This is a genomic window from Leptolyngbya sp. Cla-17 (assembly GCF_016807185.1).
Taxonomy (GTDB): domain Bacteria; phylum Cyanobacteriota; class Cyanobacteriia; order Leptolyngbyales; family Leptolyngbyaceae; genus ULC077BIN1.
In genome coordinates this window covers 1,641,000-1,756,342 of record NZ_JAEVYN010000001.1, presented here as the reverse complement: position 1 = coordinate 1,756,342, position 115,343 = coordinate 1,641,000, and the positions used below count along the sequence as shown (strand labels likewise).

104 protein-coding genes, 2 tRNA genes, 3 rRNA genes and 2 pseudogenes (1 of these 111 only partly in view) are annotated in these 115,343 nt (G+C 47.8%); 51 read left to right on the top strand and 60 right to left on the bottom strand.

The annotated features are described in order from the left end of the window. Together rpoD and JOY44_RS07925 are read left to right on the top strand one after the other, a co-directional pair. Positions 1 to 540, top strand: partial view of an RNA polymerase sigma factor RpoD gene (gene rpoD, locus JOY44_RS07930; protein ID WP_171573070.1) — the 3' portion only. 597 nt of this gene lie to the left of the window's left edge; the window shows 540 of its 1,137 coding nt (coding positions 598-1,137); its start codon lies beyond the left edge, outside the window; its stop codon occupies positions 538 to 540. Between the two features lie 179 nt (positions 541 to 719). Then, entirely contained in the window at positions 720 to 1,658 is a 939-nt protein-coding gene (locus JOY44_RS07925) for a tetratricopeptide repeat protein (protein ID WP_171573069.1), read from the top strand. Positions 1,659 to 1,668: 10 nt separating this feature from the next. Here JOY44_RS07925 and JOY44_RS07920 read toward each other — a convergent pair whose 3' ends face one another. Continuing rightward, positions 1,669 to 2,040 carry a hypothetical protein gene (locus JOY44_RS07920; RefSeq protein ID WP_171573068.1) on the bottom strand — a complete coding sequence of 124 codons (372 nt, stop codon included), beginning with the start codon at positions 2,038 to 2,040 and terminating at the stop codon, positions 1,669 to 1,671. A gap of 195 nt (positions 2,041 to 2,235) precedes the next feature. Between JOY44_RS07920 and ald the strand changes: the two genes are divergently transcribed. Then, the gene (ald, locus tag JOY44_RS07915) at positions 2,236 to 3,324 is read left to right on the top strand and encodes an alanine dehydrogenase (RefSeq protein WP_171573067.1); all 1,089 of its coding nucleotides are present in this window, start codon (positions 2,236 to 2,238) and stop codon (positions 3,322 to 3,324) included. Between the two features lie 22 nt (positions 3,325 to 3,346). On the opposite strand, the gene JOY44_RS07910 is transcribed toward ald, so the two are convergent. After that, positions 3,347 to 4,936 carry an iron uptake porin gene (locus tag JOY44_RS07910; RefSeq protein ID WP_171573066.1) on the bottom strand — a complete coding sequence of 530 codons (1,590 nt, stop codon included), beginning with the start codon at positions 4,934 to 4,936 and terminating at the stop codon, positions 3,347 to 3,349. Between the two features lie 247 nt (positions 4,937 to 5,183). On the opposite strand from JOY44_RS07910, the gene JOY44_RS07905 reads away from it, so the two are divergent. From JOY44_RS07905 to JOY44_RS07895, 3 genes are all read left to right on the top strand, one after another. Beyond that, complete coding sequence (locus JOY44_RS07905; RefSeq protein ID WP_171573065.1) at positions 5,184 to 5,822, top strand: DUF1361 domain-containing protein; 639 nt, start codon at positions 5,184 to 5,186, stop codon at positions 5,820 to 5,822. A 79-nt stretch (positions 5,823 to 5,901) separates the two neighbouring features. Then, positions 5,902 to 6,552 carry an acyltransferase gene (locus JOY44_RS07900; protein ID WP_171573064.1) on the top strand — a complete coding sequence of 217 codons (651 nt, stop codon included), beginning with the start codon at positions 5,902 to 5,904 and terminating at the stop codon, positions 6,550 to 6,552. 153 nt (positions 6,553 to 6,705) lie between these two features. Continuing rightward, positions 6,706 to 7,059, top strand: a complete 354-nt coding sequence (locus JOY44_RS07895) for a phage holin family protein (RefSeq protein WP_171573063.1) — start codon at positions 6,706 to 6,708, stop codon at positions 7,057 to 7,059. Between the two features lie 39 nt (positions 7,060 to 7,098). Here JOY44_RS07895 and JOY44_RS07890 read toward each other — a convergent pair. Next, positions 7,099 to 7,863, bottom strand: a pseudogene (locus JOY44_RS07890) (IS630 family transposase); the annotation flags it as partial. Positions 7,864 to 7,920: 57 nt separating this feature from the next. Here JOY44_RS07890 and JOY44_RS07885 point away from each other — a divergent pair. After that, positions 7,921 to 8,928 (top strand): annotated as a pseudogene (locus JOY44_RS07885) (IS630 family transposase); the annotation flags it as partial. A gap of 56 nt (positions 8,929 to 8,984) precedes the next feature. On the opposite strand, the gene JOY44_RS07880 reads toward JOY44_RS07885, so the two are convergent. Continuing rightward, positions 8,985 to 9,326 (bottom strand): helix-turn-helix domain-containing protein, encoded by a 342-nt coding sequence (locus tag JOY44_RS07880; RefSeq protein WP_171573062.1) that lies wholly within the window; start codon positions 9,324 to 9,326, stop codon positions 8,985 to 8,987. Between the two features lie 69 nt (positions 9,327 to 9,395). Continuing rightward, positions 9,396 to 10,001 (bottom strand): GNAT family N-acetyltransferase, encoded by a 606-nt coding sequence (locus JOY44_RS07875; protein WP_171573061.1) that lies wholly within the window; start codon positions 9,999 to 10,001, stop codon positions 9,396 to 9,398. 204 nt (positions 10,002 to 10,205) lie between these two features. Here JOY44_RS07875 and JOY44_RS07870 point away from each other — a divergent pair, with 204 nt between their 5' ends. Next, the gene (locus JOY44_RS07870; RefSeq protein ID WP_171573060.1) at positions 10,206 to 11,420 is read left to right on the top strand and encodes a M20 metallopeptidase family protein; all 1,215 of its coding nucleotides are present in this window, start codon (positions 10,206 to 10,208) and stop codon (positions 11,418 to 11,420) included. A 36-nt stretch (positions 11,421 to 11,456) separates the two neighbouring features. Here the strand turns inward: JOY44_RS07870 and JOY44_RS07865 are convergent, their stop codons facing one another. Then, on the bottom strand, positions 11,457 to 11,777 hold the full coding sequence (locus JOY44_RS07865; RefSeq protein ID WP_281063299.1) for a gamma-glutamyl-gamma-aminobutyrate hydrolase family protein: 321 nt from the start codon (positions 11,775 to 11,777) through the stop codon (positions 11,457 to 11,459). Positions 11,778 to 11,852: 75 nt separating this feature from the next. Here JOY44_RS07865 and JOY44_RS07860 point away from each other — a divergent pair. Continuing rightward, a protein-coding gene (locus tag JOY44_RS07860) for an IS630 family transposase (protein ID WP_197985024.1) occupies positions 11,853 to 12,736 on the top strand; the annotation gives its coding sequence in 2 pieces (ribosomal slippage) (positions 11,853 to 12,179 and positions 12,182 to 12,736; 882 coding nt in all). Positions 12,737 to 12,738: 2 nt separating this feature from the next. Here the strand turns inward: JOY44_RS07860 and JOY44_RS07855 are convergent. From JOY44_RS07855 to JOY44_RS07850, 3 genes are read right to left on the bottom strand one after another with little or no spacing between them, the layout of a single operon-like run. Next, the gene (locus JOY44_RS07855; RefSeq protein WP_171573059.1) at positions 12,739 to 13,137 is read right to left on the bottom strand and encodes a gamma-glutamyl-gamma-aminobutyrate hydrolase family protein; all 399 of its coding nucleotides are present in this window, start codon (positions 13,135 to 13,137) and stop codon (positions 12,739 to 12,741) included. Between the two features lie 38 nt (positions 13,138 to 13,175). After that, positions 13,176 to 13,307 (bottom strand): hypothetical protein, encoded by a 132-nt coding sequence (locus JOY44_RS32330; protein WP_281063284.1) that lies wholly within the window; start codon positions 13,305 to 13,307, stop codon positions 13,176 to 13,178. Further along, the gene (locus JOY44_RS07850; RefSeq protein ID WP_197985054.1) at positions 13,308 to 13,451 is read right to left on the bottom strand and encodes an SDR family oxidoreductase; all 144 of its coding nucleotides are present in this window, start codon (positions 13,449 to 13,451) and stop codon (positions 13,308 to 13,310) included. It lies immediately after the preceding gene. A 57-nt stretch (positions 13,452 to 13,508) separates the two neighbouring features. Between JOY44_RS07850 and JOY44_RS07845 the strand changes: the two genes are divergently transcribed. Next, positions 13,509 to 13,709, top strand: coding sequence for an FCD domain-containing protein (locus tag JOY44_RS07845; RefSeq protein ID WP_203031951.1), 201 nt, complete (start codon positions 13,509 to 13,511; stop codon positions 13,707 to 13,709). On the opposite strand, the gene JOY44_RS07840 is transcribed toward JOY44_RS07845, so the two are convergent. The 9 genes from JOY44_RS07840 to JOY44_RS07800 all read right to left on the bottom strand — a co-directional run bounded on the left by JOY44_RS07840 (position 13,701) and on the right by JOY44_RS07800 (position 22,544). After that, entirely contained in the window at positions 13,701 to 14,927 is a 1,227-nt protein-coding gene (locus tag JOY44_RS07840; RefSeq protein WP_197985053.1) for an MFS transporter, read from the bottom strand. The genes JOY44_RS07845 and JOY44_RS07840 overlap by 9 nt on opposite strands. Positions 14,928 to 14,976: 49 nt before the next feature. Continuing rightward, positions 14,977 to 16,170 carry an MSMEG_0565 family glycosyltransferase gene (locus JOY44_RS07835; protein ID WP_171573057.1) on the bottom strand — a complete coding sequence of 398 codons (1,194 nt, stop codon included), beginning with the start codon at positions 16,168 to 16,170 and terminating at the stop codon, positions 14,977 to 14,979. Next, on the bottom strand, positions 16,167 to 17,204 hold the full coding sequence (locus JOY44_RS07830) for a sll0787 family AIR synthase-like protein (protein ID WP_171573056.1): 1,038 nt from the start codon (positions 17,202 to 17,204) through the stop codon (positions 16,167 to 16,169). The genes JOY44_RS07835 and JOY44_RS07830 overlap by 4 nt, the downstream gene beginning before the upstream one ends. Next, positions 17,204 to 17,704: an MSMEG_0567/Sll0786 family nitrogen starvation N-acetyltransferase gene (locus JOY44_RS07825; RefSeq protein WP_171573055.1), complete on the bottom strand. Its 501-nt coding sequence runs from the start codon at positions 17,702 to 17,704 to the stop codon at positions 17,204 to 17,206. Before JOY44_RS07825 ends, JOY44_RS07830 begins: the two co-directional genes overlap by 1 nt. 19 nt (positions 17,705 to 17,723) lie before the next feature. Then, the gene (locus JOY44_RS07820; RefSeq protein ID WP_171573054.1) at positions 17,724 to 18,818 is read right to left on the bottom strand and encodes an MSMEG_0568 family radical SAM protein; all 1,095 of its coding nucleotides are present in this window, start codon (positions 18,816 to 18,818) and stop codon (positions 17,724 to 17,726) included. A 28-nt stretch (positions 18,819 to 18,846) separates the two neighbouring features. Then, on the bottom strand, positions 18,847 to 19,275 hold the full coding sequence (locus tag JOY44_RS07815) for a DUF1348 family protein (RefSeq protein ID WP_171573053.1): 429 nt from the start codon (positions 19,273 to 19,275) through the stop codon (positions 18,847 to 18,849). Positions 19,276 to 19,306: 31 nt separating this feature from the next. Then, positions 19,307 to 20,332 carry a Nit6803 family nitrilase gene (locus JOY44_RS07810; RefSeq protein WP_171573052.1) on the bottom strand — a complete coding sequence of 342 codons (1,026 nt, stop codon included), beginning with the start codon at positions 20,330 to 20,332 and terminating at the stop codon, positions 19,307 to 19,309. Positions 20,333 to 20,381: 49 nt separating this feature from the next. After that, entirely contained in the window at positions 20,382 to 20,864 is a 483-nt protein-coding gene (locus tag JOY44_RS07805) for an MSMEG_0572/Sll0783 family nitrogen starvation response protein (RefSeq protein ID WP_171573051.1), read from the bottom strand. Positions 20,865 to 21,119: 255 nt separating this feature from the next. Next, complete coding sequence (locus JOY44_RS07800) at positions 21,120 to 22,544, bottom strand: LuxR C-terminal-related transcriptional regulator (RefSeq protein WP_171573050.1); 1,425 nt, start codon at positions 22,542 to 22,544, stop codon at positions 21,120 to 21,122. Between the two features lie 335 nt (positions 22,545 to 22,879). On the opposite strand from JOY44_RS07800, the gene JOY44_RS07795 reads away from it, so the two are divergent. Further along, positions 22,880 to 24,166 (top strand): MSMEG_0569 family flavin-dependent oxidoreductase, encoded by a 1,287-nt coding sequence (locus JOY44_RS07795; protein WP_171573049.1) that lies wholly within the window; start codon positions 22,880 to 22,882, stop codon positions 24,164 to 24,166. A gap of 12 nt (positions 24,167 to 24,178) precedes the next feature. Here JOY44_RS07795 and JOY44_RS07790 read toward each other — a convergent pair whose 3' ends face one another. The 6 genes from JOY44_RS07790 to JOY44_RS07765 all read right to left on the bottom strand — a co-directional run bounded on the left by JOY44_RS07790 (position 24,179) and on the right by JOY44_RS07765 (position 30,807). Then, positions 24,179 to 24,805 (bottom strand): hypothetical protein, encoded by a 627-nt coding sequence (locus JOY44_RS07790; protein ID WP_171573048.1) that lies wholly within the window; start codon positions 24,803 to 24,805, stop codon positions 24,179 to 24,181. A 340-nt stretch (positions 24,806 to 25,145) separates the two neighbouring features. Then, positions 25,146 to 26,222 carry a TerB family tellurite resistance protein gene (locus JOY44_RS07785; RefSeq protein WP_171573047.1) on the bottom strand — a complete coding sequence of 359 codons (1,077 nt, stop codon included), beginning with the start codon at positions 26,220 to 26,222 and terminating at the stop codon, positions 25,146 to 25,148. Positions 26,223 to 26,420: 198 nt separating this feature from the next. After that, positions 26,421 to 27,668, bottom strand: coding sequence for an RNA polymerase sigma factor SigC (gene sigC, locus JOY44_RS07780; RefSeq protein WP_171573046.1), 1,248 nt, complete (start codon positions 27,666 to 27,668; stop codon positions 26,421 to 26,423). A gap of 564 nt (positions 27,669 to 28,232) precedes the next feature. Beyond that, positions 28,233 to 29,213, bottom strand: a complete 981-nt coding sequence (locus JOY44_RS07775; protein WP_171573045.1) for an NAD(P)H-dependent glycerol-3-phosphate dehydrogenase — start codon at positions 29,211 to 29,213, stop codon at positions 28,233 to 28,235. Further along, positions 29,206 to 30,108 carry a lipoyl synthase gene (gene lipA, locus JOY44_RS07770; RefSeq protein ID WP_171573044.1) on the bottom strand — a complete coding sequence of 301 codons (903 nt, stop codon included), beginning with the start codon at positions 30,106 to 30,108 and terminating at the stop codon, positions 29,206 to 29,208. The genes JOY44_RS07775 and lipA overlap by 8 nt, the downstream gene beginning before the upstream one ends. Positions 30,109 to 30,234: 126 nt before the next feature. Then, on the bottom strand, positions 30,235 to 30,807 hold the full coding sequence (locus JOY44_RS07765) for a DUF3611 family protein (RefSeq protein WP_171573043.1): 573 nt from the start codon (positions 30,805 to 30,807) through the stop codon (positions 30,235 to 30,237). Positions 30,808 to 31,072: 265 nt separating this feature from the next. Here JOY44_RS07765 and JOY44_RS07760 point away from each other — a divergent pair, with 265 nt between their 5' ends. The 3 genes from JOY44_RS07760 (at position 31,073) to JOY44_RS07750 (ending at position 32,970) form a co-directional block, all read left to right on the top strand. Next, entirely contained in the window at positions 31,073 to 31,747 is a 675-nt protein-coding gene (locus tag JOY44_RS07760) for a response regulator transcription factor (RefSeq protein ID WP_171573042.1), read from the top strand. Between the two features lie 289 nt (positions 31,748 to 32,036). Continuing rightward, on the top strand, positions 32,037 to 32,414 hold the full coding sequence (locus tag JOY44_RS07755; RefSeq protein ID WP_171573775.1) for a PadR family transcriptional regulator: 378 nt from the start codon (positions 32,037 to 32,039) through the stop codon (positions 32,412 to 32,414). A 22-nt stretch (positions 32,415 to 32,436) separates the two neighbouring features. Next, on the top strand, positions 32,437 to 32,970 hold the full coding sequence (locus JOY44_RS07750) for a cofactor assembly of complex C subunit B (RefSeq protein ID WP_171573041.1): 534 nt from the start codon (positions 32,437 to 32,439) through the stop codon (positions 32,968 to 32,970). Between the two features lie 88 nt (positions 32,971 to 33,058). Here the strand turns inward: JOY44_RS07750 and JOY44_RS07745 are convergent, their stop codons facing one another. Next, complete coding sequence (locus tag JOY44_RS07745) at positions 33,059 to 33,379, bottom strand: DUF3155 domain-containing protein (protein ID WP_171573774.1); 321 nt, start codon at positions 33,377 to 33,379, stop codon at positions 33,059 to 33,061. Between the two features lie 222 nt (positions 33,380 to 33,601). On the opposite strand from JOY44_RS07745, the gene JOY44_RS07740 reads away from it, so the two are divergent. Continuing rightward, positions 33,602 to 35,062: a sensor histidine kinase gene (locus tag JOY44_RS07740; RefSeq protein WP_203031949.1), complete on the top strand. Its 1,461-nt coding sequence runs from the start codon at positions 33,602 to 33,604 to the stop codon at positions 35,060 to 35,062. Positions 35,063 to 35,238: 176 nt separating this feature from the next. Here the strand turns inward: JOY44_RS07740 and JOY44_RS07735 are convergent, their stop codons facing one another. Together JOY44_RS07735 and JOY44_RS07730 are read right to left on the bottom strand one after the other, a co-directional pair. After that, positions 35,239 to 36,468 carry an S-layer homology domain-containing protein gene (locus JOY44_RS07735; protein ID WP_171573039.1) on the bottom strand — a complete coding sequence of 410 codons (1,230 nt, stop codon included), beginning with the start codon at positions 36,466 to 36,468 and terminating at the stop codon, positions 35,239 to 35,241. A gap of 428 nt (positions 36,469 to 36,896) precedes the next feature. After that, on the bottom strand, positions 36,897 to 38,807 hold the full coding sequence (locus JOY44_RS07730) for a transglycosylase domain-containing protein (RefSeq protein ID WP_171573038.1): 1,911 nt from the start codon (positions 38,805 to 38,807) through the stop codon (positions 36,897 to 36,899). Between the two features lie 313 nt (positions 38,808 to 39,120). On the opposite strand from JOY44_RS07730, the gene tyrS reads away from it, so the two are divergent. From tyrS to pyrF, 3 genes are all read left to right on the top strand, one after another. Continuing rightward, positions 39,121 to 40,395 carry a tyrosine--tRNA ligase gene (gene tyrS, locus JOY44_RS07725; protein WP_197985050.1) on the top strand — a complete coding sequence of 425 codons (1,275 nt, stop codon included), beginning with the start codon at positions 39,121 to 39,123 and terminating at the stop codon, positions 40,393 to 40,395. Positions 40,396 to 40,441: 46 nt separating this feature from the next. Then, a complete protein-coding gene (locus tag JOY44_RS07720; RefSeq protein WP_171573037.1) occupies positions 40,442 to 40,990 on the top strand; it encodes a hypothetical protein in 549 nt (182 codons plus the stop codon). 124 nt (positions 40,991 to 41,114) lie between these two features. Beyond that, positions 41,115 to 41,843, top strand: a complete 729-nt coding sequence (gene pyrF, locus JOY44_RS07715) for an orotidine-5'-phosphate decarboxylase (protein WP_171573036.1) — start codon at positions 41,115 to 41,117, stop codon at positions 41,841 to 41,843. A gap of 62 nt (positions 41,844 to 41,905) precedes the next feature. Here pyrF and JOY44_RS07710 read toward each other — a convergent pair whose 3' ends face one another. Then, positions 41,906 to 43,816, bottom strand: a complete 1,911-nt coding sequence (locus JOY44_RS07710) for a cyanophycin synthetase (RefSeq protein ID WP_171573035.1) — start codon at positions 43,814 to 43,816, stop codon at positions 41,906 to 41,908. A 195-nt stretch (positions 43,817 to 44,011) separates the two neighbouring features. Here JOY44_RS07710 and JOY44_RS07705 point away from each other — a divergent pair, with 195 nt between their 5' ends. Together JOY44_RS07705 and JOY44_RS07700 are read left to right on the top strand one after the other, a co-directional pair. Further along, positions 44,012 to 44,224 carry a hypothetical protein gene (locus JOY44_RS07705; protein ID WP_171573034.1) on the top strand — a complete coding sequence of 71 codons (213 nt, stop codon included), beginning with the start codon at positions 44,012 to 44,014 and terminating at the stop codon, positions 44,222 to 44,224. Between the two features lie 91 nt (positions 44,225 to 44,315). Beyond that, on the top strand, positions 44,316 to 45,194 hold the full coding sequence (locus tag JOY44_RS07700) for a cyanophycinase (protein ID WP_171573033.1): 879 nt from the start codon (positions 44,316 to 44,318) through the stop codon (positions 45,192 to 45,194). A gap of 500 nt (positions 45,195 to 45,694) precedes the next feature. On the opposite strand, the gene JOY44_RS07695 is transcribed toward JOY44_RS07700, so the two are convergent. After that, positions 45,695 to 45,934 carry a DUF433 domain-containing protein gene (locus JOY44_RS07695; protein WP_171573032.1) on the bottom strand — a complete coding sequence of 80 codons (240 nt, stop codon included), beginning with the start codon at positions 45,932 to 45,934 and terminating at the stop codon, positions 45,695 to 45,697. 365 nt (positions 45,935 to 46,299) lie between these two features. Between JOY44_RS07695 and argJ the strand changes: the two genes are divergently transcribed. Then, entirely contained in the window at positions 46,300 to 47,538 is a 1,239-nt protein-coding gene (argJ, locus tag JOY44_RS07690; protein WP_171573031.1) for a bifunctional ornithine acetyltransferase/N-acetylglutamate synthase, read from the top strand. Between the two features lie 86 nt (positions 47,539 to 47,624). Here argJ and JOY44_RS07685 read toward each other — a convergent pair whose 3' ends face one another. The 3 genes from JOY44_RS07685 to JOY44_RS07675 all read right to left on the bottom strand — a co-directional run bounded on the left by JOY44_RS07685 (position 47,625) and on the right by JOY44_RS07675 (position 50,787). After that, a complete protein-coding gene (locus JOY44_RS07685; RefSeq protein WP_197985049.1) occupies positions 47,625 to 48,029 on the bottom strand; it encodes a diguanylate cyclase domain-containing protein in 405 nt (134 codons plus the stop codon). A gap of 5 nt (positions 48,030 to 48,034) precedes the next feature. Next, a protein-coding gene (locus tag JOY44_RS07680; protein ID WP_242541718.1) for an IS630 family transposase occupies positions 48,035 to 48,912 on the bottom strand; the annotation gives its coding sequence in 2 pieces (ribosomal slippage) (positions 48,035 to 48,580 and positions 48,583 to 48,912; 876 coding nt in all). Between the two features lie 66 nt (positions 48,913 to 48,978). Next, positions 48,979 to 50,787 (bottom strand): CHASE2 domain-containing protein, encoded by a 1,809-nt coding sequence (locus JOY44_RS07675; protein WP_171573030.1) that lies wholly within the window; start codon positions 50,785 to 50,787, stop codon positions 48,979 to 48,981. 381 nt (positions 50,788 to 51,168) lie between these two features. Between JOY44_RS07675 and JOY44_RS07670 the strand changes: the two genes are divergently transcribed. The 6 genes from JOY44_RS07670 to JOY44_RS07645 all read left to right on the top strand — a co-directional run bounded on the left by JOY44_RS07670 (position 51,169) and on the right by JOY44_RS07645 (position 58,217). Then, a complete protein-coding gene (locus JOY44_RS07670; protein WP_171573029.1) occupies positions 51,169 to 52,119 on the top strand; it encodes an ABC transporter ATP-binding protein in 951 nt (316 codons plus the stop codon). A 127-nt stretch (positions 52,120 to 52,246) separates the two neighbouring features. Then, positions 52,247 to 53,857, top strand: a complete 1,611-nt coding sequence (locus JOY44_RS07665; RefSeq protein WP_171573028.1) for a hypothetical protein — start codon at positions 52,247 to 52,249, stop codon at positions 53,855 to 53,857. A gap of 523 nt (positions 53,858 to 54,380) precedes the next feature. Further along, the gene (psb34, locus tag JOY44_RS07660; protein WP_171573027.1) at positions 54,381 to 54,551 is read left to right on the top strand and encodes a photosystem II assembly protein Psb34; all 171 of its coding nucleotides are present in this window, start codon (positions 54,381 to 54,383) and stop codon (positions 54,549 to 54,551) included. Between the two features lie 170 nt (positions 54,552 to 54,721). Then, on the top strand, positions 54,722 to 55,060 hold the full coding sequence (locus JOY44_RS07655; protein WP_203031948.1) for a hypothetical protein: 339 nt from the start codon (positions 54,722 to 54,724) through the stop codon (positions 55,058 to 55,060). A gap of 54 nt (positions 55,061 to 55,114) precedes the next feature. Continuing rightward, positions 55,115 to 56,392, top strand: coding sequence for an FGGY-family carbohydrate kinase (locus tag JOY44_RS07650; RefSeq protein WP_171573025.1), 1,278 nt, complete (start codon positions 55,115 to 55,117; stop codon positions 56,390 to 56,392). A gap of 148 nt (positions 56,393 to 56,540) precedes the next feature. After that, entirely contained in the window at positions 56,541 to 58,217 is a 1,677-nt protein-coding gene (locus JOY44_RS07645; RefSeq protein WP_171573024.1) for a serine hydrolase, read from the top strand. Between the two features lie 399 nt (positions 58,218 to 58,616). On the opposite strand, the gene JOY44_RS07640 is transcribed toward JOY44_RS07645, so the two are convergent. Both JOY44_RS07640 and JOY44_RS07635 read right to left on the bottom strand, forming a co-directional pair. Next, positions 58,617 to 58,784 (bottom strand): hypothetical protein, encoded by a 168-nt coding sequence (locus tag JOY44_RS07640; RefSeq protein ID WP_171573023.1) that lies wholly within the window; start codon positions 58,782 to 58,784, stop codon positions 58,617 to 58,619. A 138-nt stretch (positions 58,785 to 58,922) separates the two neighbouring features. After that, on the bottom strand, positions 58,923 to 59,090 hold the full coding sequence (locus JOY44_RS07635) for a hypothetical protein (protein WP_171573022.1): 168 nt from the start codon (positions 59,088 to 59,090) through the stop codon (positions 58,923 to 58,925). Positions 59,091 to 59,422: 332 nt separating this feature from the next. On the opposite strand from JOY44_RS07635, the gene nrdJ reads away from it, so the two are divergent. The 3 genes from nrdJ to JOY44_RS07620 all read left to right on the top strand — a co-directional run bounded on the left by nrdJ (position 59,423) and on the right by JOY44_RS07620 (position 64,684). Next, positions 59,423 to 61,750 carry a ribonucleoside-triphosphate reductase, adenosylcobalamin-dependent gene (gene nrdJ / locus JOY44_RS07630; protein ID WP_171573021.1) on the top strand — a complete coding sequence of 776 codons (2,328 nt, stop codon included), beginning with the start codon at positions 59,423 to 59,425 and terminating at the stop codon, positions 61,748 to 61,750. 303 nt (positions 61,751 to 62,053) lie between these two features. Further along, complete coding sequence (locus JOY44_RS07625; protein ID WP_171573020.1) at positions 62,054 to 63,115, top strand: BMP family protein; 1,062 nt, start codon at positions 62,054 to 62,056, stop codon at positions 63,113 to 63,115. Positions 63,116 to 63,163: 48 nt separating this feature from the next. Continuing rightward, positions 63,164 to 64,684 (top strand): ABC transporter ATP-binding protein, encoded by a 1,521-nt coding sequence (locus JOY44_RS07620; protein WP_171573019.1) that lies wholly within the window; start codon positions 63,164 to 63,166, stop codon positions 64,682 to 64,684. A 93-nt stretch (positions 64,685 to 64,777) separates the two neighbouring features. Here the strand turns inward: JOY44_RS07620 and sbcD are convergent, their stop codons facing one another. Beyond that, positions 64,778 to 66,145 carry an exonuclease subunit SbcD gene (gene sbcD / locus JOY44_RS07615; RefSeq protein ID WP_197985048.1) on the bottom strand — a complete coding sequence of 456 codons (1,368 nt, stop codon included), beginning with the start codon at positions 66,143 to 66,145 and terminating at the stop codon, positions 64,778 to 64,780. 52 nt (positions 66,146 to 66,197) lie between these two features. Between sbcD and JOY44_RS07610 the strand changes: the two genes are divergently transcribed. Both JOY44_RS07610 and JOY44_RS07605 read left to right on the top strand, forming a co-directional pair. Continuing rightward, complete coding sequence (locus JOY44_RS07610) at positions 66,198 to 66,746, top strand: hypothetical protein (RefSeq protein ID WP_171573018.1); 549 nt, start codon at positions 66,198 to 66,200, stop codon at positions 66,744 to 66,746. A gap of 72 nt (positions 66,747 to 66,818) precedes the next feature. Next, positions 66,819 to 67,598: a DUF1350 family protein gene (locus JOY44_RS07605; RefSeq protein WP_171573017.1), complete on the top strand. Its 780-nt coding sequence runs from the start codon at positions 66,819 to 66,821 to the stop codon at positions 67,596 to 67,598. Here the strand turns inward: JOY44_RS07605 and add are convergent. Together add and petJ are read right to left on the bottom strand one after the other, a co-directional pair. Next, positions 67,595 to 68,623, bottom strand: coding sequence for an adenosine deaminase (gene add / locus JOY44_RS07600; protein WP_171573770.1), 1,029 nt, complete (start codon positions 68,621 to 68,623; stop codon positions 67,595 to 67,597). The two genes, JOY44_RS07605 and add, sit on opposite strands and share 4 nt — an antisense overlap. Before the next feature lie 216 nt (positions 68,624 to 68,839). Then, positions 68,840 to 69,190 (bottom strand): cytochrome c6 PetJ, encoded by a 351-nt coding sequence (gene petJ, locus JOY44_RS07595; RefSeq protein ID WP_171573016.1) that lies wholly within the window; start codon positions 69,188 to 69,190, stop codon positions 68,840 to 68,842. Positions 69,191 to 69,546: 356 nt separating this feature from the next. Between petJ and JOY44_RS07590 the strand changes: the two genes are divergently transcribed. The 3 genes from JOY44_RS07590 to JOY44_RS07580 are packed head-to-tail and all read left to right on the top strand — an operon-like array spanning position 69,547 to position 71,508. Then, entirely contained in the window at positions 69,547 to 69,978 is a 432-nt protein-coding gene (locus tag JOY44_RS07590) for a BlaI/MecI/CopY family transcriptional regulator (protein WP_171573015.1), read from the top strand. Next, positions 69,966 to 70,817, top strand: coding sequence for a M56 family metallopeptidase (locus tag JOY44_RS07585; RefSeq protein ID WP_171573014.1), 852 nt, complete (start codon positions 69,966 to 69,968; stop codon positions 70,815 to 70,817). Before JOY44_RS07590 ends, JOY44_RS07585 begins: the two co-directional genes overlap by 13 nt. Before the next feature lie 7 nt (positions 70,818 to 70,824). Next, the gene (locus tag JOY44_RS07580; RefSeq protein WP_171573013.1) at positions 70,825 to 71,508 is read left to right on the top strand and encodes a class I SAM-dependent methyltransferase; all 684 of its coding nucleotides are present in this window, start codon (positions 70,825 to 70,827) and stop codon (positions 71,506 to 71,508) included. Between the two features lie 59 nt (positions 71,509 to 71,567). Here the strand turns inward: JOY44_RS07580 and JOY44_RS07575 are convergent, their stop codons facing one another. Next, positions 71,568 to 73,208, bottom strand: a complete 1,641-nt coding sequence (locus JOY44_RS07575) for a caspase family protein (RefSeq protein ID WP_171573012.1) — start codon at positions 73,206 to 73,208, stop codon at positions 71,568 to 71,570. A 374-nt stretch (positions 73,209 to 73,582) separates the two neighbouring features. On the opposite strand from JOY44_RS07575, the gene JOY44_RS07570 reads away from it, so the two are divergent. Further along, a complete protein-coding gene (locus JOY44_RS07570) occupies positions 73,583 to 74,812 on the top strand; it encodes a hypothetical protein (protein WP_171573011.1) in 1,230 nt (409 codons plus the stop codon). A 25-nt stretch (positions 74,813 to 74,837) separates the two neighbouring features. Here JOY44_RS07570 and JOY44_RS07565 read toward each other — a convergent pair whose 3' ends face one another. From JOY44_RS07565 to JOY44_RS07540, 6 genes are all read right to left on the bottom strand, one after another. After that, positions 74,838 to 76,442, bottom strand: a complete 1,605-nt coding sequence (locus JOY44_RS07565) for a peptide ligase PGM1-related protein (protein ID WP_171573010.1) — start codon at positions 76,440 to 76,442, stop codon at positions 74,838 to 74,840. 270 nt (positions 76,443 to 76,712) lie between these two features. Continuing rightward, on the bottom strand, positions 76,713 to 78,650 hold the full coding sequence (locus JOY44_RS07560) for a serine/threonine-protein kinase (protein ID WP_197985046.1): 1,938 nt from the start codon (positions 78,648 to 78,650) through the stop codon (positions 76,713 to 76,715). Positions 78,651 to 78,668: 18 nt separating this feature from the next. Beyond that, positions 78,669 to 79,325 (bottom strand): V4R domain-containing protein, encoded by a 657-nt coding sequence (locus JOY44_RS07555; protein WP_171573009.1) that lies wholly within the window; start codon positions 79,323 to 79,325, stop codon positions 78,669 to 78,671. A gap of 38 nt (positions 79,326 to 79,363) precedes the next feature. Further along, the gene (locus tag JOY44_RS07550) at positions 79,364 to 79,849 is read right to left on the bottom strand and encodes a hypothetical protein (RefSeq protein ID WP_171573008.1); all 486 of its coding nucleotides are present in this window, start codon (positions 79,847 to 79,849) and stop codon (positions 79,364 to 79,366) included. 58 nt (positions 79,850 to 79,907) lie between these two features. Further along, entirely contained in the window at positions 79,908 to 80,213 is a 306-nt protein-coding gene (locus JOY44_RS07545) for a hypothetical protein (protein WP_171573007.1), read from the bottom strand. Next, the gene (locus tag JOY44_RS07540) at positions 80,210 to 80,893 is read right to left on the bottom strand and encodes a V4R domain-containing protein (RefSeq protein ID WP_171573006.1); all 684 of its coding nucleotides are present in this window, start codon (positions 80,891 to 80,893) and stop codon (positions 80,210 to 80,212) included. The genes JOY44_RS07545 and JOY44_RS07540 overlap by 4 nt, the downstream gene beginning before the upstream one ends. Positions 80,894 to 81,186: 293 nt before the next feature. Between JOY44_RS07540 and JOY44_RS07535 the strand changes: the two genes are divergently transcribed. Continuing rightward, positions 81,187 to 82,659 carry a TldD/PmbA family protein gene (locus tag JOY44_RS07535; RefSeq protein WP_171573768.1) on the top strand — a complete coding sequence of 491 codons (1,473 nt, stop codon included), beginning with the start codon at positions 81,187 to 81,189 and terminating at the stop codon, positions 82,657 to 82,659. A 154-nt stretch (positions 82,660 to 82,813) separates the two neighbouring features. Further along, entirely contained in the window at positions 82,814 to 84,154 is a 1,341-nt protein-coding gene (locus JOY44_RS07530; protein ID WP_171573005.1) for a TldD/PmbA family protein, read from the top strand. Between the two features lie 22 nt (positions 84,155 to 84,176). On the opposite strand, the gene JOY44_RS07525 is transcribed toward JOY44_RS07530, so the two are convergent. Next, positions 84,177 to 85,946 carry a potassium channel family protein gene (locus tag JOY44_RS07525; protein WP_197985044.1) on the bottom strand — a complete coding sequence of 590 codons (1,770 nt, stop codon included), beginning with the start codon at positions 85,944 to 85,946 and terminating at the stop codon, positions 84,177 to 84,179. Between the two features lie 211 nt (positions 85,947 to 86,157). Continuing rightward, a complete protein-coding gene (locus JOY44_RS07520; RefSeq protein WP_171573004.1) occupies positions 86,158 to 87,210 on the bottom strand; it encodes a WD40 repeat domain-containing protein in 1,053 nt (350 codons plus the stop codon). A 47-nt stretch (positions 87,211 to 87,257) separates the two neighbouring features. Here JOY44_RS07520 and JOY44_RS07515 point away from each other — a divergent pair, with 47 nt between their 5' ends. Continuing rightward, positions 87,258 to 88,751, top strand: a complete 1,494-nt coding sequence (locus tag JOY44_RS07515; protein WP_197985043.1) for a hypothetical protein — start codon at positions 87,258 to 87,260, stop codon at positions 88,749 to 88,751. Positions 88,752 to 88,754: 3 nt separating this feature from the next. On the opposite strand, the gene JOY44_RS07510 is transcribed toward JOY44_RS07515, so the two are convergent. Then, positions 88,755 to 89,120, bottom strand: a complete 366-nt coding sequence (locus tag JOY44_RS07510) for a hypothetical protein (RefSeq protein WP_171573003.1) — start codon at positions 89,118 to 89,120, stop codon at positions 88,755 to 88,757. Positions 89,121 to 89,286: 166 nt separating this feature from the next. Between JOY44_RS07510 and ndk the strand changes: the two genes are divergently transcribed. Beyond that, positions 89,287 to 89,736: a nucleoside-diphosphate kinase gene (gene ndk / locus JOY44_RS07505; protein ID WP_171573002.1), complete on the top strand. Its 450-nt coding sequence runs from the start codon at positions 89,287 to 89,289 to the stop codon at positions 89,734 to 89,736. Positions 89,737 to 89,746: 10 nt separating this feature from the next. Here ndk and JOY44_RS07500 read toward each other — a convergent pair whose 3' ends face one another. Beyond that, positions 89,747 to 90,538: a TerC family protein gene (locus JOY44_RS07500; protein WP_197985042.1), complete on the bottom strand. Its 792-nt coding sequence runs from the start codon at positions 90,536 to 90,538 to the stop codon at positions 89,747 to 89,749. Positions 90,539 to 90,872: 334 nt separating this feature from the next. Between JOY44_RS07500 and psaM the strand changes: the two genes are divergently transcribed. Then, entirely contained in the window at positions 90,873 to 90,968 is a 96-nt protein-coding gene (psaM, locus tag JOY44_RS07495; protein ID WP_171573001.1) for a photosystem I reaction center subunit XII, read from the top strand. Between the two features lie 378 nt (positions 90,969 to 91,346). Continuing rightward, positions 91,347 to 91,790: a hypothetical protein gene (locus JOY44_RS07490; protein ID WP_171573000.1), complete on the top strand. Its 444-nt coding sequence runs from the start codon at positions 91,347 to 91,349 to the stop codon at positions 91,788 to 91,790. Positions 91,791 to 91,875: 85 nt separating this feature from the next. On the opposite strand, the gene JOY44_RS07485 is transcribed toward JOY44_RS07490, so the two are convergent. Beyond that, positions 91,876 to 92,790, bottom strand: coding sequence for a tetratricopeptide repeat protein (locus JOY44_RS07485; protein WP_197985041.1), 915 nt, complete (start codon positions 92,788 to 92,790; stop codon positions 91,876 to 91,878). A 371-nt stretch (positions 92,791 to 93,161) separates the two neighbouring features. Here JOY44_RS07485 and JOY44_RS07480 point away from each other — a divergent pair, with 371 nt between their 5' ends. The 4 genes from JOY44_RS07480 (at position 93,162) to JOY44_RS07465 (ending at position 97,154) form a co-directional block, all read left to right on the top strand. Beyond that, complete coding sequence (locus JOY44_RS07480) at positions 93,162 to 93,626, top strand: hypothetical protein (RefSeq protein WP_171572999.1); 465 nt, start codon at positions 93,162 to 93,164, stop codon at positions 93,624 to 93,626. An 84-nt stretch (positions 93,627 to 93,710) separates the two neighbouring features. Further along, positions 93,711 to 94,268, top strand: a complete 558-nt coding sequence (locus JOY44_RS07475; RefSeq protein ID WP_171572998.1) for a glutathione S-transferase family protein — start codon at positions 93,711 to 93,713, stop codon at positions 94,266 to 94,268. Between the two features lie 250 nt (positions 94,269 to 94,518). Next, positions 94,519 to 96,561 (top strand): NAD-binding protein, encoded by a 2,043-nt coding sequence (locus JOY44_RS07470; protein WP_171572997.1) that lies wholly within the window; start codon positions 94,519 to 94,521, stop codon positions 96,559 to 96,561. Positions 96,562 to 96,674: 113 nt separating this feature from the next. Further along, a complete protein-coding gene (locus tag JOY44_RS07465; RefSeq protein WP_171572996.1) occupies positions 96,675 to 97,154 on the top strand; it encodes a CRR6 family NdhI maturation factor in 480 nt (159 codons plus the stop codon). A 156-nt stretch (positions 97,155 to 97,310) separates the two neighbouring features. Here the strand turns inward: JOY44_RS07465 and rrf are convergent. The 5 genes from rrf to JOY44_RS07440 form a co-directional block, all read right to left on the bottom strand. After that, positions 97,311 to 97,427 (bottom strand): 5S ribosomal RNA (rrf, locus tag JOY44_RS07460). A 59-nt stretch (positions 97,428 to 97,486) separates the two neighbouring features. Beyond that, positions 97,487 to 100,358, bottom strand: a 23S ribosomal RNA gene (locus tag JOY44_RS07455). A 225-nt stretch (positions 100,359 to 100,583) separates the two neighbouring features. Continuing rightward, positions 100,584 to 100,656: transfer RNA gene (locus JOY44_RS07450), tRNA-Ala, on the bottom strand. An 8-nt stretch (positions 100,657 to 100,664) separates the two neighbouring features. After that, positions 100,665 to 100,741 (bottom strand) — tRNA-Ile (locus tag JOY44_RS07445). Between the two features lie 113 nt (positions 100,742 to 100,854). Next, positions 100,855 to 102,342 (bottom strand): 16S ribosomal RNA (locus JOY44_RS07440). Together the 16S, 23S and 5S rRNA genes with 2 tRNA genes alongside form the textbook arrangement of a ribosomal RNA operon. A 483-nt stretch (positions 102,343 to 102,825) precedes the next feature. Here JOY44_RS07440 and glyQ point away from each other — a divergent pair. Both glyQ and JOY44_RS07430 read left to right on the top strand, forming a co-directional pair. Continuing rightward, complete coding sequence (gene glyQ, locus JOY44_RS07435; protein WP_415881108.1) at positions 102,826 to 103,719, top strand: glycine--tRNA ligase subunit alpha; 894 nt, start codon at positions 102,826 to 102,828, stop codon at positions 103,717 to 103,719. A gap of 125 nt (positions 103,720 to 103,844) precedes the next feature. After that, positions 103,845 to 105,263 (top strand): amidase, encoded by a 1,419-nt coding sequence (locus JOY44_RS07430; protein ID WP_171572994.1) that lies wholly within the window; start codon positions 103,845 to 103,847, stop codon positions 105,261 to 105,263. 35 nt (positions 105,264 to 105,298) lie between these two features. Here the strand turns inward: JOY44_RS07430 and glmU are convergent, their stop codons facing one another. Together glmU and JOY44_RS07420 are read right to left on the bottom strand one after the other, a co-directional pair. Beyond that, positions 105,299 to 106,696 carry a bifunctional UDP-N-acetylglucosamine diphosphorylase/glucosamine-1-phosphate N-acetyltransferase GlmU gene (gene glmU / locus JOY44_RS07425; protein WP_171572993.1) on the bottom strand — a complete coding sequence of 466 codons (1,398 nt, stop codon included), beginning with the start codon at positions 106,694 to 106,696 and terminating at the stop codon, positions 105,299 to 105,301. A gap of 151 nt (positions 106,697 to 106,847) precedes the next feature. Then, on the bottom strand, positions 106,848 to 108,032 hold the full coding sequence (locus tag JOY44_RS07420) for a GNAT family N-acetyltransferase (RefSeq protein ID WP_171572992.1): 1,185 nt from the start codon (positions 108,030 to 108,032) through the stop codon (positions 106,848 to 106,850). A 250-nt stretch (positions 108,033 to 108,282) separates the two neighbouring features. On the opposite strand from JOY44_RS07420, the gene JOY44_RS32635 reads away from it, so the two are divergent. Next, complete coding sequence (locus tag JOY44_RS32635; protein ID WP_171572991.1) at positions 108,283 to 111,093, top strand: DUF4912 domain-containing protein; 2,811 nt, start codon at positions 108,283 to 108,285, stop codon at positions 111,091 to 111,093. A gap of 24 nt (positions 111,094 to 111,117) precedes the next feature. Here the strand turns inward: JOY44_RS32635 and JOY44_RS32800 are convergent, their stop codons facing one another. Beyond that, a complete protein-coding gene (locus JOY44_RS32800) occupies positions 111,118 to 112,029 on the bottom strand; it encodes a type II CAAX prenyl endopeptidase Rce1 family protein (RefSeq protein ID WP_171572990.1) in 912 nt (303 codons plus the stop codon). Positions 112,030 to 112,242: 213 nt separating this feature from the next. Between JOY44_RS32800 and JOY44_RS07405 the strand changes: the two genes are divergently transcribed. Both JOY44_RS07405 and JOY44_RS07400 read left to right on the top strand, forming a co-directional pair. Beyond that, positions 112,243 to 112,560: a hypothetical protein gene (locus JOY44_RS07405; protein ID WP_171572989.1), complete on the top strand. Its 318-nt coding sequence runs from the start codon at positions 112,243 to 112,245 to the stop codon at positions 112,558 to 112,560. 197 nt (positions 112,561 to 112,757) lie between these two features. After that, positions 112,758 to 113,294 (top strand): CGLD27 family protein, encoded by a 537-nt coding sequence (locus JOY44_RS07400; RefSeq protein WP_197985040.1) that lies wholly within the window; start codon positions 112,758 to 112,760, stop codon positions 113,292 to 113,294. A gap of 53 nt (positions 113,295 to 113,347) precedes the next feature. On the opposite strand, the gene JOY44_RS07395 is transcribed toward JOY44_RS07400, so the two are convergent. The 3 genes from JOY44_RS07395 to JOY44_RS07385 form a co-directional block, all read right to left on the bottom strand. Further along, the gene (locus JOY44_RS07395) at positions 113,348 to 113,827 is read right to left on the bottom strand and encodes a DUF1643 domain-containing protein (RefSeq protein ID WP_171572988.1); all 480 of its coding nucleotides are present in this window, start codon (positions 113,825 to 113,827) and stop codon (positions 113,348 to 113,350) included. Between the two features lie 5 nt (positions 113,828 to 113,832). Continuing rightward, a complete protein-coding gene (locus tag JOY44_RS07390) occupies positions 113,833 to 114,441 on the bottom strand; it encodes a hypothetical protein (RefSeq protein WP_171572987.1) in 609 nt (202 codons plus the stop codon). A gap of 183 nt (positions 114,442 to 114,624) precedes the next feature. Further along, complete coding sequence (locus JOY44_RS07385; protein WP_245404906.1) at positions 114,625 to 115,143, bottom strand: thylakoid membrane photosystem I accumulation factor; 519 nt, start codon at positions 115,141 to 115,143, stop codon at positions 114,625 to 114,627. Between the last annotated feature and the right edge of the window lie 200 nt (positions 115,144 to 115,343).

The following is a 115,343-nucleotide window of genomic DNA, read 5'->3' as shown; positions in this document are numbered from 1 at the left end:
TGGTGGATTCGGCAGGCAATTACCAGAGCGATCGCGGATCAATCTCGTACTATTCGCCTTCCCGTTCACTTGTATGAAACAATTTCTCGAATTAAGAAAACGACGAAGTTGCTCTCTCAAGAAATGGGGCGCAAGCCTACTGAAGAAGAAATCGCAACTCGTATGGAAATGACCATCGAAAAATTGCGCTTTATTGCAAAATCTGCTCAGCTTCCTATTTCTTTAGAAACTCCTATCGGCAAAGAAGAGGATTCTCGTCTAGGTGATTTTATTGAATCAGACGGGGAAACGCCAGAAGACCAAGTTGCCAAGAATTTACTACGAGAAGACTTGGAAAATGTGCTGGATACTCTTAGCCCCCGCGAGCGAGATGTTTTAAGATTGCGCTATGGCTTGGACGATGGACGTATGAAAACGTTGGAAGAAATCGGTCAGATTTTCAACGTGACTCGCGAACGAATTCGCCAAATTGAAGCAAAAGCGCTTCGCAAACTGCGTCATCCTAACCGGAATAGTGTTTTGAAGGAATACATTCGGTAAACATTAGGAAATCAGTTCGTTTTTAGAAAGCTCAGTGAATTGTCACTGAGCTTTTTTGTATGCATTGTTCTCATCTCAGTCCTAATTTGCTCGATTTGATGGTGAATTGAATGCAACCCCTAGTAGAATAGCGTGCATATTTTTAGTTTGGCTTTGGTAAACAACGAGGAGTTGTAAAGATGCAGTTGCGGCAAGGAACAGTAATAGCGTCGGTTAGCTGGATAGGAATTGGATGTGGACTATTTACAGCCCAGCCAGGGGTAGCCGCATTGGAGGCAGTTCAAGTTGCCCAAAATAAACCTGCCAATGTCCAGCCAGCCGGAACTTCGGCATCCTCAGCGGAGGCGATAGTGAATCAAGGTTTGCAGTACATTCAGCAAGGAAAATTGAATGATGCGATCGCCGCATTTCGACGAGCCGCCCAACTCGATCCCCGGATGGCAGCCGCCCACTACAACTTAGGATTGGCGCTCCGTCAGCAGGGACAACTGCAACCCGCCGCTAGTGCTTTTTATCAAGCAACTCAGGCAAATCCACGGTTTGCCCTTGCCTACGCAAATTTAGGTGCAGCCTTGCTAGAAGGAAGCAATGTAGGTCAAGCTAGAGATTATCTAAAACGGGCGATCTACCTTGATCCGAAGCTAGGGCTAGCTCACTACAACTTAGGATTAGCACTGGAGCAGCAGAAGGCTTATGATCAAGCCGCGATTGCTTTCAAAAGTGCGATGCAGCTTAGCCCCACTGCGCCTGAACCGTCCTATCACCTCGGCTTAGTTTACCTTCAGCAGCGCAAAGATACCGAAGCCCTAGCGGCTTTTCAGCAAGCGTTGCGAATCAATCCTAAATACGCAGAAGCTCATTACAATATTGGCTCGATGCTGTTTAAGCAAGGCAAGTTAGATGAAGCGCTCAATGCATTTCGTCGGGCAGCAGACTCAAATTCAAACTACGCCAACTCTTACTATGCAGCAGGATTGGTCTTTATGAAGCAAGGAAAGTTTAAAGACGCTCAGGTCGTTCTTAAATATGCGAAAGACTTATATGCTAAACAAGGAAATACCCAATGGTCGAGCAAAGCCGATCAAAGCCTACAAAAAGCTGCAGTGGGACAAAACTAGTGCTATGTCTTTAGCCGAATGAATCTAAATCCAAAGCTTTAGAGCCGCCTTCTTGAAGCTGAATCAAAATCTTGCCAAGCTGAAACCAAATTAACCAGGCGATCAAGATTGTGAGTGGTAGCGCGATCGCGTAGGCAAGATTAGCAGGGAACCCAAAAATCTCCATTCCGGATGACAAAAAGACACAGACTCCTGCGGCAATACCTAAAAATGGGAGCAGCAGTTGCAGTCCTCTCAAGCCAGTCAAATCATGGCTAGAACGGCTTTTAGACCAGCTTTTAACGGACTGTTTTAGCACAGCATTAAAGGCAGCACCAGAGGTAAAGCTAGCCAACAAGCCAGCGATCAGCAAAAAATAAGGAGGTTCGGGAAAGCTATACATTTGGGTTCATAACTCTTTACAGTCAACCATACACTGTTTTGGAGGGTTAATTTGTAGGTTTCTGGGTTCAGGGGTTAAGCAAAAAAGGCTCTATTTCCTTTATTTGTTTGACCCGATACGTTTGCTGCCAAAATTTCACTCGCATTAAAGAATGCAGGCTTAAGCTAAAAGGATAGACATTTTGCGAGAGGTTCGATGGAAATTGGCGTACCAAAAGAAACCAAAGATCAAGAATATCGAGTGGGGCTGAGTCCAAGTAGTGTAAGGGCGCTGACAGAACGAGGACATAGCGTATTCGTTGAAAATAATGCCGGAGTGGGGTCAGGTTTCAGCAATGAAGACTATACACAAGCAGGAGCTAGTCTAGCTTTAACGGCAGCAGAAGCGTGGAGTCAGCCTTTGATTGTGAAGGTAAAGGAGCCTCTGCCGATGGAATATGACCATCTGCAAAAAGGGCACCTGCTGTTTACTTATCTTCATTTAGCGGCCGATCGCCGTTTGACAGAGCAGTTGTTGGAGTGCGGGGTCACCGCGATCGCCTACGAAACCGTGGAACTGCCAGATAAACGCCTGCCCTTGCTAGCGCCTATGAGCATCATCGCTGGACGATTAGCAGTGCAGTTTGGTGCCCATTACCTAGAGCGGCAGCAAGGAGGTCGGGGCGTTTTATTGAGTGGGATTCCTGGAGTAAAACCCGGTAAAGTCGTAATTTTGGGTGGCGGTATAGTAGGAACAGAGGCAGCCCGAATTGCGATCGGCATGGGTGCCCAAGTCACTATTTTAGATATTAGTGTTGATCGACTTTCCTATCTAGAATCCATTTTTGGCTCTAGGGTGGAATTACTCTACAGCAGCACAGCGCAAGTTGAAGCCGCTGTCCCCACAGCAGATTTATTGGTGGGAGCGGTGCTGGTATTGGCAAGCAAAGCGCCCGTCCTAGTCTCCCGTCAGCTAGTTCAAACCATGCGTCCCGGTTCCGTGATTGTAGACGTAGCCGTGGATCAGGGCGGCTGCATCGAAACCATTCGCTCAACTTCTCATTCTCATCCTACCTACGAAGAAGAGGGCGTAGTTCACTGTGGTGTGCCCAACCTACCTGGCGCTGTTCCCTGGACAGCAACCCAAGCATTGAATAACAGCACTCTGCCTTATGTGCTAAAACTAGCCAACTTCGGCGTGGCAGCCCTAGATAAAGATGCCGCTTTGGCAAAGGGATTAAATGTTCAAAACAACCGCTTGATCCATCCTGCCGTTCAAGAAGTATTTTCAGACTTAGTTCATTAAGGATCTGTCAAAAATCACAGTCTTAAAAGGCATAAATCAACCGCAGCACTCCTTCCCAGATAGTGCCAGCAGAGCGATTATTTGGATTGCTCACAATTAGCAAAGCGGGACTAAAACTCACGCGGTCATTCAAATTGAAGCTGTAATAGGCTTCGAGGTTCGTTTGGGTAGCATTGCCCAGATCTGGTTCGACGAATGGCATTCCGATCGCCAATCCTGCTACCGATCCAGGGATAACGATGTTCCGAGCGGTTCCACCGACTGCCCAAGTAAAGGGGGTCAAATTGAGAGTTTGATTGAGCGCGGTGTTCAATCCGCTATAACTGCCAACACCCACCCGACCAAAAACAGCAAACTGACGGTTTAGTGCCCATTCAAAATTAAATCCGCCTGCATTTATTGCCGTGCCGTTAATTGTGGCAGCCGTGTATTGTAGTCGGGTCATTAAATTCTTATTAAAGGCATATTCCAACTCAACGCTACCTTGATTGCGATCGCCAAACAAGCCACCTTTATTGACTGCTGCGTTGGGCTGTTCTGCATCGGTGGCAGCATAGAGCGCTCGGACTGTGAAAGGAGAGGTTTCACTCGGTTGCCAACTCAGGGCAGCCCCCGCTCCGCCGGGACGATCCACTTGATTTTGCACGATCAGTGGATTATTCATAAAAAAACTGGAGGAAAAATTAGTTAGTGAGTCGTTGGCGAATCGATTGTAGTCAATGAAATTGCGAGGATTCAGCCGAGCGCCCACGGTCAACACCAAAGTTTTGGCAGGGCGAAACGTGTAGTAAAGTTTGCTGATTTGAACGGTATTTGGAACTGCGACATAATCTAAACCACCGCCATCTGCCAGAAGTCCCACAGTACCCAGCAAATTTGATCCACGATTTTGGCTCTTGCTAATGGCATCACCGCTGTTTGTGCCTGCTTCCAATTCTGTTCGTAAGAGGTCGCTGCCAGAAAAGCTGGTATCTAGGGTGAGGCGAATTCTAGCTAAAACGGTAGTTCTGGCATTGGTGCCATCGCTTAATGCGGCGACCAGTTGGGTATTTAGCTTAGTTGTGGTGGAAAACTGCTGTCGTTCCAGTTTGGCAGTAAGTAGTTCCAGTGTGCTGGTGCGATCGCGCTCTCCCTGTAAAATATTGCCATAGGAGGTTTGCAGCCGTCGTATCGTCGCCACATCTTCGCGGATTCTTCCTAACTCTCCTGTAGTAAACAATTGCTCGACTTTGGTTAGGACTTGATTTAATACTGCTGCAAATTCATTGCGACTCAGAGACCGATTACCCTGAAAATTACGATCGCTATATCCGCTAACCACGCCATACTTTTCAACCAACGCTTTCACGGCTTGATATGCCCAATCGCTGGGCTGCACATCTTGTAACTCAGTTACCGATCTCACTTGCCCCAAAGCATCAGCGTCTTCTTGACCCGAACACAAGAGCTGATCGGCTGCGAAGTCAGGGATCAAGGAGTCAGGGCATGGGGTCGATTGTGCCTCTGAACCTGCGGAAGAAGCATCCAAGGGTAAGGAATTTTCTGCTGTGGCAGGTTCTATTTCAGCAGCAAAAACTAATAAAATCAGCAACAGCCATATTTTTCGTAGCACGAGATCGTTCCTCACCCACACTTAAAATACCGTAGCAAAGCTGCTCAAATTAAACCCTATTCGATGAGAAATGATGATAACTACGGCTTTCAATTATTTAGTCATATTTATGGGGGATTTATGGAAATAATGTCCCCTATCGCTGATCTCTGCTCGATTTTAGATTAATGCATCTCACGCATGACTTCCCATAGGTATCCAACCACTCTGTGTTAAGACAGGGAAACATAAACGGGGTTGAAATTTTATGAAAGAAATTCTTGCAAATGCTCTAGAGGTTTTTAATTGGCATAGCGGCTGGATTATTTGGAATCTGTTTTTGGCATTAATCCCCTTTTTGCTGAGCTTTTGGCTTTATCGCCGTCGCTCTACCTCGCGATCGCTGTTTTGGTGGATTACCTTTGCGGTTTTTTTCGCTTTTTTGCCCAATGCGCCTTATTTGCTCACAGATATCATCCACCTGATTCGAGCAACGCGATCAGGCTATTCCGCTTTTATCCTTACTCTTATTTTTATTCCGCTACATCTCTTTGCTATTCTGACTGGGTTTGAAATGTATGTGATTTCAGTACTTAACCAAGGGCATTACCTCAAACGCATTGGGTTAAAAAAATATGTCAATGGCTCTGAAATTGCAACTCATGCTCTCTGTGCCTTGGGCATTTATATGGGTAGGTTTCGCCGCTTTAATAGCTGGGATTTAGTCAACGACCCAGCCAATGTACTGCTGATAACATTGGATGATCTAACGACCAAACGCCCTGCGATCGTGATTTTCATTTCGTTTATTGGGCTGACCGTACTCTATTGGATTGCCAAGCAAATCACATTAGGTCTGGTTCTGCGGTTTCGTGAAATGCAGGCTAAACAGGAATGGTTTGATTAGGAATGATGGTAAATCGCCTGTAAGGTGTGCTGCATCCAAAGGGAACCCTGAGTAAGGCGGAGTTTGGGCAAGTTAATCTATGAATCGCATTATCAATTATGGTCTAGCTTTTATCATTAGCTATTTGCCGCTGAACGGGCTTCGGTGTTTGATGTACCAGCTACTGTTTGGGTATTCAATTAAAAATAGCAAGATTGGCATTGGCACCATTTTGGTCATTTCAGAGGCCACCATTGAAGGTGCAACAATTGGGCGATCGAATGTATTTACAGGACCAATGTCTTTAGTAATTAAAAATGGCGCATGTATTGGGAAGCATAATCTTTTTGTGTGTAATGAATGGACGGTTCGTGAAGAACTTAAAGACAACCATTACGATCGCTGCTTGATTTTGGCAGAAAATACATTGATCGCCGATGCACATTTTTTTGATGTCGCTGGAAGGTTGACCTTAGGAAAAGGTTCTTGGGTTGCAGGGAGAGATTCGCAGTTTTGGACTCACGGTGCTGGAGTTCGCGATCGCAACATCCAAATTGGAGAGCAATGCTACATCGGTAGCGCCGCGCGGTTTGCCCCTGGCAGTGAATTGGGCAATAACATTTTGGTCGCAATGGGCAGCGTTGTTACAGGAAAGCTAGCTGCATCCAACGCGATGATTGGCGGAGTGCCAGCACGGTTGATTAAAGAACATTATGATTGGCGCTCAAAGCAATCTATCGAAAATTCTTAAATCAACCGCCCCCGCCGCAAGCGGACGGGGTATGGAAAACGCCTTGCTCCCGAATGCCAAATTCGGATTGCAACCCCTAAGCTTCGCCGCTTTGCGGCGGGGAATATATCCCCTACGATTTAAGAAGTACAGCAATTACTGAAGAAAAACATCATGCTTAACTTTATTTTGACTTGGCTTGCTGCCGCTCTTTCGCTTGCTCTTACAGCTCACTTCGTTCCAGGCATCAAAGTTGATAGCTTTAGCGCGGCGTTGATTGGAGCAGTGATTTTGGGCTTTGTAAATGCAATTGTTCGTCCCTTACTAGTTCTGTTTACTCTGCCGTTTACGATTCTGACGTTGGGCTTGTTTTTATTTGTCGTCAACGCGATCGCGTTTTGGTTGGTTGCCGCCCTCACGCCAGGTCTTTCGGTCAGTGGCTTTGTTCCAGCATTTGTGGGCGCGATCGTGCTTTCTATCGTCTCTTGGTTGGTTAATTGGGGCTTGCAAATAGTCAAGCCGTCTTAATTTATACGGAATTGCGGAAGGCAGTACTTTTTGACCAGATTAAATTGCTTGAATCCAATCAAAGCCCACTTTGCCTTGAACTATCACAGGATGCTGCATCAACCATTGGCACCGCTTGACTAAGACATCCTCTAAAGCATCAAGATTGTCAAACACTTGATTAGCGATTGCTTCGCGCAGCAAAGACCAGACACATTCAGTGGGTTGCAGTTGGAGGGTATAGGGCAATAGCGGGTAGAAGAAAATGCCGGGGGGCACCTGAAGTTTTTGGCTCATATGCCACGCGGCCTGATCAACCAATAGAATGATCAACTGCTGACGATGGGGATTGACCTGAGCCGCAAATAGCTCTAACGCCATCTGCATCATGGAGACATTGGCACGGGGCAATAAAAGGAAGTAGCTCGCTCCAGTGGCAGGATGGACAAAACCATAGGTGTAGACCCATTGATAGCGGCGAGAATGATGCGCTGATGGGCGTTCTCCTATGGGTGCCCAAACCCGCCTGACAATGGGTTGCAAGCCTAATCGAGCTTCGTCTTCCGCCCAAATTACAATCTCCCGATTGGGAAACAACGAGCGCAACCACGCCACATGACCTGCTAATCCTGCTTTGAACTCTGCTTGCTGCTCAAGGGTTGCGCTTTGATGATGCACCGGACGCGGCACCTGCAAGCTCAACCCCAAACGTCGTAGATACTTCCAGGCTGTTGAGGGGTGTAAGCAAATGCCAAAGTAGGTTTCGATATACTCCCCAACTTTCGGTCCACTCCAGAGTCCGCCATCATCCGGGGCACTCTGTAATATCAGGTCGGCTTAAATGACCATAATATAGAGATAGGCTCTTATCTTGGTTACCTTATGCCGAAACGCATCACCATTCAACCTCATTTGAGTCCAGAGGAATTGGTAACCCGATACCGCCAAGCAAGCGATCCGATTGAGCGATCGCATTACCAAATTATCTGGCTACTGGTTCAAGGACGACCGACTGAAGAGGTGGCAGCGATAACTGGGTACAGTCGCAGTTGGATCTATGAATTAGTCTGGGGCTACAACCGCATGGGTCCGGCAAGCCTGGGAGATGGACGACATCGCAACCCTGGAGCACCACCATTGCTCGATGAAGTGCAGCAAGCCCAACTGTTGCAGGTGATACGAGGGTCTGCCCCGGACGGTGGATTGTGGAATGGACGCAAAGTCGCCGATTATCTCAGTGAATTGCTCACTCGCCCAATCAGTCGTCAACAAGGGTGGGAATTGCTCAAGCAGATGGGACTGCGCTTACGAGTGCCCCGACCGATGCATCAGGAAGCAGACCTAGATGAGCAACAGGCGTGGAAAAAAAAACTGCACCAGAAAGTGGAGCAAGTGCAAGCCGACCATCCCGACGACGACGTTGAAACCTGGTTTGAAGACGAACATCGACTGGGCTTGCAACCGGTGTTGCGACGGGTGTGGGTGGAACAAGATGAGCAACCGATTGCTACCGTCAACTGGAAACGCGAATGGTTATGGCTGTATGCCTTTGTCCACCCTCAAACCGGAGAAACCTACTGGTGGCTGTTACCCTATGTCAACACGGACCTATTCAATCAAGTGCTCCAGGACTTTGCTGAGCATTTCAAGGTGGGCATAACCAAGCAAGTGATTCTCTCGGTTGATCAGGCAGGATGGCATCTGAGCAAAGCCTTGCAGGTGCCAGAAGGCATTCATTTGTTCCCCCTGCCACCCTATTCACCAGAATTACAACCCGCCGAGCGCTTGTGGGTGCTTGTGGATGAGCCATTGGTCAATACAGCGTTTGACTCCATTGCACAGGTTGAACAGATTATCTACCAGCGCTGTCAAAGCTTACTCAAGCAGCAAGAATTGATTCGTGGACTCACCTCTTACTACTGGTTGCCAGATGTAAAGGCTGTATCTTAATTATGGGTATTCATCCTGACTTGATATAAGCGTTGCCGCAATAGCCGTTGCTGTTCATCACTTAAAGCCAACCGATTGCCCCCAGGGTTCAAGCGTTGCCGATTGACTAGTCCGACCGCACCCTCGGCGTTGTAGCGACGGGCAATTTTCCGCACTCCACTACAACTGAGTCCACAAATCTCAGCGGTTTGTTCGATGCTCATCGGAGTCTTTGGATGACTGAGCAATCGAATCACCAACCAACGGTTTTTCTCGCCAGCATCTTGGCACTGAACATACCGCTGAGTTAGATCTGCGTAGTCTAGATGAGGGCTAATTTGAGTGCGGGGTCGAGGCATGGACAGAGTACCTTTTTCATCTTGCTAAATGATACTCCCCTACTCAATTCCGTATTAGAGGTAATTCCATCACTTCATCACTAGCGGCACCACAGTAAGCTGATTGGGAATGCCCAAATCAAATTGCAGTAAAGGTGAGAGGTGGCTAATCGAAATTGGGGTAAAGCCGAGGCGCATGTAAAACTTCACTAGGGAGGGTAAGCAAGTGAGATAGAGCGGTTTTGTTGCCTTTTTTCCTAAATTAGCAATCAGATAGGAGCCTAAACCACGATCGCGTAGCTCTGGGACTACAAAGAGGTCGTTTAACACTGAATAGCGGCTATAGCAGCGCAGTTTAGCGCAAGCAACCAGGCGATCGTTTTGCTCGATCACCCAAAAGTTTGCCCATCCTTCATTCCAGGTCAATATTTGAACCACGACTACACCAATGCCAGCCGCTCCGGCAAATCCTACCAGCGGCAAAATTAGATTCCCTGGCTTTGAGGAGACGACCAGGTAGCTTCCAAACAGAATACTAGCCGCGATCGCTAGCCCTCTGAGCGTGCGTTCCGAATCAGAAATAGATGGCAGCACTTCTCGCCGAAACTGCTCTAACAAGGTCTGAATCAGCGGCTTATCGTCAGAGATTGCCGGTCGTAGGACGCAATCGGATGGCAGGGGCAAAGGATCGAGCATGAGTGAAATTAGAGCGTAGACAGTGATGGCAAGAGGAGTTGCGCCGTAACGCGCCTTAAAATCCTCCTATGATGCTAATCCATTGCAGTAAAGTGTGAACTAAAGAGATTTAGGCGATCGCGGTTGAGCCAAAGCATAACTCGCTACTCTATAGAAAGATAGGTGCCTACAGCGCCCACCTTCCATGTACAAAAATTGTTAGCTATGCTTTCTACTCCTTTAACTGCACTCCCCGTCAATACTTCCTGTATTCGTGCTGCAATTCAAACACTACAGCCACAGATTGTAGAGTGGCGGCGACGGCTGCATCAAAAGCCAGAGCTGGGTTTTCAGGAATTTTTGACAGCCGAGTTTGTGGCGCAAAGGCTTCAGGAATGGGGCATTGAACACGAAACGGGGATCGCTAAGACAGGAATTTTAGCAACGATTCACGGCAATCGTCCTGGAAAGGTGTTTGCCATTCGAGCCGACATGGATGCGTTGCCGATTCAAGAACAAAATGCTGTTCCTTACAAATCGCAGCATGATGGTGTAATGCACGCCTGTGGTCACGATGGGCACACCGCGATCGCCCTCGGCACAGCCTATTATTTATCGCAACACCGAGACGACTTTGCTGGAACGGTAAAAATTATCTTTCAGCCCGCAGAAGAAGGCTTAGGCGGTGCAGAACCAATGGTGGAAGCAGGGGTGCTGAAAAATCCTGATGTGGATGCGATTATCGGGTTGCATCTGTGGAACCAATTGCCCCTAGGGACGGTGGGAGTCCGCACTGGAGCGCTGATGGCGGCGGTGGAATGCTTTGACTGTGTGATTCAGGGCAAGGGGGGGCATGGTGCTATTCCCCAGCAAACGGTTGATTCTGTGGTGGTGGGTGCCCAGGTGGTCAATGCCCTACAAGCGATCGTCGCACGCAATGTTAACCCGATCGATTCTGCCGTGGTGACCGTGGGTGAATTTCATGCAGGCACAGCGCATAACGTGATTGCCGACAGCGCCAAAATGAGCGGCACCGTGCGCTATTTCAATCCACTCTATAAGGGTTATTTTGGCAAGCGGATGGAACAGGTGATTAAGGGCGTGTGCGAGAGCCAGGGTGCTACTTACAACTTGCACTATTGGGAACTCTATCCGCCTGTGATCAATGATGGCGCGATCGCGGATCTGGTGCGTTCCGTTGCCGAAGAAGTGGTGGAATCGCCGATTGGGGTCGTGCCTGAATGCCAAACCATGGGTGGCGAAGATATGTCCTTCTTCCTACAAGAAGTTCCCGGCTGCTACTTCTTCCTCGGCTCCGCCAACGCTGCCAAAGGACTCGCCTATCCTCACCATCATCCCCGCTTTGACTTTGATGAAACCGCCCTCAGCATGGGCGTAGAAATCTTTGTTCGCTGCGTCGAAAAATTCTGCCGAGACTAAACGATCAAAATTCAAAACTTTCCTACCTTTCCCAACTTAAAACTTTGCGATCGCCGCTCCACTTGCTGCAACCAACGCCCGAAAAAGCCGCTGGTGCGCCGGGTCTTCTGGCGAGAGTTCTGGATGCCACTGTACCCCGATCACCCAAGGGTGATGCAGACACTCGATCGCTTCTAGCAAGCCATCAGCGGCTTTTGCCATACAGCGCCATCCATCGGGTACGGTTTTGATGGCTTGATGATGCCAGGACATAACTGTGATATGGGTCTGTTCCATGATCGTGGCTAAGCGGCTGTTGGCATCAAGCTGCACGGGATGGTGGATGGGGCGACGGGGATTGTCGAGGCGATGGGCGATCGCGTCTCCATATATAGCGCTACAAATCAGTGCTAGGACATATCATAGGGATGAGAGTGCATAGAGAAATTGCCCATGCCAGGACCCTACAGCGATGACCTTCGCCAAAAAGCGATCGCGGCAGTTGAGCGCGGAGAAGGCAAAAGTCATGTGAGTCAGATGTTCAACATCAGTCGTAACACCCTCGACCTGTGGCTGAAGCGAAAAGAGCAAACAGGAGAGTGCCGAGCGATTACTCACTATCAGCAGGGATGTAGACATAAAATCACAGATTGGCAACGGTTTCGTGAGTTTGTCCGAGAGCATGGCGGCAAGAGCCAAGGGGAAATGGCGAAGTTGTGGGGAGACGGGGTGAGTCAGCAAAACATCAGTGATGCGTTAGGTAAACTTGGATTAAGTCGAAAAAAAAGACCTACGGCTATCAAGAACGCGATGACCTCAAGCGTCAAGAGTTTGAGGAACGCTTGAAGACAAAACCAACGGCTCAAGTGGTGTACGTTGATGAAGCAGGCATTGATAACCGAGAGGACTATGCCTACGGCTACTGCAAGGTTGGGCAACGCTTCCACGCGCTCAAATCGGGTAAACGAACTGAGCGCGTCAGTTGGATTGCCGCACTCTGTCAAGGAAAGCTGATTGCTCCACTAACCTTTGAAGGTTCGTGCAACCGAGACTTATTCGAAATCTGGTTAGAGCAATGTCTGTTACCTCAATTGCAACCCGGTGATGTCATTGTGATTGACAATGCCAGTTTTCATCGCTCTCAATACATCACTGAACTGGTGGCTGAAGCAGGATGTGAGATCTGGTATCTGCCGACCTATTCTCCTGACTTGAACAAGATTGAGCGTTGGTGGTTTGTGCTCAAAAACTGGATGCGGCAACGGTGGGATGAATTTGACAACTTTCGGGATTGTGTCGATGCCGCGTTTAAGAACTGTCCTAACGTACTTTCGTAGTGCTATACCTCTGGCACATGCGGAATCAGCGCTGCGCCACTTGCCACACTCAACATCTGCATTCCTCGACAAATGCCCAGAGTGGGAACCTGGCTGGTTAAGGCAGCCTGGGCTAAAGCGAATTCAAAGGCATCTCGTTCGACATCCACCAGATAAATGGTTGGATGATGAACTCCACCATACAGCGTAGGATCGATATCGCCGCCAGTTAGAATTAGCCCATCAATTTTTTCCAGAATTCGATGTACAGGGGCTTGATGGGGCGGCAGCAAAATGGGAATGCCGCCCGCAAGCTGCACGGCATCCAGGTAAGCGCCTGGGAGGGATACTTCTCCCGCTTCGTTGCGGCTGTAAGTGGTGATGCCGATGATGGGCGCGATCTCACTATTCTGGGGTGACATAGGCAGCCGTGATTCCTCCATCCACTAAAAATGTAGAGTCATTTACAAAAGCCAGATTCATCGCTGGCACGAAAGAGCGCCGCTTGGGCTATTTCGTGCGCGTGAGCAAACCGTCCCGCCGGAATAGGCACCAATCGTCGCCTTCGTCGCGCGATCTGCAAGCAATTCATTTAGCGTGGCGTTTGGACGGGACCAGGACAGAGAGCATTGGCGCGAATATTTTGACGAGCAAACTCCACAACAATTTCACGAGTGAGGGATAACACACCGCCTTTACTGGCAGTATAGGTAATTTGGGGCGTAACTGCACCCATGACAGCCACAAAGGATGCATGTTGACAGTAGAGCCGCCCGATCGCAGCAGGGCGAGAATGACATACTTACAACCTAAAAACACGCTTTTCAGTCTGCTGGCAATTATTCCTCATAGCCCTACCGCCTGTCTCAGTTCTACTGCCCAGCATCAACAGATTCTAGAAGCAATCCGCAATGAACAGGGCGACTTAGCTAGACGGTTGATGACCGATCACATTGACCGCACGAAACGATTGCTCAGCGGATTGCTAGGCTAAGGGTCTTTCGTATCGTTGTTGCCGCAAGTACAACACGGCAATGAGGGCAATTCCTATCAGAGCCAGCCCGGTGTAGTTGACGATCGCCCAACTCCAATCATTTAGCAATCTGCCCGATAGAAACGTGGTGAAAGCGACGAAACTGGACATCAGAAAATCGTGGGTTGCTTGAGTTTTAGCCCGTTCAGCGGGTGCATAGGTCTCAGTGAGTAATGTGGTAGAGCCGATAAACATAAAGTTCCAACCAATCCCAAGCAGCAATAACGCGGCAAAAAAGTGGGGTGCACTGGTTCCGGCGAGATTAATCGCAATACACAGCGCATTCAGTACAATACCCGTCAAAATAATCCTTAACACGCCGAACCGGGCAATCAAATATCCGGTAAACAGCGAGGGCGTAAACATGCCCAACACATGCCACTGAAGCACCGAAGCGGCAGTAGAAAAGGAATGATGAACAGCAACCATGGTCAACGGGGTTGCCGTCATTAGCAGTGCCATCACGCCGTAGCCAATCATGCTGCCCAACACTGCCACAATGAACACGGGCTGTTGCGCGATCGCACCTAAACTGCGTCCTGTTTCCTGCTGTTTCTGTGGCGACACGGGTGGCAAATCAATTCGACTCAAGATCAGTAGGGTCAAAATTTGGAGCAGGGCGATCGCCATAAATCCGCCAGCAAACGTGACAGGCAACCAGTCTTTTGTGTAGGTTGCCAAGGGCGGTCCAATCAGCGCAGCAATAATGCCCCCCGCAATTACAAAGGAAATGGCTCGACTGCGAAAGGCTTCCGTTGCCACATCTGCTGCCGTAAAGCGGTAATAGCCAACAAAACCGTTGAAGATGCCATAGAGCAAGGTTGCCCCACCGAACAAAATAAAGCTGCCCGCAAAAATGGCATAGATCGCCAAGCTTGCGCCTGTTAGCCCGACCATTACCCCGACCATAAAACCACGTTTGCGTCCCCATTGCTGCAAAACGAATGCTGCCGGAATAGTAGTTAGCATGGTTGCCAACTGCAAAATCGCCAGCGGCAAGGTTGCGAAAGATTTGTCTGTGGCGAGCGCTGAACCAATCAAGGCGGCAGTGGTAAACAAAACGATGCTGCCAGTCATGGCGAGCGCCTGACAAAAGGCGAGGAGAAGAACGTTTTTGTTAGCTTGGTTCACGGTTGAGCGATCGCAGATAAGATGGCAAATAAAATAGATTGCCATCATGCCGAATTTTATTAGATTTGTATAGGTGCAACCAGGTCTGTTTAAGTGTTTACAGTTGGGCACCACTCAGAAAAGTGTTGAGTGTTGAGTGCTGAGTCAGAAATTTTTGATACTCATCTGCATGTTTTCTTGCAGACTTTTCCCACGTGTAGCTGGGCAGAATCGATTGGCTGTGGTGGATCAGCGATCGCGTAGTATCGGGTTGAATCATCTGGCGCATGGCTTGGGCGATCGCGGCGGAAGAATTTGGGTCAACCAGCATGGCTTGAGCATCCGTCAGAAACTCGGTAAAGGGAAGCTGGTTTGCAGTCAGAACCGGTAAGCCAGCCGCAATCGCTTCTAGCACCACTAAGCCCCAGCCTTCTTTTACAGAAGGAAACACAAATGCATCCGCAGCGTGATACAAAGCGGGTAAGTCTGCATCGAAAATTACCCCTGGCAAGATTAAGGATTCGCCAATTTTAACGCCTAGACTTTTTACTTGAGCGAAAAAGTCATCTCGATAGGATTGATAATCAAACAGCGTTGCACCTCCGGCAATCACCAGCTGGGCAGATGGATAATCACTTAATACGTCAGCAAAAGCTTGCAATAATCGAATGGAGTTTTTGCGGGGTTCAATGCCACCAATTGTTAAATAAACGGGTGAACCAGATACCTTAAGCTGCTGCCGAAGAGACGCGATCGCATCTTCAGAAACCTTTGCAAAGCGGTTAGAGTTCACGCCATTAAAAACTCTAGGCGCATCGATTTTATAGCGCTTTTGCAACTCGGCTTGCCATACGTTACTTACGCAGAAGCACAAGTTGGGCTCTGCGATTGAACGCTCCTGGCACTCCTGCAAATAGGGACTATTGAACTGATCAATGTGATGCACAGTGCGAAAGAAATGAGATAGAACTCCTTGCTGCCTTAAACTGAGTAATGCATTTGCGCCAATGCAGTCCTGAGCATGGTAACAATCATAGGGCTGAGTATGCAGTAAATCATTTTTCAAGTAATCGACAAACTCTTGAATTCGCTGCTGAATCAGTGCATCAATTCCACCGGTGACGGGGGCGGCTGAAATCAGTTTTGAATCACACTTCAGCGATCGATGAAACCCTGAGCCATCTTTATCGAGGGCATAGACGCAAACGAAATGACCCAAATCATGCAGTGCCTCTGCCAGTTCTACAGTGTGAATGACGCTGCCTCTGGGCTTAGTGGAATAAGTCAACAGGGCAATGCGGAGGGCAGTCATTTGGCAACCTTTTGAGGCGAAAATCCGGTAAGCGGTTCCTGTGCCAAATCCCAAAAAGGCAGGGTTTCACCGTTGTGTTGCAGATGAAGCTGTCTGCTCGATGTGATTTCTCCGACTACACTACACGCCAAGCGCTGCTGTTTAAACAAGGTTTGCACGGTCTCTACATTTTCGGGACGCACGCTCAGCAAAAAGCCATAGCTAGGAAACGAGACCAGCCATCGCTCTAAGGACACGCTTTTGGGGCGTGGAATTGCGCTGAGATCGATCAATGCGCCACAGCCAGACGTTTCTAACAGCATTAGTGAGGTGCCTAAAACGCCACCCATACTGATGTCTTTACCTGCTTCACATAAACCGGATTCTGCGATTTGAGGCAAAAGTTCTAAGTTGGTTCGCAAGCGCACTGGATCGGTTTCGGTGGCAGCATTCCAAAATTGATAGCTGGAATGGGCGCTACCCTGGAGATCAACCGCGACCATCAGACAATCACCCAGTTGGGCATCAAAACTAGTAATCAACTGAGTTGCCTGTCCCAAAATAGCGACAGACAGGGCATTGTAGGCACTATGGCAGTTGGTGTGTCCGCCCACAATCGGCACGTTGTACGCGATCGCGGCGGCTTGCATTCCCTCCAATAAAAGCTGACTGGCTGCTGCCGATTGACTCCACAGCGTATCCACGACGGCGATCGGTCTGCCGCCCATGGCATAAATGTCGCTGACGTTGACCATGACTGCACACCAGCCAGCAAACCAGGGATCGTCTTCCACAAACTGAGGCAGCATTCCCTCTGCTGCCAGCAACAGGTAGCGATCGCCATCAGGAATTGCGGCACAGTCATCGCCGAGACGGATTTTGAGGGGCGGAGTAGAGGTTTCGGGCTTCGGGTTTTCAGGAAGGGCCAATGGCTGCTCTTTGATTCCTGACTGCCAACTTCTACTGCCCAAATCAAATCGAGAGACGGCTTGAATATCTTGTTTATGTAAAATGCCTAAAGATTGGCGCAGTTGAAAGATCAGGTCTGCCAGCATTAAGATGCCTCTTGGCTAAGCGGAGATAGGGCAGGACGCGGCTCTTGGTTCGCTGGATAATACCGCAGGTCGGCTTCCATCAGGTGATGGGGGCGATCGCGAATGTGGATCTCCTCCTGGGAAGTCCAATGAAGCCGCTGAAAAAATCGCACATTTTGAAGCTGAACCGTTGCCAAAAACTGGTCACAGCCCCAGGCGTTGGCAGTCGTGACGGCTTGAGTGATTAAGCCCTTGCCAATCTTCCAGCCTTTGCGATAGTCGGCATGAGTTCCCAACCTGCCGCCGTACCACAACCCCGCTTCTGGCTCATAAATCCGCACCACCCCAATCACTTGTTGAGTTTCTGGCACAACGGCAATAATCGGATAGGCAATGTCATCTAAATGATCGACATCGCTACCTTGAAACAGGTCCTGTTCCTGAACAAAAATGGCGTGACGCAGCGCAAAGTAAGCGGCGACTTCTTTCGGTGTGTTTGCGAGTTTGAATTGATAAGACATGGGCAAAAGTGGGTGCTTTTTATTCAAACGTTGACAAGGCTGAACAGGCTCCACATTTGGCACAGCCTGCTTTCATGTCGCTGGAGGACATGCCTGCCTGTTTAAGCAATGCGCCAATTTGGGTATACAGAGCCACCATAAAGGCACTGTCTGGAGGCGCGTGATAGGCAAGCGGGGTACCGGAAATGGGAACGAAGGGAACGACAAAGGGATATACGCCGATTTGAATGAGGCGATCGCTGATTTCCACCAATTCTTTTAAACTGTCGCCTAAGCCCGCTAGTAAATAGGTGTTGACTTGCCCCCAGCCAAATACTTCTACAGCGGCGGCAAAAGCTTGAAAGTAATAGTCCAAAGATACGGAGGCTTTTCCGGGCATAATTTGGGCGCGAACAGTAGGATTGATGGCTTCCAAATGCATTCCCAAGTTGTCTACGCCAGCGGCTTTGAGGCGTTGGAACCAGACAAAATCATCCGGTGGTTCACATTGCGCTTGGATAGGCACATCCACTCGCTGACGGATCGCTTTGGCGCATTCGGTGAGATAGGCAGCACCGCGATCGCTGGTGTTTGGGGTGCCTGTGGTCATCACAATTTGCTGGATGCCGTCTAAACGCACGGCGGCTTCTGCCACTTCTGCCAGTTGCGCTGGAGTTTTACGAGCAATGGTGCGTCCGGCTTCTAATGATTGTCCGATCGCGCAAAATTGGCAGGCGGTGTCGCGATCGCCATAGCGCATACAGGTTTGCAGCACGGTCGTTGCCAGCACATCGCGGCTATGCAGCAAAGCGATTTGGCTGTAGGGAATGCCGTCTGCGGTTGTCAAACCATAAAACTTAGGAGGAGTCGGAAAAGAAACGGCTGCAATATCCTGCTGCTCGAACTGCACCACTGCTTGATGGGTTGCAGGGTTAAGCGTGGCAGTATAGGGCGATCGCGACGCTGCTCCCGTGTAAATTGGCACCATCACGGTCGTTCCATCGATCGTCATCGCCTTGTGATCTGAAGGACCCGCGCCGCCTTTGCGCCCATTTGCACCCGCAGAATTCTCAGCAGAATCAGCCCATTTCAATCCGTAAGTTTGAAGCTCTGTAATGAGCTGTTGCTTATTCATTTGCTTTGCTTAGCCATTGGTTGGTTCATCAGGGTTTCCGTTCCCACCGAAACTTTCTGTCAGATTCCTGAATCAGCACATCGTTGATGCTTGCCTGCCGTCGTTGCATCAATCCGTTGTCTGCAAACTCCCACTGCTCATTACCATAAGCGCGATACCAGTAGCCAGAATCATCGTGCCACTCGTACTCAAAACACACCGAAATCCGGTTTTCCGTAAAGCTCCACAGTTCTTTCTTCAGGCGATAATCCAGTTCCTTTGCCCACTTGCGTTTAAGAAAGGCTGCGATCGCTTCCCTTCCAGTAAAAAACTCAGCCCGGTTTCGCCACTGAGAGTCTTCTGTATACGCCAGAGCAACTCGCTCTGGATCGCGGCTATTCCATGCATCTTCGGCCGCCTGTACTTTGGCTTTAGCCGTTTCTAAGGTAAAGGGCGGTAGGGGAGGTTTGGTTTGCATAAAGTTAGAGGTTAGGAACTAAGGATAGGTGCTAAGGATCAGGGGTTAGGCGAAGCGGCTCTGTAGTTAGAGCAAGTGGACTGGAGACCCCTGCTCCATTTGCCTCCGGTCGTCTATTCTCTGTCCCTTGCCCCCTGACTACTGTCTGAGCCGCAGAGTTCACTTGCAATTGCAGCAGTTCAGGACGGGCATAGTGACCGACGGAATCCATCATCCGCTTCCGCTTGGTTATTAAAGAGAAGTCAAGGTCAGCGATCGCCATGCCTTCACCCTCAGTAATGGGCGTGCAAAGATGCGCTCCTTCAGGACTAATAATGGTGGTGTGACAGCCACCGCTCAACACCTTTTGCAGCTTTTCATCAGGGGTGATTTGCACGATTTGCTCAGGGTCAAGCCAACCGGTAGAGTTGACCACAAAACAGCCTGCTTCCAGCGCATGATGGCGAATCGTCACCTCCATTTGGTCGGCAAAAATTTGTCCCACCATGGAGCCAGGAAATTGAGCGCAATGGATTTGCTCATGCTGTGCCATCAACGCAAATCGCGCTAAGGGATTGTAATGCTCCCAACAGGCAAGTGCGCCCACCTTGCCCACTGCGGTATCCAACACGGTTAGCCCGGAGCCATCGCCTTGTCCCCACACCATGCGCTCGTGGTAGGTGGGGGTGATTTTGCGCCGTTTTAACAGCAGCGTGCCATCTGCATCAAAGATCAGTTGGGTGTTGTAAAGCGATCCGCCGTCGCGCTCGTTGACACCCAACACCACGACCATGCCATAGGATCGGGCTGCCCGACTCACCGCATCGGTGACTGGGCCAGGAACAACTACTGCTTCCTCATACAGCCGCATGTGTTCTTTTCCCATCAGCACAGGCGGCTGCACAAACGAGAAGTAAGGATAGTAGGGCACAAACGTTTCAGGAAATACGATCAGTTGAACGCCCTCTGTGGCAGCCTTTGCGATCGCTGCCAATACCTTTTCCGTCGTTCCATCTCGGCTAAACAACACCGGGCTAATTTGCACAGCGGCAGCTCGAACTTTGCGTAAATAATCCATAATCTAAAATCACTTGCCCCTACAACCCGATCCCCAAACCTGCAACCCGCTACAACGTCCAGGTATCCAAAATGAACGCTCCATCTTTGCGATGCATCAACACCAAATCCAGCACATCCAATGGGCTGATGGGTCGAATACCAGGAAGGAGGGCGGGTTCTCCATGTCCATACAGGGCTTGTAATGCGAAGCGACAGGCGTAAATTTTGCCACCTTCAGCCATAAATTTTGTCAGATTATTGGCGAAGTTTTGATGACCGGGAAACGCTTCATCACCCAGTTTGGGAAAACCACGCTGAATGCCCAGTGTGACTCCAGGACCATAGAGCAAAATGGACGTTTCAAAGCCTTTCCGCTGTAGGCGCAAGGCTTGAAGTTGGTTGACCAAGCCAATGGAGCCTTCAAAAGCAACAGTGTGAAAGGTAACTAGTGCTTTTTCTCCGGGTTCTGCTTTAACGTCAGGAAATACTTTTTCTTCGTAATCTACAAAAAAATCGCCCGACTTATGAGCGGGAATTGTTACTTCAGGCATGAGTTTTCCTTAATTAAAATCGCCAATCTTTAGAGTACGATCGCAGTGCAAAGTTAGGTCTGCACAACGCAACGAATACGATGCAGAGTAAGAGGTGTCACAAGTGCGTTTTTGTGTCTCTAGCTACAAAGTTTAGAATTCTAGCGGTAGTGATAGGTTAATTTCTAATGGAATGAATTGTCTTATCTTATTTGTATTAAAAGCTGTTTAAATCGATAGGTTTTGATAGACTAACGAGAGCAGGAAATGGGTGAATTATTGAATCCAGCCACGAACAATCGCCTGATGAAGTGCCTGATAGCGTGTTTTTGCCTTCAGTTTTGTCAGTACGTTATTCATATGAAACTTGACGGTGCTTTCGCTAATGTGAAGACGGGTGGCAATGTCGCGATCGCGTAGTCCCTCAGCGAGTAGGTTCATCACGTCTAGCTCCCGTTCTGATAAACAGGCGGATTGACTAGCGTTTTCAATATTCCAGGTTCTACCCTGATTAACCGCTGTCACCGCTTCTAAAAATTCGGCTGGAGTCGTCGATAAATTAATGCACCCCATCACACCTTTAGGCACCGGGTTTGTTTGGCGAATCCACAGCACAGAGCGACCGGGTTCAACCTGCGTCAGATCGTCGGTTAATAAAGCGATCGTCGGGTGAGGCACATCGCACAGGGTCAGTCCTGCTAGAAGCGCTAGGTGAGTAAACACAGCTTGCAGAATGGGTTGATGACATTGGATAGTAAGGCGCTGCGCGATCGCGTTTTTATCAGCATCGCTTGGATAAGGCACCTGTAATGACAACTGAAGCGCTTTTTGATTGGCACCGATTTGATGCAAACTACCGCCTGCATAGGTTGCCATGAGCCGTAGGTTGGTTAAAGCGGCTTGAGTAAGCTGTGGGTCTAAGTTTGAATCTGTAACAGGCACGATCGCTTCTAATGTCACCGCTTTAGCGCTATAAAGCAAGCGGCAGTAAGTGCAGCCTAGTTGATTCAAAATCTGGGCAGATTGAAGAAACACATAGGTTAGCGGAGCTGCTAGCGGCTGTTCGGTGCCAATCAGCGTGAGGCGGGTTGACTTGAGCAGAGTTGCTAATTGATCGGAAAGCGATACATCCGCTAGATTAGGGCGGACAGGCGCTGAGGTCTTCATCTGCTGTTGATATTGCAGTGCGGCATCTAAGGACACAGACACTGTAGTGCATAACATTTGCAGCACTTCCAAAAATTCGGTTGCCATTGCCCGGTGGCTAAAGGTTGCCAACACTCCCACCACACGATCTCGCACCGTCAGCGGATATCCGGCAAATCCTCGAATATTGTTGGCGATCGCCCACTGCCGATCCTTCACCCACGCTTCATCTGCCAGATGATTGCTCAAAAAAGACACTCGATTTTGGGCAATCTTGCCAACTTTATAGGCACCCATCGGCACCCGTGCAAAAGATCCATTAATGTGAGTATAAAGCCCTGAAGAAGCCACTAATCGCAACGTCGTTTGCTCTGGCTCCATTAGCCAAATTCGCGCAAAGGCAATGTCAAACTTTTCGACCAACCCATTGGTGACAAAATGAGCGATGTCGTCCGGTAATAAGCAACCCGCAAAGCTTTGAGCAATTTCATTGCTGCGCTGAAGATCAAATAGCAATCGAGTTGGATCGAGTAAGTCCGCCACTATGTCCGGCATTCTGTTAATAGCTCAACTAGCCTGCTTCTATTGAGACTTAGTTAGGCCACAGACTTTGTATCTCAAGCTACCTCTTCTGACATCAAACTATCTATTTAGGCAGGTCACTTCAGATCCCATAAGCGTTAGTATCTCTAGCCTCAATAACGCCTATCTATAAAATTAGACTTCAAGATTGTGTAGTGAGAGATACAGGAATACTGATTTTCAAATTCTATGGTCAAGAGGTGAATTAAGGTGGCAGGTGTTGAATCGCAGAAAGTGTTTTCGTAGATTCAAGATGCCCCTTTAATCAAGTCCTTCGTCAATCAAATAATTAACATTCCTAGTTGAAAATGAGCAATCACTATTCTGTCATTATTGTGGGCGGGGGGCAGGCTGGGCTATCGATCAGCTATTGCTTAAAGCAGCAGGGCATTGATCACATTGTGTTTGAGAAAAACCAGATTGGTTATTCATGGCAAACCAAGAGATGGGACTCTTTTTGCCTGGTAACTCCTAACTGGCAATGTAAGCTGCCTGGATATACCTATCCTGGATCCGAGCCGCATGGATTTATGCAGAAGGATGACATTGTTGAATACATTAAAGACTATGCAAAATCTTTTGAGCCACCTGTAAAAGAAGGCGTGGAAGTGACGAGCCTGCGAAAGCGGCAAGCACAGGAGGGATTTGAGGTCAGTACTACCATTGGCGACTACACTGCTGATCAAGTGGTGATTGCATCCGGTAGTTACCACTTGCCGAAGCTACCAAAAATTTCAGAACGGTTGCCAGAAAACATTGTGCAGCTTCATTCATCTGAGTACAAAAATCCTCAATCTTTACCGAATAAAAGCGTGTTAGTGGTTGGCACAGGGCAGTCGGGCTGTCAGATTGCAGAAGATTTACATTTGGCGGGTACCCAAGTGCATTTATGTGTAGGAGGCGCACCGCGATCGCCTCGTCGCTATCGCGGAAAAGACGTGGTGGATTGGCTGGAAGAACTGGGTTACTACGACTTATCCATTGATGATCATCCGCAAAAGGAGAAAGTACGGACTAAAGCAAATCATTACGTTACTGGGCGCGGTGGAGGGCGAGAAATTGACCTGAGACAATTTGCTTTAGAGGGGATGAGGCTGCATGGCAGACTCAAAACTATTACATCTGAAAAACTTGAGTTTTGGGATGATCTAAAACAGAATTTAGATCAAGCGGATGCGGTTGCGGAAAGCATCAAAAAAACGATTGATGCTTTCATTGAAAAACACCAAATTCAAGCACCTGTTGACCCACCATTTTATCCAGTTTGGGAACCTGAATCAGAAGCCTTAGCACTAGAGTTTGAGGCGGCAAATATTGGCGCAGTCGTTTGGTGTACCGGCTATCAATCAGATTTTAGCTGGATTGAAATTCCAGTGTTTGATGGCAAGGGCTATCCAGGACACAATCGCGGAGTTTCCGATGTGCGAGGACTTTACTTTTTGGGCTTGCCGTGGCTCTATACCTGGGGTTCTGGGCGCTTTTCGGGCGTGGCACGGGATGCAAATTATCTGGCGGATTGCATCCTGTCCCGCCAAAAAATATTACAACCTAGTTTTTCCAGAGCGCTTGTTAACGAAGTGGCACTCGGTTCGTAGTACTAGCGGTTATCAATATTCGGTTTGGCGCACCCACAGGGCAAGTCCGCCGCCGCGCCCCCTTGCTGCAATGAAATTTTCGGTGATGAGGAAAAAGGCAAAGAAGGGTAGTTTCGATATCGCCCTTTGCTCAAATGCGATCGCTTGATCACCGCTCCGAAAGTTGCCTGAATAAAGAGTTTTGCCTAGTATGGAAAACTGTGCTTGGTTGAAGTCAAACACCAGTAGGTTCTTTTTGCCGGGATAGCGAAACGATCCTGTAACCCGAAACACAATGGAGCCGACCTGAATCTGGTTACCAATGTCTCCGCTGGGACTGTTCGGTTCAATCTCAGCAGGTTGAATAAAAGAAATTTGGGCTTGGGCAATTTTAGGCACATAAATGCCTTTTGCAGTCTGGAACGATTGTCCATTTACCTTGGACAGCGTTGTGAAACATAGCCGCCAGTGTCCCAGTAATGCCTCTAAGGGGTAAGCCAATCGCTGTTGTTTCACGACTTTCTCGGCTGCCACCATCGCAGCAATCACCGCTTGGGCATTGGGTCGCTTTCCACCATCACGAAACGCCTCTGCTGCTTGATTCAGCGTGGCAACAAAGGCGGGTGCATCAAGCGATTGGACTACATTTGAAATTGGCATTGCTGTGTCAGAAAATATGAAACTGATAGAGATAGCTTTATTCTGCCAAATCAGCAGTCTCTTTTCACTTTTCTAGGTTCGCGATTACTCCTACTGATTTTCGCGTAACTCGGTTTTTAAATCAGCGTCGCCCCTGAGCCTCCTAAATCTCATCATGTAACGGACAATCGCAATGCTGCACAGCGACTTTTTTTTGTAGTGCCAGATGTCAATGTTGCACAAACGAAAAAAGGGATAGCGGACTATCCCAGTTGTTGTTCTTACAGTCAGAGGAAAAAATTAACCCAACGCTTTCAAGTAATCGCGATCGCGCCTTATCGTTAGCCTGAGTGAACTCAACTTATGCTATAGCTACTATTGTTTCCTCAATGTCACTGTCTGAGAATCCAAGTAGTCTTCCTACTTGTTTGATATACATTTTCTCAGTGATGTGGAAAGTGCCATCGCGCTTAGCAAGCGTAATTAAATCTACGAGCAAACCAATAGCATCATCTGGAGATGCCTCTATAGCGGAGTAATCTACGCTAAATTTCTTATCCACGCTCAATGTTTGGCGGATTTCTGCTATTTCATTACTCGTCAAATTAGCGTTACGAAGAATAGTTTTTATGTATTCTCTTTCTTCAGGTTTAACTGTGCCATCTACCCTCATAAGATTGATAAGGGTCTGAATTTTTGCCATGTCTACACCACTCTTACCAATCACATCAGCCTGAGCAACAGTCGATGTAGGAATGGTTGTGGCAGTCACATCGATTGGCTTTATGTCTTCTTCTACAGGATTCTCTGAAACTTCAATATCCTTGCTAAAAATTTCCTTAGCTTTTTTACCAGTTTGCTGAGTCATCCAACGTGACCATGTTGCCATTGCTGCGGCACCTACAATTGGTAGCCATTTGCTAATTGCAGATTTAAGCGCTTGTTGAGTTACTCGCCCTGCTAACAAAGAGACGATTTGCTGAAAAACTCGCAGCGTAACGCGCTTTACTAGCACTTTATTACCGTGCAGAACAAGTAAAGAACCAGCACTTGCTCCCATTGCTGTAACGAAAATTCCTGCTAGGAGTTCTTTAGTCAAAACTTTGCTTTTTCCCTGCGCCCTACCAATGTCATAAATCATGGCAAGTTGGTTTCGGATAACGATCAAGAGTTCCGGAATAACTGCCACCATGCCCCAAGGCCCTGGGACAAGACCCAGCGCGCCTGAAACAGACGCATTCTTTGTACTGTAAGAGTTAATGATGGAATCAACAGACCCTTCATTAGGAACCTTATCAGGATTTTCAGCAAAGTAACTTCTACGCTCTATGACTACCGAATCAAAAAGATCAAACATCTTTTCAGCAAGTTGAGCTTGAAGATTCTGAATGATATCATCGCTGTTTTCTACAGGGATTGAGACATCTTGTGTTGTCATTTCGTTAAGACACTTTACGCAAAACTGTATTTTGAATCGGCGTAGATGCAAGTCACATTTTTATTCGCAGTTAGCGTCCTAATCTGCCTAACAGCAATTTTGTCCAATCTATTCGCAAGCCATAACGCTTAGTCTCAGATCGGACACTCAATACGGCGGGATAAGTGTTAAATAGAGCAGCTTATCCCACTGTATAAACTAACCCAGCGCTTCTAGGTAGTCGCGGACGCGATTGCGGCGTTTGGGTTGGCGCAGTTTTTGCAGGGCTTTGGCTTCAATCTGACGAACTCGTTCACGAGATAGCTCTAGCGCCCGACCAATTTCAGCCAGAGAGTAGGGCTGTCCGTCGCCCAAACCAAACCGCATTTGGATGACATCTCGTTCGCGAGTAGTCAGGTCTGCTAATAACTGCTGTAAGTCGCGACGGAGAGATTCCCGCATCAAGGTATCTTCCGGCGTGATTTCGTCAGTCTCCAGCAGATCGCCCAGTTCCGTGTCTTTTTCCTTGCCCACCTTGGTTTCCAAAGAAATAGAGCGGGGCACCCGTAGCAACACTTCCCGTACTTGGGGAGCGGTCATATCCAATTCAAGGGCGATGTCTTCGATACTAGCGGTGCGTCCTTTCTCTTGAGAAATTTTGCGCTGAGCTTTTTTGATTTTGTTCAACTTTTCGGTGATGTGGACCGGCAAGCGAATAGTGCGGCTCTGGGTGGCGATCGCGCGGGTAATGCCCTGACGAATCCACCAGTAGGCGTAAGTGCTAAAGCGATACCCTTTAGTAGGGTCAAATTTTTCTACGGCGCGCTCCAAGCCTAGGGTACCTTCCTGAATTAGGTCTAGCAGTTCCAAGCCTCGATTCTGATACTTTTTGGCAACGGAGACGACTAGGCGCAAGTTTGCCTTGATCATATGCTCTTTGGCGCGGCTCCCTTCAGATTGGATGCGCTCCAATTCATCGACTGGCAGGTTTGCGATCGCTGCCCAACGGTGTTTTCCGGCTGCCAAACAAGGCTTTAGTTCTGTAATATCGATGTCGCCTTCACTTGCCCAGCGTTCTAAGGAGGGGCGATGTCCGAGTTGAGAGGCAAGGCGATCGTGGGTTTCCACCAATTTGACATACTGCTGAATCGCTCCAGTTTCTTTTTCCACCGCTTCTGCGCGCAACTCTAGCAATGCCATATAGCGCTGCACTCGCTGAGCCTCTGAGACTTCTTCGTCTCGCCCTAGCAAGCGAACACGCCCAATCTCTTGAAGATACAAACGAACAAGATCAGTGGTGCGCTGAGAGGCAGCTCGATGAAAACTGTTAGGGTCTACAGTATCCATCTGTAAATCCATCGCATCAACGGAATGATCTTCAGCATGGGGGCTACTCGGCTGAAAACGTTGAAAATACACTTGTTGTTCGTCGTAGTCTGCTTCAGCGTAGAAAGTTGTTGCTGGCATAGTCTCGTCTCTGTTGCTCCAGATAAGAATTAGCTTCAGTCAGATATTAAAAGTAGTGTTCCCTTCAGGGGGGACTGATGAACACGGCTTAGGGTTCCGTAACGATCCCTTTTTGAAGCTGTCGATATAAATGGTCAGAATTATGCGATCGCTCAGACACATAACCCGTCGTAGATTGCCGCACCTATACTTAAAAAAGCAGAAGTCTTTTGTGCTAAAAGTATCTTTTGACACCAGGTTCCGCGTTTCAGTCAGTATAGAGAGCCGTCAAGCAAAAGGTCGTGACTTGAATCAAGGCATACGCTAACCTACATCACCCTCTTGCTTCTTTCCTGACTTTGAAAGCGGAATCCGGCATCTTCACCAATGCTTTGAAGGACGGTTTGTTTAATTAGGAAACCGTAAAAGATTAGAAATAGGGCTTGCAATCCGTGTAAAAGTACGGAGTGTGAAGTGCGGACTTCGGCGTGAGCGCTCAGTCGAACGAGTGGGAAGCATCGAGTTTTGAGTTCGCTACTCGCCCTATTTTCTACGAAGATGCTATGCGAACGCCATTCTTTGTTTCTAACAATTTTCGGGTTTGCGATCGCGCAACATCAAAGCCTCCAGAGCAGCGTGGGGCGTAATGTTTCCTTGCAGCAGTTGATTGACCTGATGAGAAATGGGCAAAGCAATTTGCTGCTGAGCGGCAAGGCGAACTAACACTTGGGTCGTGTTCACGCCTTCAGCCGTGCCTTGCAAAGATGCCAACACCTCAGACAATTGTTTCCCTTGAGCCAAACTATACCCTACTTGATAATTGCGGCTGAGGGCGCTATTGCAGGTGGCAAGTAGGTCGCCTAAGCCTGATAGACCGTAGAAGGTATCGGGTTTAGCGCCCCAATCGGTGCCGATGCGGATGATTTCTGCTAGCCCACGAGTCACAAGAGCGGCTTTGGCATTGGTGCCCAATTGTAAGCCGTCGCAGGCCCCTACCGCGATCGCGATTACATTTTTCAAAATGCCGCCTAGTTCTACCCCTAACACATCAGTATTGGTGTAAACCCGAAAGCTGGTAGAAGAAAATGCCTGCTGTACTTGCTCAGCAGCCGTTTCGTTTTCACTGGCAACAACCGTCGCCGCTGGCAAGCCTTTTTGAATTTCTGCCGAAAGATTGGGTCCTGATAGCACAACCACAGGATGATTGGGCAATGCAGTCTGCCAGATTTGCGAGGGTAAGCAAGGCAGTTCTGTTTCGCTGCCAGAATCGGGGTCAAGTCCTTTGGTAGCAGAAATAAGGATGGCATTTGGCGTAATTTGCAGCGATCGCACCTGCTCGACCACCATTCGCACTCCTTTCATGGAGACGGCAGAAACCACCATCTCTGCCCCACATAACACAGACTGCAAGGAAGAAGAACCTTGTCGCGACCACAGTCTCACCATATGACCTTGATGCGAAGCCAGAGTTGCTAAGGTCGTACCCCACGCTCCGGCACCAAGAATGGCGATCGTTTGGGGTTCGGAGTTCGGGGTTTGAGGTTCGGGAATAAGCCGATTATTCATGATTGACGGCAATGCTTAATGTCTTCTGCCGTGGGTGGCGTTCCATTAAAGCTCGCACCTGCTCGGCATGGTAGGAACTGCGGGTGAGAGGAGAAGAGACCACTTGGAGAAAGCCAATGGACTCGCCATAGTCACGCCATGAATCGAATTGCTCAGGCGTAATGAAATCCTGAACTCCTAAATGCTTTTGACTGGGCTGGAGATATTGACCAATAGTGAGAATATCGCAATCTGCTTGCCGTAGGTCATGCATCACCTGCTTCACTTCTTCATCGGTTTCACCTAAGCCTGCCATAATGCCGCTTTTAGTGTATACCCAAGGGGCTAGTTCACGGCTGCGGCGTAGTAGTTCTAGCGATCGCCGATAGTCTCCCTGTGGACGAACCCGGCGGTAGAGGCGCGCGATCGTTTCGGTATTGTGGTTTAGCACATCCGGATGGGCGTTGAGGATGGTTTCTAGTGCGTTCCAGTTGGCGCATAAATCAGGAATCAGCACTTCGATCGTCGTGCCTGGAGAGGCAGTGCGAATGGCGTGAATGCAGCGATCGAACTGAGAAGCTCCACCATCGGGCAGATCATCCCGATTCACCGAAGTTACCACCACATGATTCAGGCGCATCCGCCGAACCGCTTCGGCAAGGCGATCGGGTTCCGTTAAATCGAGCGGCTGTGGTTTCTTTTCAAAGTCAATATCGCAGTATGGACAAGCGCGAGTGCAAGCAGGTCCCATGATCAAAAAGGTGGCAGTACCATGATTGAAGCATTCGCCAATGTTGGGGCAGGAGGCCTCCTCACAGACTGTGTTTAGCCCCAAATCCCGCAAAATATCTTTAACTTTGCCGACCCGTTCCCATTGGGGCGCTTTAACTCTTAACCACTCTGGCTTGACAACCACGTTTCAATCCCGGTGTGTATGTATACTTCAGTTTATCAAGGACAGTGGCAAGAAGGTTGGTCATTTTGCCCCAACGCATCTGTTGTAAAGCCAAGCTTGAAAGACCGAGGAGGTCTAGTAAAATCGCTATTTATTCATCTGGTTTAGCAGCCATAGCGCCGATACAATCCCTGCAAACTGCGCCAAAATCACGTTGATACTTGCCTGTACGACAAATGTATCCGCTGGTTGAATAAAGCGCGATGGGTCAGTGTTTACAAAGCCCCCAATTCCCTGACTGAGCGCCTTACTCACTAGCAACCCCACAATTGTTTCTGCGCCTAAGATTGCCAGCAGCATTCCCACCAAACTCACCATCAAGCCAAAGCGGATCGCTTGAATCGCCTCAGATTTTTTAGGACGTACCGTTTTATCACTGCCCAACCGTCGCCCATAGGCGACATAGCGACTGAGCGACCAAAACATATTGAAACCTAAAAGTCCAAGCCCAATAATCGTTAAGACACCCCCAACCCCAGTGCCTGGATTACTAGGAGAACCTGCGCTGCGACCTGCTGCCACTGCGAAAATCAAGGTGATAGTAGAAACTACAGTCAACACCAGCTGTACCCAAAAGCTCACCCACCCTGTGAGCCTAAAAGCTTTGGCAATTTGCTGAACGGTTGGTGACGGACCACCAGAAAAACCTGTTTTATTCATACCCACTGTTGTAAGCGCTCCACCCAAAGCATCCTAGCGAATATCAGCCATTGGATGGGCAAAACCTGCATGGCTATAGTGTCGCATGGAGATTGCTCTTTAGTTTGATAGAAGCACTCATTCAGTTCAATCTACTAATTTGGCTTCAAATTAGAATGCTGATAGCGGTTTGCATTAGGATGTGGAGACCGCTTGATAAAAGTTTTTATTTATGGCTGTATTGAACAGCTAGTAAGTTTTCTGTTTGTGGGAATTGGATTGATTTATGTCCACTACACCTTCTCCTAAAAACCTTGCCCCAGAGCTACCCCCGTTAAATGTGCTGATTGTGGAAGATGATCCCATGATGCAGTTGGGGTTAGAGCAAACGCTGGGAGACTATCCACAGTTAACCATTGTGGGTCAGGCGACCGATGGCTATCTGGCAGTTGAAATGGCAAAATCTCTGAAACCAGACATTATTGTGATGGATATTGGATTGCCTCGCCAAGATGGCATTGCCGCAACGCAGCAAATTAAGGCGATATTGCCTGAAATTCATATCGTGATCCTCACGTCACACATGACCGAAATAGAGGTCATTGCTGCACTTTCCAGTGGGGCAGATGCCTTTTGCATTAAGGGGGCAAATGTTGATCGATTAATTGCCGCGATCTCGGCGGCCAAAGAAGGAGCAACCTACCTCGATCCGCAAATTGCCCGTCGTGTCATCGAACATCTCAAGCCGCCTACATCGCAGACCATAGTTGGACGACTTTCTCAGCGCGAAATGGAAGTGCTGAAACTAATGGTAGATGGCTACAGTAATCCCGAAATTGCGACTGCCCTTTACCTAAGTCCCAACACCATCAAAACTCATATTCGAGGAATCATGAACAAGCTTGCTGTGGATGACAGAGTACAAGCAGCCGTAGTTGCACTCAGAGCTGGGCTTGTATGATCATCTGGTACACAGGATTAGGCACGCCTCTATGGGGTCTACAAAATCCCTGCAAAGACTGATTATGGTGCCTATTCTAGATAATCTCATAATCTCCAAAAAAGGCGTGATCTCAAGATGATTCCCAGGTATTGCCCGGAATAACTGTTTTCCATTAGTAAGTAAAATCAAACCCCAAGTGGATGCTGTTTTCCATTAGCTATTGCTAAGGTTAAGGGAACAAAATATTCACCGGGTAGTTCCTTATGTTCACGCTCAAGACTCATTGCTTGTTTAAATGGTAAAAACTATGAAGTTTGAAGATATTTATCGCTTTTTCCAGGCTCCGCCGCCTTTCTACCTCAATAAAGAACTTGCGGTTTGCTATGTTCTGGCCGTACTTGTCCGGGGCGATTCCTATGGAACTGAACTGATTCAGCTTCTGGAAAATGAAAGTAATGACTACCGCCTTTCTGATACTGTTCTCTACAGTGCCCTGAAATTTCTTGAAGAAGAAGGAATCATTGTCGGGTATTGGAAGAAAGTCGCGGGAAGAGGTCGCCCACGTCGGATGTATCAAATTCAAGGTGATGCTCAGCAACATGCTCACGAGCTTTCGCATCTTTGGCAGAAATATATCCAACGTTCTGACGGTTTGTCTCAATCATCTGAGCTAGCTCGTAGCTAGAAATTAATAGGTAGGTTCTGTTATGGGTGTTCCCGTTCTGTCATCAACGGTGTTTTTAACCGTGTTGATGTTAATTGGACTAGTGTTTTTTATTCGCGCTTCGGTTAAAGACCGTACCCAAGCACTTTCATTTACTTCAGAACAGCCTGAGGCTAGTTTGGCGAGCCAATTGCAACAATATTTCACTCAACGTGCTTATCGTGTGACGACGGTTGACAGTGAAAAAGACCAAATTACATTTGAAGGAATTGTTCGTCCTAGCGTGTTTCTAGCAATATTTCTAGTGATGCTAGCGATAGTTGGAACCCTGTGTCTATCACTCATATTAGTGATTTCAGTTCCTAGCCTGTCTAAGGGCGCTTTTGTTCCAATAATATTTTCTCCATTTGCAGGGCTCTTTTATTGGCAAAAGGCAAAGCGCCCTGAAAAAGTTGTGCTTAAGCTTGAGGCATCTTCAACTGAGCTATCTACTTCTCAAAGTTTTCTAACCGTCATAGCCCATCGTGATGAATTGCTGGCGTTACAACGGGCACTTCCGTTGAAACTGGCTGAATAGATGTTGGTTTCATACCCCTTCACAAGTAGTCCCGCTAAGGAAGATTCCTAGCGGGACTACTTGTTAGAAAGAAATTTTTCTGTTTTAGTCAAGCCTTCCGTGCAGAAATTGCCATTTCAAGGGGTACTTCATCCTCAGGTGGTCTTAAGCTGGGGAAAAGGAAATGATTTTCTTCAACGTACTGCGCTCCAAAAAGCCCTTTCTCCGCCCAGAAGTACCGATCCGTGGTATGCTCATTTCGCTTAACGAGTAATAGAGCAGGCGGAAGAATCCCTTCTGAATGAATAAATTTGCGGGCTGCTGTTACCGGCTTATCTTCCCCACATTCAATGCTGAACTGTGGTATATGTTCAAGAATTCTGCGACCTTCTTGCCGACGGCGGCTTTTGCGCTTGCGTCTCCTTGCCAATCCCGCTATCCCCTTTACTAATGGCTTCAAGTGTAGTTTTAGTTACAAAACCAGTCGCAAGTATATCGATTTAGCTCAAAAATTACAATTTGTTTTAACCCATTGATACAAAGACTACATCTGCTTGAAGAAACAGATAAGAATACTTGTATATATGAAGCGGTTTTAGAGATTTCTAATGTAAATATTCTAGAAGGATAAAAAGCGGTTATCGGCATGTTAATGCCTATTAGTTCTGAGTTTACGGCACTTTGTCGATCGCAGGTTTCGCTACTGACCCAAGCGGTAGGTGCGTCAATCAGTATTGTTTACATTAATCAAGAGCAAGGGGAGGGCACTCCAGCACAGTTGACACCAATCGCTGTTTATCCTGATGGCTCTGCTGATCTGCATGGATTTGAGGTGCCGTTGTTATCTGATGGCAATCTATCTTCCTATCCGGTTCAACTGCCAAGAAGTAAGATGCTACCTCCATCCGGGCAAACCGGAAGCAATGGTCTTGTGGCTGCTGTAGGATCAAATCCCTCGCGCTCAGAGGTACCCTACCCAGTCAAACCGATAGCAGACAAATCCTCCTTGGCAAATCGGTGTCAAATTGTGTTGCCGCTGATGCATGAAGAAATGATGTTGGGCTTGTTGGTGACGCAGCGAGACGATCGCCCGTGGACAACGTGGGAAGAGGCACAGGTACAAGAAGTCGCAACGTCGATCGCGATTGCCTGTGTTTTGGATCAGCGCTATCAATGGATGGCTCGCGATCGACAGCAGGAGCACACTCTGCGAATGCAGCAGCACGACATGATGGATAATCTGCTGCATCAATTTCGCAACTCTCTCTCAGCATTACAAACGTTTGGCAAACTGATGATCAAACGGCTGCTGCCGGGAGATAATGCCCATGATATCGCCACTAATATGGTGCGAGAAGCCACCCGCCTTAAAGAACTGTCTCAGCAGTTGGAGTTGGTCGCTGGAATCAACACTCCCCAACAGCTAGCGCTTCCCCCGTCATTTGATGCTACCCCAACGATGGTTCAACCGTTAGGCGATGCTGTTATTGAAGTGCAAACGGTTCCCCTTTTGCCAACAGCAGGCTTTTTGGCAAGTACTTCTCTCCCCTTAGAACGATGCTTAATAGAATCAGTCATCGAGCCTTTGCTTGCCTCTATAAGCACTTTGGCAGAAGGCAGAGGTCAGACGTTACATCGGCAGATTCCTGAAGATCTGCCGCCGGTGTGGGCAGCTCCTCAAGCTTTGCGAGAAGTGTTGCATAACTTGCTTGAAAATGCTGTAAAGTACACGCCCGACAACGGTCATATTTTTATTACGATTATTGCAAATGAGCCTGCTATCGGGGCTGGTGTTGAATGTGAGAATCACCAATCTTGGCTAGAAATTTCGATAACAGATACTGGATTTGGGATTCCTCAGCATGATTTGCTCCATCTGTTTGAACGGCATTATCGAGGAGTGCAGGCTGAAGGAATCATTCCTGGAAGCGGCTTGGGTTTGGCGATCGCTAAAACCCTGATCGAACAAATGCATGGCACGATTCAAGTCGTTAGTCCGGCTGATTTAACCAAGATCGACAGGGCTAAAGCCATTTCACTGTTTATGGATAGACCCGGTACTACTTTTGTGATGCAGCTTGCGATCACGCTGGATGGTTCCGATGATGGCTAGCAGATAACCGATTTCAAATAACAGCCCATGAATGAAGTGCTGGTTGAAAGTTGCATGTCAGCTCGATAAACCCAAAAAAGCTGAAGGTCTAACTGGTTGAACCTTCAGCTTTGAAATGTCCTTAAAAATAGAATGAAGGTGGTGGATTAGCAAGCAATTCACCCACCCCTTCACTTTTATGGAAGCGACAAGTCAGAATTTAATGTTAGCAACAGATCTGTGCTTGGATTAATGGCGTACAAGTCGATTCTATCTGGAAAGAGTAAAGTCAATCCTGCACCCACGACTGCACCAGGCAGAACTTCATAGGCTTTAATTGTGCGATCGCCAGTCACCGCTGAAATTCCAGCTGCAGCGCCCGCACCCAGCAATGTGCTTGCCACAATTTTGGTAGTTGAAGGCGACTTGGTAATGGTTTCAGTTTTAGTAATGAGGCTAGATGCCGCATTCACTGGTAGCCGCTTACCATCCGGCAAGACAATTTCACCTGCCGTAAACTGAGCGCCACTAGGAGTCGTTTTAAGCTGACCCACCACGTCGCTTCCAGCCGGAATGAGCACTTGCCCCTGTGATGTCACCACATTTTGAGCAACTTTCATTCTAAAGGGAATCGGTGGCTCATTTTTAGCCAACAGAATCTTATCCGCCCCTTCATATCTCACAGGAATGGACGTGCCTGCTGGAATCTTAATTCCGACAGGAGGAAGGTCACCAAAAATATAAGGCGACTGAATCGCAGCCACTTGACCTGTGCTAACTAAGGATTGAAAGAGGAACGCTGCCACTTCTGCCCGTGTTGCCACCTGATTGGGTCTAATCAGGCGAATATCGGGAAAGTTTACGACCATGCGTCGTTGAGTAGCAGCAGCAACCCCATTACGAGCATATTGAAGAACAGTGTTACCGTCGGCAAAAAGACCAAGGGTACTATCAACCGATCCGGTTGGGGCATAGTTCAAGCCGCTTGTAAGCGAAACCAACACCTGAGAGCGCGGAATGTTTTCATCGGGTCTAAATACATTCCCCGGATAGCCAGCCATAAAGCCCATAGTGTACGCCTTTTGAATAGGCGCTGCTGCCCAGTAGTTGTTCGTGGGTACATCCACAAACGAAATGGGTTCGCGAACTCGTGGTTGGTTGAATGCTTTATTGATCATTGCGGCAAATTGGGCACGAGTGACCGGCTGCTCAGGACGGAAAGTACCATCTTCAAAACCTGCAATCACGCCACGTGCAGCAAGCTCACTAATAAAAGGAGTTGCCCAGTAATTAGGCGGAACATCTGGGAAAGAAGATTGAGAGTACGCTGGGGTACTGATCATCACAATCGGTGCAACCGTTCCGGTTACAAGTCCTAGGGCAACTAATACAGTGGCCCCTGACTTCCAAGTGCTGGAATTCAACATGAGAGAACTCTCCAAAGAAACATCGACTATTCGTTAGCTATTTAGACCTTACACAAGGTAAGAAGGTTCCTCAGGAGATCACAGCAGAAACTGACGGTTATGTAGCAAAAATGCTCTGATGTTGGAGTTTCTGTTGGGCGATCGCCTTATGCTCCTAAAGCTAGAGACGCACCACCAGCGAATTAGTTGCTCCTAAACGCTGAATTGATTCCCCTTTGAAATCAGGTAATGAATCAATGTAGAACGACATCACAGCAGCCGAAAACCACCTCTCAGAGCTTTTAGCAAGTCTTGCAACTGCATGATACTCTCAGAACTGTTTAATGAACGATTAATCGAACGCATCTACTGACGGACCTTAGGGCTTGTTTGAAACCGCCCTAAAGCCGTGCTGCGATCGCGTCTTTAACTCTCAATTCAGATTAGCTCTATGGTCTTGGAAAATCTGAAGCCGGACGGAAAGACTCTACTGGAGTGCCTTGCAAGGCCCGCGACATGAAATTTCGCCAAATCGGTGCAACAAAAGTCCCCCCCGTTGCCCCATACCCTATGGAGGTATAGTCATCATTGCCAACCCATACCGCTGTTGCTAATTGAGGCACATAGCCGACAAACCAAATATCTCGCTCAGACGTAGTGGTTCCAGTCTTTCCTCCCGCCGGACGACCAATATTCGCCGCTGTTGCCGTCCCACCATTAATCACTCCCTGCATTGCACTGTTCAACGAAGCGACCGCCCACGGGTCTAGAACAAGCTGTGGCTTTGGTGTGTTGTCTAACAACACATTTCCAGAGCTATCAGTCACTTGCACAATAAAGGTTGGCTCCGAGTACCAACCACCGCTGGCAAAGGTAGCAAAGGCTCCAGCCATCTCTAGTGGAGTCAAATCTACCGAGCCAAGCGGTAGAGATACCACAGGCTCAATCGGACTACGAATGCCCAGCGTCCGACAAATATCAATCACCTTATTCAGCCCCACTTCCTGCCCCAGTTTTACGGCTGGAACATTGCGTGAAACTGCTAGCGCCTGACGAATGGAAATGGGTCCTGAAAAAGAACCATCATAATTTTGTGGATAGTACATTTCGTATCCATCAGGGTAGCCAACTGGGCTATCGTCAACAGTCGAGTCGGGCGTATACTTCCCAGAGGCAAAAGCAGCATAGTAAACAAAAGGCTTGAATGCCGATCCAGGTTGTCGCACTGCTTGAATTGCCCGATTATATTGACTCTTGCGATAATCTACGCCGCCCACCATTGCTTTTACAAAGTGGGTGCGCGGATCTACCGATACTAAAGCCATTTGGTCAGCATATACGCCTTGGGCAATCAGCGATCCATGCCCTTCTTTAACAACCTCTTCCGCCATCCGCTGAAAATTTGTGTCAATGGTTGTTTGAACGCGCATCCCGCCCTTTAGCACCGCATCGCGCCCGAAGCGTTTGGTCAATTCTTGGACTGCCGCTTCGGTAATATAGGGCGACTGGCTGGTTTGAAATGAGGTGATTGTACCCAGCTTAAGTGGCTGTTTTCTGGCAGCTTGGGCTTCTTCCGGCGTAATCCATTTTAGATCCACCATGCGGTTCAGCACTTCTTGCTGCCGCTGCTTTGCACCTTTCAGGTTAGCGAATGGAGTGAGGGTTTCGGGAGATTGAATTAGCCCTGCCATCATGGCGGATTCTGCCAGGTCTAAATTGGTAACCGATTTGCCAAAGTAACTTTGTGCGGCTGTTTGTGCGCCATAGGTGTTGTGTCCCCAATACACTTGATTGAGATACATTTCTAAAATTTGGTCTTTGGTAAAAATTTGCTCGACTCGCAGTGACAAAACCGATTCAGCTAACTTGCGGCTGAAAGCGCGTTTGGGCGTGAGGAACAGATTTTTGACAAGCTGCATAGTCAGGGTGGAACCACCTTCTACGGTTCTGCCTTCTATCCAGTTGGCTCGTGTCGCGCGGGCAAGCGCTCCGGCGTTAACGCCATGATGCTGATAGAAATAACTGTCTTCGATCGCCATCACTGCCCGTTTGAGGTGGGGCGACATCTTATCTAGCGGCACCACTTCTCGGTTTGCCTCGCCATGTAAACTCGCCAGCAGTTTACCTTTGACATCATAGATATGAGTAGTTTCTGTGGGTGCGTAAGTTCGCAGCACCCGCACATCGGGCAAATTGCGAAAGCTAATTGCCAGACCTACAAGCCCACCGGCTACGACGGAACTGGTCAGCATCGTGACACCGAGCAATGTGCCGCCAGTGAACTTGCTAGCAGCCCTAATAAACTGGAGAACTGGCTCTTGGTTAGTATTTGGCTTTTGCTGAAGAGTGTTAGACGACACGGCGGCAATTTCCTGAGTGAGCAGTAAAGGCTGATATTCTATACGGCTTAGTTGATTTGAACTGAAGTTTTTAGTAAGTTCACATCTACTCTTTAAGTTTATGCCTGTTAGTTCTTACATCCAAAGATGTTGGTATTTATGATGACAGCATACCTTAGAGAGAAAAACTCAGCCTACTTGGGAACAAAAGGAAACGAGTTAGGATAAGATCAGTCGGTCTATTCAGGTTGAATAAAAAGATAGAATCATCAGCCAAAGAAGGCGATCGCCTGAATTGTAGCGAGATTACCTTGCCGAAGGTGAATGTTAGCCCGTGAGTGTACCAGACTCTACCGTTGAACAGCAAAGTAATTTCATGAATGATTTATTGTCGGGCACTCAGCAAGACCTTGCCTGGTTGCAGCGCGGCACCAGTGAGATTTTCCCGGATCAGCCAGCCTCTCATTCCGTGGATGATAATCTACAGCAGCGCTTAGCCAAGAGTGACGCTCCTCTACGGATAAAGTTTGGCATTGACCCCACCGGAACCGATGTGCATCTGGGGCACAGCATTGTCTTTCGGAAACTGCGCGCCTTTCAGGATGCAGGACACACAGCCGTCCTGATTATTGGCGACTTTACTGCTCGGATTGGCGACCCTACCGGCAAATCGGAAGTGCGCCGCCAGTTGACTGAAGCGGATGTGGCAGCGAATGCTCAAACATACTTGGATCAAGTTCGTCCCATTTTGGATTTTGATACGCCTGGTCGATTGGAAATTCGCTATAACTCTGAATGGCTCGCCAGTCTGGATTTGTCAAAGATTTTGTCACTGCTCACCACAATGACCGTGGGGCAAATGCTGGCAAAAGAAGGCTTTGCTGATCGCTATGACAAGGGTAACCCCATCTTTTTGCATGAATTTCTCTATCCATTGATGCAGGGCTATGACTCTGTGGCGGTCAAAGCCGATGTGGAGCTAGGCGGCACTGATCAAAAGTTCAACATTGCTGTTGGACGCGATTTGCAGCGGCATTTTGGCATCCGTCCTCAGTTTGGCTTGCTGCTGCCGATTTTGGTGGGCACCGATGGCACACAAAAAATGTCGAAATCTTTGGGTAACTATGTGGCGTTGCTGGAAGATCCATTGACGATGTATTCAAAATTGGAAAAAACTCCAGATGCAGTGCTGAAGCAATATTTTGAGCTTTTAACCAACCTGCCTTTGGATCAACTGCCTGAAAATCCGCGTGAGTGTCAAAAGTTGCTGGCGCTGGATGTAGTGACTCAGTATCATGGTCGGGATGCAGCATTGCAGGCACAGGAAGCAGCGATCGCCTTAGTGCAAGGTGTCGGCAAAACTCAGCAGACGGTGGTGCCTGAGTTTTCATTAGTTGGGGTCGAGTTTCCTGCCAAAATTTTCTATATCGTCAGTGCAAGTGGTCTATGCAAAAGCAGTTCTGATGCCCGTCGCCAAATTCAAGGGGGGGCGGTGAAGTTAGACGGCGATCGCATTGATCAAGTAGATATGACATTTGAATCGGCGGCAGCTTTGGCAGGACGAACGCTGAGTGTGGGCACCAAACGATTTGTGCGATTGGTTGCTTAATTGTTGTTGGTTGAGTGAGACGACATGGTGAGGTTTTGGGTAGCGTATGGATGTTTTTAGTTTGACGCGTGGGCTAATGGCGATCGCGATCGTCCTATCTCTAGTCGGCTGTAGTGCGAGTAAGGCTTCCCAATGTAGTAAGCTGTCCGATTCTGTGAACAAAATGCGCCCTCTCGCTACCAAATTTCAGCAAGAAGGCAAAACCTACGAAGCTTCTGTCAGAGCCGCCGCTGCTAAAAACGATTTCAGCGCTTTCAAAGCAGCTTCTGCTAGTTCTGCCAATGCCTTTAACAGCTTAATTGCCGATTTAGATGGCTTAGTCAAAGAAATTCAGGCAATTGACCTCAAAGACGAAACCTTGGTCTCTCTAAAAAACCGCTACCTACAAAACACTAGCGCCATGAATAGCGCCTTCAAAAATAACAGCAGTGCGTTAACCACCTTTAGCACCATTGAAAGTTCGCCACAAGGGTTAAAAGATCAACAAAAAGCCGCCAGTGATTTAACTCAATCTGCCGCGACCATTCAAAGTTTAGTGGTAGAAGAAGGTCGCTTAGTCGCAGATTTTAACAACTACTGCATAGAGCAAAAGTAAGAGGAATATACCTTAAGCCTAAGCCTTTTCCAGTGAAAAAAGTTTTGGAAACTTCCGGAAATTCTCCTCAAGAAGGGCTGGAATGAGGGCAAACTAGTTGCCATTTGTCATTGGAAGAAAAGTTATGGTTGAGACTATTGCAGATCGGATTATTGTGCCGTTAGATGTGCCGACAAAAGCACAGGCGATCGCGTTGCTCGATCAGTTGCCCCAAGTCACCTTCTGGAAAGTGGGTCTGGAACTGTTTGTCAGTGCTGGACCCGACATCTTAACCGAGCTCAAAAATCGCCAGAAGAAAATTTTTCTAGATCTGAAATTTCACGACATTCCCAATACGGTTGCGGGAGCCTGTCGTGCTGCTGCCCGCTACGGTGTAGATTTGCTGACCATCCATGCAACCTGCGGCAAAGAAGCTCTGAAAGCTGCCCAAAGCGCGGCAGTTGAGGGGGCTGCTGAATCTGGAAATGCTGTGCCAAATTTGTTGGCAATTACCGTATTAACCAGTTTGAATGCCCGTGCCCTAGCGTTTGATCTCAAAATCCCGCTGGAACTGCCGGAATATGCCCTACATCTGGCGCTCCTCGCCCAAGAAAGCGGACTTGCTGGAGCCGTTTGCTCTCCCCAAGAAGTGAAACAACTCCGATACACCTGCCGCGATCGCTTTCTGCTCGTGTGTCCCGGTGTTCGCCCCAGTGGATCAGAAGCAGGTGACCAACGCCGCACTCTTACCCCATGTGCTGCAATGAATGCTGGAGCCAACTATCTGGTGATTGGTCGCCCAATTACAGCGGCGGCTGATCCCGCCCTTGCGTTTCATCAAATCTGTGAAGAGTTGATAGTCAAACCAGCCTAAAGACTGCCCAGAAAATTGTAAGAGCGCATCCTTAACAGATGCATCTAACCAGATTCAGTCATTTACAAGATCGTTGTGATTTCTTTCAGGTAGACTCTGCTAAATGGCTCGTCCTTACCGAGCGAATACTGCTCAATCAATCCGTTTTGATGAATTGAAACAGCGCTCCCATGCCGAATGATTACTATTGAGTCATCAAAAATATCCCGAGACAACATCATCTCGTTTTCAGTGGGATTGTCCAAAACGACGATATTACTACCGTAGTAGAACATACCTTCGAGATCGAGTGTCTCTTCGCAATACTCGGCAATCAATAGATCAAGCTTGGGGTTGCGGAGTAGATTTTGAACGTTGATGTTGTAGTCTGAATTCAAGTATTTTTCAGAGCGATTAATGAATGTGCCCTCTCGGCAAACACTACCAATCGTCCAGTGGGGATGGTGGAGTAGAATATGATCGACAATTTCTTGAATTTCAGCTGTAGAAATACGATTAAGGCTAATAGTTGGAATCCGGGCATCCTTTCCAGTTTCAAAAAAGCTCTTCAAAATATAAGCAGGAACATCTACACTCTCGCCTACAGCAGGCTTTAGATGCATGTTGATACCGGGAGCCGCATTGATTTCAATAATGCCAAAGTTTCCTTCTCGCCATGATTCTGAAAGGTCACGAGCCATTACATCAATGCCTAAGCAAGTAAGGCGAAAATATTGAGCAATATCTTGTGCCAGAATCACATTGTCAGGATGAATGTGTCGAGTGGCATCAATGCTCAAACCGCCAGCAGAAAGGTTGGCAACCTTTCGCAACAGCACTTTATGATCCTTTTCTATCACGCTATCTAGCGATAATTTCTGATCCTCTAGATAGCGTTCCATTGCTACATCATATTTTATTTTGCCAAGTGGCGATGTTGGAGTATCTATTCGAGCAGCAGTCCGATTTTCTCGCTCAATTAGCTCGCTAATCGTTGACACGCCATCGCCTATCACAAATGCAGGACACCGTTCGATTGCGGCCACAAACTTGCCATTGACGCACAACAAGCGAAAGTCTTTGCCAGCGATGCTTTTTTCAACAATGATGCGAATTGGTTGATCGTCGGGTACGGCGGCGATCGCGTTATCAAAGGCGCGTTCTAAACCATCAAAGTCTTTCACATCGGCCGTTACTCCAATACCTTTATGTCCAACAACAGGCTTAACTGCAACGGGATAACCAATCTGTTTTGCAACGGTTAATGCTTCATTTAAGGTGTAAACAATGCTGCCTGTAGGAACAGGGAAACCCAACGTATGAAGAAATTTTTTGCAATCATCCTTGCCAGTTGTAAAGTCTGAATCAATATGACTGTCATGATTGAAGGTCGTAGCAATGCCTCTTACTTGCTTACGCCCAAAACCATATTGCATCAGTCCTTCATCCCACAAATAAAAGGTAGGGATACTTAATTCGTAAGCGGTTTTAAGCAATGCATACACTGTAGGACCGCCATAGACCGAATCTCGAAAAATGCTTTGGAGCAGTTCAATCTGCTCTTCCATCCGAAATTGTTGATTACGTGTGATGGCTTCAAACCAATCCCATACGCAGTAGACGATCGCTCGACTGGTGCGCCGATGCAACGATTGTACGGCGATCCGAGTTCGTTTTCCGTGATTCTGCAAACTCCAGTGTGTTAAGTGCAGTTCCATCTCAAGCTGACTGACTTCAGCGACAGTGCGCGCGAATAGGTGAGCGTAAGAGTCATAGGATTCATCCCCTAAATGAGGATAGCGATCGCTGACCGCAGCAACATACACATCTAGGGAAAGTAGGGGATTTTTTGCAATTAAGGCAAAATCGAAGACTACTGCTGCTGTTTTCAAGTACGGATTTGAACCGATGTAGTGCCGAATATTGAAGATATCGAACGCATCAGTCGCTCGTGCGTTCACGCGATCCATTTCAATACTTTGATCCAAGACCATAACTCAATGCCATATTTATTCAGACACTATTTTAGCTTTGCACGGCTGTATTTTTCTCTACCGTAGGGTATGAATCGTTGACTGGTTCAATTAGACTGATTTCACCTCTATCTAAAGAAATGATTCTTTTGAAGGGGGGAATTGTAAAGCCTAATTGTTATGCTAAGCCTTTCCTTGTTAGGAGGGTATGACCTTATGAACAAGCACGATATAAAGGAAACTACACTTGATTTAAGAGAAGAAGTTCACAAATTAGCTGAAGCTGCTTTTCACAGTCACCTGATCTCTGGACATGGAGACAGTGAATATGATGATGAATATCAAATTGTGCATGAGGGTAAGCCAAGACATATGCCCTTAGTGGATGCACGTTCTTTTCTGACCGATTTACTTGAACAGACTAACTGATTCTTTTTTGGAATCTACCAAACGACTGTACTAAGTTTCCTAATAAAAATGCTTTATTAGGAAACTATTACTTCAGAGTTTGGAGATTACTATGACACTACAAGAGGTTCAAGAGGTAGGTACAGCATCCCAAAACAACGAGTCAGAAGTTCAAGACAGCGTGGCGCTTCCTGAAACTCATGGACAGTTGGTGATCATTGGAGGTGCCGAAGATAAAGAGGGTGACTGCAAAATCTTGCGCGAGTTTGTGCGGCGTGCAGGTGGGTTACAAGCTCGGATTGTGGTTATGACTGTGGCAACGGGGCTTCCTGGCGAGGTTGGTGAGACCTATATCAATGTATTTCAACGGTTGGGAGCTGATTCTGTCAAAGTTGTAGATACTGCGAAACGTGAGAATGCGGATGACCCCAAGGGCTTAGAGGCGATTCAAGATGCAACGGGTGTATTCTTCACAGGTGGTAATCAGGCTCGAATTACTGAATGTTTGAAGGATACCGAACTGGATAGTCTATTACATCGACGATTTTCTGAAGGCATTATTATTGCTGGCACCAGTGCTGGAGCCGCCATGATGCCTGACATGATGATTGTTGAAGGAGAATCGGAAACTAATCCGCGTATGGATGTTGCCGAAATGGATCGAGGCATGGGCTTTTTTACGGGTGTTGTGATTGATCAACATTTTGCTCAACGAGGACGACTCGGACGGTTGCTATCCGCGATCGCTCAACAGCCTGTCAATCTGGGTTTTGGCATTGATGAAAATACTGCGATCATTATCAATGGCAAAGAGCTAGAAGTGTTTGGCGAAGGAGCAATCACGGTTGTTGATGTAGCAAATCTCACTCATACCAATGTCGATAAACTTTTAAAGGATGAGCCGCTTGCCCTGTGCAACGCAACTCTGCACATTCTTCCCCATGGGTATGGGTTCAACTTAGAAAAAAGAACACCGATTGAAAGAAAATAGATCGGGTTGCATAGCCTATTACCTATCTAATTGACACATTTATATCTCTGCGCGTCTGGGTGCTAAGCAGTACTCAGACGTTGCGGCAGGAAATATAGTGCGATCGACCACTGAGCGCTTGCCATTCTTCAGTTGAGCGTGCCTTGCAAATCAATACTCAGATGGGCATAGCCCAGTGCTTTCGTTTTTAGGATGTAGGTCTCTACACAAGAGGATTGGTTCAACTAACCAAGGAAGTTTGTCTCCGCAATATCCTGTAAAGTGACAAGCCCCAAAATGTTACAGGCTGCGGTTGGCTTTACTATAGCAAGCGTTGTCTACTATTACTTGTAACGATTAGTCAGAGATGCTACAAAAATATTCATCAATCAATGTCTAGAGTGAACAATGAAAGTGATGAATCTAGTCCATTTTGAGTTGGGGCTGAGTAGCAATAATCCAGGTTAAAAGCAGCAAGCAGGAGGTCTTACGGAAGGATTACAGATCTTTCAATTGTGGCGCTAGCTTTCTGAGTTTTCAGCCGCGATCGCGTCGTCGATTTCTTCTGGGTTTTGAGCATAATAAGTGCGAATAGCTTTCAAGTCATCTCTAGTGAGCTGTGGGTAATCGCCGAGCAAGTTTGCGTCTGAGCATCCCTGCAAGTGCAAGGCGATCAATTTCCACACAGGAATTTGCGTCCGACCAATACAAGCGGCTCCATTGCAGACTCCAGGAGTCTTTCTAATTTTTGTCGCTGCCATAACTCGTTCCAAATAGTCTTGTAGTTTTTCTTGGTTCTTGGCTAGAAACTTAAGTAGAGTAGTCTAGTTTTGCATGTGAACTGAAAGCCGATGACTCAGACCCAAGCTAAATAGGTTGTAGTCTCAAGAAATCAGTACCATTTGCAGTTCAGCAGAACGAACAGAATCAGTCGTTTTTGCTTGAAAGTAGCTCTATCTTTGATCATGTCACAAAAGTTCAGCGAGGTGGCTCGCTCTGGAGGCTTATTGATGGCGATCGCCATGCACTCTATAGAGTAGCCATCAGAAACGTACTTTGCATTTCAATCGCCTCACTCCGAGCCTGATATAATCGCTCGCAAGTATGGTGATTTTGGGAGAGTGACATGGTGTGGCAAGTGATTTCAGGTGGAGTGACAGCCCCGAAAGGCTATCGGGCAGCAGGAATTACAGCAGGGTTAAAACCATCTGGGCTACCAGATTTGGCGCTGATTGTGTCGGATGTGGAAGCGATCGCGGCGGGAGTATTCACCCTCAGCGTCGTCCGAGCCGCCTGTGTAGACTACTGCCGAGATAAACTGCGCGCTAAACCCAACGCCCGTGCCATTCTTTGCAATGCAGGACAGGCAAATGCTGCTACTGGGACACTGGGCATGGCAGATGCCGTAGATTCTGCTCAATCGCTGAGTCAACAGTTAGGAATTGCACCCGAAGCCATTTTGCTAGCATCCACTGGCGTAATCGGGCAGCGAATCAAGCTGGATATTTTGAAATCTGCCTTACCAGAGTTAGTTGAGTCGCTATCAGATAGCGGATCGGATGCCGCAGCTAAGGCAATTTGTACCACTGATTTGGTGCCAAAAGAGATCGCCCTAGAAACAACTTTCGGAGACCGACCCGTTCGGATTGGCGGCATCTGTAAGGGGTCTGGTATGATCCACCCAAACATGGCGACCATGCTGGGCTTTATCACCTGCGATGCGGCAGTTTCCCCGCAGCTTTGGCAGCAGATGTTAAGCCGTGCCGTAGACAAAAGCTTTAACCAAATTACGGTGGATGGCGACACCAGCACGAACGACACGGTGTTGGCACTAGCCAATGGCGAATCTCGCACTCCTGCCATTACCGAGCCGGGGGCTGAAGCCGATAAATTGGAAGCGATGCTAACGGAAGTGTGCATTTATTTAGCAAAAGCGATCGCGCGCGATGGAGAAGGCGCAACCTGCTTAATTGAAGTACAAGTTTCTGGTGCCATAGACGATGCCTCGGCCCGCAAAATTGCCCGAGTGGTCGCTGGATCATCCCTGACCAAAGCGGCTATTTTTGGGCGCGATCCCAATTGGGGGAGAATTGCCGGAGCCGCTGGACGAGCTGATGTTCCGTTCAATCAAGATGATTTGCAGATCAAGCTAGGCGATTTCCTAATGATGGATCAAGGCCAGCCCCAGCCTTTCGACCGAGTTGCTGCCAATGCCTATCTCAAACAAGCCGCCGCAGGAGCCTATTTGCAAGAAGATACAGTCTTGATTTCCCTCAGCGTGGGAGATGGGTCTGGTTCCGGCACTGCTTGGGGCTGCGACCTTAGCTACGATTACGTCAAAATCAACGCAGAATACACCACCTGATTGCAGAAATGAAGGGTAAAAGGAGAAAGGGCTAAAAGGTTTATACTGATTCTCCGCACTCCGTACTTTGCACTCCGCACTTTCCTTTAACCCATTTCCACAGAAATCAAAGAAAACTCATAGCGTCCTTTGCCTGATTGCTTTGCCCGATACATGGCACTATCTGCTTCCTTTAATAAGGTTTCCAGATCCGATGCTTGGTGAGGATAAAGGCTAATGCCCACACTGCTTGTGATGGAGATCAGGTGCCCTTCTAGTTCAAACGGTTTAGCCAAGGTGTTGAGGAGTTTGGTTGCCACCCTAGTAGCATCTTGGGCGCTAGGAATCCCAGGCAAAATCACGGTGAATTCGTCGCCGCCGAGCCGAGCTACTGTATCACTGCCGCGTAGACAGCCTGTAAGACGACGCGCTACCGCTCTAAGCAGTAAATCGCCAATGTCGTGTCCTTTGGTGTCATTGATTTGCTTGAAGCCATCTATAGCTACAGACAACAGTGTTAGGACACAGCATCTTTCAGGACCGACTCCATTGCTTGCCGTAAAGAACTAAAGCTAGACAAGCTGTTGCGAATACGACTTTTCAGCCAAGCCCAACACTTTTCAATCCGATTGAAATCTGGAGAATAAGCGGGTAAATATAACAACCGACACCCTACCGACTCCACCAATTGAGCAACCCGTCCCCCATGATGAAACGTGGCATTGTCGAGAATCAAAACCTTCCCAGGCTTAAGCGTTGGCAGCAAACACGTTTCTAGCCAGATTTCAAACACGACTCGATTACAAGAGCCGTTCACGGTAAAGGGAGCACTCAGTTGGTGCTCACAGTAAGCCGCAATCATATTGATTCGTTGACCCCGTCGCCCTGACTTGAGTGCTTCAAATCGCACACCGGGTTCACACCAACCATATCCATAATCCTCTCGCTCATCCATTCCCGATTCATCGATGTACACCCGGTCGGATAAAGACACTTTGGCTAGCTGCTCTAGGAACTCTGCTCGTTTGTGCTCATCGCGTTCAAGGTAGCCATAGGTCTTTTTTTTCGACTCAAGCCCAGTTTGTGTAACGCCCTGGAAATTGTGCGAACACTGAGTTGGTCTTGCCACAACTCGACCATTTGCGCTTGGGTTTTGCCCCCATGCTGCTTGGCAAATTTGGCAAACTTGTCCCAATCGGTGATTTTGCTGGTGGTTCGATGGGGACGAGTTGTTTTGGCTTGGTAGTCTCCAGTTTCCTTCTGTCGCTTCAGCCATAGATTGATCGTGTTGCGACTGAGTTGAAACACTTGGGCGGCTTCACTCTGCTTCATGCCGTCTAATTGGATGGCATTGATCACCTTTTGTCGCAAGTCGTAACTGTACGCTTTTGCCATAGATGCACTCACCCTCCTATAGCTGGGGATACCTCTCAGTCTATGTCCTATTGGTCCTGGCAATAGCTATAAATCAAGAAAGAGCAAGGCAACGAGTTGTTCTTTTTCCTTTGCCCATAAAATCGCCTGTTCCAAGCGTTCGTGAAATAGCTTGCGATTGGGCAAGCCTGTGAGGGAGTCGTGGTTGGCAACATGGCTGAGTTGGGTGGCAGAGCGCTGGAGTTCCGCATTGGATTGCACCAGTTCAGCAGTCGTGCGTTTGAGTTCGTCCTCCATGCGTTTGCGCTCGGTAATATCTCGAATGATACCGACCAAAAAGCAGTTACCTGCCGAATCTTTGTGCAGCGATCGCTTGGTTTCGATGTGGTGTGTGAAACCCTTACGATCAGTAAAGGCTTCTTCGTTGCGACATTCTTGCTCCGTGCGGAACACATTATCATCTTGCTGTCGAAAAATATCAGCTTCAGCTTGTGAAAAAACATCGTAGTCTGATCGCTCGATTAATTCCCCAAGGGGATAACCCAAAAATCTTGAAAATGCTTCATTTAGGACAACCCAGCGATAGTTCCGGTCTTTCACAAAAATAGGGTCAGGGATGGTGTTAATGATGGTGTTGAGAAATTCTTTAGAGCGCTGCAGTTCTTCTTGAACACGAGCGATGTGGGCAATGATGGCGATCGCCGATGCGGTCATCGTTACCAGCGGCGGCACCACAGGAATCCACCAGCCTATGATGAGGAAACCGTAGGCAATCAACACTAGACCAGTTCCGGCGATCGCAATTCCTAACGTAGACCAGCGCGGCGATCGCAGTTGCCAGCTAATTCCTGCCCCCACTCCGGCCCAGACAAAAATCCATAGCCATTCAATTGGGTCCGTCCAGCTATTGATCAAAGTCCGTCCATCTTTTGCCGCGCCCACAATTTGACTGATTAAGTTAGCGTGAAACTCTACGCCTGTAATAGGTCGCGGTGACCCAATCAACTGACTGCTATAGGATGTGAAAACAAAATCGTTGACGCTAACGGCGGTATAGCCGACCAATACGATGCGATCTCGAAACACCTCTGACGGCACCTCTCCGGCTAATACCTTTGTCAGCGAAACCTGCCGGAAGCTACTGGCAGGTCCACGGGGGTTGAGCAAAATCTGATAGCCCCCATCATCAGACAAGATGTATGCCCCATCGTGAGCAGTGTATCGGCGGAAGATGGCACTGCCCAATTGTAAGTTGCCCGACTGGTCGGCAGCAGTCTCAGGCTTGATGCCTTGCATTTGCAAATACTTGAGTGCTAACACCAACCCAAAACTTTGACGTGCTGGGCGCTTATCTTCTGACTTCCAATACAACAGCCCTCGTCGCACTTTGTCATCTTGGTCATGTACAAGGTTGTTGAACCCAACTTGATTCAGTTGCTTGAGGAGAGCAGGCGCTGGAACTTCTGGATTGTCTTGATCGGCAATATAAGTGATTCCAATTAAATTGGGGTTCTGCTGATAGGCTTGCAGCAAGTCCTGATGTCCCGGTGGAATCGGCAAATCTCGATAAATATCTAAGCCGATGGCACCAGCCCGGGCAGTTTGCAGGATTTTCAGTAGATTAGCCAATTCAGCATCGGGAATGGGATATTTGCCGACTCGACGCAGATCTGTATCATCAATCGTAATTATCACAATACGATTGTCCCTAGGTTCAGGGGGACGCAGACGAATCATTTGGTCGTAGGTTGCGAGTTCCCATCCCTGTAGCAATCCTGATAGTCGCACTGCAATTACGCAACTCGTCACGCTTAATGCCGTCAGCACTACTCTCTGTCGTTTTTGGGTGACTTTGTGGAGACGTTTCAACAGGTCTCGATATGTGTCAAACGTCATGATGTGTTCAGCTACAAAGAACCCTACAAATAGCCTATAAAAAGTGTGGAGATGCTAGGTCGATGAGACTGTAAATGCAACCGTTATTAAGATGCCCTATGTGACGATGACAATAACCTGTAAGCAGGATTGATTTATCAACTCATCATGATTCCCTCAAGGCGATCGCCTAGTGCTACTCAATGACTCCAAGTTTTCGGGTTGGATAAAGTTCAAGCGTTCATCAGCTTGTTATGCGGCAGTTACAAGCTGTATTTGCTTTATTTAGGTCAATTTAACTTTCCTGCAAGCATTTCTTCTTCTCTGTTTCAATTTCCGAAATGGCGATGCCAAATCTTGTAGAGACAAGCTAGGCTATCGTTAACTTTTCAACCTTTTTGTATGGTAAGAGACCTGGCAATTTCTACCCATGGATTGACCAAGCAGTTCGATCACCATCGGGCGATTCACGAAATTGATCTAAACGTCGAAGTGGGCGAGGTCTATGGGCTAATTGGACCCAATGGGGCAGGCAAAACCACTTTAATTCGCCTGCTTGCCGCCGCCGAAGATCCAACAACAGGCGAAATCTTTATCAATGGCGAACGCCTTCTGCGAGATCAAAATAACGCTCAACTCAAACGGCATATTGGGTACCTACCCGATGACTATCCACTCTACGATGACCTCACTGTTTGGGACTATCTTGATTATTTTGCTCGGCTTTATCAATTGCGAGAACCCCATCGCACTCAACGCCTGCGAGTTGTGTTGGATTTAGTGCAGCTAAGCCACAAGCGAAGCAGCCAAATTTCTACCCTATCTCGCGGCATGAAGCAGCGGCTTAGTTTGGCACGCACTATTATTCACGAACCGCTGGTGCTGCTGTTAGACGAACCTGTTTCTGGGCTTGATCCGATCGCCCGGATGCAGTTTCGCGAAATCGTCAAAACATTGCAAGAAGCAGGCATGACGATTCTAATTTCCTCCCATGTACTCAGCGATTTGGCAGAACTGTGTACCTCAGTTGGCATCATGGAACTGGGCTATCTAGTGGAAAGTACGTCTTTACACAATCTCTACAGCCGCCTCAGCCGTCAGCAAATTATCTTGGCGACCTTGGGTGATGTGGATGCACTCAGGTCAGAACTTCATCAGTGTGCCGATGTGGAAAATATTGAGCTATTGCCAGGAAGCCAGCGGCTGCGGGTGGAATTTTCTGGTAATGCTGAAGCAGGAGTAACCTTGCTGCGATCGCTCGTTGCATCCGGCATTCCGCTCTCCGAATTTCATCCCACTCAAGAAGATTTAGAAACTATCTTTCTTAAACTAGGACACCAACAAGCTTCCTAAAAAGTAGTTCTTGTTTAAGGTGCGTTTCGGCTGCACTCAACACACTCTACGCGATCGCCTGTTTTTAATTCACCTATCTACCCATCCGCTCTTGGTCCTTTGTCATTTCTCCACTGGAGCCTCAATCATGCTTCCCAACCTCCTCCTATCCTTCTCAAACTGGAATCCACAGTTTTTTCGAGAAGTCAAAGGTCGCCTCAAAAATCGCAACCTGACGCTCACAGTTTTGTTTTCTTTTTTGGCTCAGTTTGCCTTGCTATTTTTCTTTTGGGCAGCCTTACCCACCCCAAAAGTTACTGCTTCCAGTCATTACTGCACTGGCAAAGAACTCTATAACGTGAATGATTGCGTGCTGGATGCTCAAGGCAATATTTTAGTCAACTGGCAGCTTTGGTGGACAGATTTGTTTCACGTCCTCACCTGGATGTTGCCTTTTATTTTGATAGTTGCGGGAGTATATTTGCTAATCAATGATTTGGCAAAAGAGGAACAGCGAGGCACGCTCAATTTTATTCGCCTTAGTCCTCAAGCCAGCCAAACGATTTTATTGGGTAAGCTGCTGGGAGTACCGGTGTTGGTCTATCTAGGAATATTGCTGGCAGTGCCATTACAGCTGGGGTCAGCCGGACAGGGTGGCGTTGATACCGCAGAACTACTCAGTCTTTATTTGGTTGTTCCTGCAATCAGTTGTGTTTTCTACACTGGAGCTATCTTCTATGCCTTTTTAGGTGGAACACACGGCTGGCTTGGTGCCGCGATCGTTTCTGGAATATATGCAATCTTCTACCAAATTTGGCAGGGTTCGCGATATTCTCCAGAGCGAGACTTCATTGGTCCTGACTTCTGGTATAGCTTACCGATCGCAAGCAATCTGGGGCTATTAACCGTCTTTACTCTAGGTATTTGCACAGTCGCAACGTTTTGGTTTTGGCAAACGATCAACCGTCGATTTTGCAATCCTAACCTGACATTAATCAGCAAACGTCAGAGCTACGCTATGACCATTTGCATTGCGGTGTTCATTTTGGGCTTTCCTTTTCAGGAGTTTAGTGAAGGGGAATATTACCGTCCAATGTCCGATCTGTTTATGTTGATTGTTTTTAATTCAATCTGGTTTTTGGTGCTGATTGCAGCACTAACCCCTCATCGCCAAACTTTGTTGGACTGGGCACGCTATCGTCAAACCCGCACCTCTGGCAGAACATTGAGGCTGACGAAAGCAACGCTACGAGATTGGATATTGGGTGAGAAAAGTCCTGCGATCGCGGCGCTTGCCCTAAATCTACTAATTACGATCGCCATCCTCACCCCGTGGATTATGACCTGGGGTGAGCCAACGGAACAACTGCAAGGTTTAATATCGCTGCTGCTGAACGCAACCTTTATGTTGATTTGCGCTGCGATCGCTCAACTAATTTTGTTTAGCTCCTCTAAAAGGCGATCGGTCTTTGCCCTAGCAATTGTTGGAGGATTGATCGCCCTGCCTCCTATTATGATGTTGACCATCGGACTTCGCCCAGACCAAGGTAGCCTTCCCTGGATCTGGTCTTGCTTTTCTTTTGTCAGTATTCAATCTGCTTCTAAAATGACGATCTTGTTGGGTCTGCTAGGACAATTACTTGTTTTAACAGGGCTTAGTGCAGGGCTTACTCACCAACTTCGCCGCGCTGGAGAATCAGAAATGAAAGCCTTGATGGCAAAACCGCATAAAAGCATAACCTCAAATATTTTGTCTTGACGGATTTAAGTCTCTCTTCAGTCAAAAATGCCAGGTAGCAGATTAGCAAAGTTTCCTTTATTAGTCTGCTACTGCGAGTATTTTCGGTATGTTGTCCGACGGTAGTAGACAGGAGAGGCAATTGGCTGAGCAGCAGAACTTATGGTAGTTAAGGCGTAGAACTTTGGTTTAGTTGAGCAGCTTGCAAGTAAATAACCCATTTACTAGATGCTTAAGCGGTATCCAAAGTGGAATGCCCAGATAATGTCATCAAGAAAAGGCTGAGTGCTGTAAAAACGACCTGCTTACTATTCTCTGTCACAACTGAATTTGCTTTAAGAATGAGGTAGAAATAAATTTTGCCTATTCTAACCTCTGATTTTCGGCACATTGATGTGACAGCGTTCTAATAAAGATGAAACCCTTACCCATGAGAAATGACCTTTGCAAAATCGTAGATCTCTTCTAAAACTAGAAGATTTGCGAAGAGAAGTGTTTATTTGTACCATTCTCAGGTAGGTTAAGAAAAATTTGAGGATTGCTTATGAGATACACCGTAGAAGATGGTGGACGCTTAAACAACTTTGCTGTCGAGCCAAAGATGTACAAGGCAGAACCCCCAACTGGTAACCAAAAGCGCAACTACATAATTCTAGGCGTAGTAGGAATGGTGTTGATTGGCGGATTAATGGCAGTTGCGGTGTCAGTGTCCTAGCTATCTGCTACTGCTTTTAACTAGAACAGATCGCATCATTAGATAGCGTTTCAGATTGATTAATTCCCGTTTGTAAAAAGTTCCACGGAACCCACTTACAGACGGTTTTTTTTAACAAAAAAACTTAGTAAAACGCTACCTTAGAGGTAGATCTGAACGGATCTGAATCGATGAAGGGTGGGCTTGTAGCAATGAAAATGTGGAACAGTTTGACAGCGATCGGATTCGTCATCACAGGTTTAGTTGCTGTTAATGCTGCAAACGCTGCTCCTCGGATAGGGTCAACATCACAGTTACAACGGCTTTCTGTCGATTTGGTGCGCTCTGATACTCAAGACTTTTTTAAGTTAGGTCGCATGAAGTTAGAACGTGAAATTCAAACTATTTATGAACAGAGATCGCAGTTAGACACAGGCGTTCTAATTATCGATCCCAGCATTCAACCACAACCGGATTTATCGCCGTTAGAAACGCCAAATCTGGGACCATTGAAACCGCCAAAACGTTAGCTTGCGATCGCCAAACCTGCTCTTCCAATCACTAACGCATTATTTTTAGCGCTCATGAGCCTTTATCTAGGGATTGACTTTGGCACCTCTGGCGCGCGGGCAGCCGTGATCGATCAGGAAATGCGGCTGTGTGTTCAAGTGAGCCAACGATTTGCATCTGTCGAACCTCACCAATGGGCAACCCAGTGGCAAGATGTGTTGTTTAGCTTAATCGGTCAAATTCCGGCAGACATCCGCGCTCAAATCTGCGCGATCGCGATTGATGGCACCTCTTCTACCGTGCTGCTCTGTAACAGGGCAGGAGTACCGTTGGATACGCCGATCCTTTACAACGATGCCCGTGCAGGTTCAGCGCTTGCCGATCTGCAAGTATTTTTTGCTCAAGCAAATTTACATGATGCGCCTGGGCAGGGTGTTGTGCTGAGCGCGACCTCTAGCTTGGTGAAACTGCTGTGGTGGAAGCAGCAGCCTATTTATTCCCAGGCCAGATATTTGTTGCATCAAGCAGATTGGTTAGCATTTTTGCTACATGGGCAACTGGGCGTTAGCGATTATCACAACTGTCTGAAACTTGGCTACGATGTAGCTCGTCTGGAATATCCATCGTGGATGGCAGGGTTGGATGTGATGCCGCTATTGCCACAAGTGCGATCGCCTGGAAGTGTGGTTGGCACCATTGTTGCGGCGGTTGCTCATCAGCTTGGGCTACCCATCAATTGTCAAATTTGCACAGGCACCACCGACAGTATTGCGGCTTTTCTTGCCAGCGGCATAACCGAGATTGGGGAAGCCGTCACCTCTCTCGGCTCCACTTTAGTGCTCAAATTGTTAAGCGCCACTCCAATCGAAAATGGAACCTACGGAATTTATAGCCATCGCCTGGGAGATCTGTGGCTAGTTGGTGGAGCTTCTAATACAGGTGGCGCGGTGCTTCAGCAGTTCTTCACACCGCAAGAATTGTTAGAATTGAGTCCTCATATTCCAGTGCAGCAAGAAAGTCCACTCAAGTACTATCCGCTGACCCAACTGGGCGATCGCTTCCCAATTAATGACCCTGCTTTGCTACCCTGCTTAGAGCCTCGCCCCGCCAGTCCCGTAGACTTTTTGCATGGGCTGCTCGAAAGCATGGCACGGATTGAGGCACGAGGCTATCAATTGCTACAAGAGTTGGGCGCAACAAATTTAGTCCGAGTTTATACGGCTGGCGGTGGTGCAGCAAACCCATCGTGGACTGCGATTCGGAGTCGCCAGTTGCAGGTTCCAGTCCTAGTCTCACCCAATACGGAAGCAGCCTATGGAACGGCACGATTGGCAAAAAGCAGCAGAGAATGATGAGCAACAAATAGTGAGTAAAAACAGGCGATCGCCCAGTGAATCCCGAGTGATAGGTCAAGCATCGCCGTAACGCACCATGAAAAAGTCTCGACAGTCTCTGGCAATTCTGTTACCCTTTGCCATGGAATGGTGATGGAGGATAAAAATGCCAGAATTGGGAGAGTCAGCAAAAAAGCGACGCAAAACTGGATTTAGACTATTTAGTCGGCAACGTCCATCCACCCCCGCACAAAAATCTTCACGCACACCTGCTCAGCCTCCCCGGAATGACCTAATGCCATCGAAACCGTTGAATGGCACGCCAGCGCCATTAGCCAGTCAAGTAGATAGTCCCAAAGTTGGTGAGGCAACGTCTGCGCAATCTAAAAAGTCTGGCTTTCAGCCGTTTGGGTGGCTGTTTAATAAGCGGTCTAGACGAAGTAGATCGAGCGACATTAGAGAGAGAAGGCAATCATCTTTTGAAGTGCCTTCTCACACTCGGCAGACGATGAATGAGAACGGCAAGCCATCAGTGCCCAATCGGCGCAATTTCGAAAGCTCCCGTTCGGAGCAGCGATCACCAAAAGTAGATTCCTATGGCAATGGTCGCGCCTACGAGCCGTCTAGACATTCTCAAAACCGTTGGTTGAGCAAAGGGTTACCTACACATATTCAGGCAAGTAATCCAACTTTCTTGCAGCAGCAAACCTTGCTACAGCAACCCACTTTGTTGCAAGAGCCAAACGATGATCAGGGTGGTTCTCGCTCCCAAAAACGGCGGAAGTCAAAGCCCATCGACCTGACTCCAAGATCGCGGAGTGTGGCGATCGCCCTTTACGCGGCTCGAATGCTGATTTTAAGTGTTGGGGTTGGAGTGTTGGCGGGAACAGTTTTATCTGCCTGGAATCCTGTAAATAGTCCCTTTACGGCTGGTCTGCAAACTATCAAACAAGCTAGTTCTGCACCAAGACTTCAGGAAAACCCAGCCTCTGAAATGAAACTTGCCCAGGAAATAATCCCGCTTAAAGCTGCTCTACAGACTTTGATTCAACAGAATCCTAAGTTTAACCCCGGCATTTTTCTGATTGATTTAGATAACAACAGTTACCTGGATTTGAGTGGCACAGCTAGTTTTTCAGCCGCTAGTACGATCAAGGTGCCGATTTTAATCGCGTTTTTTCAAGCTTTAGACAGCGGGAAAATCCGGTTAGATGAAAAGCTGGTAATGCAAAAGGAATTAGTAGCTGAAGGTTCTGGAGATTTACAGTATTTACCCGTTGGTAGCCAATTTACAGCTCTAGATGTTGCCACCAGGATGATTACCATCAGTGACAATACGGCAACCAATATGTTAATTGCGCGGTTAGGTGGAATGTCAGCACTCAATCAACAGTTCAAGGCTTGGGGGCTTTCTACGACTACCTTAAATAAACTGCTGCCTGATTTGCAGGGCACAAATGTCTCAAGCCCCAAAGAGCTAACAAGCTTGATGGTCAGAGTCAGCCAAGGTGATTTGGTTTCGCTGCGATCGCGAGATCGAATGCTCGACATCATGCGCCGCACCATCAATAACAGTCAGCTACCTCAAGGATTAGGAGATGGAGCGACTATCGCTCACAAAACAGGAGACATTGGTGCGCTAGTTGGCGATGTTGGATTGATTGATATGCCGAACGGCAAACGCTATGCAACAGCCGTCCTAGTCAAGCGTAATTTCAATGACGATACTGCCTATGAGCTAGTTCAAAAAATTTCTCGCATAACTTATCAACACCTTAGCAACCCTAAAGCGATCGCCTCTACTCAGTCCTTGCCGCCCACATCAACAGCACCAAAGCCTTAGAGTCTTTTACTAGCGTAGCTGATCCGTTAAAGCACTGTAATTTGACTTTGAGTTAGTGGTTATTGATAGCTTGTGCAGTGCTAATTCCACAAGCGGTTGTACTTTGATTACATAGTGCAAATTGCTTTGAATGAGGTTGTCTAATGCTAAAAGCACTACTGAGGCTATTCGCTGCAACACTGAATGAGTAATAAAGCATATAAAACGAAAAGCCCCAGCATTTTGCCGGGGCTTACACATTAGGAGGAAAAACTATATCGAAAAAATTTAGAGACTGATGTCAACTCGTTTAGTGAAATCAGGCTTACAATTCTTTTTCCAAGCTAGCATTGATTTTTCACTCGATTTTTCGAGTTGATCGGGATCAGTGAATTTGAGAAATGATGCAGACTAAGGTTTTTAGACAGAAACCTTTAAGTTTCTAACAATTTGCAGAGTAATTCCTGCGGAATTGTCCATGTTGCTTTTGGGAGCAGAAATAGAAGAAGAAATCGCGATGAGAAATAGAAACCCAAAAAGGGCGATCGCGGTTTGAAAAAAGAGTGGGAATTCAGAACTACGTTGCATGGGAACCTCCTGAGTAAGTTGGAACTTAGGAACGTGGAGTGATGTTCGCTTTAAGTTCCTGTAGTCATCATCATCTTGTACTGTTCATCATCTTAAATCGGTAAGATTCCTGATTTGAGCAATGATAGAAATCGACTTTTAGTAAGAAACACTTAAGTTCTTAGCAACTTCTATTGTCGTTCCTACCGTGTTGCTCAGTTGAGTCTTTGGAACCGAAGCAGAAGAGACGATCGCGATTAGAAACAGAAACCCAAAAAGGGTGATCGCGGTTTGAAAAAAGAGTGGGAATTCAAAACTCCGTTGCATGGGAACCTCCTAGGTGAGTGGGAACTTATGAATGTGGAGCGATGTTCGTTTTAAGTTCCTATATTTATCATCATCTTGGATCAGCCAAATTCCTGAAGTGATCTCAAACTCTGGCAATTGTGATACTGGTCTCTCAAAACTGGTGCGATCATCAAAGTCTTACCCTATTAGCCGTAACCCTACTAGCAAAAATTCACTGAAACGATCGCCCATCGGCAATTCCGTGTTAAAACTCTGGGAACATTTCCCGCTAGGTATGGTGTAGACTAAAAATCTTCTATCCCACATCTAGCTACATCCCACTCAGTTTCCATCAAAAGCGAGACCTTACTATGGTTCGACTTAACCACATTCGCCGCCAAGATCCAGTTGCCGCACCCCCGATCGCGGAACCCCTGTTTGCCACTAATCCCTTTCCCAAGACGGCACCTACTGCCAATCCTGTTTTTTATCGCACTTATAGCCGCCGTACCGAAGCTGGACGCGAACCCTGGGATGTGGTTGTCGAGCGTACTACACGGGGACTGGTGAAGTTGGGTAAACTTACCGCTGCGGAAGCTGCCTTAATTGAGCAAATGCAGCATGAGTTGAAAGCCTTACCCTCCGGACGGTGGCTGTGGGTAGGTGGGACGCCTTGGATCGAAAAGCCTGAGAATTTTTCGGGTTCCTACAACTGCACCAGCACCAACGTTGTGGACTGGCGAGCCTTTGGATTAATGATGGACCTTGCCATGATGGGCTGTGGCACCGGAGCTATTTTAGAACCGAAGTATATCGAGCGGCTTCCCGCAATTCGCAACCAAATTTCAGTCTCTGTAATTGGTGAAGTGGGCGCTACTCCAGCCGAGCAGCGGCGCGATCGCACCGAAGTGCTCATTCAAGCCAACACCGTTCAAATTCACGTGGGCGATAGTCGCCAAGGCTGGGTATCTTCCTATCAAACCCTGTTGGAACTAACGACAGATGAACGCTTTAACGGCACGGTACAAGTCACGGTGGATGTCAGCGATGTCCGTCCTGAAGGGGAAGTGCTGAAAGGCTTTGGTGGCGTAGCCAATCCGATTCGGCTGTCTGGCTTATATGCCCGCTGTGCGGCACTGTTGAATAAAGCCCAAGGACGGCAACTGACCTCTGTAGAGTGCTGTCTGCTAATTGACGAAGCTGCCGCTACAGTGGTAGCCGGAAATATTAGGCGCAGTGCAGGAATGCGTCAGAGCGACAGCGAAGATACAGCCTTTGCTAGCGCCAAAGATAATCTGTGGCAGCAAGATGCGGATGGCAACTGGCGGATCGATGCCGAACGGGATGTGCTGCGGATGGCGAACCATACCCGCGTTTTTCACCAAAAGCCAACCGAGCAAGAATGCATTGATGCAGTTCGCAAACAGTTTTACTCCGGTGAAGGCGCAATTCAGTATGCGCCAGAGGCGATCGCCCGTGCCAATAGCGATCTGCTCACGGATGCCGATCAGCGAACTGATTTTCTCAAGGCATACAATCAAGGCGATGCTCAAGGGTGGCTGCAACAGCGCCACCCGCAAATGTCTGCCGCCGAGTTAGAACATCGTCTTGGGCGGTATGGGTTGAATCCTTGCGGCGAAATAATCGGGGCAGATTTCCATTGCAATCTGGCAGAAGTGCATCTTAACCAGATTGATCCACTCGATTACAGCGCCCAGGAAAAAGCCTTTACTGCCGCTGCTCTATCCGTTGCCGCATTGCTCAATCATCAATTTAGTGAACCCCGCTATCAGTTTTCTCGCGAAATTGACCCAATTGTCGGAGTCTCGTTTACGGGTTTGTTTGACTTTTTTGTTCATGCTTTTGGGGTGGAATGGTTGCACTGGTGGCAGGCAGGTAGACCCAGCACTGTCACCGGATTAGAGTTGCAGCAACGAGAACAGGCATACCTGATGCGTTGGCGAGAGACGGTTCATCAAGTTATCTGGAACTATTGCGACCAACACGGCATCAAGCGCCCAAACCGCTGCACTACAGTGCAACCCGCAGGCACCAAGTCTTTGCTCACTGGCGCTAGCCCTGGTTGGCATCCACCGAAAGCTCAACGCTTTATTCGGCGGATTACGTTCCGCAAGAGTGATCCGGTGGCGATGGCATGTTTGGATTATGGCTATAGTGTCGTTCCATCCCAATCAGACAAGGACGAAAACGGCAATTTGCTTAATGATCCGTTTGACGATCGCTGTACTGAGTGGCTAGTGGAAATTCCGGTCGAGGTGTCATGGGCGAATTTGCCTGGAGCCGATGAAATTCCGATTGAACAGTTTTCGGCGTTGGCGCAGTTTGATTTCTACATGCAGGTGCAGAATCATTACACCGCCCACAACACGAGCGCTACGGTGGAACTAACCGAAGCCGAAGTGGAACCCTTGGGACGGCGGATTTATCAAGCGATCGCAAATGACGAAGGCTACATTAGCGCCGCCCTGCTTGCCCGGTTTGATGCCCCCTTTCCCCGTTTGCCGTTTGAAAAAATCGACAAAGCTACCTTTGATCGCCTTGAAGCAGAAGTTAAAACTCGTCAGCGCACCGATGATTTTTACGGAGCGCTCAGCCGCTATGACTCTGGCTTCAACCTTGCCGAAGGTCCTGCTGGATGCGATAGCGACAAGTGCATGATGCCAGAGAAAAAAGGCTGAGTTTTGAATTCAAGCAATCTTTAATTTTTTAGACATCGCCTGTGTCATAGGCTTTCTGTGTCCTAAGCTTTGGAAAAGCAGATAGCAATCGGCATTGCCAAATGAGCTAAAAAATGTTCCTAACAAAGCCCTGAAAACTTAAATTTTCGGGGCTTTTTCTAACGCCGTACTCTACACTCCGGACTCTGAATTTTGTCCTGCCACCCAAAATTCGGGTTACCCAGTACACTATGCAAACGACAATTCGTTGATAATAAATCGACACCGCTGTATAACCCCTTTGGATCAGGAGTCTCGCGCACTATGACGGCAAGGTTTAACCGACGCTACTTTCTTGTAACTGGCTCCGCTGCCCTCACCGGAAGCGTATTGCTCAAAGCTTGCTCCAACTCGCCCCCTTCAACTACCGTATCTCCTACTGCAACGTCAGCAGTAAAGCCGATTAAGACCGCGATCGTATTACCTGGCGTGATCACCGATAAAGCTTGGAATCAGGCAGGTTATGGAGGGTTAACCGAAATTAAGACAAACTTGGGGGGAGAAACTACTTATGTAGAAAAAATTGGGCAAGCCGATCAGGCAGAAGCGCTTTCAGACTTTGCACGGCGTGGTTTTAATCTGATCTATGCCCACGGTGGACAGTTTGATGCAGCGGTTAAGCAAGTGGCGGCTCAATTTCCTGATACTTTCTTTGTAGGCGTAAACGGTGTCGCAACAGGCGCTAACATTGCTTCTTTACAGATTGATCATTTGCAAGCCAGCTATCTTTGCGGCATTATTGCGGCAACCTTGAGTAAATCTAAAAAAATTGCTTATTTAGCAGGTCAGGAATTTCAGGCAACCAAAGAAGAACTGCGTGGCTTGGTATTGGGTGCCCAATCGATTGACCCCAAAATTCAGGTGACTTCTTCTTTTACGGGTGATTGGAATGATGCAGCTAAGGCAAAGGAAGCGGCTGAAGCATTGATTTCGGCGGGGGCAGATGTTGTTTATCAATGGTTGGATAATGCCGCCGCTACGGTGCTGCAAACTGCTGCTGACCAAGGGATTTTCGCCTTTGGCAACACGGTCGATCAGTTGAATATTGCGCCTAAAGCGGTGTTGACCAGCGCGGTTAAGCGAATTGACTTGGCGATCGCTAAACTCGCAGCCCTTGCCTCTCAAAACGAACTGAAAGGTCAGGTTTACACCTTAGGATTGGAAGAATCCAAAATCCTTTACTTAGGAAAATACGGCACGGCTGTTTCTACCGAGTTGCAAGCCACGGTCAAAAAGAATGAAGATGCAATTCTGGCGAAAAAAATTACCTTTGAAAGCTGTCAAGAAGGTGGCAAAGACACCCGTTGCGTTAAAGGAACAGCATAGAGATTGGCGATCGCGTAGCGTTTCCACAGAAGTTATGGCGATTAATCAATGACTTCATCTCACCAGCTCTATCTTCGCCTCGACGCAATTACCAAACAGTTTGGGGCGTTCGTTGCCAATGATGCCATCACGATGGAGGTGCAGTCCGGCTCCATCCATGCGCTGTTGGGAGAAAACGGGGCAGGCAAAACCACGCTGATGAATATCCTGTGTGGCCTGTATCGCCCCACATCGGGACAGATCTATTTGCAGGGAAACCCAGTCTCTATTTCATCGCCTACGGTGGCAATTCACCAGGGCATCGGCATGATCCATCAGCATTTTATGCTGGTTCCCCAGCTATCGGTAGTCGAAAATATTATCTTGGGCAGAAAGCTTTCGCTCAAGCTTGATATCCGGCAAAAAGCAGCAGAAGTTGCGGCAATGGCGGAAAGTTACGGTTTAGCGGTAGATCCGTTGGCAATAGTGGCAGATCTGCCCGTGGGCGCTCAGCAGCGGGTAGAAATTTTGAAAGCGTTGTATCGCAAGGCAAAGCTGCTGATCTTAGATGAACCGACAGCGGTCTTGACTCCGCCAGAAATTGAGCGATTTTTTATCGTGCTACGGCAGTTAGCGGCGAGTCATCACACAATTATTTTTATTAGCCACAAACTGGAGGAAGTCATCAGCCTGTGCGATCGCGTCACGGTTTTGCAGCGGGGCAAAGTAGTTGCAACATTGGAAACACCCGATACAAATCCGCATGAACTTGCCAAACTGATGGTAGGGCGGGAGGTGATATTGCAACGACAGCCAGCCACTCAAGCAGTGGGCGAGATCGTTCTAGCAGCGCAGGATCTCCAGGTGCAGGATGATCGCGGCTTGCCAGCGGTTCAGGGAATTTCCTTTCAGATCCGCGCTGGGGAAATTTTGGGGATTGCAGGCGTAGATGGCAACGGACAGCGGGAACTCGCAGACGCGATCGCCGGATTGCGTCCTATTGCTCAAGGCAACCTGAGCCTACACCGCAACACCATTACGCAGTGGACAGCGCAGCAGCGAATCAAGCAGCTAAAACTGGGCTACATTCCCGAAGATCGGCAAAAAATGGGCTTAATTATGCCGTTTTCGATCGCCCGCAATCTAATTTTGAAAGTATTCAAAAATCTGCCATTTTGTCGGCGTTGGCTGCTGCAATCCTCCATGATCAACGCCAACGCTACAACTGCAATTCAAGCGTTTGATATTCGTGCTACGAGCGGCAAGCTGAGAGTTAATCAGCTATCGGGCGGCAATCAACAAAAGGTCGTGCTAGCGCGAGAACTCTCTGGACAACCGACGGTCATCATTGCGATGCAGCCCACGCGAGGTTTAGATGTAGGCGCAACAGACTATGTGCAAAAAGCGCTATTCGCAGAACGCGATCGCGGTGCCGCAATTCTCTACATCTCGACTGAACTGGAAGAAGTGATGAATATGAGCGATCGCATTGCAATTCTCTACAATGGTCGCTTCGTGGATATTTTGGACGCTCAAACTGCCACCCTTGAGCATATTGGCTTACTCATGGCAGGCGGAGGACAACATTAATAAAGACAATGGGCTTAAACAGGTTTGACAGATCCCTGAGTGATTTTTCTGGATTGCGCATCAGCATCACTGGCAATCTCTTTGCCTTCTCTCTTACAACAGCCTTAACTGAGTCTGCCGCGATTCTACTGGCTCCAACTTGGCGGTTTCGTCGGGTTCCTCTAAGTCCGCCCATGTGACCACTTCAGCCGAGAGTAATCCTTGTGCGGCTTCTACAATGTCGATTGCAATGGGTTGTAAATCGTCGCGGCTTGCCAGGTAAGTTTTTAGAGCATCCATTGGATCGAGCGTGTTGCTTGCCCCCAGTTCTGGCAAGCGAGGACGCGCTAATTGACTGACAACTTCGGGGTGAATGGTGTAGCTGTGGGCGATCGCTAAGGCTGACTGCAATTCGTTGGCATCAATTTGCTCAAGCTGATCGGTACGAAACTGATAGACCAGGCGCACGACGGCATCCTGGATGAGATCGGGCGGGAGGGCTTTTAATAGAGCCACTTGAGGATCATCTGACTTCGACACATCCACTGCGATCGTGCGAAAAGAGCGTACAGGCACTGGGCAAAACTCATACTGAGCAGCACCCTTTTCTAGCCGCACCACCACATAGCCTTTGTCCTCTTTTTCCTCGCTAAAATCAACTCGCTCAATGCTGCCAGGATAGACAATTGGCGGTTGCTCGCACAAAACTTGATGACGATGCACATGTCCAAGGGCAACATATTCAAAACATGGACGGGCAATCAGCGACATGGGAATGGTGAAGCCTTTGCCCACTGCCAAAAAGCGCTCGGCTCCAACCATGGCGGTGTCGAGCATCGCATGTGCCACCAGCACGGTGGGAATCGCTGGATCGAGTTGACGGATTTCACCTTCTAATGCGACTCGCAGGCGATCGCCGAGCAGTTGGTTCACGTCTCCCATGGATAGCCCTTCTGCATCGGGGCGAGTCAACAGAGTTGATCGCGTCAGCCAAGGGAGCGTAATCACTTGCACATCGCCGTTTTGGGTAGTGATGCGATGAGTTTCTAGGCGATCGCCCACTACAAACCCTGGCACACCCAAAGTGCGATAGATGCACAAACTCGCGCCTCCTTGTCCTTGGGAATGCTGGTCGTGGTTACCCACCAGCAACACTGTCGGAATTTTGGCATCGGCAAGGCGACGAAACTGGCTGGCAAAAGCTTGTTGCACAAAGGGCGGCGGTGTTGCATCCGGAAAAGCATCGCCACCAAACAGCACCAGATCTACGGGTTCAGAAAGGGCGCGATCAATACAGCGGCTCAAAGTCTGCACAAAATCTTCCAGGCGCGTATTCAAGCCCGTTTCAGGATTGACTCGCCCATGGGCGAAGCCACTGCCCATGTGGATATCGGAGAGATGCAGAATTTTGATCATGATGCAGGCGCGATCTCGGTTGTCAACAACTCCCTCAATACTACCCGCGTGGGGACTGCGGTGCACTGCTTGATGGTGTTTTGGTAGAGAAGTCCCCGATTTGATAAGGATTTCAGCAATGTTCGTTTCCTCTTTTGAACTGTTGGTTAAACCGATCGCGCCCCCTCCCTTCAACTCAGCAGTCTCGCGCAGAGCAGTACAGGCTTACTTTTTGACCATCTCAAACTTGAACCCAGTGGGAGTGGGTGATGTGTCGCTATCCGTTCAGTTCACCGCAACTCCTGGACTGAATAACGATGAATTGATTGCCATTGTTGATGCAGGCGGAGGCAATATCTTTAGCGATCTAGTGCCTGATCCGGTGACTGGCAAACCCAGCCAACAGATCACCCTGCCTTCTGGCGTGACTGCGCTAGTGGTGCTGCAACCCGATTTGAGCAAAGCAGCCCCTAACCCAGCCAGCATAGAAGTAGCAAGTCTGGAAGTGCGTGGTTACGTGGAATTGAGCCTCTCGCCCTTTTCCGCCAACACGACTGCGGAAATTTTGGTGACCCCTCAAATTCGCGGCACCTTTATTCCCGCAGATCTGACGGCTCCTTCTCCTGACTTTGACCAACAGTCTTACACGCTGCCGACCGCCAATCCTGGCGCAATCATCAAGTTCTAGTCACCACTGATATTTGTAGAGATACCGCCTGTTGTGTCTCTACAACTGTTCAAATTATTACCCTAAAAAATCATGTCTACTCACTTTCAGCCGATCGCCCATAGTTGGGTTGCCAAACATCCAGACCCAGTTGGTGTTGTTGAATTTATTGGTGGGGCGCTGTATGGTACTCTGCCCAGTCTCACCTACTCCCACTTTTTAACCTGCTTGTATGATACCGGATATACCGTGATTGCGGTGCCGTTTCCAATGGGGCTGAATCATGCCGCGATCGCTGAGCGGCTGTTGACAGAACGCGACTCTGTTCGGGCAGAGCTTGCCTACTCATCTGAAATTCCTCACCTGTGGGTGGGGCATAGCTTGGGATGCAAATACATCGCCTTGCTAGAAGCCAAAGGCAAGATTATGAATCAGCCGAGTTTGCTGATGGCTCCTGATATTTCAGACACTCGCGATGCGTTGCCAATTCCCATACTTGCTGATTTGCTCGATCGCTATCATCTCGGTGTTACGCCCACCCGCAGCGAAACGCAACGCCTGATTTGCGATAGCCGCTTGTTTAATTTGACGGCGCTGATCTCATTTCAGCAGGATAATATCGCTGGCAATAAAGACGATACGGATGCTAACAGTGATGTCGCCTGGTTGATCCAAGAACTGCAAAATCGCCAGGGTGCTTACTTTCCCTGGGCTGAAATTCCTGGTGGGCATCGCGAACCGATTGGAATTCGCTTAGAGAATGTGGTGCTAAACCCTAACATACGGCAATTCTTAGACCCGATCGCCCTACGGCAATTGGAACAACTAGCGATCGATTTTCTCTCTAAACTGGTGTATCGAACCCATAGTTAGGTCAGAGCAGCAGAGGATTGCTGTAAAAACTCTTGCCATTGGGTACGATAGGTCGCCTTTTCTGTCTCGCTGAGAAAGGTGGCTTCAAGTGTGTTGAGATTTAACTGCCACAGTTCTTCCCAGGAAAAACCTTGAGTTGCCAATGTCTGATACTCATTGGTCAAATGAGTATTGAACATGGGTGGGTCGTCCGAATTAAGTGTGCAGTAAAGTCCGGCATCAATCATCTGCCGAATTGGATGGGGTTGCGATCGCGGGACTACTCCAAGACAGTAGTTACTTTGGGGCGAAACCTCAAGCGGTATTTGTAGAATGCGGAGTTCCTCAACGAGAGAGGCATCCTCTAAACATCGAATGCCATGCCCAATTCGCTCAGCGTGTAAATTCTTGAGTGCACCCCAAACGCTGCTTGCACCCTCCGTTTCCCCTGCATGGGCAACGACTCGTAATCCTTGCCGCTTCGCTTCTGCAAAGGTCTCAGTAAAATCTTCTGGTGGGTAGCCTGTTTCTACCCCCGCAAGACCTAAGCCGACGATCGCCCCTTTTTCCTGACCACGGAGGGCGCAGTCTAAAGCTCGACTTTGCAAATGAGGTTGATGCCGAGAAATAGATGCAATAAACTTGACGCGGCTACCGTACTGGGTTTCGCCTGTTCTTGCTCCAATCGTTAGAGCCTCAATTAATTCATCATCCGAAAATTTGTTCAGGTGCAGCAGTGTGCCAAAGTGAACTTCACTGTACTGAATATTGTGTTCTGACTGATGCTTGAGAAATTGTTCTACGATCAGAATGTAATCTTCAGGCGTTTGAATACATTGGCTGGCGATCGCATAAATTTCAACAAAATGAGCCAAATCACGAAACTTGTAAAAGGACTTCCACTCCTCTAATGAAGTTGCAGGTAGTCTCACTCGATTTTTCTGTGCCATCTGATAAACAATTTCAGCTGCGATCGCACCCATCAAATGAATATGAATTTCTGCTTTAGGCATCGCTTGCAGCCGATTAGCCAACGTCTGATCCATGGTTCTGTCGTGCAGGTCTACAAAATGGTAGCCCATCTGTGCGAAGTAGCACCGATCACCTAACTTTCAGACCCAGTTGAACCTTTGCAAATCCAGTGGCTCTCAAAAATGAAATTTGGCGTTCAGCTTTGCTACCCCAGAGGGAATCGCAGAATCAAAAATCTCCGCTCGACAAATTTCATCCTGATCACGCTGGGTTGACACTGCATTCAGCAGTTAAGCTTTCCAGTCATTTGCAGACTGATCCAGCACATAGGCAGCCACAGCCTTTATTTGTTCATCATTTAGCCGCCCTTTGAAAGCAGGCATGGCATTTTTGCCGTTGGTCACTTGGGTAATGATGGCTTCAGCGGAATTCATCGCATACTTTTCTAAGGCAGCGGATTTCAGATTTTTATTCGCTGAGACCACGTTGTTGCCATTCATGTGGCAAGCGGCGCAGTTAGCACTAAACACTTTGGCACCCTGGGCAAGGGTTTCGGTGGAAGCATCTGCCAGAGCAGGACGGGCGATCGCCAATGTAAACACACTAATCGCTGCAAACAGGATCGATAAAAGTTTTCTCATCACTCTTCCCAAATATTGGCTCGTAAATAGTTCGGTTTGTAATAGACATCACACAACAGTCTGACTCACTTACCCAAACAAAGATCCTGGTAAAGATGGGCAAACATCCTTCTTTACCAGGGTCGAATAGTACGTTATGAACAGCCATGCTGTAGATTTCTGTTCTATTTTGCAAAGTCAGGCGATCGCTGTCAAAAGACAGTCTGTCAAACATTGCGATTTAATCAGGAGTGCCGTCTACCAAGAGAAAAGGGAAAGCGAAAAGGCTGTCAAAAACGCTCGCAATTGCTAGAAAACAGCCATAACAGCAAGCATTTGATTTATTCTAAAGATTGCTCGACCTCTACTTTCAGTGCATGGCTGCCTTACCCAATCACCGACCGAAGCAATTGTCTCTGGGTCCATTAGAGGCAGAAATCCTCAGCATCATCTGGGATTTAGAAACTGCCACCGTAAAAGAGGTACACGATCGCATTCTCGCCGATCCCAATCGCGAGTTAGCCTATACCTCGGTGACGACGGTACTCAATCGATTGGTTAAAAAAGGCTGGTTAGCCTGTGACAGGCAAGAGCGCACCTTTACCTGGAGAGCGCTGGTATCTCGACAACAGGCAAAGGCCCTGCAATCCTATGAGCAGTTAAATCAGTTTTTAGCCGTCAGCAATCCCGATGTAGTAGCAGCCTTTGCCGATAGTCTGGATCAAACCAGTGTGGAGCAGCTTGAGGCGATCGCTGAAAAACTTCGTGCCGTTCGCAAAGCCAGGGAGTCAAACGAATGCATTTCCTAATGATGATGACGGGGTTAAGTTTGGCATGGCTGGTGCGATTGCGTTGGGCTGATGCTCCAGGTTTGTGGGCAGAGCGATGGCAGCGATCGCTGATTGTCTTTCTATTTTCGCCGCTGTTGCTGGTGATCACGGCGATCGCCATCTTGTGGATGGGACCCGCTGGGCAAATGGTGTTGCGCTGGGAAGGCTGGCTGAGTTACGGACTGGCGATCGGGTTTCTAATCATCAGTAGTGTTCTGGGCTTGAAGCTAACATGGGAAGGATTTTGCACCCTTCAAACTATTCGCCAAAATCCCGTAATTGACGTGAATGGAAGTGCTGCCCGACTGTTAAACCTCTCCACGCCCTATAGTGCGCGGGTTGGTTTTTGGTCTCCTGAATTGGTGGTTAGCCAAGGTTTAATCGATACACTGGATGCCGACCATTTAGAAGCAGTCCTTGTTCACGAACAGGCTCATGCCACCTATCACGATACCTTTTGGTTTTTTTGGCTAGGCTGGATTCGTCGTGCCACACTTTGGTTACCCCAAACCGAAGCCCTCTGGCAAGAATTGCTGATGCTGCGAGAACTACGCGCCGATCGCATTGCTGCCCAGCAGGTCGATCCGTTGGTGCTAGCAGAATCATTGCTGATGGTGGTGAGTGCGCCTTTAGTGCAGGCTGATATGCAACCTGAAATTTGTGCCGCTTTTAGTTGGGCAATTTCGCGAGATCGCTTAATGGAGCGCATCGATGTGTTATTGGCTCCAGAGGCAAGCAACGCTCTGAACTGGTGGTCATTTAGCTGGCTGCTGCTGGCTTGTCTGCCGTTGGTAATCATTCCATTCCATGCGGGGTAATACCAAGATGTCGAACAAATCCCTAGCAATGGGCGATCGCCTGTATGCGTACTTGCAATCAGTTTCCGTGCGAGAGTTAGAGGTGTTGACTGAACTGCGCCACGAAACAGCAAAGCACCCGATGGCGGGAATGCAAATTTCGCCAGAACAAGGGCAATTGATGGCGCTACTGGTGCAGTTAATGGGCGCAACAAAAACCCTAGAAGTAGGCGTGTTTACAGGCTATAGTTCTCTCGTGGTGGCATTAGCGCTACCGCCTCATGGCAAGATAATTGCCTGTGATGTCAGCGAGGAATATACCGCGATCGCCCGTCGATATTGGCAGAAAGCGGGTGTCGCCAACAAAATTGATCTGCGGATTGCGCCTGCCCTGGAAACCCTTGATCGCTTACTGGCAGACGGCCAGGCAAATACCTTCGACTTCGCCTTCATCGACGCAGATAAAAGCAGCTACGATGACTACTATGAACGTGCCCTGCAACTGGTGCGGGTGGGCGGACTCATCGCGATTGATAACGTCCTTTGGTCGGGTGCAGTTGCAGATCCATTGGTCACGAACAATAGCACTGAAAAAATCCGTGCCCTCAACCAAAAACTTCACCAGGACGACCGCATTACTCTCAGCCTAGTACCGATCGCCGATGGACTCACTCTAGCGCTGAAACGCCCTGTCATAAATTCACAAGAGTAATACGCCTACGATCAAGTGTGGGCTGAGTGTGGCGATCGCCACACTTCCCATCCGAGGCGCTAAACTTTTCCCCTTTCACAAATGCTGATAGCTGGCTGTTGGGAGGCGACTTTGCCGTTTTGCTGGAACATGAGTTGGCACCAGTCAGCGATCGCGGCATTGGCTTGAGGACGCAGGTTTTGATTTTCTAAAGGCACTAGGTCGGCTGCCATCACTGCGGTATCAAACTGCTTTCGAGAGGCCCGATCTTGAGCAATGTCATAAATCGTTTGGCTCCAATTGGCGATGTCTTGCTGTGCCTCTTGGTAAACCCCATCATCCGCCTGAATTCTTCTAGCTTGCTGAATTGCATCCTGGTAAGGTGTTGCCTGATCACTTCTCACTGTCATCCGCGCAGATCGCAAAATATCTTGTCCTAAAGAAGCTCGTTGCTGAAGCGAAGAAGCTACTGGAGCGGCGTTAAGCGCACTAGGAGATTGCTGAGAGGCAGGTGCCGCTAGCACAACAGACCAATTACGCCATAAAACCGCACTCAGTAAACCCAAAGAGATCAAGCCACCCCACAGTAAAAAGGGTCGCCACAGGCTGCCTTCCTCATGCGGCTCAGGCTCGACAGCACCGACCACAGGAGTAGGAACACTAACTGTTGCAGGAGTATCCCCACGATAAGAATTTTCTAAAGATTCGACCTGGGCAGAATGATGTGAGACTGGAGTGATGCCAGCGTTGTATCCGCTGTGGCTTTGCCCATTTGAAAGTGAGGTTATTTGATCAGCAGATCGGGACGGATCACTGGCAAGCTGACTTTGACCAGTGGAATAAGACTGGGGCGCAACGTTGGCTGTGGGTAGAGTGAATGCTGCTGAATTTGGCGTTTTTACGACTGAGTAGACTTCAGTTGATTGGATTTCAGTCGCATTTTGAGGGCTATGCCCATTGCTAGTCGAACCATTCCATGAAGGTGCTGTCACTAACAGCGGTTGGTGAACGAGATGAGGGGGACAGATGGTAACGGGATGTTGGATCGGTTGCCAATAATGTTCGCTGAGTTCAGGTAGGCGATCGCTGAGATAGTGACTCAGGGTTGCCAGGTTTGCCCCTTGTTGATAGCGCAAGCCCTCTAACAGCGATGCTGTAAATAACCCATGTCCTAAGCTAGAAATTTCGCGAGAGAATTGCCCCGGTTGGCAGGAGAGAATAGTGGGAATGCCAAGTTGATGGGCAACCTGTGCCGTTTGAATGCCAACGGTTTCATTAGAAATTGTTCCTTGGCTGCGGCTGATATCCAGTAACAGAAGCGGTTGCCCATTAGGTAAAGCAGATTTGAGCCGATTCAGCAATGGCGCGATCTCAATACACGTGGATTCGATCGCTGCCGGATTGCCATCGATTGGCACAAAGTAATCTTGCCCACCGTGACAAACCCCATACCCATTCAAAAAAATCCAGACCTGATCATCAGGCTGAAAGTATCGTTGAGCAAGAAACTCAATCCAATTACAAAGATTTTCTCGACTGGGGTAAGTGGAGCGCCCTGCTAGAAAAGGCGACAGTTCAGTGAACAAAAGACATTGAGTGAGGGGGAAACCCGCCTCAGATACCAAAAATCGATGCAACGCTTGAACATCTTGCTGAGCGCAGTTCAAGGGTTGAAAAGATTGATATTTATCAAGCCCAATTAAGATTGCCCACTGTTTCATCACAGATGCCCCATGTGTCTCGTTACTAACATGCCCAGACTGAGTTTTTACGCGACAAAAAACTCAGATTCTTTGATGTAACTTGCTGGAATAAAGTAGTTGACAGCCAATGGGCTTAAGCTCCTTGTCATCAAAAGCAGAATGCACTTTATCAGCCTAAGGACGGCAATATCACCACGCTAAGTCTTTCTTAAGACAGTTTTAAACTGACGATATATAAATGATTGTTGAATAAATACGGAACTGATTTGTGCACTTGTCAACATTTTTTGAATAGTTATATTCCTACTATAAGGGCTAACTTCAGTCGATTAATCTTTCCTTTTTTGAACTGCTGACTGACTCGTTGTTTTAACAAAATTAGGAATCAAATTATGCCACGACTCACGCGATCGCATTCCCAAGCTCAGAATACAAACCGTCGATTTTGGCAGCGCACTGCTTGGATAGTCACTAGCGCCTTTTGTGCTACCGCAGCAGGGATCATCAAAGACGCGATCGTGCCAATGGCAGCTCAAGCAGTCCCTAGGCGCACTAATGTGATGCTGGATGTAAGAGCAGGAGAAACCTATGATGCCTTTATACAACGAGCAACTACAGCAGCCAAAACCGCGACCCAAGGAACGTTCAATCGCAATAGTTCAGTTTCCGATCTTTCGGTTGTAGTCACGGGACAGAACCAAGGGTCTACAGTTCAAGTACTAACCCTCCGCGCTAACCGTAATCAGTGGCGTAGCAACCCCAGTGGTAGTCGTTGGGCAACCTACTATCCCACAGCTCAATCTTTATTAGGCCTTGCTGCGCCCGTGCCCGTTGCAGCTATACCAGTCAACGTTCAACAGGGAAATACTCAGCAATCGGGAACTGGGCAGCAACCCGGAATGGGCCAGCCGCTTGTTCCAGGGCAACCTTTAATAGTGCCGAATACGCCTGTCATTCTTAAACAACCCGTGAATGGGACGAACGGAACCCCATCTACAAATACTATTGGGTCGCCAACTCAATTCCCAACAAACGCTGGGTCGCCAGCCCAATTCCCAACGACGACTGGGTTTCCAACGCCTACTGGATCGCCAACACAATTTCCAACGCCTACTGGATCACCAAACCAGTTCCCAACAAACGCTGGGTCGCCAGCCCAAGTCCCAACGACGACTGGGTTTTCAACGCCTGCTGGATCGCCAACACAATTTCCTACAAACACTGGGTCGCCAACTCAATTCCCAATAAATACTGGGTCGCCATTTCCAACTAATACTGGGTTTCCAACGTCTACTGGATCGCCAACTAATATGGGGTTTCCAGCGAACACTATATCGCCAACTCAATTCCCAACGACAACTGGGTTTCCAGCCCAATTTCCAACAAACGCTGGGTCGTCAACGCAATCTCCAACGACGACTGGGTTTCCTACAAACGCTGGATCGTCAACGCAATTTCCAACAAACGCTGGATCGCCAACGCAATTTCCAACTAATACTGGGTTTCCAACGCCTACTGGATTGCCACTGACCACAACTCCGTCCGTACAGCAGCAATTCCCAGGTTCATTTCCATCTCAAACTATCCAATCTCCAGCCCAAAACATACAGCTAGTTCAGTGATTGGTGAGTAGATGGCATTTTTTGGCTAACATTGTTCTCGCCAACTCATGGGCAAGCGGAGATGACGGTTAATATTCGCTTCAGGAAGCGATCGCGTTTCTTCATCCATTGCTTGAGTTAGTTTTTTGTAAACATCTTCAGCCTGTTGAGGAGAGTTGCCGATACTAGTTAAACCCAGTTTGCCAAATTCAGAGAGGCAGCCTATTAGATGAAACACGGTGCCTGTTTCAGTGCTGGTGTCGAAGTGAAGCTGATGGTGAGCAATAATATCCATCAGATCGTTTGGCAATAGCCCACGATATTGATCCTTTTGCAGGTTATCTGTAGCGATGTAGTATTTAGGTCGTCCCTGCTGGCTGTAGAACAAACCACTAGAAGAGTCGTAGCGCCCATTAGTCAGAAACTTAAGCGTCATGAATGGGTGTGTGGTGCCGCCTTTTCTCAGATTGATTTCGATCGCTTGCACATCCCATTCCGGTTTTTTGGGCTGATTAGGTTGATGCACTGCCACAAAATCGACAGCAAAGCGCTCGATCGCACCTTTTTCTGCCAAATTGCGCCCAATCCGCATTCCTAAATCTTGTAAGGTAAGGCGATAGGCTTCATCCGCTGGAAACCGACAGCCTAAATAAATTTGCCCAGTCGGTCCTCCTAAAATCTGGTCATGGGTCGAAAGAATCTCTACTTCACCGAGAGGAGTAATGCGCCCTTGCACGCTGGGCGATCGCTTCTCTCCTTCTAAAAATGCCTCAACTATCGCACCCATTTCGGGAATGCGCTGACTGAAGTTGTCCCAAGTTTCGCCTTTTCCTTCAAAGCGTAGATCGGGAAATTGCTCTGTTAATGCTTTCACCTGCGCTGAATGGTTAGCGCGATCGGGTGCCGATTCCTGAATCGGACGCAAATCTAACAACGCGTTGCCTTCACCCGAAAACCCTTCATTTAGCTTGACCACCATACGCTTAAGGTCGGGTTGGCGTTTCCATAGCTCAGCGGCGGCGGTTGCCAGTTCGTTCACGCTCCACACGGACTCGCTACCGTCGGGATGGGGAACGTTCGCTTCGGCAAAAATTTGACGGCTACCGCCTTTGGTGCCCCATTTTAACAAGCCGGGATCAAGCGCATAGAGGGGTATTCCAAGCTGAACCGCTAAATTTTGCTCTGCCGTCGTGGAGTTGTAGCAAATCATAAAACAACGATCAGGGCGCACCGCCTGCCGAATTCGAGCAATCAATCGGGGGCGATCAAGAATTTTTTGGCTTAAAGGGTTAAGTGAAGAATCGTAGGTGGACAGCAGTAATAAGCGATCGCGAGCGTGGGAAAAGGGAATACCGGGTAGCAATTGCAGGTAGTAATCAATCACGCTAGGGTGTAGCGGCTGTGAAGTGACGTAGACCAATCTAGTGCGAGGATTTTGCAGACGGATCAGAGAAAATAGTAACCGTTCTTCATAGTGATGAAAGCCATCAATCTTTTGCAGTTCGCGTTGATCAAGGCTGAGTGATGGCACCACGATAATATCGGCATCGCCAGTCTCAAGAGCTTCCACTGAGCGCCACAAATCGCGCAATCGCTGTTGCAATTGAGGAAAAGCTTCTTGCATCCCGGATGGGAAAAACTCGGTCTGCATAATCAGCCTCTTCAAACGACAAATGAAACCTAGCAAACACTGAATTGTTTAACAAGGTTGGGAGTGTATTGTTCCAACTTTCAAACCCACAATACGGTTATAGCAACCCTCAAAGCAACACAGGAAAGATAGATTTTGGGGTTCGAGGTTCGGGGTTCAGGTGCCAGATCCTGGAGTTCAGATACTAGCCCCTTGGAGGGGGAATCCAGATATCTTTCCATCCTCTGCCCTTCCCACTCTGCACTCTATCAGCGCTGAATATTCAGAAGATTAAAATACGATATCTAGGTCTAAATGGCGCAGATCAACGATTGAAAGGGTGCCTTCAGTGCCGTTCCAGGTAGCGATCGCCACCTGATAAGAATTTAGCAAAGCCATTGCCGTTGGATTCGTAGGTCCATCAATTTGCCCAATTTCTTGTCCCATGCGATTGATCAACGCGATCTGTCCTGCTCCATCCATCACTAGGTATCCCCAGTTTGTAGAAGCCAAAAATTTGGGAGTTATGCTTAAGCCGATACGCTTAATTCTTAAGGGCTTTAGATCAAGCAATATCAGAGAGTTTGGGTGACCTGGTTCCAACGCTAGCAGGCGATAAGGGGTTTGGGTAGAGGAAAGATGCCGCAGCGGAATTGGCAAACTAATACAACCAATTATTGTGCCGCGCCGGGTAAATAACTCAATTTGGGTGCCAACAATACAAGCGTTGGCACTGGAGTCGGTTATGGGAGAAAGCGCCACGCCATGACGAGCATCGATCGCTAAAAGCTGCAAGCAAGGAGCAATCGATAGGGTGATCGCGGGTTTAAAGGGCGGTGAACTCTGAAGATTCCAAATATTTAATTGACTTTGGGTCTTGTCCAACGACGGCGTTGCCGTTGCCAACCAACGCCCGCCCGGTTCAATGGTCAACACGGCATCTTGTTTCAGTGTGGCAATCAATTGAAGAGCAGCCTGCTGAGGGATTAAAGCATCTTGATTGGGCTGTTGGTGTTGAACAAGATCTGTTTGAAGGGCTGCCAACGCCAACCGATACACTGCTTGCTGAGTCGCTACAAAACAGGCTTGATCGCAAATCGTCAACTGTAAAGCAGGCTCCGGCAACCGGATTGTGGTGAGGGGGAATGAGGATAAGTCAGACCCATTTTTAATCTCAGAACCCGCAGCAAAAGCCGTTTTGTTAAAAAGTTCAGGTTCGCTGAACCATTGGTAGCCAATCTGATTGCTAAATACTCGATAAAGCGGGTGGGCAATCGTGGCTGAATTGTCCTGCAATGCTGCCATCTGTCGCACCGGAGCTTGCAAGCTTTCTTGATAATCATGCCGAAATGGGACGATCACCCGCGTCGCCGATGAATGCTGCAATATATTGGGCGACCATCCCTGCATTAGGTACTGCTCACATTCGGCGATCGCATTCTGCAACGCGCTTAGCATTTCAACCGCTGAGCGAAACCGACGAGCCGGTAATTTTTGTAGTGCCGTGCGAATAATTGAGCCAATGGCATTAGGAATTATATCCGGCAACACTAACGCTTGATTTAAGTGCGCCGTCATTAAATCTCCAGGCAGCCCAGAAAAAGGACGATAGCCCGCCAGTGCCTCAAATAACAAAATCCCTACTGCATAGAGATCAGAGGCAGGAGAATGCTGCCCATAAAAGCGTTCGGGAGCCATGTAGGCAGGCGATCCAGTATTACCAAATCCCTCAGTTGAAAGCTCTTGGCTTAATCGGGCAATGCCAAAATCGGTAATTCGAGCAGTCCATCCAGTGGCAGTTGCCCCTAACAGGATGTTTTCTGGCTTGATATCGCAATGCACAATCCCTCGTTGATGGGCATGATCCAGTCCTGCCAAAATTTGAGTAATTAAACTTAGCCCCTGTAAAGGATGAAGCTGCATATCGTCGCTCAACAGATCACGCAGCGTACCGCCTTCGCAGTAATCCATCACCAAGCATCGCCCAGTGGCGGTATGCTCTAACGCTTGGCAGGTAACAATATTGGGATGCTGTAAACTCAGCAAAAAGCGTAGTTCGCGTAGAAAATTGCGGGTAGAAAAGCGATCGCGGTTCAGTTCTTTGAGTGCGACTAATCGCCCTGTCCTACGATGACTGGCACAATAGACGCGCCCAAATTGTCCCTGTCCAACTAGCCCCAACAGACGATAGTTGGAATGATAAAGCAAATTGGTCAGCAGGTTAGACACAGCAGATTAGATACATCCCTAGGCGCACAGTGTTTCCATAATCGCGGTATGAGGCATTTGCTGCTCTATCAAGGCTTCGGCAGGCTGAAGCCGTTTTGCTAGCCCCACCACAAAGTGATTGCACTCAGCACCTAACGATTCGCAAGCTGTTTGAATGCAGTGAAGTTCTTTGCCTGTAAGCTGGCTAAAAAAGGAACTGAGAATCCCTGCTTCAAGGAAACAAATTGGGCGATCGCCTTTGGGTGCTTGGCTAGCAAAGGGAGAATTGGTAGTTTCAATCACCAAAAAACCTCGATTTTGGTATTCTGAATCCAATTTGAACTTCCCCCAGCCATGAGTGATCCAGCACTGTTCAAAGCACTGCAAAAATTCTGCCATCGTCATATCTGCAAGAGCTTGCCCATAATAATCGGTTAGCTCTTCGCGAAAGCGAGTGTAGAAATTTTTGCCCCACCAACTGCCGCAGTTAAACAGCACCAATCGAGTCGCTTGCCCAGTCTCGCGATCAAGACCAGAATAAATCGCCTGAATCAACGTTTCGGGCAAAGCCACCAGGCGATCGCCCCGACGATTTTCTAACAAGCCTAACTCCAAATCACTCCGCACATAAGCATCCGTAGTGAAGTAGTTGCCAGGAATCCGATTATTTGTAAGCAAATCAGCAACGGAAATCATAATTTTTTTGGGAATGAGGAGCGGGGATTATGGATAAGTCACTGCGTACTAGTCGTTTCAAGCGATTGTTCGCGGATTAAGGTTTCTGCTGCATTTAAATAAGGAGTCAGCAAATTCACTTCTTGAGGACTCAATATCTGCGAAAGATGCTGCTGCACCAGGCGGTAAAGCACGGTGTTAATGGATTGGATGTTGTATAGGCGCATAGTGCCACCTAGCCAACTGATCAACCGATCCTGGGCAAAAGATTGATCGTTTAGCAGCAGTCCCATAGCGCAATAGCGCAAGGTTAGCATTGCGGTTTTGATGGCACGCTCTAAATTCTCAATTTTTTCATTAGGCAACTGAGTCTGAAGTTCGTCGGCTACAGGTTGCATGATCTCAAGTTCGCGATCGCGTAATGTGCGGTAAGCGTTCAGCCGAATCGGCAGCGAATCCACATATTGACTGAGCAAGTGCAGTTCATCTTGCTTTAGATAGCGGCTTTCCGCATCGTCAAAAATTGCTTCAAGTTGTGGATGCATAGGAATAAAAAGGTAGGGAATAGGATATCAACTCGCAATTTGCACTTCGTAATTTTGTTTATCCAAACAATCCTGAAAAATCATCCAGGGTGAAATTATTGGCTGGAGAGGATTGAATGGGGACTGAAACTGGAGCGGCAATAGTTGCCCCTTCCCAGTTAACGGCGGCAAAAAAGCTGCTGACGCTCAGGTTTAAGCTGAGGGGCGCATCCGAATATTGGGACGTGACCTGACCCATCTGCTGAGTATCCGGTGGCAGATCTTCCCAGTTGAGCGTGCTAAAAAACTCCTGGACTGAAGAGTGCAGCCAATTGCTCGTATTCATTGGAGCAGAACCATTCACAATCGGCATCAGGGTATTCATCGCAATACGGCCCCTTCTTTCAAGCGTTTTTCAATATCTTTTGCCGTTGCGCCTTCATTCATCCAAAAGGAAGCTGCATCGATTCGATCTTGACTTCCCAGCAAAAACTTGCAGTAAGTTTCACCCATGGAGTAGCACTGGATTTCGATGCAGCTCAGTTGCTTTCGTACCATTTCAGTGAAAAAGCCTGCGAACAGTCCAGCGTAAAGGTAACAAACGGGCTTACCGACATCGCCTAAAGTTCGAGCCACGGCAGAATCAAACACGTTAATAAACATGAAGCCCTGCTTGCGATCGCCCATATCCACCTCCCATCTACCCCAGCCTTGAGAGGTAAAGGGCCACCACCAAGTTTCTAGCAAGAACAGCAGATTGGTTTGGCGAATATTGCGATCGAATTCTTTTTCAAACCACTTTTCAAAAAAGAATGCATCCTTCTGTCCCCATTCGCAGCCAATGGTATACATGATGGCAGCCGAAGCGTCTCCAACCTCTTCTTCCAGTCCTTGCACCAAGCCAATAATGAAATCTTCTGTAGTCAGAACATTTAGACTGCCATTCCAATCGGTAATAGTGCCCTTGTCTGTATCAAATTGAAAAAAGTCGCGGAATCCATAATGGTTGTGCTTTTTAGGATTCTTTGAATGAGCAGAATGTTGGTAGGAAGTTGCAGTCACCATAATTATCTCAAGCTTAAGGAAATGGCTAATTGCGGGTTAGTGATGATGCGATCGAATTTTGGCAATACAACCAGCACCGACCCACCAGAGGTTTTGTATGCAGGGAGCAAGGCAAAGCAAGACTGCTTTATCAAAGCTTGACTTAATATTCCCTCTGTCTGATAGATCTAACTCAGAAAAAGACTGCTAGAGTGCAGAGTTTTGTTAAGGCGAATTATAGTGAAGAAACTGGATGAGTGAAAAGTGACACCATTCACCCATCGCCCATCGACGCTCAGCAGACGAGGATTTTCATGCTTGCCACTTCCTTACTTCGCTCCAGAGAAATTCCCACCTTAAAATATGATTCAGCCCTCGATCGCTTCGACGAAAGTTGGGCATCGCCCCTATCCACCTTATTAGGGCTAGGCAGAGCCTCTGGCGCAGACTTCATCGAGTTTTTTCTAGAGCGGGTCAACTACATTAACTGCACCGCCGAAAACGATGCCATTACCAACATTGCCCCCGCACTCACCACCGGAGCCGGGGTGCGCGTTTTTCGGGGTTTGACCGATTGCTACGTTAGCACCAACGATGTCACCTTTACAGGCTTAAAATCTGCGCTAGAAAAAGCGCTCGACATTTTGGGTCTACACCTACCCGCTCCGATCGCCTTTATTCCTGAAATAAACCTGGAACCCCTGCGTGACTATGGCACCCTGCGCGACAAAGATAAATGGATGGGCGAATCTAGCTCCATGCGCGAAATGGGCGATGTGCTGTTAGCCGCCAACTCCCGTTTGCAGCAAAAAGCGACCCATGTGCAATCTCGCCGCGCTGACTACTTTCGCAACTGGCAAGAGGTGCTGGTGGTTGCCAGTGATGGCACCTTTGCGCGAGATGTACGCCTGACTCAATCGGTGGGCTTCAGCTTGCTCTGCGCCGATGGCGAACACCGTTCTTCCATTGGAGAACGGGTCGGGGATACCAGTAACCCTAGTTTTCTCCGCACCTGGGATTATGAAACCACGGCAGAAAACGTGGCAGAGTCGGCTGGCAAAATGCTTTACGCCGACTATGTGGAATCGGGTTCTTATCCAATCGTGATGGCAAACAAGTTTGGTGGCGTGATTTTTCATGAAGCCTGTGGACACTTGCTGGAAACAACTCAGATCGAAAAGCGCACCACGCCGTTTCTTGACAAAAAAGGTGAGAAGATTGCCCACGAAAGCGTTACGGCTTGGGATGAAGGGTTGACTTCTGATGCCTTCGGCACAATTTCCATGGATGATGAAGGAATGCCTGCCCAACGCACCCTGCTGATTGAAAACGGCATTTTGAAGAATTTTATTAGCGATCGCGCTGGCTTTATGCGAACCGGACAACCCCGCACAGGCAGCGGTCGTCGCCAAAATTACGCCTTCTCCGCTGCTTCTCGGATGCGGAACACCTACATCGCCCCCGGCGAACATTCTGTGGATGACTTGCTTGCTTCCGTTGATCGCGGTATTTACTGCAAAAAAATGGGCGGCGGTAGTGTGGGTGCCGTGGGTCAATTCAACTTCTCCGTAGATGAAGCTTATCTCATTGAGAATGGCAAACTGACCAAACCGTTAAAAGGCGCAACCTTGATTGGCGATGCCACTGAAATCATGACCAAGATTTCCATGTGCGCCAATGATATTGACCTAGCAGCGGGATTCTGTGGTTCGGTCAGTGGCAGCGTTTACGTTACCGTTGGGCAACCCCACATTAAGGTTGATTCCATTACGGTGGGTGGACGATAGGGTTCAGGAGCTAGAAATGGATGAGTGTAGATACGTGGATGAGGGCAAAGTCAGATTGCTCAAAAGCTCACAGATTCTATCTTCTACACTCCCGTACTCAGCCGTTGATCTTTACTCAAAACTGAAAACTTCTATCTCATTCAACAAAAAAGTTATGCCAACGATTCAAGAACTTGCAACGGAAGCAAAAGCGGCAGCTAGTCGTTTAGGAATTCACAAATTTGACATGGCAGGCTCAATTATTGACGAGTCGAGTGTCAAAGTGGATCAAGGCAAACCAGATCAGGTCAAAGCCTCCAACCGCTGTACTGTGGCAGTGCGGGTATGGAATGACCAAGGGTCAGTCGGCATCACATCCACGACGAATGTTGATCCAGTGGGGCTGGAACTGGCGCTAAAAACGGCTTCGGAAGCTAGCTTTTTTGGTGCAACGGAAAATGTGCCGGACTTTAGTCCAGAATTTGCGGCTCCTTTAGCCAAGGAATTCCACGAAAAGGCTGCACCTACTGGGGTTTCAGATTTGCTAGAAAAGCTATTGGGGGCAGAAAAAGAATTGAAGTCCGCCCACCCCGCGATCGCGTCAGTGCCTTATAACAGCATTGCCCAGCGAGAGAGCGATCGCTTTTACCTCAACAGCGAGGGGGCTATGCGAACGGAATCTGCCTCCACTGCATCTATGTACCTCTACACCAAAACAGAAGCGGAAGGGAAAAAGCCCCGTAGTGCCGGAGCCTTTCGCATTAGCCGAGGCGTGGAACATCTAGACGTAGAAGGCTGTGTGAAGGAAGCGGCAGAAAAAACCATCAGCCATCTGGACTACGAAAAAATCACCACGGGCAAATACACCGTTGTTTTTTCGCCAGAAGCGTTTTTGGATCTGTTGAGAGCTTTTTCTAACCTGTTCAATGCCCAAAATATTTTGGATAAACAAAGCTTGTCGACGCAGGAGTCCTTGGGAACCGCGATCGCGTCTCCGCTACTATCCTTGGCTGACGATGCCCTCCACCCCGCAAACATTGGAGTCACGACCTTTGATGGTGAAGGCACTCCCACTCGCCGCACGTCTCTGATCACTGATGGTGTTTTGACTGGGTTCCTTCACAGTTCTGGCACTGCTAAACGCCTGAACACTACGCCTACTGGACACGCGAACATGGGCGCGAAGGTTACTGTTAGCCCCCACTTTTATCATGTGTTTTCCAATGCTTCAACGGAACAAGAGTTGGATCTCAAGACTGCCGAAAATGTGGTGCTAGTGGATGATCTGCAAGCTCTGCACGCTGGTGTAAAAGCGCTTCAGGGGTCCTTTTCCTTGCCGTTTGATGGCTGGTTGCTCAAAGGCGGCAAGCGAATCAGCGTGGAATCTGCCACGGTTGCCGGAAACTTCCTCTCTTTGCTGAAATCCATCACTCACATTGGCAAGGAAGCGCATCTCACTCCTTCTGGTGTATGCCCTTACATCTGGGTTGAGGAATTATCCATCACAGGAGAATAAAGAAGCGTTTTACTTCTAGTCTCTACGACGCGCCCGAGCGCATGAATTGAGAGGGCGTTGATTGCCATAGCTGTTCTAAGCGATTGGCTGGCATCGTCAGATAAAGCACATCACCCGCGCTTAAGCAAACTTCCAGCAAATCCCAGCCGTGTACGGTTTGGGATTTGGTTTCCATATAGAGCGGCACAAAGTCTGATCTCACTGCTACGTCCTGAACGGACCTCCCACAAAAAGGATGAGCAGGCGTAATTAGGGTTGCCAATGCTACCCATAGGCTATCTGCCGTCATGCCGTTGCCCAATACGCGCCCCCCTAGCGCCGCGGCAGCAAACGCTGGAGCCACCAGTTCCGCTGGACTCAACACTGCATCAAACTCAAACACCAGTTGCGCCATCCAGGCAAACTCTGGATCGTGATAGCGAACGATGACAGGCACCTTAGGATTAAGGCTTTTGGCGTTGAGAGCCGTTTCAAGATTGACGGTATCGTTACTGGTGACGGCGATCAGCGCCTGAGCCATGGCGAAATTGGCAGATTTGAGCGTGGTGGGCAGGGTGGTATCGCCTTGAATCACCGGAATTTTGTGCGATCGCACAGTGCTGAGAAAGCGACAATTGGGATCTTTTTCTATCACTACGACTTCATGTCCACACTTGTGCAAATGAGTCACAATTTGCACACCCACGCTGCCTAAGCCACAGACAATAAAATGCTGTTTGTGCGGAATTCGCGCCGCTTCCCAAAAGCGACTAAACCGAGTTCCTAAAACGAAATCGTTCAGCAACGCATAGGATAACCCAATGATGGCAGCCCCAATCAACATCGTAAAAATGGTAAACAGCTTGAGACTATCGGGAGGATTTCCCACTGTGACTAAACTGTCTCCTGCGCCTGTAATCATGCTGACGGAAAAGTAGAGGGCATCCACGGGCGATGTTTTTAGAATGGACGAGACATATACCAGTGTGGATATAAAAATCATTACCAACAGGAGCAAGAAGCTTGCTAAAAGCCCCTTGCTATGTTGTCGCAGGTATTTCAATGCGGTTAATAGTTTGTTTAACCGTTGTGACAGCGATCGCTGCTGAGCCGCATGTACAGTCGGTTTTGTGCCCACAATCAGGCGATCGCCCACTTGAAGCGATTGTCCCTGCACCACCGCCGACACCAGATCTAGCCGAGTCTTTGCCGGGATGTAGTAAATCAACATGCGATCGCGATCGTCCCAAAGATCACTTAGCTTACGTCCGCGCCAAGGATGGGACTCATCGATATGCACTTGATGAATAGGCCAAGTTTGGTTAAATAGCTTCAATTGACCAATTGCTGCACTGCCCAACGCTGAGAACGCAAAAATTGGCGCACAGAGCGATGCCACACTCATCGTGATGTGGTCGGGCAAAGTGTCATCCAACCGCTCCCCCAAGCTGGTGTTAAACAAGCGATTCACAATCCGAATGCGGGGATTAAGCACCCGTGCCTGCATTAAAACGCCCAGATTGGTGCCATCTTCACCGTCCGTCAAAACCAGTGTTTGAGCATCACGAATCCCTGCTTCTAGAAGCGTTTGCGCCGCTTGCAAATCACCAATGACCACATCATCACCTTCACCGGGCAATGGGCGATCGTGAATGCCAACAACGGCAATACCCTGGTGCTTCAGTAACCGAAAAATTTTGTATCCGGTTGCGTCCAGGCCACAAACAATAATCCTGGGTTTTATATCTGCAAAAGAAATCATTGCTTTGCCATTAGTTACGCCACTAAAGCCGCCGCCCGCCTTCAATTTCAACAGAGTTAGTCTTAAGTGAATTAAGATGACTTAACCCATAATTGTCTAATGGAGAGAGTTTAAGGACTGTAGCGAGAGGCACCTGAATGATGAATAGATTGGCATTGCTGAGCAGCCAGATGAAAACATGCGATCGCTTAGCAATCTCTACTCAGCCTGATGAATGAGCAGCAGGTATAAATAAGCGTTGAAGGCTGATATTTATCTACGACTACTGTTTTTCAACCGAGGTTGTAGGTTGCCAAAGGTAAATGCCGTCACTGCCTCCGCCAATAAGCGTGCGTTGATCGGCTCCGAATTCTACAAACATGCCGCTGTATTGTGACCCACGTAAGGTGCCCAAAAATCCAGATGGTTGAATGCGCCATAGGTTAATAGTGCCGCCATAGGTTGTAGCAAACAGGCGGCGATCTGGGCTGACTGCGACATGGGAACCAACTGAATCGATCGCCCGAATAAACTGTCCCGATTCCACATTCCACAATTTGATGCCGCCTTGCCCTTTGACACCATCGCTGCCCGTAATCAAAATCTGGCGATCGACAAAGCTCAGAGCATTGAGTTTCCCCGAATCAAAAGTGAATAGTTTGGTTCCGGTCGCTAAATTCCAGAGCGTTGTTTTCTGTGCGCCTGCTGCCAGCGATCGCCCATCGGGGCTAAAGGCAAGATCATTCACTAACCTTGCATCTAGGGTGTAAACCAGTTGTTGAGTTGCCACATCCCACACTTGAATGCCGTCTGGACTGGTGGCTCCATCTGCCCAGTGGCGGAGACGACTGCCGCTGGCTAAACGGGTGCCATCGGGGCTAAACGCCAAGCTGGTGACTCGTCCCGATTTAAGGCTCGTTAGCAAGGTGCCGTTGGTTACATTCCAGAGTTTAATAGTTTGATCAAGACTGCTGCTGGCAAGTAGAGTTTTATCGGGACTAAAGGCGAGGTCGGTGATCCAATCGGTGTGCCCGGTCAGAGTCGTTGTTAGTCGGATCGGAGGCATGGACCAAATTTGAATCGTTTTGCCCTTGCTGTTAGCAAACAACTGCCCATCAGTGGTGGCGGTGAGGGCGGTAATTGCTTGGCTAGCAAGGCTCTTTGGTAAGCCATAACACACTGGTAGAGGCGTTTGGGGAGACAAGCAAATTGAGCCAGAAGTCCGCGCTGCGATCGCATCTTTCACAAGGCTATGGGTGACAATCACTAAAGCGACTAGCAATGCCGCTGCCACACTGAGTCCCAAAATTTGCGAAAATCTTCGTTGTTGCCTCATTTCGTCTGTCGTTAAATAGCTGATGAAATCAGTTTGCCACCTGTTCTGTGAATGCCAAGCAAATGCCAATTTTGGTAAAAACTGACCCTCCTCGAAATTTATTTGGCAGCGGGGCGCTCTTAGGGGTTGCTCTACCTTTGTCTATTTATCTGTCTATTGCACTCATCATCTTAGGTCTAGATAAGTTTCATTACATATTGGCAGGAGGGAATAAGTTTGCCACCTTTCCTAATGCTTTAACCCACTGGGGCGTTAGCCTGAGCTATCTAACTTTGGTTTTGCTCCACTTAATTTGGTTGCTGGGGACTCCTTATTCCTATCTTCCAACTCGTTTCAGTGACATATTAAAACGGGCAGGCATCTTTCTATTGCTAGCCTGGATTGCCTATCCGTTAGGAAATGATATTTATTTGTATCTACACTTTGGGCTGATGAATCTTAGTCGTGTAGATCCCTTTACAATACCCGCAGGCGAGTTTATTTCTAGCTTGACTCCATTTGTAGATTGGAAGCAAACTTCTACCTATGGACCCATTTCGCAACTGCTGTTTAGTATTTCTGCTGCCGCGATCGCTCTTCATCCTATCCTGGCAGTTTACCTCTTCAAAAGTATTTGCGCGCTGACGCATCTGGTCAATAGCTACTTAATCTGGAAAATTTTGCCGCCACTTCAACGAGGAAAGATCGCCACCGCTTACCTACTCTGTCCGCTACTGCTGGTAGAGCAAGTCGGGTCTGCCCACGTGGATGTATTTGTAAATACCTGCGTGCTGGTGTTGGCGATGTGCTTACTCAAACAGCGTTACACCGCAGCGTTTTTGGCAGTGTGGGGAGGCTTTTTAGCAAAGACCGTTCCTATCATTTGGATGCCTTTGCTAGGACTATTTTTGATCCGGCAGCAGCGCTGGAAACAACTGGCGATCGCCCTCCTATCATCTCTGCTAATTGTGGCTTTTCTTTCGCTTACAGTGCTGCCTGACATTCAATCTTGGCGCAGTTTACTGAATCCAGGCGTAGTGGGGCAATATCAATCGTCTATACCGGCACTCCTACGGGCAAGCTTTGAAACCCTCCAAATTTTTGTGCCTGGATTTTTGCTACTCAGTGACCAGAAACAGGTGCTTTTACAGGTAGCACGCTATGGAATGCTGGTCTTTGCCACATTTTATGCATGGACAGTGCTACACCTATTTCGTAAGCCCACTTACTCCGCCATCACCCTGCTAGAAGCGATAGGTTGGGTCACACTGGTGCTGATGCTCTACAGTACCTCTTGGTTGATGCCCTGGTATGTGTCGGTGCTGTTGGCGATCGCCGCAGTGATTCCCACTGCAAAAGTCTTTGGCTTAACCACCTTAATGTTTATGGTGTCCAGCAGCGCTATGTACGGCCTGCAAGGAGATGCCGGATTACGCAGCCTAGTAACCCTAGGATTGCCAACCCTAGGGTTGATCGCTGGTTCCAAGCTGTTTGCTACTCAAATCGTTAAAGCTAAACCTGAGCAGGAGAGAGGCAAAGGACGAAGAGTGAAAGACGGATAGCGTTTAAGGGAGGCGATCGCCCACTTTACTGATAATTGGCAAGCGTACCGATTTTCGCTGCAACAGTCGCACCATGAGCCACAAATTGGTCACAAAGTAGCCCGATGTCATCAGACTATTGGTCACCAACAGCGTTAAAGAGAGCGACTCTGAGGCTTCTGCACCAACGCCTAATAGAACGTAGCCCAACAGCCACGCGATCGTTAGCGTCACAACCGTGCGGCTCAACTCTTGGCGCTGCTTGCCTCCCTGGCGATAGTAAAGCGTCCACAACGCCGGGAAAAAGCCGATCACAGGCACCAAATACCAAAAAAGCTGAAATCGCTTAGCCTCTGGACCATCTAAGGAATTGTCTTTGTTCACAGGCATCTTAGTTCTGACCCAACAATCATAACGCCAGTGGAGAGTTCGGGGTTTGGAGTTCGGAGTTCATTGAACATGGCACCTTTGCACCCCGCACTTTGCACCTCGCACCTCGCACCTCATTTAAGCTAATCTGGATTCTGTAATTGATGGAATTTTTGAGGAGTCAGCTTTGGAACGGACATTTTTGGCGATCAAGCCGGATGGAGTGCAGCGGAAACTGATTGGTGAAATCATCCGTCGTTTTGAAGCAAAAGGCTTTACCTTAGTTGGTTTAAAGCTAATGAGCGTTAGCCGCGATCTTGCAGAAACTCATTATGGAGTGCACCGCGAAAGACCTTTTTTCCCAGGCTTAGTGAATTTCATTACATCCGGACCGGTGGTGGCAATGGTATGGGAAGGCAAGGGAGTGATTGCTTCGGCCCGTAAAATTATTGGGGCGACAAACCCGCTTAATTCGGAGCCAGGAACGCTGCGAGGCGATTTTGGAGTTGATGTGGGTCGTAATATTATTCATGGTTCCGATGCTCCAGAAACGGCTGAGCAAGAAATCAAGCTTTGGTTTAAGCCTGAAGATCTAATTAGCTGGGAGCCTGCCGCAATCGCCTGGATTTATGAATAGTGACTGAATCCTAGTTTTTTGTCTCCACAGGTGATTCGGCTGCCTCAGATACCTCTGGGGCAGCTATTTTTGTGTCTAGCCCTTCTGTATCCGGTAATTTTGCTTGTATGGAGTTGCTATCAGCCTCATCTTTTCGCTGAGAAAAGCCCCATAGAAAAGTTAGTGCGATCGCAGATAACATCAACCACTCAGGAGGAACAAGACTGTCATTTATAACCCGCAGCAGCAACCGCAAGCCAACGAATGCAACCGTGATGTAGCCTGCATCTTCAAGGTGAGTGAATTCAGCTAGCCAGCGGATAAATAGTCCTGCCATGAACCTAAGAGCCACAATTCCAATTGTGGCACCCACTAAGATAAGCCAGGTTTCCTTAGAAACCGCAATCGCTGTGGTGACGCTATCTAATGAAAACGCCAGATCGGTGACTGCAATTACAGGAATCGCTTGCCACAAAGAATTAAAACGCGGTCCATGATGGGCGTTTTCCTCACCCTCTTTTACGCCTGAAGTAAAATATTGAAAAACTAACCACAGTAAGTAAAGTGCACCAGCCAGTTCAAACTGCCAATAATTAGCCACCCATGTTGCCGTCAAAATTAGGCTCATCCGCAGGATGTAAGCAAATACCAAGCCGATGTTGAGGGCACGGCGTTGTAGAGTACTATCCTGCAAACCTTGGGCAATCGCAGCAAGGGCGATCGCATTGTCGGCGGAAAGCACTGCCTCCAACGCCACTAAAACGGGCAACAAAAGCAGGGTGTCTGTTCCAAAATTTGGTGAAAAATCGAGCAGTTGATCCATTATTTCAGTGTTCTCAAAATAGCGATGCTGGTAAAGCAAACTAATTGCTTAAAAAGTTACTTTCAACTCAACGTAAACATTAATTATGACACTACCAAGCCCGACAGCTTGGAGAAGTGCGTAGTGCAAGGGTAGAAGTGCGTGAGAGTTAGGGTATTTCTTGAATACTCATAGAGCGCTAGGGTGTAGGACAAATATCCCGCCCTTGACTACAGCCCTTCTGATCCTAAAATATTGCAACTTGTAACAAGATATTTCCGAAAGGGCGCATTGTAGCCGACATTAGAGGACGATAGATTTCAAATATTGCAATTAAGTTAGGAGTCTTGAAAGTATGTCTTTATCAGATAGTCAGGTTTTTATTGCACTAGTAGTTGCTTTGATTCCCGGAATTTTGGCGTTTCGCCTTTCCACAGAGCTTTACAAGTAAACCATTGTATTAGTTCATAGATACTTAGCCTGTTTTGCAGATTTGGTTCTACAATTAACGCGACGGTTAATCCAAAATTTTGGAAATTCAGTCCTGTTGATGGAGAATACTGTGAGACAGGCTTAGATCGTTGAAGACCACAAACGATCAGTAACGCGATCGCTTGTGAGCACTTGTCAGTTGGCAAAGCGCAAGACAACCTAAATTGAATTCAGAAATAAGGTGATTTGATTTAGAGAAATCCGCTTTATTAGCTGAGATCGTTGAACCAACCTGTTGCTATAAAAAATTAGTTTTGGATTTTTGACCCCAATTGGGAACAATAGAGTAAAGTCTAGAGGGTTTAACGCTGCTCTTAAGTTAGTTAAAGCATTTAGTATGTACGCACTGAAGCCACCAACACCAACACCTCAATCAGCTAGACCTTTACGGGTTGTACCTAAAGCAAGGGCAAAGGCAAAGCCTCGTAGAAAGACAAAGCCTTATCGAGCGATCGCGTGCGAAACAGTCGCTAAGATTACAGTCAACGCCGTGCTTTCGATCGCAGCCATTGGTGCATTGTTCCAGCTATTGCCTTATCGCTCTTCCCAAGAGATCAAGCTACAAGAGCTTCAAGCGGCAGTTAAATCGACTGGCAGCCGCGTACAGCAAGTGCAATCAAAATTTAGTTATTACTTCGACCCAAGCCAAGCAAGAGAATCAATGCAAGAGTTAACTGGGCGCATTGACCCACAGCGTCGGCAAATCGTTTGGAAAGCGCCTGCGCCGGCTGCTGTAAAGGCTTTAAACCCGCCTAATGTCTCAGATCGAGCAGGCAATTAAAAAAGACAATTTTGGTAATAAACGAAGATGCTTAAACTTTAGAAGGAGCTGGGCATCTTAGGTTTTTGGATTTTGCGGATTTCTGTCATCTCAATGGCTTCAGGAGTTCATTTAGCCAATCGTTGATTTGGAAACGCAGTTTGTACGATGCATCGGCTTTGTAGCCTGTAAGAGGCAAGCGAGAGAGAGCATGGTCATAATCCGAAATGGCATAGTTCCAATCGCCCCAAAGGTGATAGGTGCGTCCTCGTTCGGCATACAAATGTCCCTCCACTGAAGTAGGAACTCCTAAGAAGTCAGTAGTGTTCAAGAACTGACTAATCTGAAGCGCTAAATCAAAGGTTTCGATCGCTGCTTCATACTGCTCCAAATCTCGAAACGTAATTCCCAAATTTAGGCGTGCCCGAATATCAATCGGATCTAGGTCAATCGATATTTCATAATCTGCGATCGCGGCTTCTAAATCTCCCATGGCAACATAACAATTTGCTCGATTGTTATACACCTTTGCCAATCGTGGGTTGAGGCGCAGTGCTTGGTTATAGTCTGTTAATGCCTGACTAAATTGTCCAGTTTGAAAGTACAACAATCCGCGGTTGTTAAAACTACTAACATTCTCAGGATTGTAGTTAATCAACCAGGTAAATAAATCGATGGCTTCAGCGTAATGCCCACGTTGTGCGTCGCTTAATGCTTGCTGTCTCAATAGAGTTTCTTGCTCGGTTTGACTCAAGTGAGTGAGTGGTGAGCCAATCAGCGGGTGTGCCCATTTGGCAGAAGATGCTTGAGTAATTGCTAAGGCTTGACTATGGACACTTTGCTTAGGAAGGGGCATTGGCTGTTCTCTATTTGCAAATGTCGCAGAAGATAGCGGCACGCGACGCAAGCGTCTAGAACTGGTTGATTGCCTTGGATACATGCGGAGGTTCATGCCGTTCTCACGTGAATATAAATTAACCGTATGGAGCGATCGCTTGAAAAAGTCGAAGTTTTGTGTCACTTGCCTATGTATTTAATCTTTAGACTGGTGAACTACTTGAACAGATCACCCCAGAGATGCATTTAGATAAAATTTTCTCTATTAGTTTCTACACAGGCTGCAAATGAAATTTCTGAAAGACCCTCAAATGAGCTTAACTAGGGGAACTACACACGACTTCTTATCTCTCCACAACCGTCAATCCTTGCTCCGGATGCGATCGCAAAATTCACTATATGAAAGACACTGTGGCTAACGCAAAAGTTCCGATTGACTGCTTAATCTTTAAGAAACACGAATCAGCGTCAATAACTCACCTATGCCACGATGGATGTTGATAAAATTCAACCTTATACAGCCCACGCATTTTTAGGGATCAAGTGGAACGACTTATGACAATTGCAACAGCTGATTTAGATACGTCTGGCATTGTTGCAGACGATTACGTAGTGCTGGGCTTAGCGACCTGTTTCATTAAAGAAGAGGGAGAAATCTATCAAGTTCAAGTGATCGAGCCAATTCCTTCGGCGGCATTAGAAGCGATTCTCAAGGGAATCGCTACCTCTTATGGAACTGCGATCGCAACAACCTTTGGTTCTGTCTTAATGAATGACACCACTTATATTCCTGCGGAATTTCCCGTAGAAGCTCAGTTTTGTGATGATTTTGCCTTCCGCTTAGTTGCCGCGACTCGGACTTACAAGGCTCGCTCCATAGCCCAAACTCACATTCCTGTTGGCACAGGTAAAAGTGACTTCAACTTTTCAATTGAGCGTAAGCGCGTACTCAATATTCAGCGTATTGTCCGAACAGAAGATAATGTTAAGCAGCATGAATATACTCACAAAGTGCTATGAAGCTAATTAGGTCACTTCTTGCTATTGACTGATGATGGCTACTAACAGATAGTTTTTGACACTTTCTTTACAACTGAGAAGCTGATGCTAAAACTTTATGGGGGTGCCCGCAGTCGGGCATCCATTGTTCAGTGGTATTTGGAGGAATTAGCAGTTCCCTACGAATTTGTCTTGCTAGATATGCAAGCAGGTGAACATCACCAACCTGCTTTTTTGACAATTAATCCCATTGGTAAGGTGCCTGCCATTGTAGAAGGAGACTTTAAACTGTGGGAATCAGGGGCAATTTTGCTATACCTAGCAGAAAAATATGGTGAGCCGAATCTAACGTTGAAGCGGCGATCGCTACTCAATCAATGGATTAACTACGCCAACGCTACTTTAAGTCCAGCAATGATTTCAGACGCAGTTAGAAAAACGGAACTGCCGCGCCACATGACGATGCTGAATCATTTATTGGCGAATCAGCTGTTCATTATAGATGAATCATTTAGTGTGGCAGATGTGGCGCTCGGCTCTCTGATTACTTATTGCCAAATGATGTTTCAGATTGATTTAAGTGAATACTCTGCCATAGTGGGTTACGTTAAACGACTTTCTGAGCGTCCCCCTTGCCAAAAAACAATCTTAGGAATTAAGTAAAGTGCTCAATGCGATACACAAAGCATAATTTTTACCACTGAAAACAGAAGGTGAAGACATGCTCATCCTCATATTCTTAGCAGTAAGAAGGAAGGACAAACCAGCAAGACTCACAGCATAGTAAGATTTACCACCCCAACACCAGTCACGTACATCTTGCTTATCCATAAAAACAATTAAAAGGAGTGGTCAGAAACTCATTTCCTATGCATATTGGAGAGAAGAAGTTGAACTCTGCTTACAATAGCCCATGCCAGTTGATAGTGTCTCCACTCAATCTCCACAAAATTCGCTGTTTTTAGTGTGCGGGTTAGGCAGTTTAGGACAATTTTGTGTGTCAGTGCTAAAAGAGTTTGGCGTATTGGTTAGCGCAATTACCTTGACTCAACCTTTGAACTGGGAAGTAAATCAATTTCCAGAACTGCTGGAAAATCTGTTGATTGGTGATTGCCGACAAGCTGATTTATTGGAGAAAGCAGGTGTAAAAAATTGCCGAGCGGTGTTGCTGGTTGCTAGTGATGAACGCGTGAACATTGAGGCAGCCTTTGAGGTGCGGTTACTAAACCCAGGTGTGCGAATTATTGTGCGTTCGGCAAAAGAAAACTTGAACGACCTGGTAGCAGAAAAACTAGGAAACTTTGTAGCATTTGAAGCAACCCAACTTCCAGCTCCTGCATTTGCGATCGCTGCACTAAACAGTGAAGTTTGCGGTTTTATCACGTTAGAAGAAAGCCTGTTGCGAGTGACAAAACTACCAATCTACGGTGATCACCGCTGGTGTTATCGCCTTTTACATGAGCTAAACACCCAAACTCGACGAGTGCTTAGCTACACCCCAAAAGGCACATCCTTATCAACGGAATTTTATCAACTCAATCCAGATATACAAGTACAGCCGGGTGATCAAATTGCCTATGTGGAAATCGCAGAGACTCTAACAAATTTTAATCTGCATAGCCATGAAACCTCTGCCCAGAAAGCTCTTAAGAAAAGAGATCGATCGCTTCCTTTTTGGAAAAGATTGAGCGATCGCTTTTCCAAAAAAAATCTAACTCGGCAAGTGGCAGACCTCTGGAGTTCTATTGCTCAACAGCAGACCAAACGGGTTGCTTTAATTGTTGGGGTGATGTTGCTATTGCTACTGATACTAGGAACCCTCGTTTTAATAAGGACCCGACACGTCAATTTTCCCAAAGCCTTCTACACGGTAGCGATCATGTTATTAGGAGCCGATGATGCGGTATTTTCAGCTCTAAAACCAGAAGATGAAACGCCATTGTGGATGCGCTTGATGAATTTGACCTATATGCTGGCAGGAACTGCTTCGATCGCAGTTCTTTATGCACTTTTGACCGAAACACTTTTATCTGCAAAGTTTCAGTTACCGAAAAAGCGTCCTGCCATTCCTGATCAGAACCATGTTGTCCTCATTGGGTTAGGCCGAGTAGGACGACGGGTCGCAACTTTTTTACAGCAAATTAAGCAGCCATTGGTTGGCATCAGCGACACTCCTCTAGAAGCAACAGTGTTACCTCTGATGTCCTTAAAGATTGGAGATTTAGCGACCAGCTTGAGTAAAGTTAATTTGGAAACTGCAAAAAGCGTTGTGGTCGCTACGGATGATGAAATGGCAAACCTAGAAATTGGGTTAATGGCTCATCGGATTAATCCAAACTGTGCAGTGGTCATTCGCACTTTTAGTTATCGCTTTAGTGCCAGCGTTGATCGTCTGTTGCCCTACGCTAAGGTTCTATGTGCTTACGATTTGGCAGCAGAAGCTTATGTTGCGGCTGCTTTTGGAGAGAATATTCTTAGCCTGATGCGAGTCAATGAACAAACCGTTTTAGTAACTGATTATTCTATAAACGAGAATGATACTCTCCATGGACGATTGCTTGCAGAAATTGCTTACGGCTATGGTGTTGTGCCTATTCTGCATCAACGCTATGCTCAAAACGCTCGGCTAATGCCTTTAGATGAGAGCAAAACTGAAGTAGGTGACCGTCTGATCGTGATGGCTACCATTGACAGTTTGCAAAGAGTTGAACGAGGCGAATTACTGCCCCGTACCTGGACGGTTCATGTTGAACAGACGCTTTCCAAAGACGCGGTATTTGATTGTGCTAACGCGATCGCTCGAATCTCTGACTGTGGTATTCAACTTGCACGTGAAGTGATGAGTAAACTACCCGCTGCTTTGCCAATTCCTCTCTATCAACATCAAGCACTACGGCTTGTGCGAGAGCTGAGGAAATGCCAAGCAATATCGCAGGCATTTCAACATAAGATGTGAAAAGCGTAGAATGAATAAAATTGTTTTCACAATTTTTTGAAATTCTAATTTACAAGCCCTTCAACTATTAATGCAGGGAAAAGCCAAAAAGATTTTCTGTATAGCCTTTATCTATGCCAATCGTAATTATTCTAAATGCCAAGCAAATTAATGATCTTGACTTAAGCCCTGCTCAGTTAGCGCTCGACCCATTGATAGAAACGGGTCTCTTTTCTGAATTTGAACAGCAGCTTGTGTTTCAAATTACCTTTCCTCGTGATCCTGAAGATCCTCGGGAACTTTCTGAAATCTCTGAAATTCGCTTGTGGTTTGTGCGGTTGGATGCACTTTATCCTTGGCTACCTTACCTACTCGACTGGAAAGCAGGAGAACTCGTGCGCTACACCGCTATGCTTGTACCTCATCAATTTCACCTAAAAGATGGAATTAAATACAATCCAGAAGCGTTGGAAATCTTTGTTATGCATAAAATTTTCATCCTTACTAACTGGATGAAAAAGCAAAATATAGAAGGCTACTCCAACATGAAAGCGATGGCACAAATATTTGGCTACGAATTAGATGACGATTTGTTTAAGATTCTCTTGGCTTAATGTTTTATTGCCACTATTTAGTTGGATAATGTCTGACTCCAGCATAAAACCTCTGTCAGGGAGAAGTAAAAGAAGATAAAAGTATAGTAAAGATTTCTTTTTACACATGAAAAAGGTCTGAACAACTTTAGTTGTTCAGACCTTTTTCATTTATAAACCTGGCATCGAGCTATTTTTGCAGGACGCAGCCGTCCAACTATCTTTGCCGCAGAAGCGTTTCACAGCTGAGTTCGAGATGGATCAGAGTGGTTCCACTACGCCATAGACACCAGGAAATCATGTAATAACTAAAACCTTAAAGGCTGCATAGTACTTGTCAACACCAACGATCTGAGGTCAAGCCCTCGGTCTATTAGTACTCCTTGACTACATGCATTGCTGCACTTCCATCTAGAGCCTATCAACGGGTGTTCTGCCCGTGACCTTACTGGGTTACCCCATGAGAGCACTCATCTTGAGGTGGGCTTCCCACTTAGATGCTTTCAGCGGTTATCCGCTCCGCACATGGCTACCCTGCGTTTACCGTTGGCACGATAACAGGTACACCAGCGGTGCGTTCCTCCCGGTCCTCTCGTACTAAGGAGGAATCCTCTCAATGCTCTTACGCCTGCACCGGATATGGACCGAACTGTCTCACGACGTTCTGAACCCAGCTCACGTACCGCTTTAATGGGCGAACAGCCCAACCCTTGGGACGTACTACCGCCCCAGGTTGCGATGAGCCGACATCGAGGTGCCAAACCTCCCCGTCGATGTGAACTCTTGGGGGAGATCAGCCTGTTATCCCTAGAGTAACTTTTATCCGTTTAGCGACGGCCTTTCCACGCAGCGCCGTCGGATCACTAAGGCCGTGTTTCCACCCTGCTCGACATGTTCGTCTCGCAGTCAAGCTCTCTTATGCCTTTACACTCTACGGCTGATTTCCAACCAGCCTGAGAGAACCTTTGCGCGCCTCCGTTACCTTTTAGGAGGCGACCGCCCCAGTCAAACTGCCCGCCTGAAACTGTTCCCTCGCCGGATAACGGCAAAGGGTTAGAATTCTAGCCTCACCAGAGTGGTATCTCACCGTTGACTCCACAATCCCCACAAGAATTGCTTCAACGTCTCCCACCTATCCTGCGCAAGCAAAGCCCGAACCCAATTCCAGGTTACAGTAAAGCTTCATAGGGTCTTTCTGTCCAGGTGCAGGTAGTCCGTATCTTCACAGACAATCCTATTTCGCCGAGCCTCTCTCCGAGACAGCGCCCAAATCGTTACGCCTTTCGTGCGGGTCGGAACTTACCCGACAAGGAATTTCGCTACCTTAGGACCGTTATAGTTACGGCCGCCGTTCACCGGGGCTTCAGTCGCCAGCTTCGCTTGCGCTAACCGACTTCCTTAACCTTCCGGCACTGGGCAGGCGTCAGCCCCCATACATCGTCTTGCGACTTAGCGGAGACCTGTGTTTTTGGTAAACAGTCGCTTGGGCCTCTTCACTGCGACCACCTCTCGGTGGCACCCCTTCTCCCGAAGTTACGGGGTCATTTTGCCGAGTTCCTTAGAGAGAGTTATCTCGCGCCCTTGGGTATTCTCAACCATCCCACCTGTGTCGGTTTCGGGTACGGGTCAGTTTAGATTAACGTGGTTAGAGCTTTTCTTGGAAGCTTGACATCACACACTTCGAGGACGTATCCCCTCGTACTCGCGCCTCCGCTCAGAACGTTTTCTCCGTTCCTCATTGCCTTGGACGCTTGAACCGGTAACCAACATCCGGCTGTGTTAGCCTTCTCCGTCCCTCTTCACAATCTAAACTAAGTACGGGAATATTAACCCGTTGTCCATCGACTACGCCTTTCGGCCTCGCCTTAGGTCCCGACTAACCCTCCGCGGACGAGCCTTCCGGAGGAAACCTTGGGATTTCAGGGCATTGGATTCTCACCAATGTTTGCGCTACTCAAGCCGACATTCTCACTTCTGCTTCGTCCACACCTGCTTTCGCTGATGCTTCAAACTACAACAGAACGCTCCCCTACCATTCTTTCGAATCCACAGCTTCGGTACATCGTTTAGCCCCGTTCATTTTCGGCGCAGGAGCGCTTGACCAGTGAGCTATTACGCACTCTTTTAAGGTTGGCTGCTTCTAGGCAAACCTCCTGGTTGTCTATGCACTCCCACCTCCTTTATCACTTAACGATGATTTGGGGACCTTAGCTGGTGGTCTGGGCTGTTTCCCTCTTGACGATGAAGCTTATCCCCCACCGTCTCACTGGCAACGTGTGCACTGGGTATTCAGAGTTTGACTCGATTTGGTACCGCTCTCGCAGCCCGCACCGAACCAGTGCTTTACCCCCCAGCTATAATCGTTACCGCTGCGCCTAAACACATTTCGGGGAGAACCAGCTAGCTCCGGGTTCGATTGGCATTTCACCCCTAACCACACCTCATCCGCTGATTTTTCAACATCAGTCGGTTCGGACCTCCACTTGGTGTTACCCAAGCTTCATCCTGGACATGGTTAGATCACCCGGGTTCGGGTCTATAAACACTGATTAACGCCCTGTTCAGACTCGCTTTCGCTTTGGCTTCGTCATTCTCGACTTAACCTACCAGTGCCTATAAGTCGCCGGCTCATTCTTCAACAGGCACACCGTCACACGTTAAATCGTGCTTCGATTGCTTGTAGGCTCACGGTTTCATGTTCTATTTCACTCCCCTTCCGGGGTTCTTTTCACCGTTCCCTCGCGGTACTGGTTCACTATCGGTCACACAGTAGTATTTAGCCTTACGAGGTGGTCCTCGCTGATTCACCCGGAATTTCACGTGCTCCAGGCTACTCGGGATTCAGCTAGTATCTTTAAGTTTTCGACTACAGGACTTTCACCTCCTCTGGTACAGCATTCAACTGTTTCGTCTAACCGCTAGATTCCATATCGCTGTCCCACGACCCCAGTAAGCATGCTTACTGGTTTAGGCTGTTCCCGCTTCGCTCGCCGCTACTAGGGGAATCACGTTTGTTTTCTCTTCCTACAGCTACTAAGATGTTTCAATTCGCTGCGTTCGCTCTCGCCACCCTATAGATTCAGGTGGCAGTATGTAGGGTTGCCCCATTCGGAAATCCCCGGATCAATGCTTGCTTCCAACTCCCCGGGGCGTATCGCCGGTAACTGCGTCCTTCTTCGCCTCTGTGTGCCTAGGTATCCACCATGAGCCCTTATTAGCTTGACCACTATCTTTAACTTTCTTAAGTTACACATTGGTGTCTGTGAATCAATATCTAGTATCAAAGTTTTTGATGTGTTCATCAAAAACAAATCACTATCTATTGTTCCTACCTGACAAGTTACTATGCAGTTTTCAAGGTTCTAACTGGACTTTAATCCAGCAGGCTCTCTCAACTAGAATAAATACCCTTAGGTATAAACACTCTTGAAATAAGATGCTGAATTGGAGTGGAGGTTAACGGACTCGAACCGTTGACATCCTGCTTGCAAAGCAGGCGCTCTACCAACTGAGCTAAACCCCCCAACAAGATGGTGGGCCATCCTGGACTCGAACCAGGGACCTCACCCTTATCAGGGGTGCGCTCTAACCACCTGAGCTAATAGCCCATATCCCTTACCTAGATAGTTTGAAAGCCATTTAATACATAGACCTCGACCGACCTTAGGTTGACCGTCTAAACCCTGCTATCAAAAGCTTGGTCTAGCGGGAGGTCTCCCTTAAAGGAGGTGATCCAGCCACACCTTCCGGTACGGCTACCTTGTTACGACTTCACCCCAGTCATCAGCCCTGCCTTCGGCATCCCCCTCCTTACGGTTGGAGTAACGACTTCGGGCGTGGCCAACTCCCATGGTGTGACGGGCGGTGTGTACAAGGCCCGGGAACGTATTCACCGCAGTATGCTGACCTGCGATTACTAGCGATTCCTCCTTCATGCAGGCGAGTTGCAGCCTGCAATCTGAACTGAGCCATGGTTTATGAGATTAGCTTGCCATCGCTGGCTTGCAACTCTTTGTCCATAGCATTGTAGTACGTGTGTAGCCCAGGGCGTAAGGGGCATGCTGACTTGACGTCATCCCCACCTTCCTCCGGTTTGTCACCGGCAGTCTCTCTAAAGTGCCCAACTTAATGATGGCAACTAGAAACGAGGGTTGCGCTCGTTGCGGGACTTAACCCAACATCTCACGACACGAGCTGACGACAGCCATGCACCACCTGTGTTCGCGCTCCCGAAGGCACTCCCGACTTTCACCGGGATTCGCGACATGTCAAGCCCTGGTAAGGTTCTTCGCGTTGCATCGAATTAAACCACATACTCCACCGCTTGTGCGGGCCCCCGTCAATTCCTTTGAGTTTCACACTTGCGTGCGTACTCCCCAGGCGGACAACTTAACGCGTTAGCTACGGCACTGCACGGGTCGATACGCGCAACACCTAGTTGTCATCGTTTACAGCTAGGACTACAGGGGTATCTAATCCCTTTCGCTCCCCTAGCTTTCGTCCATGAGTGTCAGTTTCGGCCCAGTAGCGCGCCTTCGCCGCTGGTGTTCTTCCCAATATCTACGCATTTCACCGCTACACTGGGAATTCCCGCTACCCCTACCGTACTCTAGTCTCTCAGTTTCCACTGCCTATATGGGGTTAAGCCCCACGCTTTAACAGCAGACTTGATAAACCACCTGCGGACGCTTTACGCCCAATAAATCCGGATAACGCTTGCATCCTCCGTATTACCGCGGCTGCTGGCACGGAGTTAGCCGATGCTGATTCGTTAGGTACCGTCAGTTCTTCTTCCCTAACAAAAGCGGTTTACGACCCAAAAGCCTTCGTCCCGCACGCGGTATTGCTCCGTCAGGCTTTCGCCCATTGCGGAAAATTCCCCACTGCTGCCTCCCGTAGGAGTCTGGGCCGTGTCTCAGTCCCAGTGTGGCTGATCATCCTCTCAGACCAGCTACCGATCGTCGCCTTGGTCAGCTCTTACCTAACCAACTAGCTAATCGGACGCGAGCTCATCTACAGGCACTAAAGCTTTCACCTCTCGGCACATTGGGTATTAGCAGACGTTTCCATCTGTTGTCCCCAACCTATAGGCAGATTCTCACGCGTTACTCACCCGTCCGCCACTAAAGTCCGAAGACTTTCGTTCGACTTGCATGTGTTAAGCATACCGCCAGCGTTCATCCTGAGCCAGGATCAAACTCTCCATGTTATTCCAACTCTCTCAAGTTGATTGGAGTTTGTAGCTCTACTTATATCAAAATAAAAGACCTATACAGATCCCTTATCCATCCAAACTGTTTAGGGTTTTAACCCCCTAAACTATTATCTATTGACGAGGTTCTTATGTCTCTCGTGGCTTTCAAACTATTACTATGTCTAGGTCCTGGCGGTTTTAATCAGAGTCGCTCTCGCTCCCCCGTTTCGACCGCTTTACTAAGATAACCTCCCTAATCTCACTTGTCAACTAAATTGAATGGGGAATTATGAAGGGCGAAATTACGGGGCGAATTAAAACATATGTGTAGGAAGTATTTTGGTAAAGGTGGTGCGCGAATTTTGTTTATCTACTGGTATTCCCTTTCCTATGCTTTGTAGTGAAGTGAGGAGATTACTGGATAAAAAAGTGAAGATAAAGGTTTACATGTAGGGTCTGTACGTGAAAATTGAAAGCGTGATACAAGACTGCTGGAGGATAGCTGTGAATTTTCAGTCTGTTGTAAGTACGTTAAACCACTTTTGGAGCGATCGCGGTTGCTTAATTGTCCAACCTTACGATACTGAAAAAGGGGCGGCGACAAAAAGTCCCCACACTTTTTTAAGGGCGCTTGGACCAGAACCTTGGGCAGTTGCCTATATTGAGCCGTGTCGCCGTCCCGGTGATGGAAGATATGGAGAAAATCCTAATAGAGTACAACATTACTATCAGTATCAAGTTCTAGTTAAGCCTTCGCCGGATAACATTCAGGAAATTTATTTAGAGTCGTTGCGGGCGCTAGGAATTTTCCCAGAAGAACATGACGTGCGTTTTGTGGAGGACAACTGGGAAGATGCGGCAGTCGGTGCGTGGGGTGTTGGTTGGGAAGTTTGGCTAGATGGAATGGAAGTCACTCAATTTACCTACTTTCAGCAATGTGGCGGGATTGATTGTCGTCCTGTGTCGATCGAGATTACTTATGGTCTAGAACGACTGACGATGTATCTGCAAGAGGTTAATTCAATTTTTGATATTCGCTGGAATGATACGTTGACCTACGGAGACATCTATCTGCAAAGTGAGATAGATAGCTCAAAGTATAATTTTGAAGCATCTAATCCTGAGCTACTTTTTATGCTGTTTTCTTTGTATGAGAAAGAGGCTGAACAGTTGATAGGTAAGGAATTAGTGCTACCTGCTTTTGATCAGGTTTTGAAATGTTCGCATACGTTTAATTTGTTAGATGCCCGCGGTGTGATTTCTGTAACAGAACGGACGCGTTATATCGGGAAAATTCGGACTATGGCTCGTCAGGTGGCTCAAATTCACCTTATGCAACGGGAACGATTAGGGTTTCCATTACTCAAGCAGGAGGCAGTAAAAGTCATGTGAGTTGTATTGATTTATCTTTGGCGTTTGGGAATGAATCGACAAACTCAAACTAAATTGTTTGGGTATTTAGTGAATGGTGTGGGTACTAAACGTGCAGGTTAGATGCTTTTAAGAAGAAACTATTCATGAATTCAATCGATCTAGCTTTCACTACGGCAACAGAACAAGCTCGGCTGATTCGTTGTAAAGAGATTTCGCCTCTAGATTTAATTGAAGTTTACTTAGAGCGAATTCAACGGTTGAATCTCAGTTTAGGGAGTTATGTAGTGGTGGCGGCGGATCTGGCGATCGCGGATGCTAAGACCAAAACTGAACTCCTAGTCCATACGCCAGCAGAAGAATTGCCAGCATTCTTCGGTGTGCCAATTTCAGTCAAAGATTTAAATCCTGTAATCGATTTACCCTGTGCCTACGGTGTCAAGATTTTGAAGAACCGAATTGCTACCGAAGATGATGGTGTGGTAACCAAGCTAAAACAGGCAGGATTCGTTATTCTTGGCAAAACAGCTACCTCGGAAATGGGCATGTTGCCTTATACAGAGGCGCGGGGGTTTGCGCCTGCTCGGAATCCTTGGAGCTTAGAGCATACTCCTGGTGGATCAAGTGGAGGGGCAGCGGCGGCAGTGGCAGCGGGTTTGTGCGCGATCGCCCAGGCTTCCGATGGCGGCGGTTCGGTGCGAGGTCCAGCTTTTTGTTGTGGGCTGGTTGGAATTAAGCCCTCCCGTGGACGAATCAGCTACGCACCGGTTGGTGAACGGTTGAATGGGCTTGCGACTAATGGATCTATTGGTCGCACGGTTGCTGATGCGGCAGCACTACTGGATGTAATGGCAGGGTATGTTTCTGGTGATCCTTACTGGCTTCCTAATCCAGAACGATCTTTTTTTGAGGCAACTCAAACTTCTCCAAAGCGTTTACGGATTGCTTACTGCACCGCGATTTTGCCCGTCGGCGAAGCGGATGAAAACTGTCGGCAAGCAATATTAAGTACAGCCACTCTATTAGAGAAATTAGGCCACTTTGTGGAAGCAAAAGACTTTGTAGATGTCAGCGAGTTGATTGAGCCATTTACCACGGTTTTTCAAGCTGTTTTGAATGAAGTCGGCATTCCTGAACTGTTTTTAGGCAAGATGAGTCGCTGGTTTGCTTGGCGCGCTCGGTTTTGTTCTTCCGGTAAATATTTAAGGGCCGTAGCTAGGTTGCAGGCGATCGCGCGCCAAATTGTGGAATTTTTCGACACGGTAGATGTATTGATAGTGCCAACCTATATGCATCCCGCCATCCGGGTCGGCGAGTGGGCAAAGGATCGGCCTGAAAAAACACTGAAAAATATTGTTAACTGGATTGCTCCCTGTCCACCTTTTAATGCTAGCGGACAACCCGCCATTGCCCTGCCTACAGGATTCACAACTGAAGGATTGCCAGTAGGCGTGCAGTTAGTTGGTCGTCCGGCAGAAGAAGCGACATTGATTGCTCTCGCTGCCCAGATTGAAGCCGCACAACCTTGGAGTCATCATCGCCCTGCTTTTGCAGTGCAAGAGTAGGGCGTGTTGGATGTCGCGGCCTCGTGTCAGACTGCTCAATTATCCGTACTTTTCTGATCAGACTTGGGTTTCAAGCGCCAACCCGGTTTGATCACTTGACGAGCGCGAGCGATCGCTAGGCAATCGTTCGGCACATCTTCGGTAATGGTGGAACCTGCCGCAATATTCACGTCTTGACCAATAGTGACAGGGGCAACTAACACACTGTTTGAACCTGTTTTGCTGCGATCTCCAATGTGAGTTGGGTGTTTTTTCACGCCGTCATAATTAGCGGTAATCGTACCTGCGCCAATGTTTACCTGATTGCCAGCAGTGGTATCGCCTAGATAAGACAAATGCGCGACATTGGTGCGATCGCCCAATTTTGTATTTTTTAGTTCCACAAAATTTCCGATTCGGCAATGCGATCCGGTTTTCACATGCCCACGCAAATGAGCATAGGGACCAATGCGACTCCCTTCGGCGATGAAACTATCAGTTACGACCGAATACAGCACCGTCACATTTCGACCAATCTGACTATTCTCAATCAGGCTACCCGGACCAATGCGGCTACCCGCACCAATCGCCGTTTTGCCGCGCAAGTGAGTTTGGGGTTCAATCACGACATCGGGTTCTAGCTCAACGGTGTCATCAATTGTGATGCTGCTGGGATCAACTAGCGTAATTCCCTTCCTCATCCATTCGTCTTTAATGCGGCTTTGCAAGATGGTGTATGCATCGGCAAGCTGTTTGCGATCATTAATGCCTAAGATCTCTTGATAATCCTCTACATCTACCGCCATCACGGGTTTCATGTAATTAACTGCATCTGTCAGGTAATACTCTTTTTGGTCATTATTAGTAGTTAGCTGCGGCAGCACTCTCGCTAAATCAGCCCAACGGAAGCAATACACGCCAGCATTAATCCGATGATTTTGCTTTTGGGTAGGAGTGCAATCGCGGTCTTCTACGATCTGCTGCAATAGGTTTTGGTCAGTGCGGAACACTCTTCCATACCCTTTTGGATCAGGCAGTTGAGCCGTCAAAATAGTAGCGGCGTTGCGGTTTTTTTGGTGAGTTTGCAACAACAGCTTTAGGGTTTGAGGACGCAGTAAGGGAACGTCACCATTGAGAATCAGCAAATCACCTTCAAACCCTTTTAGGTGAGGTAATAACTGTTGAACAGCATGCCCTGTTCCTAGTTGCTCTCGCTGTTCAACAAATTCCAGTGCTGGTAGATTTGGGTTTTCACTCTGTGAATCTGATAGCGTTTCCATCACCAGTTCGTGACGATAGCCCACAACAACCAACCGTCGTACAGGATGAATATCTTCTACGCTACTCAGTACCCATTCCACAAGCGATCGCCCGCCCATGCCATGCAAAACCTTCGGCAGGTCAGACTTCATGCGGGTTCCACGTCCGGCGGCTAAAATTGCGATCGCTACCATGCTTATTTAACGAATCAGGTGGGCATTAGAACAATGTCCTGCACGACAGGCATGTTCGTCTTTACTTATATCAGGCTTTGGTAGTCTCGTTTGATGCGAACTGACAAGTCGGCGCTTCGCTATCGAGATGATTCAACAAAAAAGCCTTAATCTACAGCGCTTTTTCGTAAATTCGATAGGTTTTGTAGATCGTACCGCCAGACGCTTCGATCAGTTTGCGGGAAGGGAAATTGTCCTCATAAACCCAAGATAGTTCAGCCCGTCGGTAAGGTTTTCCTTTCTGGATGCCGCCCATCATACCCAAGTAGATCAACGCTAGAGCCACTCTTTTACGGCGGTACTCTGGTAGCGCACAAATCGCAATCACCCGCCCTTGATCAATTTGACGACGATACCACAGAAATTTAAGAATCCCGAGCCAGTTCAATTTACCGTTCACATGCTTGAGGGCAATGTTGTAATCTGGCAGCGCCATCCAAAAGCCAATCATCTCACCGTTGTATTCAGCAACCGGAAACACGTCAGGATCAACCAAATCCTGGAGTGATTTTGCTTCTTCCAAAAATTCTTCCTGAGTGCGGGGCGTGGAACTCCAATTAGCGGAAAAGGCTTTGTTAAACAGGTGATATAGGCTAATTGCATCTGCCTCAAAATCTTTGCCTTGGGTATGAATCGGACGAAAAGTTACTCCTGCTTGACAGGCAAAGTGAAAAGCTTTTTCAAACTCTTTAGGTAATGGCTCATCCAGCGGGAAATTGTAGGCATAGGCATCTTTGGCTTTGTGCCAGCCGTTTTGCTCAATAAACTGGGGATAGTAAGGCGGGTTGTAAGGCATCATAATCATGGGCGGCGAGTCGAATCCATCCACTAGAAACAGACAATTGTTATGGGTGGAAAGGTCGATGGGTCCTCGGATTTTAACCATGCCTTGCGATCGCAACCACTGGCTAGCACCTTCTAACAACGATTGAGCAATCGCAAAATCTTGAATGCATTCAAAATAACCAAATAGCCCAATATTTTCTGCTTCTTGATCGATGAGGCGCTGATTAATAGCCGCAACGATTCGCCCTAAGGGTTTTGGTGACGATGATTTTGATTGTGTTTCTATGGCAATGAATGCCTGCAACGTGCCGTATTCAAAGAAGGGATTAGTGGGAGCTAGCTGTTTGGCAACAGCGCTGCGGAGGGGAGGCACCCAGTGGGGATCGGTCGCGTAGACGATCGCAGGAACATCCAAAAATAAAGCGTGTTCGGCGGCCGTTGTGACTGGAATGATTTGAAAGGAAGCAGTAGAGTCAGTAGCGATCGCACTTAAGTGGGGCAATGGGTTCATGAAAAAGATGCCTTATCTACAGCACAGATAATTTTTATGGTTTAAACAAGAACTTATTGGGACTATATCAGGCGATGGGATGGGTCAAACGTTCAACAGAAAAATATTTCCGCTGAGGAGAAAATGACAAGAGGCGTACCAAGCGCTTCGAGATCGTTATTGACTATGAGAGAAATTGCTGAGATATTTTGAGCGTAACTTGTTAAGAAAAAATAAGGTCAATACAAATTTCTAGGTCATTTTTATTTTTATGTCGCAAAAGAAGTCCCCTTCCATACTTAACCTGGCATTGCTGATTACTTTGGCTGCTAGTCCCATAGCGGCCGTGTACTGGTCATTAGAGACTGTAATTGCTCAGTCTCCTGATGGTTCTCCGACAGCACTGCCAAAAGCCGTTCCGACGGGTTCTACTATGCGAATTGATGGCTCTAGCAGCATGGCAACAGTCAATCAGTCTTTAAAGCAACGCTATGAAAAAGAATCTCCAGGAACCAACGTTGATTTAGGCGGCAATGGGTCAGATGCGGCTTTGCAAGCACTATTAGATAGAAAGGTTGATCTAGCAGCGATCGGGCGACTTCTAACTGCGACAGAAAAGCAGAAAGGGCTAGTTCCCGTTTCGATTGGGCGTGAAAAGATTGCAATTATTACTAGTTCAGCGAATCCTTACAGTGATAACGTTACTTTTGAGCAATTTGCCAAAATTTTTCGGGGAGAAATTACGGATTGGTCTCAGTTAGGCGGCACTTCAGGTAAAATCCGGTTTGTTGATCGTCCCGAAACGAGCGATACTCGTCGGGCTTTTAAGACCTATCCCATCTTTAAGACGGCTCCATTTCAAACGGGAGCAACTGCCGAAGCGGTGAGTCAAGATAGCACTGCTGAGGTAATCCAAAAACTGGGTAAAGATGGCATTGGTTACGCGGTTTACAGCCAGGTAAAAGGCGTGGATGGAGTCAAGATCATCTCGATGCACGAAACATTGCCCGATAATCCTGCCTATCCATTTTCCCAGCCCCGCTATTTTATTGCCAAGGGCAATCCTTCTGCCGCAGCTAAGAATTTTCTGACCTATGCAACAGGGGCATCCGGTTTGGCAGCGATCGCAGCGGCTAGTCAAACTGAGGTTGCCGCGATCTCCCCTGGCAAAGAAGCACCCGCGCCAACAGTTTTTCCCAGTGCGACGTCGCCAGAAGTTGTCACCTCTCCCAATGCAGTCACTTCCCCTAGCCCTGAGCCGGTAGCAACTGCTCCGGGGCCTGATGCAACCAATCAAAGCTTAGAAGGATTGATTCCTTGGCTCTTGCTGGTGCCTGCTGCGATTTTGGGATGGATCTGGTGGTCTGGCAGAGGACGGCGCACCCCGGTTGCACCTCCCACTCCCAGCGGCGTAGAGCGATCGCTACCCCCTGTAGCTAGAGTGCCTGCTGCTGAGAATGCTCAACCTTCCATTCCAGCTGTCTCACCAGTTCTACCCGTTGCTCAACCTCCGGTTTCTACTCCACCTGTTCCACCAATTGCTGAAGCGTCCACTACTACGAAGGACTCCGACCCTAACTTGGGGTTAGCAGCAGGTGCAACATTGGCGGCGGGTGCAGCGGCAATATGGGCAAAGAAATCTCAAGAAGATTCGACCCAACTGCCTATGGAAATCCCTAAGCCAAAGCCAGCAAAAGGAGAGGCGATCGCAGAATTTCCTAAATTGGATAACCCACTTGCAAATGTAGATGATGGGTTAGTTGCGCTGCCTGCTAACTATGGAGATAGCAAGATTGTATTAATGCCTCGCGATCCAGAGTGGGCATATGCTTATTGGGATGTTTCCGAGAGCCACAAAGCATCACTGCGCCGTGAAGGTGGCGATCGATTAGCACTGCGCTTTTACGACGTAACGGATGTAGAACCGGGTCAACAAAAACCGCATAGTTTGCAGCAATATGACTGTGAAGAAATTGCTACTAATTGGTATATTCCAGTGCCCCTGAGCGATCGCGACTATGTTGTAGAAGTTGGCTACCTGACAAATGATGAGCGCTGGTTAATGCTGGCACGGTCTGCCCCAGTTCGGATTCCGCCGATCTATCCATCGGATTGCATGGAAGAACAAGACATTACTATTCATTGGGATGAAGAATTGAGGGAGAGACTCTTTTATATGCCACTCCCTTATGGAAAGAAAGCACACACCATTCACGAGACGATGTACGAGCTAGCACTTGGAGCCGAAAGCGATCGCGCGGCGGGTTCTCTGTATGGCTCAATGCAAACTGACCGCTCCAATGTTTCTCCTTCAGGAGTTGGCATGTCAGGAGTTGGCATGTCTGGAGTCGGTATGAGTGGCTTGACCATATCTGGTATAGGCAGCTTGACTACATCTGGAATCGGCATGTCTGGGGTTGGTATGTCTGGTATTGGCATGAGTGGCTTGACCACATCTGGTATAGGCAGCTTGATTACATCTGGAATCGGCATGTCTGGGGTCGGCATGATGTCAGGAGTCGGTATGAGTGGCTTGACCACATCTGGTATAGGCAGCTTGATTACATCTGGAATCGGCATGTCTGGGGTCGGCATGATGTCAGGAGTCGGTATGAGTGGCTTAACCACATCTGGTATAGGCAGCTTGATTACATCTGGAATCGGCATGTCTGGGGTCGGCATGATGTCAGGAGTTGGCATGAGTGGCTTAACCACGTCTGGAATCGGCATGTCCGGGGTCGGCATGATGTCAGGAGTTGGCATGTCTGGTATTGGGTTCTTTGCTTCTATGCCCCCAATTCGCTCACGCAAGTTTTGGCTAGTGGCGGATGCAGAGCTAATTATTTATGGCGCAACAGAACCAGATGCCGCACTCACGATCGCAGGTCGCCCAGTACCACTTAATCCAGATGGCACCTTCCGCTTCCAAATGTCATTTCAAGACGGTTTGATTGACTTTCCCATTTTGGCAGTTGCTGTAGATGGGGTTCAAACTCGCGCAATTCATCTCAAGTTTGATCGATCAACTCCCGTTCGCAACACCAATACGAAGGATGATGCAGTAGAGGAGTTGCCATCCTAGTAAGTTGACCGCTGATGATCACTATCAACAAAGATTGCGATCATCCTTAAATAAAAAGGCATAAACCGCGATCGCTCCAATTAAGGTTGTTAGGAAACTAACTTGAGGATCTAAAAAAGCAATTTGGGTTAAGAGAGAGGGCGATCGCAGACTGGAATCGGCTGAATTGACTATCAATAAAATGAACAGATTATTAGCAGCATGAATGCCAAGAGCAAGTTCCAACCGATTATCTTTTAGCGTCACTGCTGCTAAGAAAAGGGAAAGCACGCCATAGGTTAGTCCAGTCCACAAACTTCCACGGTTCATTTCTGAGTTGCCAAAATGCGCCATGGCAAACGGAAGGCTAGTTGCGATCGCAAGTACTACAGGCGGTTTAATGAGTTGCCCTACGGATTGTAAGAAGTAGCCTCGAAACAGGAGTTCTTCAGTAGAGGTTTGAAGCGGCGTCAAAATAAGAGCGAGCAGCAAAAACACTAGCCATTGCAATGGATGAAAGCTCCATTCAAAATGCTGTGGTGCCCATGAAAGCTCGATTAATAGTTGGATACCTAATAGAAGAAACCAGACACAAAACCCTAAAATCAAACGATTCCATTGAATAGAAGCGGTTGAGTTTATTAAGGTAAAAAACCTACGTTGATGAATCCATTGAGTAGCAATATACACACCAATAAATAAAAAGAAGAAAGGAATGGTATTAACTGTATAGTTTGTCAGCCATGGCAAAAAGCAGATACCAACCCAAGAATTGGTTAACTGGCAATTCGCTATTCCTTTGTCTAGAAAAAAGCTAAATTTTATTATTAAATTGTTGAAGAGAGTAGAAATAAAAACTCCCAACCAAGCGCTTGTAATAATACACAAGAAACTAAGCAAATAGTATTTCCAGTGATTTTTTCCCTGGTGAACGGCATTCAAAAAACTTGTACTCATAAGGATTAAATTAAACCAAAAATCTTTATAAGCAAGCTAGAAAATCATATTGCAGCAGATTTCTGATTGTTACGAAAGTTTTCGGTGGTTGATGAATGAGTAAATTTTAATTTCATCAAACCACGCCTGAAGATTCTTTTGATAGCGTCAGAGATACATTAACTTTACACAGCACATCTCCACTTTTTTACTGCTTTTGATGCTGGCTAAGATATGAATCATTACGCAAGCGATTGGATTGATGAGTGGTGCCAAGATAACGGGTGGACTGACTGGTTTATTGAGCGCTCGATCTATTGGGGGTTTCCTCCTCAGGGGGTTATACCGATGCCAATTCCATCTCAAGCCATGAAAGCGATTAAAGCCAAACAGGGGTTATGTTCTGAAGAAAAAGTTTGGTGTATGGCAGCAGTAGGCAGCGCGATCGCTGCCGCATTCTCTAGCTATCTATCATCTTGTCCCATGCCCTTGGTCGCTGCATTTTCCTTTTGTGCAGTCGTTGTTGCTCGGTTAGAGAACGAAGACCTCTAACGGCAAGATCCAAGCTTTGACTGCTTAACGTAGCTTGGGAAAAACCTCTAAAATGCTGACTTTGGTGTAGAAGGTTTTTTCTTCCGACAGGTTTCTCTAACAACGTCTCATGTCCTCTTCATCCCTCCTTTTGGCAAGTCGTTTATACTGAAAAATACGTTTGGCTATATTAATTTTATCTGTCCAAATCGTTACCCTTGCAGGAGATCAGCGTTTTGCCAGATGACCTGACCCAGAATTTATCGATCGCTGCTTGCCCAGTTCCGACCGAGCAACTTCCTTTAAATGAATACGAGGATTTGAAGGAATCCTGGTTTTTTCACTGGGCAACGTTGGAGCCATCGCGGTATGTCAGCAAAATACTGTGGATTTGGCTAGGGAGTTGGGCGATCGCGGCTCCAATCGCCGCCGCAAGCTTTCCGTTTGAAAAATATCCGGCTAAGTTTTTGCTCACCAGCACCGTCGGGGCAATTTTGCTGCTGCTGCTGGTTTTAATCCGTCTTTATCTCGGCTGGTCCTATGTCTCGTCTCGCCTAATGGATGCCAAGGTGTTTTACGAAGAATCGGGCTGGTATGACGGGCAAACCTGGATCAAACCGGCAGAAGTTTTAGCCCGCGATCGCCTGGTGGTGAGCTATCAAACCCAACCAGTTTTAAAGAAAATACAGGGAACGTTTGCAGTGCTCGCCGGTGTTTTGGGCATTGGCACTATAGTTTGGCGTTTTTTGAACTAATACTTGAACGCCTAAAGTTTGAGGTGGTTGGTATTATGGGGCAGTGCTACTCTTCACGCAACTAAAAAACTTACAGGTAAGCAAGTAGCTCGTAAGTAAAGAGGATGCTTTGGTTGTCCTGTTTTGGTCAGATTCAGGCAGTACAGTTGAGTCGAACGACCAAACAGGGCTAAAACTGCCTGATCGCGCCCTTGCCAAGTTCCCCAATTTCCCCACGCGAGGACAATGCGATTCACCCGATGTGAAAGCGATCGCAAGTAGGCATCATTCTCTATCCCAACCGGATCAACAACCTGCCGTAATTCACTTGGTTTTGCAGTGCGATAGGCAAATAGGTTAACCACTTCTAAACCGCTATAGCCCCACGATCTCGCAAACCCGATACAGCGGCGAATGGTTGGATCATCAACTGTTCCGTCTGCCCGACTAGGGTTCAACATGACAAACCCAACTTTAAGCGCTGCTGCATCCCACTCACGCCACAGCAAGTAGCGATACAGCCCTGTTGAGTCGATGATGGCTCCTGTTTTCATCGCATTTAAATAAATGGCTGATTACCCGGATTAACTGCATGGACATATTCGCTACCCGATTCTGGAAAACCATGACGATAGGCTGCTGATTCTGGATTACCCCAACCTAGTTGCAGAATAATCTCAAGCTGGCTAAGGTTACCCTGCTGAATCAGGCTTGCCCATTCGGTGCGGTGCATAATGCGATCGACATCCTTCTGCACCACCAACTGATAAGATTTGCCTCCATTCAAACTGAGATATAAATCCATATCAGCCGTACTTTGATACCAAAACTCAAACAACTGAGTCTTGACCGTTTTCAGCAATTCCAAATCTTCTGGTAATGCTATTAACTGCTCATCGACCTTAGGAAAGTGCAGGTCTTGCCCTTTTATCGTTAGGGTTTGCCAGACAATCCCGGAAATTCCATGCTGCCGCTGATAGTCATGGACGGCTGCTCGAAAGTTGCGGTAAGCAGTAAATCGTTGCAGACCCTCTGGCTGTAAAAATTTGTCGAGAAATGGACTCCCTGATGGACTTACCGCTAAGTTTAGGCGCTTTCCATTCATGCAAGCTTGCCGTTCGCCTGCGAGGATTTTGATGAGGTCTGCGGTGCTATAGGTCTGTGACATCAGCAACCTACCGAACAGGGTCAAAAGTTTATTTTGAGAAATAGAACGTTTGTCTAAGTATTGCTAGACTATTCAAACTTGTCAGACATCTCGACTACTTTCTCTGTAGTTTTTTCGACTATGCCCAATTCACTGCGGTTTGGTCTGGGCATGGCTAAAACAGTAATTCTAGGCTGATGCAAGTTAGGGAATGAGTTCGGTGTTAAATTCGTTAACGGGTTGACGTCTTAGTTCCACCGACTCAGAGCGGGGCAATAGCTTAAATACTTTACGCAAAACATCGTCTATTTGTTCGTAAGCAACGGAGCCTTTCTGATTTAGAACGACCTTGCCTGTTTCATCAAACAGAACGGTTTGCGGCACAACTCCACTGTAGTAATATCCTGCTTCTGTTTTTGCGTAAGTTTTCTTGGGTGGGATGGCATCTACCCGGAGGGCGATCAGATCCAGTGTTCGACCATAAAATGCTTGCAGTTGGGAAACAACGGTGGAATATTGCTTGCTATCACTATTGTCGTCTAGATAAAAAACTAGGATGGTCGGGCGTTTTCGCTCCAAGGCTTGCTCTAGAGTCACTTTGGGCGGCACGAGAGAGCCATTTCCTGCATACAGCGTGAAAATATCGCCTTCGTAGCGATCGTCCTTTAAACCCGCGATCGCGGTCGGCATATTTATCCCATTTAATCCGCTGACTAAGATCAAGAGGCTAATGGCAAAGAGGCACAGTTTACGCCAAGGACAAACTGATCGCAGCCACGAAGAGAAGATGGAAAACCCAGAGAAGCACATACCATTCAAACTCATGTTTTATCTTTCTTATTGTGAAGCAATGCAGGACATCCATGAACATAAATGCTCATGGCTTGGTTCTTAGCAGTAAACCAAAGTTGTAGCGAGTTTAC

Coding starts and splice junctions, on each gene's coding strand:
- JOY44_RS07925 (WP_171573069.1), top strand. CDS start 720: ATGCAGTTGCGGCAAGGAACAGTAATAGCGTCGGTTAGCTGGATAGGA.
- JOY44_RS07920 (WP_171573068.1), bottom strand. CDS start 2,040: ATGTATAGCTTTCCCGAACCTCCTTATTTTTTGCTGATCGCTGGCTTG.
- ald (WP_171573067.1), top strand. CDS start 2,236: ATGGAAATTGGCGTACCAAAAGAAACCAAAGATCAAGAATATCGAGTG.
- JOY44_RS07905 (WP_171573065.1), top strand. CDS start 5,184: ATGAAAGAAATTCTTGCAAATGCTCTAGAGGTTTTTAATTGGCATAGC.
- JOY44_RS07900 (WP_171573064.1), top strand. CDS start 5,902: ATGAATCGCATTATCAATTATGGTCTAGCTTTTATCATTAGCTATTTG.
- JOY44_RS07895 (WP_171573063.1), top strand. CDS start 6,706: ATGCTTAACTTTATTTTGACTTGGCTTGCTGCCGCTCTTTCGCTTGCT.
- JOY44_RS07880 (WP_171573062.1), bottom strand. CDS start 9,326: ATGCCTCGACCCCGCACTCAAATTAGCCCTCATCTAGACTACGCAGAT.
- JOY44_RS07875 (WP_171573061.1), bottom strand. CDS start 10,001: ATGCTCGATCCTTTGCCCCTGCCATCCGATTGCGTCCTACGACCGGCA.
- JOY44_RS07870 (WP_171573060.1), top strand. CDS start 10,206: ATGCTTTCTACTCCTTTAACTGCACTCCCCGTCAATACTTCCTGTATT.
- JOY44_RS07855 (WP_171573059.1), bottom strand. CDS start 13,137: ATGTCACCCCAGAATAGTGAGATCGCGCCCATCATCGGCATCACCACT.
- JOY44_RS32330 (WP_281063284.1), bottom strand. CDS start 13,307: ATGAATTGCTTGCAGATCGCGCGACGAAGGCGACGATTGGTGCCTATT.
- JOY44_RS07850 (WP_197985054.1), bottom strand. CDS start 13,451: ATGGGTGCAGTTACGCCCCAAATTACCTATACTGCCAGTAAAGGCGGT.
- JOY44_RS07845 (WP_203031951.1), top strand. CDS start 13,509: ATGACATACTTACAACCTAAAAACACGCTTTTCAGTCTGCTGGCAATT.
- JOY44_RS07840 (WP_197985053.1), bottom strand. CDS start 14,927: ATGATGGCAATCTATTTTATTTGCCATCTTATCTGCGATCGCTCAACC.
- JOY44_RS07835 (WP_171573057.1), bottom strand. CDS start 16,170: ATGACTGCCCTCCGCATTGCCCTGTTGACTTATTCCACTAAGCCCAGA.
- JOY44_RS07830 (WP_171573056.1), bottom strand. CDS start 17,204: ATGCTGGCAGACCTGATCTTTCAACTGCGCCAATCTTTAGGCATTTTA.
- JOY44_RS07825 (WP_171573055.1), bottom strand. CDS start 17,704: ATGTCTTATCAATTCAAACTCGCAAACACACCGAAAGAAGTCGCCGCT.
- JOY44_RS07820 (WP_171573054.1), bottom strand. CDS start 18,818: ATGAATAAGCAACAGCTCATTACAGAGCTTCAAACTTACGGATTGAAA.
- JOY44_RS07815 (WP_171573053.1), bottom strand. CDS start 19,275: ATGCAAACCAAACCTCCCCTACCGCCCTTTACCTTAGAAACGGCTAAA.
- JOY44_RS07810 (WP_171573052.1), bottom strand. CDS start 20,332: ATGGATTATTTACGCAAAGTTCGAGCTGCCGCTGTGCAAATTAGCCCG.
- JOY44_RS07805 (WP_171573051.1), bottom strand. CDS start 20,864: ATGCCTGAAGTAACAATTCCCGCTCATAAGTCGGGCGATTTTTTTGTA.
- JOY44_RS07800 (WP_171573050.1), bottom strand. CDS start 22,544: ATGCCGGACATAGTGGCGGACTTACTCGATCCAACTCGATTGCTATTT.
- JOY44_RS07795 (WP_171573049.1), top strand. CDS start 22,880: ATGAGCAATCACTATTCTGTCATTATTGTGGGCGGGGGGCAGGCTGGG.
- JOY44_RS07790 (WP_171573048.1), bottom strand. CDS start 24,805: ATGCCAATTTCAAATGTAGTCCAATCGCTTGATGCACCCGCCTTTGTT.
- JOY44_RS07785 (WP_171573047.1), bottom strand. CDS start 26,222: ATGACAACACAAGATGTCTCAATCCCTGTAGAAAACAGCGATGATATC.
- sigC (WP_171573046.1), bottom strand. CDS start 27,668: ATGCCAGCAACAACTTTCTACGCTGAAGCAGACTACGACGAACAACAA.
- JOY44_RS07775 (WP_171573045.1), bottom strand. CDS start 29,213: ATGAATAATCGGCTTATTCCCGAACCTCAAACCCCGAACTCCGAACCC.
- JOY44_RS07765 (WP_171573043.1), bottom strand. CDS start 30,807: ATGAATAAAACAGGTTTTTCTGGTGGTCCGTCACCAACCGTTCAGCAA.
- JOY44_RS07760 (WP_171573042.1), top strand. CDS start 31,073: ATGTCCACTACACCTTCTCCTAAAAACCTTGCCCCAGAGCTACCCCCG.
- JOY44_RS07755 (WP_171573775.1), top strand. CDS start 32,037: ATGAAGTTTGAAGATATTTATCGCTTTTTCCAGGCTCCGCCGCCTTTC.
- JOY44_RS07750 (WP_171573041.1), top strand. CDS start 32,437: ATGGGTGTTCCCGTTCTGTCATCAACGGTGTTTTTAACCGTGTTGATG.
- JOY44_RS07740 (WP_203031949.1), top strand. CDS start 33,602: ATGCCTATTAGTTCTGAGTTTACGGCACTTTGTCGATCGCAGGTTTCG.
- JOY44_RS07735 (WP_171573039.1), bottom strand. CDS start 36,468: ATGTTGAATTCCAGCACTTGGAAGTCAGGGGCCACTGTATTAGTTGCC.
- JOY44_RS07720 (WP_171573037.1), top strand. CDS start 40,442: ATGGATGTTTTTAGTTTGACGCGTGGGCTAATGGCGATCGCGATCGTC.
- pyrF (WP_171573036.1), top strand. CDS start 41,115: ATGGTTGAGACTATTGCAGATCGGATTATTGTGCCGTTAGATGTGCCG.
- JOY44_RS07710 (WP_171573035.1), bottom strand. CDS start 43,816: ATGGTCTTGGATCAAAGTATTGAAATGGATCGCGTGAACGCACGAGCG.
- JOY44_RS07705 (WP_171573034.1), top strand. CDS start 44,012: ATGAACAAGCACGATATAAAGGAAACTACACTTGATTTAAGAGAAGAA.
- JOY44_RS07700 (WP_171573033.1), top strand. CDS start 44,316: ATGACACTACAAGAGGTTCAAGAGGTAGGTACAGCATCCCAAAACAAC.
- JOY44_RS07695 (WP_171573032.1), bottom strand. CDS start 45,934: ATGGCAGCGACAAAAATTAGAAAGACTCCTGGAGTCTGCAATGGAGCC.
- argJ (WP_171573031.1), top strand. CDS start 46,300: ATGGTGTGGCAAGTGATTTCAGGTGGAGTGACAGCCCCGAAAGGCTAT.
- JOY44_RS07675 (WP_171573030.1), bottom strand. CDS start 50,787: ATGACGTTTGACACATATCGAGACCTGTTGAAACGTCTCCACAAAGTC.
- JOY44_RS07670 (WP_171573029.1), top strand. CDS start 51,169: ATGGTAAGAGACCTGGCAATTTCTACCCATGGATTGACCAAGCAGTTC.
- JOY44_RS07665 (WP_171573028.1), top strand. CDS start 52,247: ATGCTTCCCAACCTCCTCCTATCCTTCTCAAACTGGAATCCACAGTTT.
- psb34 (WP_171573027.1), top strand. CDS start 54,381: ATGAGATACACCGTAGAAGATGGTGGACGCTTAAACAACTTTGCTGTC.
- JOY44_RS07655 (WP_203031948.1), top strand. CDS start 54,722: ATGAAGGGTGGGCTTGTAGCAATGAAAATGTGGAACAGTTTGACAGCG.
- JOY44_RS07650 (WP_171573025.1), top strand. CDS start 55,115: ATGAGCCTTTATCTAGGGATTGACTTTGGCACCTCTGGCGCGCGGGCA.
- JOY44_RS07645 (WP_171573024.1), top strand. CDS start 56,541: ATGCCAGAATTGGGAGAGTCAGCAAAAAAGCGACGCAAAACTGGATTT.
- JOY44_RS07640 (WP_171573023.1), bottom strand. CDS start 58,784: ATGCAACGTAGTTCTGAATTCCCACTCTTTTTTCAAACCGCGATCGCC.
- JOY44_RS07635 (WP_171573022.1), bottom strand. CDS start 59,090: ATGCAACGGAGTTTTGAATTCCCACTCTTTTTTCAAACCGCGATCACC.
- nrdJ (WP_171573021.1), top strand. CDS start 59,423: ATGGTTCGACTTAACCACATTCGCCGCCAAGATCCAGTTGCCGCACCC.
- JOY44_RS07625 (WP_171573020.1), top strand. CDS start 62,054: ATGACGGCAAGGTTTAACCGACGCTACTTTCTTGTAACTGGCTCCGCT.
- JOY44_RS07620 (WP_171573019.1), top strand. CDS start 63,164: ATGACTTCATCTCACCAGCTCTATCTTCGCCTCGACGCAATTACCAAA.
- JOY44_RS07610 (WP_171573018.1), top strand. CDS start 66,198: ATGTTCGTTTCCTCTTTTGAACTGTTGGTTAAACCGATCGCGCCCCCT.
- JOY44_RS07605 (WP_171573017.1), top strand. CDS start 66,819: ATGTCTACTCACTTTCAGCCGATCGCCCATAGTTGGGTTGCCAAACAT.
- add (WP_171573770.1), bottom strand. CDS start 68,623: ATGGATCAGACGTTGGCTAATCGGCTGCAAGCGATGCCTAAAGCAGAA.
- petJ (WP_171573016.1), bottom strand. CDS start 69,190: ATGAGAAAACTTTTATCGATCCTGTTTGCAGCGATTAGTGTGTTTACA.
- JOY44_RS07590 (WP_171573015.1), top strand. CDS start 69,547: ATGGCTGCCTTACCCAATCACCGACCGAAGCAATTGTCTCTGGGTCCA.
- JOY44_RS07585 (WP_171573014.1), top strand. CDS start 69,966: ATGCATTTCCTAATGATGATGACGGGGTTAAGTTTGGCATGGCTGGTG.
- JOY44_RS07580 (WP_171573013.1), top strand. CDS start 70,825: ATGTCGAACAAATCCCTAGCAATGGGCGATCGCCTGTATGCGTACTTG.
- JOY44_RS07575 (WP_171573012.1), bottom strand. CDS start 73,208: ATGAAACAGTGGGCAATCTTAATTGGGCTTGATAAATATCAATCTTTT.
- JOY44_RS07570 (WP_171573011.1), top strand. CDS start 73,583: ATGCCACGACTCACGCGATCGCATTCCCAAGCTCAGAATACAAACCGT.
- JOY44_RS07565 (WP_171573010.1), bottom strand. CDS start 76,442: ATGCAGACCGAGTTTTTCCCATCCGGGATGCAAGAAGCTTTTCCTCAA.
- JOY44_RS07555 (WP_171573009.1), bottom strand. CDS start 79,325: ATGATTTCCGTTGCTGATTTGCTTACAAATAATCGGATTCCTGGCAAC.
- JOY44_RS07550 (WP_171573008.1), bottom strand. CDS start 79,849: ATGCATCCACAACTTGAAGCAATTTTTGACGATGCGGAAAGCCGCTAT.
- JOY44_RS07545 (WP_171573007.1), bottom strand. CDS start 80,213: ATGAATACCCTGATGCCGATTGTGAATGGTTCTGCTCCAATGAATACG.
- JOY44_RS07540 (WP_171573006.1), bottom strand. CDS start 80,893: ATGGTGACTGCAACTTCCTACCAACATTCTGCTCATTCAAAGAATCCT.
- JOY44_RS07535 (WP_171573768.1), top strand. CDS start 81,187: ATGCTTGCCACTTCCTTACTTCGCTCCAGAGAAATTCCCACCTTAAAA.
- JOY44_RS07530 (WP_171573005.1), top strand. CDS start 82,814: ATGCCAACGATTCAAGAACTTGCAACGGAAGCAAAAGCGGCAGCTAGT.
- JOY44_RS07520 (WP_171573004.1), bottom strand. CDS start 87,210: ATGAGGCAACAACGAAGATTTTCGCAAATTTTGGGACTCAGTGTGGCA.
- JOY44_RS07510 (WP_171573003.1), bottom strand. CDS start 89,120: ATGCCTGTGAACAAAGACAATTCCTTAGATGGTCCAGAGGCTAAGCGA.
- JOY44_RS07500 (WP_197985042.1), bottom strand. CDS start 90,538: ATGGATCAACTGCTCGATTTTTCACCAAATTTTGGAACAGACACCCTG.
- psaM (WP_171573001.1), top strand. CDS start 90,873: ATGTCTTTATCAGATAGTCAGGTTTTTATTGCACTAGTAGTTGCTTTG.
- JOY44_RS07490 (WP_171573000.1), top strand. CDS start 91,347: ATGTACGCACTGAAGCCACCAACACCAACACCTCAATCAGCTAGACCT.
- JOY44_RS07480 (WP_171572999.1), top strand. CDS start 93,162: ATGACAATTGCAACAGCTGATTTAGATACGTCTGGCATTGTTGCAGAC.
- JOY44_RS07475 (WP_171572998.1), top strand. CDS start 93,711: ATGCTAAAACTTTATGGGGGTGCCCGCAGTCGGGCATCCATTGTTCAG.
- JOY44_RS07470 (WP_171572997.1), top strand. CDS start 94,519: ATGCCAGTTGATAGTGTCTCCACTCAATCTCCACAAAATTCGCTGTTT.
- JOY44_RS07465 (WP_171572996.1), top strand. CDS start 96,675: ATGCCAATCGTAATTATTCTAAATGCCAAGCAAATTAATGATCTTGAC.
- JOY44_RS07430 (WP_171572994.1), top strand. CDS start 103,845: ATGAATTCAATCGATCTAGCTTTCACTACGGCAACAGAACAAGCTCGG.
- glmU (WP_171572993.1), bottom strand. CDS start 106,696: ATGGTAGCGATCGCAATTTTAGCCGCCGGACGTGGAACCCGCATGAAG.
- JOY44_RS07420 (WP_171572992.1), bottom strand. CDS start 108,032: ATGAACCCATTGCCCCACTTAAGTGCGATCGCTACTGACTCTACTGCT.
- JOY44_RS32635 (WP_171572991.1), top strand. CDS start 108,283: ATGTCGCAAAAGAAGTCCCCTTCCATACTTAACCTGGCATTGCTGATT.
- JOY44_RS32800 (WP_171572990.1), bottom strand. CDS start 112,029: ATGAGTACAAGTTTTTTGAATGCCGTTCACCAGGGAAAAAATCACTGG.
- JOY44_RS07405 (WP_171572989.1), top strand. CDS start 112,243: ATGAATCATTACGCAAGCGATTGGATTGATGAGTGGTGCCAAGATAAC.
- JOY44_RS07395 (WP_171572988.1), bottom strand. CDS start 113,827: ATGAAAACAGGAGCCATCATCGACTCAACAGGGCTGTATCGCTACTTG.
- JOY44_RS07390 (WP_171572987.1), bottom strand. CDS start 114,441: ATGTCACAGACCTATAGCACCGCAGACCTCATCAAAATCCTCGCAGGC.